The organism is Streptomyces populi (assembly GCF_002911015.1).
In the GTDB taxonomy this organism is placed as follows: domain Bacteria; phylum Actinomycetota; class Actinomycetes; order Streptomycetales; family Streptomycetaceae; genus Streptomyces; species Streptomyces populi.
Genome location: NZ_KZ626865.1, coordinates 1 through 94,842 on the forward strand (window position 1 = coordinate 1; position 94,842 = coordinate 94,842).

Consider the following 94,842-nt stretch of genomic DNA (forward strand, 5'->3'; position numbering starts at 1 on the left):
TCCTTGAGCCGCCGCACGTCCGTCGCGACGGCGAAGACGTCGTCCACCCGGCTGGCCGGGGCGCGTTTGGCCAGTGCCTGGGGGAGCAGCGCCGCCATCGCCACGGCGAGCGCCACGGGGAGTATCCACGGCGCCGCCCTCGGGAAGCGAGGCGCCGCCGCCCGTACCGCCGTGCCCAGCGCCGTCCCGATCAGCAGCGCCAGACCCAGCAGGCTGAACAGGACGTACCGGTCCAGGAACAGCGGTTGGACCAGGGAGACGCCGATCAGGAGGAGCTGCGGCACCGCGAGCAGCGGCAGCCCCACGGCCGCCACGGACGGCCGCCCGGCCCGGGGCCGGTCCAGCAGCGCCCCGAGGCCGCCGATCGTCAGCAGGACCGCCGGGCCGATCATCATGTGCCAGGTCAGCGGCGGTATCCAGGAGACCTGCCCGGACTGGGGCCGGGTGAACAGGATCAGGGGCAGCGCGCCCGCCACGGCCGCCGCCGAGGCCGCCGTCCAGCGGATCCACACCTCGCGCCGGGCCCGCGTCCGAACCAGGGTCACCGCGTGCGCGGGCAGGATCATCAGCGCCAGCCAGTTCAGCAGCGCGCACAGCAGGACCGCGCCGGCGTAGGCCGCCCACCGCGCCGTTCCGCCCCGGCCCTCGAGCACGGTCACCAGCAGCAGCGTCGAGACCGCGGCCCCGGCCGTGACCAGTGCGTACGGGCGTCCCTCCTGGAGGTAGAACTGCACCGCCGGGAGCAGGCCGAGCGACAGCCCCGCCCCCAGGCCCGCCCAGGTCCCGGCCAGTCGCCGGCCGATGACCGTCACGCAGGCCGCCGCCACCGCCATGGCCAGCACGGAGGGCAGCCGCAGCGTCGTCGTGCCGGGCCCGAAGCACTCGAAGAGTCCGTGCATCAGCAGGTAGTAGAGCCCGTGCACGGCGTCGACCTGCCCCAGCATGTGCCAGATCTCGGAAGTGGGCCGCCGGGCCACCTGCCAGGTCGCCGCCTCGTCCCGCCACAGGCTGTGCTGCCGGGACAGTCCCCACATGCCCAGGGCCAGGGTCCACAGCGGGGGGATCAGCCAGACGGGCGGGGGACGGCGGCCGGCGGTTATGTGGGGAGTCATGAAGGTGGTCGGGCCCTCGGGGTGTCGGTGCGAACTGAAGTCAGCGGTTCGTCGACATGACTGAGGACCCCCGCGAGCCGGCCGTCGGTCCGCACGGGAATTCCCCGGGAATGCGAATTCCGGACCGACCGGCAAAGCAGGGGCATTGCCTGCGCCGCCCCGTAAGCCGAAGACAGTACATGTACACGAAAAGGACCGCTACACCCCGGGGGTCATGGCCGAAAACCGTCCATGAATTTGGCGACATCCGGAGCAACCGCACAACGGATTTCACCATCCACTCGCACGCTCCACCCCTCCTCCCGACCCACATGTCACCCCCGAGAAGGGAACGGGAATTTACCGTTCCGCTCGATGCCCATCGCGACCGAATTACCGCCGTGATCCTGATCACCTCGATATTCGGTTGCCCCTGACTACATTTTCCGTTCAGGATCTATCTCTGTTCCGACCAGAACAGAATGACGAGGAGTCAGTCTTGAGCATGCGAAACGGGGTAAAGGCTGCGCTGGCGGCCACCGCCATCATCGTGGCCGCGGCCACGCCTGCCCTGGCCACCACTGTCGACGTGGGTGGCGGCAAGTGGAGCTACGACCACGGCGCCAACACGGCGTGGTCGAACTACAAGCACCCGAACAACCAGCACTCGTCCTCGGTGAAGGTGGGCGGCACGGTCTTCGGCAGCGGCTGCACCGCGAAGGGCAAGTGGTCCCTCGCCTCGGCGGGCCTGAACGGCTCGGTGTCGTACCACTACAACCCGAACTGCTGAGTTTCCCGGTCGAAACTCGACGAGTCTAGGTATCCGCGAGTGGCGCCGCTCCCGGTTGCCTGACCGAGTTCTGCCGGCTGTGGAGGCGAGGATCGCTCGCCTCCACAGCCTTTCTTCGCGGACCTTGAATTTCCGGACGGGTGCTCCCGGGCGCCCTCGACCTAGGTATCCCATGCTGCATCGAGGTATACGATTCGTCCACGCCGCCGTCCTCGCCTTCTCCGCAGTGCTGTCCTTTCTGTTCCTGCGCGGCCTGGACGAGAGCGGGATCCTGGGAAACTCGGCCCTGGTCGACGTGATGGATTCCGACGATTCCGTCAGCGATGCTCAGGTCGTCCGGAAAATCACGTCCTTCTCCGCCGAGCACGGGGTCGGAGTGGCCCGTGAGGTGGCCGACCTGAAGAATCCCGACGGGATCAGGCACCTCTACCTGGCTCCGGGCGGCCACCGTTCCCCGACCGCGGACTGGCTGGACGACGGCTATCCGGCGTTCAGCCGGAAATACGAGACGCGCGTGCACCCGATCTCCGAGCTCGGGCAGCGGGACCCTCGCGGCTCCTACTACGTGTTCGGATCGGCCGCGGCGGCCGACGACCTGAAGACCGAGCTCGACGGCCTCGGCATGACCGTGGCCGTCACCCACCCCTTGTCGTACACCGAACTGGCCGCCCGGTACACGGACGATCCCCTGTACTGGGCCTTCTGCACGGTCGCCCTCGCGGCGCTGACGATGACCGGCGCGAGCGTGCTGCTCAGCGCGAAGTCGTACGGGGTCCTGCGGATGCAGGGCATGTCCTTCGCCGGCATCCTCCTTCGCGACCTGCGGCAGCTGGCGGTGTTCTGGCTGATCGCGGCCGCCACCGTCACGGTCTCGGCGCTCGCCTTCCTCGGCCTCTACAACGGCCTCGCCCGGCCGGTGCTGTTCGCTTCACTGACCGCGGGCATCGCGGCCCTGCTCACCGCCCTGGTGCTGGCCACTCACGCGGCCGCGCTGGCCCTGACCTACAAGGTCGACGTCCTGCGCGCCCTCAAGGGCGAACTGCCTTCGCGGGCGGCGGCCGTCAGCGTCTACCTCGTACGCGTTCCCGCGCTGCTGCTCGCTCTCGGCATCGCCACGGACGTCACGCTCGCGAGCCAGGACGTACTGACCCGCCAGGAGAACCGGGACGTCTACCGCACCGTGGGTGACGCGGTCTCGCTCCGCCTCAACGGCGCCTACTCCATGCACATGGACCAGCTGAACGACCACGTCGGCCCGTGGCTGCGCCAGGCCGACGGACGGGGTGAGGTCATCGTCGCCGGGCGCAGGGACCTCCAGGTCTCCGCGCCGGACGCACGGCTGCCGGCCGGCGAGATCCTCATCGTCAACGACACGTACCTCGGCGAGCAGCCGGTCCTCGACCCGGCGGGACGGCGTTACGCCTCCGAGGCCGGGAGCGGCGAGGCGCCGGATTCCCGCCCGGTACGGGTCATCGTTCCGGATTCCCTTTCCTCGCACACGCGGGCGATCACCAAGGCGGCCTCCGAGATCATCGATCCGGATCTCAGCCGGCACGTCCCGATCGAAACGCTCAGCAGCAGGACCGGACAGCGCCTCTTCGGTTACAACACCGGCAGGTACGTCTACAACTCCGCACACGGCGCGGAGGAGGACAGGTCCCTGGTGCGCGACCCGGTCGTCATCGCCGTCCCCAACGGTTCGCATTTCCTCACGGACGACGCCTACACCTCCTTCGCCACTCAGACGGGAGTGGTCTTCCCCGACCCCGATGACGTACTGAACGCCATCCGGACGAAAAATGTCCGGAACTACGTGAACTCGATGAGTCCGGTCGGACAGGAAACCGCTCTGGCACTGCGGAGTTCCGTCACCGAACTCCGGCTTCAGATATTCAATCTCGCCGTCGCCGTGATGGTCCTCCTCGTCGCCGGGGTCGGCGTCTGCCTCATCTACTCGCGAAAGAACGCGCAGAGCATATTCGTACGGCACATCGGCGGCTGGAGATACATCGCCAACCACCGCTTCGTCCTCGCCGTCGAGGTGGCCATCGCGCTCGTCTTCGCCACACGGGTTCCTCTCCAGGCCTGGCAGCAGAACCGGGAACTGGAGAAGCTCGCCGCGGCCGGCGCGCCCGCCCCTTTCGAGCCGGTCCACATCAGCGCGCTGGACCTCGCCCTCATCACCGGTCTTGTCGTCTTCGAACTGGGGGCCGTGCTGATCGCCCTTGCTTTCTTCCACCGCCGCATCGTGAAGGAAGGGGCGACGGAGTCATGAGCCCCGCCCGTGCGGAAAATCCCCCATTCAGCCGGAGTATGTCGTGATCGATATCGAGAATCTTTCCAAGGCCTTCGGCGCCCGGACCTTGTGGCGCGACGTCAACCTCACCGTCGGCCGGGGTGAGATGCTCGCCCTCACCGGCCCGAGCGGATCGGGGAAGTCGACCCTCCTGAACTGTCTCGGGCTGCTCGACAAACCGAGTACGGGGTCGATCCGGTACGAGGGGAAGGACATCACCCGATTCGGCCGGGGCGACGTCCGCCGGTTCCGCCGCGACACCCTCGGCTATCTGTTCCAGCACTATGCGCTGATCGAGAACGCGACGGTCGCCGAGAACCTGGAAGTGGTGGCCGGGCCACGGCGGTCGGCGCGGAGCGGGAGCAAGGGAACGGACGGGAAGAGGGGCGGCACGGCCGTCGCCGAAGCCCTCGGCCGTGTCGGTCTGGCGGGGCGGGAGAAGGAGCGGATCCACCACCTCAGCGGCGGCGAACAGCAGCGTGTGGCCCTGGCCCGTCTCATGGTCCAGCGGCCGGCCCTGGTGCTCGCGGACGAGCCGACCGGTGCGCTCGACGACGACAACAGCACGGTCGTCATCGACATCCTCCGCGAGATGAGCGATGCCGGATGCGCCGTGGTCATCGCCACCCACGACGCCGGTGTCCGTGACCGGTGCGACGCCGTGTTCGCCGTGCACGAGTCCTCCCTCGTCCGCTCCCCGGCGACGGCCGGCGCCACGGGGTGACCCCGACCCCGCCCGGGGCTTCCTCACCGGGACCGGGGAGACGGCGCGCAGGCGTTCGCGAGCGGGCTCGTCCCGGTCTCGCCGACGGGCCTTCTCCTGTTCGGCGCGGGTGGGGCGCCAGGTGGCGGCGCGGTTGCCGCGGACGGCTCGGCGCGGTTGCCGCGGGCGGCTCGGCGCGGGCCGTATTCCTTGGCCCCGAGGGCCTGTCCGCAAGTGGCAGACTGCTTCCATGACGACGCACAAGAACCTGCTCGGCGGCCCGGACCCGACGTACCTCCCGGAGAACGAGGAGGCCTACCGCCTGCTGGGCGAGGAATCCCGGCCCCCGGTCGAGGTCGCGGCGAAGCACCCCACGTTCTCGCTCGCCTGGGCGATGCTCGCCGACGACGCCTTCGAGGCGGGGCGGGTCGTCGAGTCGTACGCCTACGCCCGCACCGGCTATCACCGCGGTCTGGACTCCCTGCGCCGGGCCGGATGGAAGGGACACGGCCCCATCCCCTGGGAGCACCGGGCCAACCGCGGGTTCCTGCGCTGCCTCGCCGCCCTCGCCCGGGCCGCGGGCGAGATCGACGAGAAGGACGAGACGGAGCGTTGCTGGCAGTTCCTCAAGGACAGCAGCGCCGAGGCGTACACCGAGCTGAAGCGGTAGGCGACGGCCACCGCGGCTGAGCGTCCGTGCCGCCGTCGCTCGGGCAGCGACGGCGGCACAGCGCGTCCGGGCCGCGGTGGTGGCCGGTACGGGCGTGGGCGCACGGCTCGACGACGCCGTGCCGTACCCGAGTCGACGACGCCGTGCCGCACCGGAGGGGTTCGCACGGCCGGGGAGCCGGGAGACGGGGCGGGAGCGGCCCCGAGGAGGTTCCCGTGAACCGTCACGGGCCCCGGTCCGCCGCGTCGTCCGTTTGTCCGTGATCGGTAACGGTTGCCCGCGGCGCCGGGGGAACGATCCGTTCCGCGGTCAGACTGCGACCGGTAACCGCTGAACGTGTTCACGCCAACCGGGGGAGTCGCCGTGCGTACACCGACCGCTGTCCGGATCCGCAGGAGCGGCGCGCCGAGCGTCCTGACCGCCGCCCTGCTGCTCGCCACGGCCGCCTGCGGACCGGAGGACGACACCGGCGCGGGCGCCACCGGGACCTCCTCCCCGCCGGCCTCCGCCCCCGCCTCGGCGGCCCCCTCCTCGACCGCGGGCGGCGAACCGACGGCCTCCGCGTCGAAGGGCTCCGCGGCCTCGCCCACGGCCTCCGCCGACGGCCCCGCCTGCAAGGGCTGGTCCGGCATCGACCTCGCCCTGCTGCCCGGCACGCGCACCACGAAGGGCCGCGCCTACCTCAAGGTCCAGGAGGGCACCTGGACCTGCCCCCGGCCGGACGCCCCCGAGTGGCACGCGATCGGCCCGCGGCACGAGATCCGCCTCTCGGAGACGGCGGAGGTCCTGGTGAACGAGCCGTTCTACGCCACGAACGTGAACAAGCGGATCGACGTCCGGACGTTCGTCGGCAAGGCCGACGCCGCGGCCACCGCGAACCGGATGTACTTCTCCTACCGGATCGACGCCGCCGGCACGGTCACGAAGCTGGACCAGCGCTGGAAGGCCTAGGACCCGGAGGGCCGGAGGACCCCGGGGTGCCCTCCGGGCCCCCGGTCCCGAGGATGCCCCGGGAGCGCTCCGGTTCCAGCGGGGGCGCCGTCAGCGAGCCGTGCCTGCGGCACTCGGGGCGCAGGCAGCCGGGCGGCGGACGGCGGACGGTCGTGAAGGCCAGCACCGCGCCGACCACCAGCACACCCGCGCACAGCGGCATCGCCCGGCGGAAGGCCGCGTCGAAGGCCTCCGCCGAACGGTAGGCCTCCGGTCCCATCCCGGTGAGCAACGGCAGCGCGGCCACGGCGAGGAGCCCGGCCGCGCGGGCCGCCGCGTTGTTGATCCCGCTGGCCAGACCCGCCCGTCCGACGTCCACCGAGGCCAGGACGGTCGCGGTCAGCGGCGCGACCAGCGTGACCATGCCCAGACCCATCACCAGCAGCGCGGGCAGCACGTCGGTCACGTACGACGCGTCCTGGCCGACCCGCAGCATCAGCAGCATGCCCGCCGCGCACAGCAGCGGCCCGACCGTCAGCGGGATGCGCGGGCCGATGCGCCGGGAGAGCTCTCCGGAGCGGGCGGAGAAGAGCAGCATCAAAGCGGTGGTCGGCAGGAGCGCCGTGCCGGCCTGGAGCGCCGAGTAGCCCGCCACGACCTGGAGCTGGAGCGCGGTCAGGAAGAAGAAGCCGCCGAAGGCCGCGTAGACGCACAGGGTCACCAGGTTGACGGCCGTGAACTGGCGCGAGGCGAAGATGTCCAGGGGCATCATCGGATCGGGCCGCCGCCGCTCGACGTACACGAAGGCCACCCCCGCCGCCACGCCCGCGACCGCCGCCACCGGCACGAGCACGGAACCGCTCCTCGCCTCGATCAGGGCGTACGTCACCAGGGCGAGCGAGAGCGCGCCGAGGACGGCGCCGAGGACGTCGAAGCCGCGGTGGGTCCGCCCTCCGCCGCTCCCGGCTCCGCCCGGCCCGGGGACGTCCCCGGTGGACTCCGGGACATGGCGCAGGGCGACCGGGGCGCACACCAGCGCGACGGGGATGTTCAGCAGGAACACCCAGCGCCAGCCCGGCCCGTCCACCAGCCAGCCGCCCAGGAACGGCCCGACGGCGGCCCCGACCCCGCCGAAGCCCGACCACAGGCCGATGGCGCGGGACCGGTCGTCCGGATGGAAGGAGGCCTGGATGATCGCCAGCGAACCGGGGGTCAGCAGCGCCCCGCCGACGCCCTGGAGGACACGGGCCGCGATGAGCACGTCCACGTCCGGCGCGAGCCCGCACAGCAGCGAGGCCGCGGCGAACCACACCACGCCGAGGACGAAGATCCTCCGGCGTCCGAAACGGTCCCCGAGGGAGCCGCCCAGCAGGATCAGCCCGGCCAGCGACAGCATGTAGCCGTTCACGGTCCACTGGAGGGCGGCGAGGCTCGCGTCCAGGTCACGGCCGATGGCGGGCAGGGCGACGTTGACGACGGTCGAGTCCAGCAGGGCCATGCTGGAGCCGAGGACGGTGGTCAGCAGGATCCACTTGCCGGCCGGCGAGGCGATCCGTACCGCTGATCCGCCCTCCGACGCGTCCCGCGCGGGCACAGCCATACCTCGGAGCATACGGAAGAGCCCGGCACCGTGGCGGGTGCCGGGCTCCTCCGGAACGCACGAGCACCGTCCGGCCGCGCGGGCCGGACGGTTCCGGGACTACTTGAGGCGCGTGCCCGTGGAGCGCAGGGCGGCGCAGGCCTCGGTCACACGCTGGGCCATGCCGGCCTCGGCGAGCTTGCCCCAGGTGCGCGGGTCGTACTTCGACTTGGTGCCGACCTCGCCGTCGACCTTCAGGACACCGTCGTAGTTGCGGAACATGTGGTCCACGACCGGACGGGTGAAGGCGTACTGGGTGTCGGTGTCGAGGTTCATCTTCACGACGCCGTTCTCCAGCGCGGTGGCGATCTCCTCGGCGGTGGAGCCGGAGCCGCCGTGGAAGACGAAGTCGAACGGGCTCGCCTTGCCGTACTTGGCGGCGACACCCTCCTGGAGGTCCTTGAGGAGCTCGGGGCGCAGGACGACGTTGCCCGGCTTGTACACGCCGTGCACGTTGCCGAACGACGCGGCGAGCAGGTAGCGGCCCTTGTCGCCCAGGCCCAGGGCCTCGGCGGTGCGCAGCGCGTCCTCGACGGTCGTGTACAGCTCGTCGTTGATCTCGTGGCTGACGCCGTCCTCCTCGCCACCGGTCGGGGTGATCTCGACCTCGAGGATGATCTTCGCGGCGACGGCCTTGGCGAGCAGCTCCTGGCCGATGGCCAGGTTGTCGGCGAGGGTCTCGGCGGAGCCGTCCCACATGTGGGACTGGAACAGCGGGTTCTCGCCCTTGGCGACGCGCTCGGCGGAGATGTCGAGCAGCGGACGTACGTAGCCGTCCAGCTTGTCCTTGGGGCAGTGGTCCGTGTGCAGCGCGACCGTGATGTCGTACTTCGCGGCGACGATGTGCGCGAACTCGGCGAGGGCGACGGCGCCCGTGACCATGTCCTTGTTGTGCTGACCGCCCAGGAACTCCGCGCCACCGGTGGAGATCTGGATGATGCCGTCGCTCTCCGCCTCCGCGAAGCCGCGCAGCGCAGCGTGCAGGGTCTGGGACGAGGTCACGTTGATGGCCGGGTAGGCGAACTTGCCTGCCTTCGCCCGGTCGAGCATCTCGTTGTAGACCTCGGGGGTTGCGATGGGCATCTGTCCGCTCCTTGTATGTGCGGGTCTGCGTACTGCTGCTGCGGTACGACGGGACTGGTGCTTATGGCCCTGACCTAGGGGGGCGACGTCATCGTCGGCCCCATCTTTCCAGACGTCGCCGGATACGGCGGACACCCTGTCCGGCATGCGGGACCGGGCTTTTCACCCGGTCCCGCGGGGGCGTCGTCAGTCGAGCCCCAACTCGCCCTTGGAGTAGGCGAAGAGGTACGGAACACCGGCACCGGCCTCGATCTTCTCGGCGGCACCGGTGGCGCGGTCGACGATCGTGGCGACGCCGACGACCTCGGCCCCGGCCTCCCGGACGGCCTGGACGGCCTCGAGCGGGGAGCCGCCCGTGGTCGAGGTGTCCTCGACGACGAGGACGCGCCGGCCCTTGATCTCAGGTCCCTCGACCCGGCGCTGCAGGCCGTGCGCCTTGGCGGCCTTGCGGACGACGAAGGCGTCCAGCCTGCGCCCGTTCGCGGCGGCCGCGTGCAGCATCGCCCCGGCGACCGGGTCGGCGCCCATCGTCAGTCCGCCGACCGCGTCGAACTCCAGGTCGGCGGTGAGGTCGAGGAGGACCTGTCCGACGAGGGGGGCGGCCTCGCCGTCCAGTGTGATCCGGCGCAGGTCCACGTAGTAATCGGCCTCAAGACCCGAGGAGAGGGTCACCTTGCCGTGCACCACGGCCTTGTCCTTGATCTGCTGCAGCAGCGCGCCACGTACGTCACTCATGGAGGCCAGCTTAGAGGCGCCGCCAGCTCCAGGTCGTGGTGGCTTCGAGGGGCTCGATGGGGGTGACCAGCCGGGGGTGGGTGTTGAGCCCGTTCGGCGGACCCGTCTGCGGCTCCACGCACACGGCCGCCTCCTGCTCGTCGTAGACGACGACCCACTGCTCGCGGCTGGCGACCTTCAGCTCCAGCCGGCCCGGCCAGGTGAGCGTGACGTCGACGCCCTCCGGCATGCCGAAGCAGTCGTCCCAGGGGCCGGGCCCCGGATCGAGGCGGCGGCCGGTGGGCAGGTGGTCCTCGCCCCGCTCCTCCTGCCAGGCGGGCCGGAAGTCGACGCGGACGTCCTCGCCGCCGTCCCCCAGGTTCCTGTTGAACCAGGGGTGCCAGCCGATCTGGGCCGGGAACGACTCCCCGTACGTCTCCACCGACATGGTGACCGTCAGGCCGTCCCCGGTGAGGGCGAAGGCCTGGGTGACACGGGCGGGGTGCGGCCACGGCTCGACCAGGTCGTACGTGATCACGGCCTCGTCCGCGGTGGCGCGGGCCGTCCTCCAGGCGCCGTCGCGGGCGGTGCCGTGGATGGCGTGCGGCGGGGAGTTGAGCGGCATCTGCCGGACGGCGGCGCCGTCGAGGAACCTGCCGTCGCGGATCCGCCCGCACCACGGGACCATCGGGAAGCACCCGAACTTCGCGCCCTGCCGCAGCAGTTCGACGCCACCGACCCGCAGACCGCTGATCCGTCCGCCGTTGCCCGGCGACACGGTCGCCTCCGCGTCGCCCGCGGTCAGCGTGATGTCTTCGTTACTCACGGAGCCGACCCTACTGGGACGGGGACGCCCCGTGGCCTCCCGCCCTCAACGGCGCTTGCGCAGCGCCCGGGTCAGGGCGATCGCCGAGGCCAGTGCCAGGGCCGCCGCGGGAGCCGCCCAGCGGAGGGTGGCGCGTGCGGCGGTGGCCTCCGGGGGCGGTACGGGGGCGTAGCGGCCGCGCGGAGGGGCGTGGTCGACCTCCTCCGCGCTGCGTCCGATCATCGTCCGCCGCGCGTGCGCCGCCTCGGCCATCGCGTCCGCCCTCCCGGCCTCCTCCACGAAGTCCTCCCCGTCGAACTCCTCGTCGTCGGCCGACGGGCCGAACGAGGGGGCGGACACGTCCTCCTCGACACCGGGGTCCGCTTCGGTGTCGGGTTCCTCGTCGATCCCGGAGTCCGCCTCGATCTCGGGGCCGGGTTCGAGGTCGGGTTCGAGGTCGAGTTCGGGCTCGAGCTCGGGGCCGAGGTCGGGTCCCCCGCCCGGCCGGACTTCGGCCCGGGCCCCGGGTCCGGTCCCGTCCGCCTGCCCGGTCCCGTCAACCTGCCCGGTCCCGTCAGCCTGCCCCGTCCCGGCCTCCGGACCGGAGCCGGGGTCCGTCGCGGGTTCGGCACCGGGGTCCGTCGCGGGTTCGGCACCGGGGTCCGTCGCGGGTTCGGCACCGGGCCGGGAACCGGCGCCGGGCGCGGGTCCCGGCCCTGCCCCGAGGTCCGCGGCCAGGGTCTCGCCGAACCGGGTCAGCAGGCGCCGGCCCGTCGAGGACACCGCGTCGTGCGGGAGTTCCGCCACCCGGCCGTCGCCGGAGGCCGTGCCGCCGAACGCGAGGGTGGTGCCGTCGTCGGCGGGGAGGAGCCGCAGGGTCAGCGCCAGTTTCACGGCGCCCCCGCCGCGCGCCTCCGTGGCGTCGCCCTCGACGGCGTACGAGCCGTCGTCCTGGGCGATGACGCGGAACCCGCCGCGATAGGTGATCGTGTGACCGGCGAGGCGGACCTTCAGCCGCCCGGCGACCCGCGCGGACCCCGTGTCCCTCCCGCGCCCGGCCCGGGAGGACGTGCCCGCGGTGTCCCGCCCGGTCCCGGGGACGGGCGGCGAGCCTCCGTCCGCGTCCGCCGCGCCGTCGGCGACGGCCGACGCGTCCTGCTGGAGACCGGGGATCGCGCGGGCGACCCGGACGGGATCGGCCAGCGCCTCCCTCAGCCGCCGGGCCGGAACCGGAACGAACACCTCATGCTCCATGTCAGCCGAGCCTACCCAGCACGGCCCGGACCGCACCCGTGTATGACGGGATTCCCGGACCTTCCCCTCAGTCGGTGTAGCGCGGGTGCACCAGCGTGGAAGGGGGGAGCGGACGCGGGAAGCGGACGCGGGAGGCGGCGAGCGCGTCCGCCGTCAGGGCCGCCTGGGTGAGGGTGCGCGGCCGCGGGCGGGAGGCGTCGAGGCGCAGGGGCACGGGGGTGCGGGAGGCGAGGACGAAACCCCAGTCGCCCGCGGACCCCGCCGCGCCCGCCCGCCCCCTGCCCCCGGCGCCACGGCCGCCGGGACGGGCCGCGGGGCCCGGGTCCCGGCCGACGACGCGGTAGGGCCTGGTGGACAGGCCGGCCGCGCGGATCGTCGCGTCGACCGTCCAGAAGGCCCGGCGCCGGTCGGCCAGCGGACCCGCGTGGACCACGAGACGCCCGCCGGGGGCGAGCACGCGGCGGGCGAGGCCGTAGAACTCCTGCGAGTACAGCTTGGTGGCGGCGGTGACGCGGGGGTCGGGCAGGTCCGAGACGACGACGTCGTACGTCGTCCGGGCGCCGCGCAGCCGGCCGAAGACGTCCGCCGTCACCACGTGGACCCGGGGATCGTCGTACACATGGCGGTTGAGGGCGGACAGCGCGGCGTCGTGGCGGGCCAGCCGGACCACGTCCGCGTCGGGTTCGACGATGTCGACGCGGCGCACACCGGGGTGGCGCAGCACCTCGCGGGCGGCGAGGCCGTCACCGCCGCCGAGGACGAGCACGCGCGCGTGCGGACCGCTCATCGCGGGGTGGACGAGCGCCTCGTGGTAGCGGCGCTCGTCGCGGCCGCTGAACCGCAGGCGGCCGTCGAGGAAGAGGCGGAGCGGACGGCCGTGGGTGCCGCCGGTGAGGACGGCCTCCTGGGCACCGGTGCGGAGCACGGCGCGCGCGTCCGCCCCGTACAGGGCGTGCCGCGCGGCCCGTTCGAAGTCGCCGACCAGCACCGCGGCCGAGGCGAGCAGACCGAGCACGACGACGTTGGTGACGACCAGGGTCCAGCGCGCGCGGCGGGTCAGGTCGCCCCGGAACAGGCCGAGCACGAGGGCACCGCCGGCGATCACGTTCACCGTTCCGGTCAGCAGCGCGCCCGTCAACTGGCCGAGCAGGGGCAGCAGCAGGAAGGGGAAGGCGAGGCCGCCGAAGAGGGCGCCCACGTAGTCCGCCGCGAACAGGTCCGCGACCGCGCCGCCGGGGTCCTGGCGGCGGATGCGCTGTATCAGCTCCATGAGCAGCGGGACCTCGGCACCGATGAGGAGGCCGATGGTGAGCGAGAAGACCACCAGCAGGCAGCGGGGCCCTTCCGCCCACGGGCCGCCCCATCCGCCCGTCCAGGCGAACACCGCGTACAGGGCCATCGCGCTGCATCCGCCGACCAGCGCGAGCACCGCCTCGACGGCGCCGAAGCCGGCCGCGGCGCGCGGGCTCAGCCGCTTCGCCGCGAGGGAGCCGACCCCCATGGCGAAGACCATGACGGAGAGCACGACGGACGCCTGGGTGACCGAGTCACCGATCAAGTAAGAGGCGATGGCGACGAGTTCGAGCTCGTACACGAGTCCGCAGGCCGCGCAGACGAACACTCCCGCGAGGACGAGGAACCTGCCGATGCCCGGACGGACGGGCAGCCGCGCCTGGCCCTGGACGCCCCAGGGCGGCGGCGCGCCGGGCGGGGCAGGCGCGTGCGGTTCGATCACGCCGTGAACGCTACGTCACGCCGCCACTACGTCTCGTCACCCACACGTGTGGAAACCGTTGCTCTTCACGGTGTACCGAGTTGACCTGGGCGTCTTCCCGGCGCACAGTGCGCGGACCCCACGCCCGCGGCGGTTCCGCCCGGCTCCGCGCCCCCGCACGTCCGCCCGTCCCCGCGCCCCGCACGTCCGCCCGTCCCCCCGCCCCCGCACGCGCACCCCGCCGCCTCTCCACGACGGGCGCGCCGCGCCGTGCGCCTCCCCCGACGCCGGACGCCCCGACGCGTCCGCTCCCGCGCTCCGCCGTCAGACGCCGGACGCGCTGAGTGCTTCCGTCCGCACCCCGACCCGCGTGCGCGTCGCGACCAACTGGCCGTCCTGCGGGTATGCGTGCCACGTACGCCAGTGGACCTGGCCCTCGTGCCGCTGGGCGAGCATCGCCGTGAACGCGTGCGGGCTGCCGGGAAAGACGCCGGCGAGACCCTGGGGGTGGTCGGAGACGAGGGCCAGCAACTCCTGGGCGCGGCCCGCGAAGGAGCCCGGCGACAGGATCTCGACGCGGGCCGCGAACTCGTACTCCCAGTCGCCGAACCGCTTCGCGACGCCGAGCGGCAGGGGCGTGCTGCTGCCGGCGATGCACGCGACGGTCTCCGAACAACTGCCCCCCTCCTCCTCCAGAAGCACCTGGTGGGACGCGCCGAGCAGTCTCAACTGGAGTTTCGCCCGCGCCAGTTCGAGATCGAGGGTGGCGAGGGCCGGCAGCGGTTCGCGGCCCAGGGCCCAGGCGAGATCGGCCGCGCGCGTGTCTGTGTACGAGGTTTTCAGGGTCGTGAGCATGGGTGGGCTCCGCTAGCACGCAAAGGTGAGGTGGGGTTCCTGCGCACCCGGTCAACACCGGGGGGACGGCCCGGCCGGCCCGGCCGGAAGGGCATCCGGCGGACGCGTCCGACAGGACCGTCCGATGGACTTCCGAGGCCTGTCGGCCCAGGGCTGCTCGGTGATGCACCAGGGCCGCTTTGGTGGTTTAGAGGGAATCATGAACTGTGCTGCCGCCACAGCGTTTTTACCCAACTTCGTGGGGTTTCCATCCCCCCGAGGGCTCCACAGCTCAACTGTTCAACCACGACGTGCGCCCGGCGCACGAACGCGCCCGTCGGGCGGTCGTCGCCCGACGGGCACCTCCGTGCACCGGACGCGTTCTCGGCCAGGAGCTCAGCCGCCCCGTGTCAGCTGCCTCCGCCGCATCCGCCCCCGCCGCACGAGGATCCGCCGCCGCACGACGAGCCGCCGCCGCACGACGAGTGTCCCCCGCAGGACGAGTGCCCTCCGCAGGAGTGACCCCCGTGGTGCCCGTGGTGCCCGCCGGACGAGGCTCCGCCCGCACCACCGGCCCACCAACTGCTGTCACTGCCGCTGCCGCTCCCGGAGGAGCGCCGCCCCTTCCTGCCCCCGCCCGCGCCCTGGAAGGAGCGCCCCTTCTTCCTGCCCTTCCTGATCCCGTCGACGATCCCCGTGATCACAACAAGCACAACGACCGCCAGGATGATGCCGATGAGCATGGCGTCACCCTCCTTCCGTCCTCCCGAAGCGGCCCCCCGTGGGCCGTGCTTCCCGATTCGGGTCCTGCGTGACAGGGGGATGCCCATGCGCCTCGCGGCCCAAAGCAGAGTTGAGGAACTCAAGAGCTTGGGCGCAGGATGGCCGGCATGACCTCCAGCGCGCGCCCCTTCCTGAACCGCCGGCTCGCCGAGTTCGGGACGACGATCTTCGCCGAGATGTCCGCCCTCGCGACGAGCACCGGCTCGATCAACCTCGGACAGGGCTTCCCCGACACCGACGGCCCCGAGGAGATCCGGGAGGCCGCCGTCCGCGCGCTGCGGGACGGCCGCGGCAACCAGTACCCGCCGGGTCCCGGCGTCCCCGAGCTGCGCACCGCGATCGCCTCGCACCAGAAGCGCCACTACGGCCTGTCGTACGACCCCGACACCGAGGTCCTGGTGACGGCGGGCGCCACCGAGGCCATCGCCGCCTCCCTGCTCGCGCTCCTGGAACCCGGCGACGAGGTGATCGCCCTGGAGCCGTACTACGACTCGTACGCGGCCTCGATCGCCATGGCGGGCGGGACGCGCGTACCCGTGACGCTGCGCCCCGACGAGGGCGACGACGGTGACGGCGAGGGCGCCCACCGGCGTTTCCGGCTCGACCTCGACGAGCTGCGCGACGCGGTCACCGAGCGGACCCGGCTGCTGCTGGTCAACACCCCGCACAACCCGACCGGCACCGTCCTCACGCGCGCGGAGCTGACGGAGATCGCACGGATCGCCGTCGAACGGGATCTGCTCGTGGTGACCGACGAGGTCTACGAACACCTCGTCTTCGACGACGCCGAGCACGTACCGCTGGCGAGCTTGCCGGGGATGCGCGAGCGGACGGTCACCATCGGCAGCGCGGGCAAGACGTTCTCGTTCACCGGCTGGAAGGTGGGCTGGGTGACCGCGCCGCCCGCCCTGGTCGGTGCCGTGCGGTCGGCGAAGCAGTTCCTGACGTACGTGGCGTCGGGGCCCTTCCAGTACGCCGTCGCCGAGGCGCTCGCGCTGCCGGACGCCTACTTCGAGGACTTCCGCGCGGACATGCTGCGCAAGCGGGACGTGCTCGCGGCCGGGCTCACGGAGGCGGGCTTCAAGGTCTTCCGGTCCGCGGGCACGTACTTCATCACCACCGACATCCGGCCGCTCGGCGAGAGCGACGGTTTCGCCTTCTGCCGCGCCCTGCCCGAGCGGGCCGGTGTGGTGGCCATCCCGAACGCCGTCTTCTACGACCACCGCGAGCAGGGCGCGCCGTTCGTGCGGTTCGCGTTCTGCAAGAAGGACGAGGTGCTGCACGAGGCCGCCGGGCGGCTGCGCCGGATGTCGGCCTGAACTCCGGCGGGCCCGGGTCCGCCCGGGCCCGCCGGAAGAACGGTTCGCCCGTGTCTCAGTGAAGGGCCCAGGCCCCGGCGGCCAGGACGGCGAGGACGAGCAGCACGGGGCCGAGGGGGAAGCCCCGGCCGCGGACGGAAACGGCTTCGGTGGGCCGCAGTTCCGGGTGGTCGCGGAGCGCGGTGACCTCCTCGGTCATGCGGACGCAGGAGGGGTCGAGGCCGAAGCGCCGTTCCAGCTTCGGCACTCCGAGGCCGGACAGCCGCCAGTGATCGCCGTCCGGCATCCTCACCGTCACGCTCCCCTCCTTGGTGTACCGGACCGACCGCAGGTCGTCCCACGGCAGGTGCCGGACCTTCCACCGCCCGGACAGCCACAGGCCCGAACTGTCGGCGGTGACGCGCCAGTCGAGCAGTTCCGCGGCCGTCCCGAGCCAGGTCAGCACGCAGAGCAGGAAGAAGGCCGCCTTCACGTCGGTCCAGTCCGTCACGAGAGCGCGGGCGTTGAAGGCGGCGCCCCCGATCATGATCAGGGCCAGGGCCGCGCCACCGGCGCGCGCCACGGGGCCGGGACCCCAGCTCAGCGGGCGTCCTGTCGTGACCAGGGTCTCCGGGACCGCGGTGGGGGCGGTGTCGGCCGCGGCGCACTCCTCCGTCTCCGGGGCGGAGCCCGGTCGCCCGCCGGGGCGCGGCAGCCGGACGGGGCCGCTCGTGCGCAGGACGGCCGGCTCGCCGCGGAACGTGGTGACGAGGAGCAGCTCGCCGCCGTCGTGGGGGGAGCCGAACATGACGGCCTCACGCGGCAGCGCGGCGGCCGCCATCAGCTCTTCCAGGCCCTCGCCGTCGGCCGCCGGCTCCCGCTCGTCCCCGCCGGGAGCGTCGGCGGCGAAGCTCGCCGCGAGAACGGGCCGTCGGCAGGCGGTGTCGTCGCCCGCGTGGATCTGGACCAGACCGTCCTCGTCCATGCGCTCCACCACCCGAAGGACCGGCACCGGACCGCGGCGCAGCGCGGCGGCGCGGCGCCGGGCGAGGAGACCGGTGACGAGCAGGGAGAGCCCGGGAAGACCCGCGGCCAGGGCCCCCAGCTGCGGGCCCATGGCGTCGTACGGCTCGGACGCCAGGCGCCGCCACGAACCGTCCTCCAGCACGGTCACCGAGCCGCCGACGCGGTGGACCTCCGGCTGGAGCGAGTCGAGCCTCAGCCTCCGCCCGTCGTCGGTGCGCACCCGGACCGACTCGTCGTCGCGGCCGGTCACCTTCGCCACGGCGGGGACCGCCCGGTCCGCGTGCCGCTGGTCGTCTTGGACGCCCGCGATTCCCTGGACCACGCAGAACGCGGCGACGGCGACCAGCAGCAGGCCCGCCGTGACCGGGATCAGCCCGCGCCGCAGGGGCGTGCCGGGTCCGGGAAGCGGATGCCGTACGCCCGTGGCGCCCTCCGCCAGCTCGCGCTGCCGACGACGGACGACGAGGCGTTCGAGGGCACCGGCCCACCCGAATCCCAGGGCCGCGAGGACGCAGAGGTTCGCGGCCAGGGAGTTCGGCCCCGCGTCCGGAAGTTCCGACAGGGCCACGACGGCCGCCAGGGCGGGGGCGGCGACCAGCGCCGGCTCCGGCAGCCGGGCGAACCAGTACAGCAGCCCCACGGCCAGGCCCACCTCCACCATGCCCGGCCAGTCCGCACCGCACGGCGCGGCATCGGTGCACGGCGGTTCCGGTGCCGCCGCGATCGCCCACACCACGGCGATCAGCAGCGCCGGTACGGACCAGAGGGGACGCGCCCAGAGCGCGCCGCGGACCCGCGACCACCGGGCCGCCTCCTCGGAGGACCAGACGGGGGTGCCCGCGGGAACGGAACCGGACGGTATCGGGGCCGGGATCGGCGCCGGGATCTTCGACACGCCAGGATTATGGGGTACGGTCTCGCGCTCGTCCCTGCCCGGGTACGGCAACGTTCCGGCACCGGAGCTGCCCGAAGAGGGCAGTTCAGGAGCCGTCCGCCGAAGACATCGGCGGCAATTCCGGAGAGCTCCGGAGGAAACGCCGCCGACGGCCCGGGCCCGGTCCGAAGGACACGCCTCCCGCGGCCTCGGAACGGCTCCGGAGGAAGCGGTCCCCGGCGGCCGGCGGAACGCTCCGGAGGAAGCACCGCGACGGCTCGGCCCCGTTCCGGAAGGGGCGTCCCCGCGCCTCGGGAGGCTCCGGAGGAAACGCCCCCTGCGGCGGGGAGGGTTCCGGAGACGGCCTCCCGGAGCTCGTGGGAAGCGGGCCGGAAGCGGGCCGGACGGACCGTTAGCACCGCCCGCACCCCGTGCGCGTGCGGCGCGCCGAAGCCCCCGCGACGGAACCCGCACGGAACCCGCACGGACGAGCAAAGCTCGCGAATACCCCGTCGGGAACGCACAGTTCGGGATGTGACCCACCCGAGTACCCTCACTCGCCCCGCCCTCCCGGACTCCGGAGACCGTGCCGCGCGACCGTCCCGCGCCGCACGCGGCCTGCCGTCCGCCGCGATCACGGCGCTCGGGCTGTTCGCCGTCGCACGCCTGGCCGGTCTCCTCGTGCTCGCCGGGACCGCCCGGGCCACCGGCGGGCACCCGGTCGCCCTGCTCGCGCGGTCCTGGGACTCGACCTGGTACCTGGGCATCGCCGCGCACGGCTACGGCAGGACGCTCCACTTCCACCCCACGGTCGTCCACAGCGACCTCGCGTTCTTCCCGCTCTACCCGGCCCTCGTCCGGGCCGTCACCACGCTGACACCGCTGACCGGCGGCTCGGCGGGCCTGCTGGTCTCCTGGACCGCGGCGGCCGCCGCCGCGTGCGGGGTGTACGCGATCGGGGCCCGTCTGCACGGCCGGGCGGTCGGTACGGCGCTGGTGCTGCTGTGGGGTCTGCTGCCGCACTCGGTGGTGCTGTCGATGGCGTACACCGAGCCCGTGCTGACCGCGTTCGCGGCCTGGTCGCTGTACGCCGTGCTCGACGGGCGCTGGCTGTGGGCCGGCTCGCTGGCCGCGCTCGCGGGGCTGTCCAGGCCGAACGGCTTCGCGGTGGCCGCCGCGGTCCTCGTGGCGGCGGCGCACGAGATCTGGCGGAGCCGCGGGAGAGCCGCCCCCGGGGTGTGGGCGGGCGCCGCGCTCGCGCCGGCCGGCTGGGCCGGCTACGTGCTGTGGGTGGGGCACCGCGAGGGCGCCCTGCTCGGCGGCTACTTCCAGGTGCAGCGGCTGTGGGGCTCGCGCTTCGACCTCGGCGAGGGGTCGCTCCATTTCGTCAAGCACCTGCTGCTGCGCGGGGACCGGTTCGTGTTCCCCATGACGATGGTGATCGTCGCCGCGGCCGTGCTCCTGTACGCGCTGCTGATCGCGGACCGGGCGCCCCTGCCGCTGCTGGTGTACAGCGGCGTCCTGCTGCTGATCGCGCTGGGCGGATCGGGGTTCTTCGAGTCCAAGCCGCGCTTCCTGCTCCCGGCGTTCCCGCTGCTGCTGCCGCTGGCCCGCGCGCTGGTGCGGACGGCGAGAGCCCGGCCCTGGCACGCGACCCTGGTGGTCGGTGCCCTGGCCGGGCTCTCGTTCGTCTACGGCGCGTATCTGGTCGTGATCGCGCACACGCCGCTCTAGGGCGTGCCCGGCGTCGCGGGCAGGCGAGATCTCGCGGGCACGGCCCGGGACCTCTGCCCCAGGGGCCGGTGCGCGCGGAGGGCGCCGCCGGGAGGACGGGCCTACTCTTCCTCGTCGTCCCCGGGCTTGTCCGCCTCGTTGATCTCCTGCTCCAGACCGAGCTGCTCGACGAGCCACTTGTCGAACTCGATGGCGGCGCGCACCCAGCTCACCGTGGAGGACACGAAGTGCTCCAGGCTGACGCCGGTGCCGATCAGCATCTGCGCCTCGCCGATCAGGCGGACGGTGCCGTCGTCGTGGGTGTGGCTGTAGACCTTGGGCCACAGCGTGCGGCGGTTCCAGTCGTCGATCGACTCGAGGAGCGCGGGCTTCTCCTCCAGCTGGTGCGGCCGGTCGTAGAACGTCCGCACCGAGAAGACCTGCTGGTCAGCCTCGCCACGGAACATGAAGTACGTACGGAACTCCTCCCACGGCGCCGCGAGGTCACCCTCGTCGTCGACGACGTACTTCAGCTCCATCTGTTCCAGGAGCTGCTTCACGAGGTCCTGATCCGGGACCACGGGGCCCGCGGGGCCGCCGGGCTGCGGCTCGGGCTGGCCCCCGAAATTCGGAATCGAGGACGGGTCGATGCTCACCGTGTATTTCCCTTCGTACGGATACCGCCATCCTCTCTCATGCGGGGCGGGGGGTGGCAACCTCTGGCGGGGCCTGTCCGCCGGGGGCTGACAAGATCCGGTCATGCGCGGGCATCGGCCCGGCAAAGGGGGAGGGCCCGCGGCGGACGTGCCGCGGGCCCTCCCCCGCCGGGTGCCGGTGCCGGCACCGGCTACAGCGTCTTGCCCGTGGCCGGTCCCACGATCAGGCCGTCGCCGAAGGCGTCCACCCGGACCGTGTCGCCGTCCTTGACCTCTCCCGCCAGGATCTCCTTGGCCAGCCGGTCGCCGATGGCGGTCTGGACGAGGCGCCGCAGCGGGCGCGCTCCGTACGCCGGGTCGTTGCCCTCCTCGGCGAGCCAGGCCAGCGCCGCGTCGGTGACCTCCAGGGTGAGCCGGCGCTGGGCGAGCCGCCGTGCCAGGGAGTCGATCTGGAGCCTGGCGATGCGCTCCAGCTCCTGCCGGTCCAGGGCGGAGAAGACCACGAGGTCGTCCAGCCGGTTCAGGAACTCGGGCTTGAAGGAGGCCCGGACGACGTCCAGGACCTGCCGCCTGCGCTCCTCGTCGGAGGCCGACGGATCGGCGAGGCTCTGCCCGCTCAGGAACTGGCTGCCCAGGTTCGAGGTGAGGATCAGGATGGTGTTGCGGAAGTCGACCGTCCGGCCCTGACCGTCCGTCAGCCGTCCGTCGTCCAGCACCTGGAGCAGGATGTCGAAGACCTCGGGGTGCGCCTTCTCCACCTCGTCGAGCAGGATCACGCTGTACGGACGGCGGCGAACGGCCTCGGTGAGCTGGCCGCCCTCCTCGTAGCCGACGTACCCGGGAGGCGCGCCGACCAGCCGGGCCACGCTGTGCTTCTCGCCGTACTCCGACATGTCGATGCGGACCATCGCCCGCTCGTCGTCGAAGAGGAAGTCGGCCAGGGCCTTGGCGAGTTCGGTCTTGCCGACGCCCGTCGGGCCGAGGAAGAGGAAGGAGCCGGTGGGCCGGTCCGGGTCGGCGATCCCCGCGCGGGTGCGGCGCACCGCGTCGGACACCGCCCCCACGGCCTCGGCCTGGCCGATCAGACGGCGGCCCAGCTCCGCCTCCATGCGCAGCAGCTTCTGCGTCTCGCCCTCCAGGAGGCGGCCGGCGGGGATGCCGGTCCAGGAGCCGACGACGTCCGCGATGTCGTCGGGCCCGACCTCCTCCTTCACCATGGTGTCCTTGGCGACCTCCTCCTCGGCCTGCGAGGCCTCCTCCAAGTCCCGCTCCAGGGTGGGGATCTCGCCGTACAGCAGCTTGGAGGCGGTGTCGAAGTCGCCGTCGCGCTGGGCGCGTTCGGCCTGGCCGCGCAGCTCGTCGAGCTTCTCCTTCAGCTCGCCGACCCGGTTGAGGGACTGCTTCTCCTTCTCCCAGCGGGCGTTGAGGCCGCGCAGCTCCTCCTCCTTGTCGGCGAGGTCGCGGCGCAGCTTGTCCAGGCGCTCCCTGCTGGCGGCGTCCGTCTCCTTGCCGATCGCCAGCTCCTCCATCTTCAGCCGGTCGACGGCCCGCTGGAGCTCGTCGATCTCGACCGGGGAGGAGTCGATCTCCATCCGCAGCCGTGAGGCCGCCTCGTCGACGAGGTCGATGGCCTTGTCGGGGAGGAAGCGGGAGGTGATGTAGCGGTCGGACAGGCTCGCGGCGGCGACCAGCGCCGAGTCGGCGATCTGGACCTTGTGGTGGGCCTCGTAGCGGCCCTTGAGCCCGCGCAGGATGGCGATGGTGTCCTCGACCGTCGGCTCGGCGACCAGCACCTGCTGGAAGCGCCGCTCCAGCGCCGGGTCCTTCTCGATCCGCTCGCGGTACTCGTCGAGGGTGGTGGCGCCGACCATGCGCAGCTCACCGCGGGCGAGCATGGGCTTGAGCATGTTGCCGGCGTCCATGGCGGAGTCGCCGCCCGCGCCGGCGCCCACGACGGTGTGCAGCTCGTCGATGAAGGTGATGATCTGCCCGTCGGAGTCCTTGATCTCCGCGAGCACGGTCTTCAGGCGCTCCTCGAACTCTCCCCGGTACTTCGCGCCGGCGACCATCGCGCCCAGGTCGAGCGAGACGAGCCGCTTGTTCCTGAGGGACTCGGGCACGTCGCCCTTCACGATCCGCTGGGCGAGCCCCTCGACGACGGCGGTCTTGCCGACGCCGGGCTCGCCGATGAGGACGGGGTTGTTCTTCGTGCGGCGGGACAGGACCTGCACGACCCGGCGGATCTCGTGGTCCCGGCCGATGACGGGGTCGAGCCTGCCCTCACGGGCCGCGGCGGTGAAGTCGGTGCCGAACTTCTCGAGCGCCTTGTACTGGCCCTCGGGGTCCGCGGTCGTCACCCGGCGCCCTCCTCTGGTCTTCTGGAACGCGTCGAGCAGCTTCTTCGCGCCGGCGCCCTGCCGGGAGAGCACGTCGGCGACCGCACCGCCCTTCGCGGCGATCCCGATGAGCAGGTGCTCGGTGGAGATGAACTCGTCGCCGAGTTCCTTGGCGCGCTCGGCGGCGTCGGCGATGACGGCGAGCGCCTCACGGTTGGGCTGCGGGGGCGCGACGGTGGAGCCGGTCACGCTGGGCAGGCCGGCGAGCACGCGCTCGACGCCGGCGCGCACGGCGGCCTGATCGGCGTCGACGGCCGCCAGCAGGTCGATGAGGTTCTCGTTGTCCTGCCCCTCGAGCAGAGCGAGCAGCAGGTGAGCGGGGGTGAGGTCCGGGTGCCCCTCCCGCACGGCGCGGTTGCTGGCCGCGTTGATCGCGTCCCGGCTCCTGTTGGTCAGCTCGGCGTCCACGTTCGCGTTCTCCTCCTCCTGGTGTTCCTGACCGTTCCCTGACTCATCCAGCGTACACAAAGTTGAGTCTATTCCGCTCAAGGTTGGAAGAGCCGGAAAACGGTCGGCCGGCAGGCGTAGATTCAGGCCTCATGGCATCCCATCCGGTGGACCCCCGGCGGCCCGACGCCGCCTATCTGAGCTTCTGGCGCGAGCGCCACCTGTGCACGCTGACCACCCTCCGGCCCGACGGCAGCCCGCACGTGGTGCCCGTCGGCGTTACATACGACCCCGAGGCCGGTCTCGCTCGGGTCATCACGAACAAGTCCAGCAGGAAGGTGGCCCACGTGCTGGCGGCCGGGCCGGACGGGGCGCGGGTGGCGGTGTGCCAGGTGGACGGCCGGCGCTGGGCGACGCTGGAGGGACGGGCACGGGTCTCCGCGGACCCGGCGCGCGTCGCGGAGGCGGTACGGCGCTACGCGGAACGCTATGGACGCGTGCCGTCGCCGAACCCGTCCCGGGTGGCGATCGAGATCGAACTCACGGCGGCGTTGGGCCGCGGATGAGACCGCCGACGGGCGCCCCGCGGCCGGTCCCGGCCCCCGCGAGAACGGTCCGGGAGCCGGGGGTCCCCCCGAAAACTGCAGCGGCGTCACCGTGTTCAGGTCACGGTGACGCCGCTGCGGGGGGAAGTACCTGCGCGATCTACTACGACGGGGGAATCGCGTCAGGCACTGCGGGGGGTGGCTTCGACGGCCGGGACGTCGGGGACGTCCGGTCCGGTGAGCTGGTGGTCACGCTGGTCGAGGTTCACGAAGATCATGCCGTACCGGATGGCGCACCGGACGGGCTGCGGCGCCCCCCGAGGCCGCCGCAGACACCGGTAGGCCCGTACGTCCTCGTCGTCGTCGCGGGTGACGACGACGGGCTCCCCGAAGACGGTCACCATCAGCGAGTCGCCGCTGTAGGGGATGGCGGTGACCAGGTCGATGAAGTGCCAGCCGGACCGGTAGGCGGTGGCCATCTCTCGGCGGAAGGAGCGGTCGTCCGGGGGAATAGTCATGTCAAGCCCAGACACTGTCGTCAGTACGGTCAGGAGACACCGGCCAAACACTGTCGCCAGCTACCGCGGTGGCCGCGGCCGCCACCGGCCAGACACTGTCTGCCCGAACGTCGCCCTTCGCATCGGAGAGGCCACTCAGCGCTCCGAAGGCCGTGACGGCGGAGAAGGCGGCGACAAGCACCAAGCGAAGCATTTTCTTACGCATAATCGGCTTCGTCCTCACTTGAAGGTCCCCTCTTCCCCCGTCGGATACGACGATGGCTCATTTGGGGAGGTCATGGCCACACAATCGATGCATCATGTTCCTGCACGTTCAGGACCCTGGGGGGTGGAGATTTGACAACCAATGGGACTAAAGCGACACATCCCCATGCGGTGACCGAGTTGTGTGGGGAAGGTGGCCAACTTTATGCGGACGCTCTCCGCATGGGCCGCATCGCCCGCGCAGACGTGGAGAGTGCTCCGTGTTTGATGGAGTTCGCCCTTCTCCACCCGGATCCTGACGATGCGAACTGGCTGCGCCCCGTTCCCCCGTCTGCCGCCCTGGCCCAGCGCCTCAGCGCCATAGAGCGAGAGATCACCGAGCGCAGGCGGATGTCAATCGAACTGGCCGACGCTTTCGAGCCGTTCATGACCCTCAGCGCGCAAGCGGCCGCGACCACCCACTCGATCACCGTGCTCGAGGGCAACGACCGGATCAACGCGGCACTCGACCTGGCCACGGCCCAGTGCCAGACCGAGATGCTCACGGTCCAGCCGAGCGGCCCCCGCCCCGAACGCAGCCTCATCCAGGGGCTGGAGCGGGACAGGCCTTTGATCGAACGCGGTGTCCGCATACGGACCCTCTATCAGCACACCGCGCGATACAGCCCCGAGAAACTGGCCTACGTGGACCAGCTCTCCAACGGCAAGGTGGAGCACCGCACCATCGACGAACTGGTCGAGCGGCTCATCATCTGCGACAAGACCGTCGCCTTCATCCCCGCCCGCGACGACCAGAAAGTGGCCCTCGAACTTCGCCACCCGGGCCTCGTCGGCTACCTGATCAAGGTCTTCGAGTTCATGTGGGGCCGTTCCGTCCCGCTGAGCGCCGGCGCACCCTACGAAACCACCCCCGACGGCATCACGGACATCCAGCACTCCATCGCGAAACTCCTCGTGGAGGGCCACGTCGACGAGGCCATAGCCCGCCGCCTGGGCATGAACGTCCGCACCTGCCGCGCCCACATCGCCAAGCTGGCCTCCGCCCTCGGCAGCGGAAGCCGTGCCCAACTCGGCTTCCTGATCGCGCAGTCGGGGCTCCTGGACCAGGATCACTGAATGCCGAGAGAACAGAGCCACAGGTGACCACCGGGGCGCACGAGCACGGCGCCGAGGAACTGTGCCAGGCGGGCCTGGACCTGTACGCCCGCGCGCTCCACGAGGGCCGTGTCACCCAGCTGGAGGCCGAGCCCGTGCCCTGCCTGATCGACTTAGGCCTGCTCCAGCCGGACATCGAGGACATGCGATGGCTGTATCCCGTGGCTCCCGCCGTGGCACTCCCCCGGCTGTTGCAGAGCACCGCTGACGCCATCACACAGCAGCGACAGCGCGAGGCGCGCCTGGCAGAGGCGTTCGAGCCGCTCATGCGGATCGACGGACCTCACGCCGCGACGGCAGAGACCCCGACGATCAGCGTGCTCAGCGGTCTCCAGCGCATCAACTCGGTCATCACGCAGGCCATGACCGCCGCACACGAGGAACTCCTCACCATTCAGCCCCACAACGGGCGGAACGCCGCATCTGTGCGGGAGTCCCTGGAACGCGACCAGGCACTGTTGGACCGGGGCGCCCGCATCCGTACGCTCTACCAGCACACACTCCGCCACTCGCCGGCAGTGGTCGCCCGCCATGAACTCCTGAAGGGCGACGTCGCGGTCCGCACCCTCGACGAAGTCACCGAACGCCTGATCATCATCGACCGCACCGTCGCGTTCATTCCGGCGAGCAAGGACCGCACACTCGCGCTGGAAGTCCGCAACCCAGCCCTGATCACGTTCTTTGTGATCACCTTCGAGCGCCTGTGGCGCCTGGCCACGCCCATGTACCCGGAAGCCGCCCAACAGCCCACCCTGAACGGCATCACCCCCCGTCAGCGCGCCATCGCGAGCCTCCTCGTCGAAGGCCACACCGACGCCGTCATAGCCGACCGCCTCGGCATGAACGTCCGCACCGCCCGAGTCCACATAGCCAAACTCGCCGCCGCCCTCGGCAGCGAGAGCCGGGCCCAACTCGGCTACCTCATAGGCCAGTCGGGGATCCTTGATCAGGAACACCAGGGGGCTCGGGAGCAACCCCAGGAACGGTGACCGTCTCCAGCTCCGGAGTCCGCCGAGGTCCGTCCAGCCCCGCCTGGGCGATGCGGACGCCCAGTTGGGTGCGGCTCGCCGCGCCCAGGGTCTCCGACAGGCGCGCGATGTGCGCCCGGCACGTACGGACGCTGATGCCAAGGCGTTCCGCGACCACCGCGTCCTGGTGGCCCTCCGCCAGCAGGGCGGCGATCGAGCGCTCCCGATGGGTGATGCCCTCGATGCCGGTGGACGGGAGCGGGGACGTCAGCGGGATCGCCAGGCGCCACAGTCGCTCGAAGACCGTGACCAGGTAGTCCACCAGCGCGGGGTGGCGCAGTTCCAGCGCGATCGTGCGGTCGGAGTTGGCGGGGATGAAGGCGACCGTGCGGTCGAAGAGGATGAGCCGCTCCACGACCTCGTCAAGGGTACGGGCCTCGGCCGCGTCGCCCATCAACTCCATGTAGTTCAGAAGGCCTTGGCCGTGCCTGGCCACGTGGGTGTACAGATCGCGCATGCGCACCCCGCGCCGGCGCATCTCCAGCGCCCGGTGCAGTCCCTCGACGAGTTCGTCCTCGCGCCGGATACCGCCCGGCTGCACCGTCAGGACCTCACGGGTGCACTCCCCGGTCGCCTTGTCCATGGCGGCGTGGATCCGCGGCAGCCCGTCGAGGACCCGGATCGCCACGCCCTCGGCCGGCGCCCGCACCCGGCCGCCGAGGCCCGCGTACCACTCGAAGGCCGACACCGCGTCGCCCACCCGCGCCTGGCTCGCGCTGACCTCCTCGTACACGCCCCGCAGGAGCCGGGTCATGACCTCCTGCGGCGAGGTCGGCACCAGCCACCCCATGTCGTCGGGGTCGGGGTGCAGCAGCGCCAACTCCAGCAGGCAGGGCACCGCTTCCGCGTCCTCGCGGGGCACGCGACCGCGCCGCACGGCCCGGGAGTACACCCGGTCGCCGACCTCGCACAGTCGGTCAGCGCCGTGCGGATGCCTGTCCGTCCCGTGCCCGGCCATCTCCCACCCCTGGCTCCAACCCTGGCTCCAGCCCCTTCCGCGGTGAGACGCCTCGGCGTCTTCCGCAGCGCAACTATGCGCGGACGCGACCGACATCGCAACACTGCTGCCTCGCGGTCACGCCCACTCTCGTCCCGCTTTGCGCATATAAATCCCCACCTCAGCCTCGCCCCTTGCAACAAGATGACGGTGGCGACAATGTGTCCGCGGAGCGCATTCTTGGTGAAGGGCGGAGATTGACTCTCTCCGCCGACGAAAACGCTCGTGGAATTCGAGCGTAGCGGCACCCTGAGCGACCCTGGCCGGATTTCCCCCATCCGGCCAGGGTCCTCATGATGTGCCGTGCCGGACGGGGAGGTTACGAGTGATACGGATCGGGATTTTCGGGCGTCATTCACTGGAACGCGCCGGAGTGCGTCGGACCATTGAGCAGGACGATCAACTGCACGTCGTCAGCGAAGGCTCCATCGCATCGGCATCCCGGCTCTTACGTACGGCAACGCCGGACATAATCGTGATGAGCCATTCCAGCATCGACGAAGCCCTGAACACACTCGCAGAATTGAACCAGCTCGCCGTCACGGCCAAGAGAATTGTTCTCCTGGACCGTGTCACGGAGCCCGCGGCCCGAAGGCTTCTCCGCAGCGGGGCGAACGGCATCCTTCACAGCGGCGAATGCGTGACGAACCTCCCGTGGGCCATACGAGCAGCCCGCGCCGGCAGCGTGGCGCTCGCGCCGGAGGTGGCTCGACCCGTGGTAGCCCGTTACCTCGAACCCAGTTACGCGGCGGAGGAAGCGAACATTGCTCGGGAGCGATTGAGAGGTCTCAGTCCCAGGTGCCAGGAGATCCTGATCCTAATTGGCGAAGGACTCTCGAACCTCGCCATCGCCGAAAAGCTCAACATCAGCACGCACACCGTAAAGGATCACGTGCGCACGATCTACGAAACGATCGGTGCCGAAAACCGCGTACAAGCCGCCGGGATCGCCTGGCGATCCCAGTCCCGCGAACAGCAACTCCACGATCTATGAATGGCGTTGCGCCAGAACTCTCCGGTTGTCAGTGCAGTCGGAGTGGTCACGCGTACCTCAGTCCGATGAAGGCGTCCACGTCCCCGCCGCCCGCACCGCGGCATGCGCTCCCCACAGGGCAAGCCCCAGGGCGCAGACGAGCGCACCGATCGTGATGGGCGCCATGGATGCAGGTGTGGCTACAGAAGTGCTGGTCAGCGGGGTCGCCAGCCACCACGACACCAGAACCCCGAACACCGCCGCCAAGACCGCGGGCATGAACAGCGACCACACGGCCACTGACCGGAAGATCCGGCGGCTGCCCGTCAGCACGGACAGCGGGGCAAGTTCCCGCCCGAAGCGGAGAAATTCAGCCATCGCACTTATCCCGGCAGCCAAGCCGATCACTCCGACTCCCACCAGCGACATCAGTCGTACCCACTTGGTGGCCGTCACCAGTTTCCCCGTATCGGACAGGTCGCCCAAGGGACGAACGGACGCCTTCATCGCCAGGGACCGGCCGGCTATCCCCTGAATCTCCGGTACCGAGAGCTGTCTGCGACCCTTGCCCACGATCAGCAAGGTCAGCGAACCGTCCTTACTCGCTCCGACATGCGGGAGCGCCCCGCGTCGCGCGTATCCCTTCGCCCCCTGTGCCACCCCGGTTCGGCTCAGGATCTCTCGAAGGCGTACTTCTCCGCCCGCTGCCGAGATCCGTGCAGATGTCTTCGGGCACGGCAGCCCGATCTCTCGAAGGGCGGCACAGCCACCCACGATCTCAACCCGGTCGCCCGTCTGCCGTACGCCCAGAAGCAGGGCCCCCGACGGAAGCTCGCTCTCGAAATCCCGCACCCGATCACCTGCCGCGTAGGGGGTGACTCTGAGGACCGTCGTCCCCACTCGTTTCTGTGTCTCCATCGCACTCTGCGTGAACTCCCCGAACACTCCTGTCCACAGCTGTGTCTGGGCGGCCAGCCCGATGGCGATCACCATGGAGGCCACCAGCCTCGACACCGAACGCGACCCGACACCCAGCCGGCGCCCGGAGACCAGAAGCCCCGAAGCACCGACCCGCCGACCGACACTCGCCATGAGCGGCCCCACCCGCCCCACTCCGGTCCCGATGACCGCGGGAAGGGTCGCAAGCACCACGATGCAACCAGTGGCGTAGACAGGTATCCGGAATTCAAGAGAAACGAGCTCCGCACCTCGCACGGTAACCAGCAACGCGAAGGGAAACACCCATGGAATCCACGCTCTGCGACCCGATACGGAGGTCGGCCTGGTTCCGCCCGAACGCCGATGGCCGGGCTGCAGAACAATCGCCAGGAAAAGCACCGCGATCGGAACACATATCAGGCAGAGCAACAACTCCGGCCACGCGCCACGAGCATCCTCCTTCAAGAGGATGAACTCCACGAGAGGGTACGACGAGTCCAACACGAGGGGGACCGATGCCCCCAAAGCCGCGATACCTGCTCCAAAGGCAACAGGGAGCGCGGCCTCACCGAGCGTGAAAGCCAGCCTGACTCTCCTGCCGGCGCCCAGAGCTCCGAGCAGTGCCGTTCGCCTGTCCCGGGCAGCGGCCCCAACACGTGCCGCGATGACCACCAGGAGAGCCGCCGGAAGGAGAATCAATACGGCATATCCCGCATAGAACTTCTGGGCCCCGAAATTATGAATACTCTCTCCGACAAAACCGGCAGACGCCTCTGCGCCGAAGCCGCTGATCTCGAACATCTTGGATCGGTCAAGCATCTTGGCGCTGGGCCGGACATAGACGAAGCGCTCCGCCGGTGCTTCGAGGCCGGCAGGACCGATGACACCGCCGAAGCGCCCGAACTGCCGGGAGACGCCATCGCTCCCACCAGCCTTCAGCAGAGCGGGTGACAACACCGCCTCTCCCGGATCGGGCCAGTGCGAGAGGCCGGGGGGAAGCGGCGCGTCGTCACCTATCGGCTCGATGTACACGACGTCGAACGCCATGTTCCCGATACTTGACGTGGCCGGTGCCCAGAGCGCCCGGGGGGTCTCACGCGGGTGAGCGGCAATGAGCCGAGGAGACCGTGCGACGCTGCGTTCTGCGCGGGCGTCGAAGGAGGCCGAAGCCAACACCAGACCACTTGCCGCGAGAGACAACAGAGACGTGGCCAGGACAAGGGCCCAGAAACGCACCCGCCCTGCCTCCGCTGCCAGGGCGGCCGCGCGTCCCATGTGCAGCAACTGACGGAACAGCCCTCTGTCACTCACGCGCCTTCTCCCGTCTCCGCGACCTCCGCACCGACCGACAGCCGACCTCCGTCCAGTCGGACTCGCCGATCCGCGCGCCGCGCGACGCTGACGTCATGTGTGACCACCAGGAGGGCACAGCCCCGTTGCCGTGGCACGCTGTACAGCAGTTCAGCAACGGCGTCACGGTGCACGGGGTCGAGTGACCCTGTCGGTTCATCCGCGAGAAGCAGAGCCGGATCGTTCATCAATGCCCGTGCAACTGCTGTTCGCTGCCGTTCACCGCCGGACAGCGTCGCAGTGGCAGAACCCTCGGCCGGCACACCCAGCTCATCGAGCAGCTCAGCCGCACGCGCGTAGGCCTCACCGGTCTTCTTGCCCGCCAGGAGACCCGCCAGGGCCACATTCTCCAAAGGAGATAATTCTGGAAGCAACTCGCCGAACTGGAAGACCATTCCGACATTTTCCCGGCGATGCCGGGCAAGCTCGCGCGACGACAGCCCGCCCTGGTCGACGCCCGCGATGCGCACCGAGCCGGCGTCCGGTTCGATGAGACCGAGGATGCACGTCAACAAGGTGGTCTTCCCGCTGCCGCTGGCCCCCGTCACAGCGACAGACTCGCCCGCGGCGACAGACAGGCGGACACCTGCCAGCAGTGACCGGCCAGGCAGGCCGTAGTTGAGATCCTCGACTTCGAGCACAACGCGCTCGGTGTAGCCGCCCACTTGCACCTCCAGAGAAATTTCCACACCGCTTGTCCGCCCCGAGCCCCGTCCACGAACAGCGCCATGGGTCCGACTCGCTGAGTAGACTCATGGCGCAGGGAGGGGTGGCGGCCGCCATCATCGGCCGTCACCCCTCCGACTCTCCGAAGCGAGTCAGCTACGAACTGCGGCTACTACTCGACCCAACCGCTGCAAGAGTCGGGCCAGTTGTTGTACACCTCGCACACCTGCATCTTGAAGATGGTGGAGTACTTCCCGCTCTCCACGGTCCAGGCGTTCCCGTCGTTGTCCTCGAAGCGCGGGCCGTCGTAGGCCTGCTTGTTCCACAGGGTGAGCTTGTCGCTCGGGTGGGCGGTCCTGTAGTACTCGGCCTTCACGTCATGACCGTCGTCCTGCGTGTCCTGGAGGTTCATGACCGTGGCGGACTGTTCGGTCCATCCACGGGCACCTCCCCGACTGACCGAGAGCGCGAACGCCGGCGACGCTCCCGCGATGGCGATCACGGTGAGCACACCGACCGCAGCTCGTCTCATCCCTATGCCGCTCATTGCACCTTCCTTCTTTCGTAGGAGGCCTGTCAGCTCATGCACAGGCTCATACTCAGTCCCCGCCTCGTGCAGGAAAGAGCCCCGGTCGCGCTGGCCAAAAGCGAACCGGGCAAGGAACAGTGAAGCGTCAGGGCATCCCTTTCCCACACCCCTCTTCCGGCGGGTTCACGCACTCCCGTCCCCCATCAGGAGGGTTGGCACTCATCTGCCCAACGCGCCATTTGCTCCTTCGGAGCTCCCTGGTCGGCAAGAAGCACGGGTGAGCGGTGCGGAGTCCGCATCTCAGGAATGAATCGCGGATCTGAGCCACCGTCGGCCTCAGCAAGCCCTGGTCGCAGCCTTACAGGCCGACGACGACGCAGACGGGGATACCTGCACGGGCGTGCTCTCGGAGCTTCCGCTGTCGGTCCCGGTCCTGACTGCGCTTGCCGGGAAGACCACTTCGACGATGAGGTGAACGGCCTCCGCCCTGGCCCCGAGGTCGTCCTCACGCCCGGTCCCAGCAATGCCGCGTACTTCGAACACGCCCTGCCGGCACGGCTCATGGGGATGCGGCCGGTGGAGGGGCACGATCTGGTCTGCCGCGGCAACCGGGTCCGGATGCGGACCACGCGCGGCGAGATGCCGGTCCACGTCGTACACCGGGGGCTCGACGACGGCTTCCTCGATCCGCTGCACTTCCGGCCCGACTCGGTGATCGGCTGCCCGGGCATCCCGAGCGCCGCGCAGGCGGGCACGGTCACTCTCGCCGACGCCGTCGGCAACGACACCGCCGACGACAAGCTGCTCTACCCGTACGTCCCCGATCCCATCCGGTACTGCCTTCCTGCCGAACGCGGAGCCCTGCCGGCCGGACAAGCCGGGGCAGTTGGAGGCCGCGCTCGACGCCCCACGGGGCCCACCAGCTCACGTCAGGCGTCGAGTTCCCGGAGCCCGTGGAGCGCGTGACCGGTGCCCGTGGCGAGCGCCCCGTAGCGGTCGCCGTACGACCAGTGCCACCACTCGGTGGGGTGGTTGATGAGGCCTGCGGCGATCAGCGCGTCGGACGGCAGCCGACGGTACGCGGTCCGGCGGCGTACCGGGCGAAGCAGAGCCGCTGGAGCGAGGGCGGGCGGTGGCCCTCGACGAACGGCAGCCGTGTGCCGTCGGGCAGCAGCTCCCCGACCGCCACGAGCCGGTTCAGCATCCCTTCGCGCAGATGCGCGTAGATCCCCGAGTCGTCCCGTCTGCGGGCGTCGAGGGGAAGGGCTCCTCCGGTCCGTACCTCGGGGAGCGGCTCGCCGCAGTCCACGACGGGTATCGCGGCGATCTTCGGGTCGGACATCGGCACGATCCGGGACGTGCGGCGATCATGCCGCATCGCGGGACTGACGACCCCGGGGCCCCAGGGGCCCCGGAGAGGCCGGGTGGGGACCGGCCGGGGCATCCGGGGTGCCGGGCGGGCGGACCGCCCGGCCCCGGACGGAGCGACCTACTTGATGCCGAGCGAGTTGCAGAGCGCCTTGTAGGGCGCCGTGCAGATCTTGCTGACGGGGTAGATGCCGTCCTGGACGACCGTCCTCTCGATGTTCTCCTTGGTGAGGTCCACCACGGGCACGAGCTGGGACGGGATGTCCTTGTTGGTGGGGCTGTCGACCTTGTCGCGGGTGAGCGCGTCGAACTCGATCGAGCGGCCCTGGACCCGGGCGACCGCCATCTCGGCGGCGGCGTTGGCCTCCTGCGGGTACGACTTGTACACGCTCATGTACTGGTCGCCCTTGATGATCCGCTGCACGGCGATCAGCTCGGAGTCCTGCCCGGTGACCGGCGGGATCTTGCTGACGCCCGCGGCCTTGAAGACGTCGATGACCGCGCCCGCGATGCCGTCGTTGGCGGCGTAGACACCGGCGATGTTGCTCAGCCCGACGTCCTGGATGGACTTCTCCATGTTGGCCTTGGCGTTGACCGGGTTCCAGTCCTTGGTGTCGTAGGCGCTGGAGATGATCACCTTGCCCTCGAGCTCGGACTTGGCACCCGCCTTGAACTGCGCCGCGTTGGGGTCGGTCAGCGAGCCGTTCATCATGACGATCTTCTTCGAGGCCGAGTTGGAGCCCAGCGCGGCGATCAGAGCCTTGGCCTGGACCTGGCCGACCAGCTCGTTGTCGAAGGAGATGTACGCGTCGATCGGGCCCTGCGCCAGACGGTCGTAGGCGATGACCGGGATGCCGGCCTCCTTGGCCTGGCGCACGCCCTTGGCGATCGACACCGAGTCCACCGCGTCCACGAGGATGACGTCGAGCTTGTCGTCGATCATCTGCTGCATCTGCCGGAGCTGCTTGGCAGCGTCCTGCTCCGCGTTCTGGTAGACGACGTCACCCTTTTTGTCGGTGAGCTTCTGAACCTGCTCCCGGATGATCGGGTAGTCGAACTTCTCGTAACGGGTGTTCTCCTTCTCCGGAAGGAGCAGGCCGACCTTGATGTCGTCACCCTTGGTGGCGCTCGCCGAGGCGCCGTCCCCTCCGATGCCGATCATGCCGCAGCCGGTGACGGTGACGGCCATGGTGGAGGACGCCACGGCTATGGCGGTACGGCGGAGGCCGGTGTTACGAGTCTTCACATCAGGTGCCTTCCGGGCGAGGTTGCGGCATTGCGACCCAGGTGGCTGAAAGCCAACGCGGCGATCACCTCAACGTCAAGGAGTAACCACTTAACGAGATGGCAACGGCGTTTTGTGTTCCACAAGTGAACGCGACGGGAAAAGAGTACGCCCATCCACCGACCTACCCCCTCAGCTTCACCTTCTGTCATTCACAGGTACAACCAAGTCCCGTTCACAGGAGTCATGCTCCTCGACGGTTTTTAACCGCCGTTGACGATCGAACGGACCAGAAGGAACGCATGCACAGAGCCATCGGCACGCGGGGCGCCCTCGCCTCGGCCCTCGTGCTGGCGACCGCGGGCGGACTGCTCGGCGCGACCGGCACGGCCGCCTCCGCAGTGACCAACTGCACATCGCCCGTCTATAAGCGACAGTTCTACGCGAACACCACTTTCTCGGGCGCGCCGAGAAGGACGGACTGCGACTCCGCGATCGATCAGAACTGGGGCTCCGGCGCGCCCGCCACCGGACTGCCCGCCGACAACTTCGGCGTCCGCTGGACCGTGACCCGCGACTTCGGCTCGGGCGGGCCCTTCACCCTCCCCGTCAGCGCCCAGGACGGAATACGGGTCTACCTGGACGGGACGCGCAAGATCGACCTGTGGAAGAACGTCTCGTCCACCCGGTCGAAAACGACGAATCTGGCCATTCCCTCCGGAAAGCACACGCTGCGCGTCGATTTCGTCAACTGGACGGGCAAGGCGAACGTCACCTTCGCCTACAAACCCGTCACTTCTCCCAGTGCCGACAAAATCAAGCCACTCGTCCCCACGGGTTCCGCGGTGTCCTACGACACCGCCACCGGCCGGGCCAAGGTCTCCTGGTCCAGGAACGCCGAGATGGACCTCGCGGGATACCGCGTCTACCGCCGTCTCAAGGGCAGCACGGCGTGGGCACTGCGGACCACGACGACCGCCACCTCGTACACCGACACGTCCCTCCCGCAGACCGGCGCCACCTACTACTACGAGGTCCGCGCCCGCGACAGAGCGGGCAACGAGTCGGCGGGGACGGCCGACCGGGGCGTCACCACCGTCGACAGGACCCCGCCCGCGGCGCCGTTCGTCGAGATGGACGTCTGCCCCGGCGACCAGCCCTACGCGGCGCCGGAGCTCGTCACCACCGCGGCGAACGCGGCGGACATCGCGCTGTACTCGATGCAGCGGCTGAACCCGTCGACCGGCGCGTGGACCACCGTGTACACCGGTGCCAAGGGCGCGATCTGCGACACCGGGTACCGGGCCGACGGCAGCAAGGTCACCTACCGGGGAAGGGCCCGCGACGCCGCCGGGAACTGGTCCGCCTACTCGGCCGCCACCACCTTCACCACGTCCGACCTGACACCGCCGACGCCGGTCTCCGGCGTCCGCGTCGAGTACCTGTCGGGCGTCCCCCATCTGGTGTGGTCCCCGGTCGCCGACGCCTCCTCGTACCAGGTCCTCCAGTACGACCCGTCGAACGGCGGCTGGTCCGACGCCCTGCCCGGCGGCGGCACCACCACGGGGACCGACGTCGTGCCGCGCCAGCTGGCCGCGGTCGCCGACGGCTACCGGTACGCGGTGCGCTCGGTGGACGCCCGGGGCAACGCCGCCGCACCGGCGGAGATCACCCTGGCGATGGCCGACCGGCCCGAGGCCGTCCCCGCGTACGAGACCACCGCTCACCGGTTCGACGAGGGGGTGATGATCGAGTGGACGAGCGCCGACCCCTGGACCTTCGACGAGGGCCCGCTGCTCACGTACAAGATCGTCCGTACCGATCCGGCGACCGGTCGGAGCACCCCCGTGGAGCTCTGCAAGCCGAACATCCTGTTCGACGACACGCTCCGGCCCCCGTCGACGTCCTGGTCGTGGGCCGATGACCGAGCCCCGTCCTACGCGGGCCGCAAGGTGGTCCACGGCACCTGCTGGGACGTCTCCGGCGCCTCCGAGACGACGTACGAGTACCGGATCGTCACCGTCGACCCCTACGGGCACGAGTCGCGGCCCGGACCGGCCGCCACGGCCACCACTCCGGACACCGAGCGTCCGGCCCCCGTCGGGAACCTGACGGCGGAGCAGCTCCCGCTCGGCGTCCGCCTGACGTGGACGCCGCCCGCCGACGACGACGTCACCGGATACAAGGTCTGGCAGGGGGTCACCGACCCGGAGACCGGCGAGACGCGGTGGGAGAGGAACTGCTGGACCGGGTCCTCCCTGGCCCCCACCGAGATCCTCTGCCCGACCGTCCCCGACGGCGCCGCCCACGTCTACAAGGTGGCCGCCTCGGACGGGTCCGGTCTGGTGGACATGGACGCCGGCCCGGAGGCCTACCGCCCCGCCGAGGTCTCCGTCACCCTGCCGGACACCCGCCCGCCGGGCTGGACCGGGACCAAGGTCCGCGAGGACCAGTACCCGGAGCTCTACGTCCGCTGCGGGGAGACCGTCTACGACATGCCGTGCGGTGACTACACGGACTACCGCTGGGAGAAGTGGGACGCGGCCGCAGGCGCCTGGACCACGTTCGCCACGGGTGAGGTGACCGCTCCGCAGTTCCACATGGACACCACCGTGAACGAGGACCGGCTGGGGCTGTACTACTACCGCGCCGTCTACACCGACCCGGCGGGCGAGGAGGAGGTCGTGCAGCAGCAGGCCTACGGCATCTGGGACGACTGGCTCTGACACGGAATCACGCGAAGGGGCCCGGCGGTTCGTCCGAACCGCCGGGCCCCTTCGCGTGATGAACTACTCGGCCGCCCGCTTGGGGCGCCACACCACCAGCGCGCTGGTGTGCTGGACCTCCTGGTACGGGACCAGGTCACGCCGGTAGGAGGCGTGCACGGCGGCCTCGCGCTGCTGCATGGCGGCCGCGGCGCCGTCGAGGGCCGACTCCAGCTCCGCCACGCGGGACTGGAGCGCGGCCACCTGGTTCTCCAGCTCGATGATGCGCTTGATGCCGGCCAGGTTGATGCCCTCGTCCTGCGACAACTGCTGCACGGTGCGCAGCAGTTCGATGTCGCGGGCCGAGTAACGGCGGCCCCGGCCGGCCGTGCGGTCGGGGGAGACCAGACCGAGCCGGTCGTACTGACGCAGGGTCTGCGGGTGCAGTCCGGAGAGCTGGGCCGCAACCGAGATGACGTAGACCGGGGTCTCCTCGGTCAGTTCATAGGGGTTGCGTCGACGACCGGTCGTGTCCATGGCTCCGTCATGCTCCCTTCGCGGCCTGGAACAACTCCGCCCGCGGGTCCTCACCCGCGGTCGCCTCGCGATACGCCTCCAGGGCGTCACGAGCCTTGTCGGACAGGTCCTGGGGGACCGCCACCTCGACGGTGACCAGGAGGTCGCCCCGGGTGCCGTCCTTGCGGACCGCGCCCCTGCCCCGGGCGCGCATGGTGCGTCCGTTGGGGGTGCCCGGCGGCAGCTTCAGCGTCACCGGGGGGCCGCCCAGCGTCGGCACCTTCACCTCGCCGCCCAGCGCCGCCTCCGCGAAGGTGACGGGCACGGTGACGGTGAGGTTGTCGTCCTTGCGGCCGAAGACCGGATGGGTGTCGACGTGGACCGTGACGTACAGGTCCCCCGCCGGGCCTCCCCGCTCTCCGGGAGCGCCCTTGCCGCGCAACCGGATCCGCTGGTTGTCGCTGACCCCCGCGGGGATCCGGACCTGCATCGTGCGGGACGACTTGGCCCGGCCGCTGCCCTGGCACTCCATGCAGGGGTGCTCGGCGATCAGGCCGCGGCCCTTGCAGTCCGGGCACGGGTCCGTGAGCGAGAATCCGCCGCCCGAGCCCCGCGCCACCTGGCCGGTTCCGACACAGGTCGGGCACACGCGCGGTGTGCCGTTCTTGTCGCCGGTGCCCGAACAGGCCTTGCAGGCCGCCTGCGAGGTCATGCGCAGCGGAACGGTCGCGCCGTCCACCGCCTCCGTGAAGGAGAGCGTGACCTCGGTGTCGATGTCCTGGCCGCGCCGGGGCTGCGTACGCGTGCCCGGGCCGGCGCCGCCGCGGTTGAACAGGCCCCCGAAGACGTCACCTATGCCGCCGCCGAAGCCGCCGGCTCCTCCCGCTCCCTGGCCCTGGGCACCGCCTCCGAAGAGGTCACCCAGGTCGAAGTTGAAGTTGCCGCCGCCGGCGCCGGGACCGGGCCGGAAGCCACCGCTGCCGAAGAGGGCGCGTGCCTCGTCGTACTCCTTGCGCTTCTTGGGGTCGCCGAGCACGTCGTTCGCCTCGGAGATCTCCTTGAAGCGCTCCTCGGCCTTGGCGTTGCCCTTGTTGGCGTCCGGGTGGAACTCGCGGGCGAGCTTCCGGTACGCCTTCTTGATCTCGGCCTCGGTGGCGTCCTTGGGGACGCCGAGGACCTTGTAGAAGTCCTTCTCGATGAAGTCCTTGGTGCTCATCCCCGACGTCCCTCCTCCCTCGTCCGTTCAAGCTCAGCCCTCGTCCGGGCCACCGCTCTCCTTGTCGTCCGCAGCCTCGGCCGGCTCCTCGGCCTTGACCGGCTGGGCCCCGGGCTGCGGCTCGGCGACGGCCACCCGCGCGGGGCGGATGGTGCGTTCGCCGAAGCGATACCCCGGCTGCAGAATCGCCACGCACGTCGTCTCCGTGACGTCCGGCGCGTACGAGTGCATCAGGGCCTCGTGGATCGTCGGGTCGAAGGGCTCGCCCTCCTTGCCGAACTGCTGGAGTCCCATCTTCGCCGCGACGGTCTCCAGGGATTCGGCGACGGACTTGAACCCGCCGACGAGCTCCCCGTGGTCCCGCGCGCGGCCGATGTCGTCGAGCACGGGCAGGAGTTCGGTCAGGAGGTTCGCGATGGCGATCTCCCTGACCGCGATCCGGTCGCGCTCGATGCGGCGGCGGTAGTTCTGGAACTCGGCCTGGAGCCGCTGGAGGTCCGCGGTGCGCTCGGTCAGTGCCATGCGCGCCTGGTCCAGCTGGGCCGTCAGGCCGGTCAACTGTGCTGCTGCGTCCCCGTCCGGGGCCGCCGCCCCCTCCGCAGAGGGGGTGGCGGTCTGCGGCTCGGCGTCGTCAGAGGTGGCGCCGGAAGGGACGTCGGGCTGCTCTTCGAAGCCCGGGGTCTCCTCCGTCACGCGGCACCGTCCCGGCGGTCCTCGTCGACGATCTCCGCGTCGACGACGTCGTCGTCGGCCTTCGGGGCCTCGGCGCCGTGGGCGTCGCCACCCGCGGCCTGGGAGGCCTGGGCGTCGGCGTACATGGCCTGGCCGAGCTTCTGCGAGACCGCGGCGACCTTCTCGGTGGCGGTGCGGATCTCGGCGATGTCCTCGCCCTTGAGCGCGCCCTTGAGCTCCTCGACGGAGGCCTCGACCTCGGTCTTGATCTCGCCGGGGACCTTGTCCTCGTTGTCCTTGAGGAACTTCTCCGTCTGGTAGACGAGCTGCTCGCCCTGGTTGCGCGTCTCGGCGGCCTCGCGGCGGGCGTGGTCCTCCTCCGCGTACTTCTCGGCCTCCTGGCGCATGCGGTCGACCTCGTCCTTCGGCAGCGAGGAGCCGCCGGTGACGGTCATCTTCTGCTCCTTGCCCGTGCCGAGGTCCTTCGCGGTCACGTGCATGATGCCGTTGGCGTCGATGTCGAAGGCGACCTCGATCTGCGGGACACCGCGCGGGGCCGGCGGCAGACCGGTCAGCTCGAACATGCCGAGCTTCTTGTTGTACGCCGCGATCTCGCGCTCGCCCTGGTAGACCTGGATCTGCACGGACGGCTGGTTGTCCTCGGCCGTCGTGAAGATCTCGGACCGCTTGGTCGGGATCGTCGTGTTGCGCTCGATGAGCTTGGTCATGATGCCGCCCTTGGTCTCGATGCCGAGGGACAGCGGGGTCACGTCGAGGAGCAGGACGTCCTTGACCTCACCCTTGAGGACACCGGCCTGGAGGGCGGCGCCGATGGCGACGACCTCGTCCGGGTTCACGCCCTTGTTGGCCTCGTTGCCGCCGGTCAGCTCCTTGACGAGCTCGGCGACGGCGGGCATACGGGTCGAGCCGCCGACGAGGACGACGTGGTCGATCTCGGACAGCTGGATGCCGGCGTCCTTGATGACGTTGTGGAACGGCGTCTTGCAGCGCTCCAGGAGGTCGGCCGTCAGCTGCTGGAACTGGGCGCGCGTGAGCTTCTCGTCCAGGTGCAGCGGGCCCTCGGCGGACGCCGTGATGTAGGGCAGGTTGATCGAGGTCTCGGTGGACGAGGACAGCTCGATCTTGGCCTTCTCGGCGGCCTCGCGCAGACGCTGGAGCGCCATCTTGTCCTTGGCGAGGTCCACGCCGTGGCCGGAGCGGAACTGCTGCACCAGGTAGTCGACGACGCGCTGGTCCCAGTCGTCACCACCGAGGTGGTTGTCACCGTTGGTGGCCTTCACCTCGACGACGCCGTCGCCGATCTCCAGGAGGGACACGTCGAAGGTGCCGCCACCGAGGTCGAAGACGAGGATCGTCTGGTCGTCCTTGTCGAGGCCGTACGCCAGGGCGGCGGCGGTCGGCTCGTTGACGATGCGAAGGACGTTCAGACCGGCGATCTCGCCGGCTTCCTTCGTCGCCTGGCGCTCGGAGTCGTTGAAGTACGCCGGGACGGTGATGACCGCGTCGGCCACCTTCTCGCCCAGGTACGCCTCGGCGTCACGCTTCAGCTTCTGCAGGATGAAGGCGCTCATCTGCTGCGGGTTGAAGCTCTTGCCGTCGAGCTCGATCTTCCAGTCGGTGCCCATGTGACGCTTCACCGAACGGATGGTCCGGTCGACGTTGGTGACCGCCTGGCGCTTGGCGACCTCGCCGACGAGCACCTCGCCGTTCTTCGCGAAGGCGACGACGGACGGCGTGGTCCTGGCGCCTTCGGCGTTGGTGATGACGGTGGGCTCGCCGCCTTCGAGAACGCTGACGACGGAGTTAGTCGTGCCCAGGTCGATGCCGACCGCACGTGCCATTTCGATTCCTCCAGCAATGACTTGAGTGGAACGGACTCAAGTGTGCACGACGTCCGCCCCGTGGTCAACAGACCTGAGTCGCAGGGGCTCAACTCTTATCCGTTCCTTACACGCATGGAGCCTCTGAGCTGCGGTTTCATCAGAGAGTCAGTGAACCTTCACCGCGCCCGGCGCCTCCGGACGGGGGCGCCCCGGACGCCCGAGCGCCCTCGGAACGGGTCCCCCGGGGGCGGGGATCGCATGCGGACGGTCCCGCCGCGGACGGGGCCCGGGGCGCACGGCCCCCACGACGGCGACCACCGCCACGGCACCGGCCGGCCACCAGGCGGCCCCGGCCCCCAGCCACCCGAGATCGATGCACAGCCCCACGAGCGCGGCTGCGAACGCGGCGGCCCCCGTCACGACCACGACCCCCTGCCGGGTGAGTCCCGCCCGCCGCAGCCGGTGCGCCAGATGGTCCGGCGCCGGCCGCAGCAGCGGCCGTCCCGCCCGCCGCCGCGACACCAGGACCAGGACGACGTCCGCGCCGGCCACGGCCGTCAGGGCGAAGGCGGCGCCGAGGCCGGGCCCGGCGGGCCGCTCCGCGTGCACCCGCACGATCGCCGAGGCCAGCACGAACCCCGCGAACAGCGATCCGCACCGCCCCGGCGCGATCCGGGCCGGCGGCCATCCGTGCATGAGGAAGCCGGTGAGGGCGGCGGCCAGCACACTGAGCAGCGCGGCGAGCCCGTCCATGACCTCGGCGGCCGCGCACCCGCTGAGCGCGAACGCGGTGACGACGCCGACCGTCCCCATCACCCCGTCGGCGTGGTCCAGCGAGCGGAAGGCCTGCGTGACGAAGACGGTCCAGGCCACCGCCAGGATCCCGGCCGGCACGCCGAGCTCGTCGTAGGGGACGGTCAGGGCCGCGGCGACGGTGACGCCCGCCGCGCACACCACCGGGGGCACGGGCAGCAGGTCGGCGGCCAGTCCGAGCAGGGCGACCGCGATCCCGGCGACCAGCAGCCCCCCGGCCTCCGGCCCCAGCGGGGCGGCTCCGGTCCAGTCCCCGGCCCAGCCGACGAGCGCCGTCGTGCCCGCCACGGCCAGCCCGCCGAGGAGCGGAACGGGCCTGCCCCTCCCGGGGGCCCGTGGTCTCGCCCGGCGCGCGGGAGGCCCCGCCCCGTCGGCCGGGCCGAGGCGCAGGGCGAGCGACCGCAGCAGCGCGGCGAGTGCGGCGGTCAGGAGCAGAGCGGCGGTGGCGGCCGTGATTCCGTACAGCACGTCGCCAATTTAGGGGGAATTGTCACAGTATTGGGTGAATAACACGATCGGGTTCACGTGTCTTGTCGTCATCGGACGAATCGGACCCGGTACCCGCCTCCCGGGCGCCCACTCAGGCTTCCCTCAGCGACGCAGATCACCGCACCGCTGACTACAGTGCGGCGAAGGAAGTGGGTAGTCTCAGACGGACTGCATAAGTTACCGCTTAGTAATCACCTTCGAGACCACCTCGAAGAACACCTCGCAGGCCCGAGGAGCCCCCGAATGCAACTCGCCGCGATCATTGTGTCGCTGGTCCTGACCGTGGTCGGCGTTGCGCTGCTCGCACGCGCCATCGGTCAGTTCGTCCGGTACTTCAAACTGGGCCAGCCGGTCCCGGCCGGCACCCGGACCGACAACCCCTACGCGCGCAGCGTGACCCTGGTCAAGGAGTTCCTCGGCCACACGCGGATGAACCGCTGGGGCATCGTGGGCTTCGCCCACTGGTTCGTGGCGATCGGCTTCCTGACCCTGCCGCCGACCCTCGCCCAGGCCTTCGGCCAGCTCTTCCAGGCCGACTGGACGCTGCCGATCATCGGCGACTTCCTGCCGTTCGAGCTGTACATCGAGTTCATCGGCGTGATGACGATCCTCGGCATCGCCGTGCTCATCGCGATCCGCCTGCTGAGCCTGCCGTCCCGCCCGGGCCGCAAGTCCCGCTTCGCGGGCTCCAAGGCCGGCCAGGCGTACTTCGTCGAGTACGTCATCCTCACCATCGGCCTCGCGATCTACACCCTGCGCGGCCTCGAGGGCGCCATCCACCACGTGGAGCACTACGAGGCCGGGTACTTCGCCTCGTACCCGCTGGTCCTGGCCTTCAAGGGCCTGAGCGTCACCACCCTGCAGAACCTGATCTACCTCACCGCCATGGTGAAGATCAGCACGTCGTTCATCTGGATGATCGTGGTCTCGCTCAACACCAACATGGGCGTGGCCTGGCACCGCTTCCTGGCGTTCCCGAACATCTGGTTCAAGCGCGAGGCGACCGGCGGGACGGCCCTGGGCGGCCTCCAGCCGATGACCTCCGGCGGCAAGGCCATCGACTTCACCGACCCCGGTGAGGACGACGTCTTCGGCGTCTCCCAGGTCGAGCAGTTCTCCTGGAAGGGCCTGCTCGACTTCTCCACCTGCACCGAGTGCGGCCGCTGCCAGTCGCAGTGCCCCGCCTGGAACACCGGCAAGCCGCTCTCCCCCAAGCTCCTGATCATGTCGCTGCGCGACCACGCGCACGCCAAGGCCCCGTACCTGCTGGCCGGCGGCGGCAAGTCCATGGAGGGCGAGGAGAAGGCGTCCGAGGAGCAGCTCAAGGACGTTCCCGCGGCCGCCCTCGCCGAGGCCGAGCGCCCGCTGATCGGCACCGCCGAGGAGAACGGCGTCATCGACCCGGACGTCCTGTGGTCCTGCACCACCTGCGGCGCCTGCGTCGAGCAGTGCCCGGTCGACATCGAGCACATCGACCACATCGTCGACATGCGCCGCTACCAGGTGATGATCGAGTCCGCGTTCCCGTCCGAGGCGGGCACGATGCTCAAGAACCTGGAGAAGAAGGGCAACCCCTGGGGCCTGGCGAAGAAGCAGCGCCTGGAGTGGCTCAAGGAGGTCGAGTTCGAGGTCCCGGTCGTCGGCAAGGACATCGAGGACCTCTCCGAGGTCGAGTACCTCTACTGGGTCGGCTGCGCCGGCGCCCTGGAGGACCGCGCCAAGAAGACCACCAAGGCCTTCGCGGAGCTGCTGCACATGGCGGGCGTCAAGTTCGCGATCATGGGCGGCGACGAGAAGTGCACCGGTGACTCCGCCCGCCGCCTCGGCAACGAGCCCCTGTTCCAGGAGCTCGGCATGGAGAACGTCGCCGCGCTGAACATGGCCTTCGGCGAGGACGACGAGGACGAGTCGACCAAGAAGCCGAAGTCGGCGAAGAAGATCGTCGCCACCTGCCCGCACTGCCTCAACACCATCGGCAACGAGTACCCGCAGCTCGGCGGCGACTACGAGGTCATCCACCACACCCAGCTGCTCCAGCACCTCATCGACGAGGGCAAGCTGCTCCCGGTGACCCCGGTCGAGGGTCTGATCACGTACCACGACCCGTGCTACCTGGGCCGCCACAACAAGGTCTACACGCCCCCGCGCGAGATCATGTCCGCCGTCCCGGGCCTGCGCCAGCAGGAGATGCACCGCCACAAGGAGCGCGGCTTCTGCTGCGGCGCCGGCGGCGCGCGGATGTGGATGGAGGAGCGGATCGGCAAGCGCATCAACAACGAGCGCGTCGACGAGGCCCTGTCGCTGAACCCCGACATCGTCTCCACCGCCTGCCCGTTCTGCCTCGTCATGCTGACCGACTCGGTCAACGGCAAGAAGAACGACGGCAAGGCCAAGGAGTCCGTCCAGGTCGTCGACGTCGCCCAGCTCCTCCTCGAGTCCGTCAAGACCCCGGTCGAGGAAGAGCCCCCGGCGGGCGCGGCCGAGTCGGAGAACGAGCCCGAGCCGGAGCCGGTGAAGTAGCCGCCCCGCCCGGACGACCGTCCGGCACGACTGTCTGACACAGCCGCCTGACCCGGCCCGTCAGGCGCAGCCGACCGGCCCGGTCCGGATCGGTACGACCGACACCCCCGTGCTCCCCGGAGCACGGGGGTGTCGCCGTAACCCGAACGCGTGCATCATGATCCCGTCGCTTTCCACGGGGCTGACGAGGTGAGCGGTGCACGGGCGAACACGCGGGACACGTACGGCGACGGCTCTCGGCCGCGTCCTCCTCCTCGCCGCCCGCGGCCCCACCCACGGCGCCGGATCCCCCGGCCGGACACCCGTGCGGGCCGCCGACGCCCCCGCCCGGCTCCCCGTCCCGCAGGACAAGGGCGGCGAGGCCGCCGCCGACGTCACCTTCTCCACCGCCGCGTTCCTGTCGGAGACCTGACGGATCAGGACGTGTCGACGAGTCCGCCCCCGACACCCCCTGATCCCCGTCCGGCCCCGTAGCCGCTCTTGGAGCCCGCCATGCGCACCCGCCACCGTCCGGCCGCCGTCCTGGGGTGCGCCCTTCTGCTCACGGTCGCGGGGTCCGGCGCGAGCGGGCTCTTCGGAGGCGGCCGCTCCTCCCGCCCCGCCACCACGAGGCCCGCCGCCGGAAAGCCCGCCGGACACTCCGACCCCGGCGACTTCAACGGCGACGGCTACGACGACTTCGTGGACGTCGTGCGGTCGAAGTCCAAGGACGGGAAGAAACACGCGGAGAACCTGGTCGTGGTCTACGGATCGCGCACGGGCCTCGTCACCACCACGGCACGACGGACTCCGGCCGGCACCGAGCCGGACGCGGTCTTCACGTCGGCGCCCCTGCGCGCCGACCTGGACGGCGACGGCTTCACGGACCTGGTCGGCAGCCGTGGTACGGGCGAAACCGCACGCGAGACCTTCGCGCTGTTCGGCGGCGCGCACGGGCTGAGCGGCGCCCGCCGGCTCGATCTGCCCGCCGGCTTCCGCCCGCTGGCCGCCGCCGACTTCGACGGCGACGGCTCCGTGGACCTGCTCGACGGCGGCCACGGCGGCCACAGCGGCTCGGGCAACCCCAACGCCACCGGGAAGGGCGGCGACGGGCTGCTCCTGTACGGCCCCTTCGACCGCGAGGGGACACCGGCCCGGCAGGCCGTTCTCGACCTCAGCCAGCACGGCTATGTCACACCCGCCACGGCCACCACCGGTGACTTCGACGGCGACGGCAGGGCCGAGGTGGTGTTCACGTACTCCCTCGACTTCGAGCAGGACGAGTCAGAGGTGGAGGAGGGCAAGGGCCCGCCCTCCGACCTGCACTCGATCGGCGTGTACGAGGGCGGCGAACGGGGGCTCGTGCGGGACACCCGTCAGGAGAAGATCATCGGTGGCCTGACGGAGCCCGGTGTCCCGGAGACCGGGGACGCGGACGGCGACGGCCTCCCCGACCTGCTCGTGCACACCAAGTTCCCGACGGGCACCCTGACGATCCTGTACGGGGCGAAGTCCGGTCTGGACACCGGCCGCGAGCGGACCGTGATCGGCAGCACAGGCGCTGCCGACTGGTACTCCAGCGGCTTCGGCTCGTCGCCCGCCGTCGGCGACGTCGACGGCGACGGGAGACCGGACGTCGTCGTGAACACCCCGACCTTCCGGGGCCACGACGGCAAGGTGACGCTGCTGCCCGGCGGGGCGGACGGGACCCAGTCCCTCGACGGCGAGCAGGGGATCGACTCGAAGACCGACGGCCTGCCCGGCACCCCGAACCCGTACGACTGGAACGCCTTCGGCCAGCGTCCCCCGCTGCTCGACGTCGACGGCGACGGCCACATGGACGCGGTCGTCTTCGGGCCGCTGTACGAGAAGAGGAAGGGCGCATATCTGGTGCTGCGGGGCACGGACGACGGGTTCGCTCCCAAGGAGACACGGCTCTTCACACCGGACGACATCGGCGTTCCGCTGCGGCTGACGTAGTACCGCGCCGCCGGCCCGTGCACCGTCCGGCGACGCGGCCTCGACGCACCGTGCGGCCGGGCGGCTTCGGCGTGGCCGGGGTGCCGCACCCCGTGAATCCCGCACGGCTCAAAAATTCTTCGAATGCACGTACAACCCTCAACCACCTTGACCGGTCTCCTGTTGGACGACCACCCCGCCATGCCCGGAACAACTCCAGATGAACACGGGTGGTACGGCAACCCATCGACTCTGGACGCGCCCCCAAGCGTCCCCGCATGCCGCAGGAGAACCCCGCATGCACAAGCGTCACCCGCACCACGTGCGACTGGCCCTCGCGACGGCGACGGCCGCCGCGCTGACGGGCGGTCTGCTCACGTTCTCGGCCGCGACCGCGACCGCCGCGGACTCCGCCAGGGTCCCGCAGGCCGACTTCAACGGCGACCACATCGGTGACGTGGCCGTCTCGGCCCACGGCGCCTCCGTCAGCGGTCACGCGGGCGCCGGCCAGATCGTCGCCCTCTACGGCACGGCCACCGGCGTGTCGTCCGCCAAGCGCTCCACGATCAGCCAGAACACCACCGGTGTCCCCGGCACCGCCGAGGCCGGCGACGCGTTCGGCGCCGAGACGGCGTACGCGGACTTCAACCACGACGGATACGACGACCTCGCCGTCGCCTCCCCCTCGGAGAAGGTCGGCACCGACACCAACGGCGGCGCCCTCGCCATCCTCTGGGGCTCCGCGAGCGGTCTCACCGGCAAGAGCATCGACGTCCCGGACCCGTCCCCCTCCTCGCACGACTACTGGGGCAAGGACCTGGCCGCCGGCGACTTCGACGGCGACGGGAAGGCCGACCTCGTGGTCGGCAGCTCGGCGAGCACGCTCTACGTCTACAAGGGCGGCTTCAGCACGTCCGGCACCCCCGGGTCCCGTACGACGATCAAGCCCCCGATCCAGTCGGGCACCAACGACAACCCCTACGGCCCGATGAGCCTGACCGCGGGCGACGTGAACGGCGACGGCAGGACCGACCTGATCGTCGACGGCTTCGAGACGCAGTCCGACGGCTGGAACACGAACTACTACGTGCCCGGCACGGCGAGCGGCCTGAGCGTGGCGTCCGCCAAGGCCCTCAAGACCGGCATCATCACCGGCATCGGCGACATCAACGGCGACGGCTTCGGCGACATCGTCAGCGGCGCGGGCTGGGACGGCACCCTGGACGACGGCACCCCGATCCCGGACTCCGCCAACGGCGGCAAGGTGAACATCACCTACGGCTCGGCGTCCGGCCCGGCCGGCACGACCGGGGTCACCCAGAACAGCGGCAACGTCCCCGGCTCCTCGGAGAAGGGCGACGGCTTCGGCTGGGAGCTGGACATGGGCGACATCAACGGCGACGGCTACCAGGACCTGGTCGTCTCGGCCCCGAACGAGGACCTCGGCGGCGTCACCAACACCGGCATGGTCACCGTCATGTACGGCTCCGCGTCCGGCATCAACGTCTCCTCCGGCATCCAGGCGTTCGCGCAGAGCACGGCGGGCGTCCCCGGCAACGACGAGAAGGGCGACCTGTTCGGCGCGGACGTCAAGCTCGACGACGTCAACGGCGACGGGAAGGCCGACCTGCTCGTCGGCTCGTACGAGAACTCCGCCGACGGCGCGGTCGTCTACCTGCCCTCCGACGGCCACGTGATCACCGCGACCGGCTCACGCTTCGTCGCCCCGGACGCGTCGGGCGTCTCGACGTCGGGCACCCCCCAGTTCGGCGCCCTCTTCGCCGACTGATCGCCTACGGAGGGGCCGTCCTCGTCCGGGCGGCCCCTCTCACCACGGCGTTCCGCCGGACAGCCACCCCCGTAGGGGCCGCCCGCGGCGCTCCCTTAGGGGATGTCACAGCTCGGACCCAATGCCGGGCCCGTTGCCCCGGCCCTCGCACACCGTCCTCCAGGACCAGGTACGTTCGATGACGTGGCTGGATTCAGGATCGGACGCGGGGGCCGGGACAACCGTGCCCCGCAAGGGCGACCGCAACAACAACCGTCGTACGGACAGTCCTCCCAGGGACGTGGGCAGCAGTCCCCCCGGGGAGGCGGGCAACAGCCGTACGGCTACCCGCCCGCGCCACCGCAGCCGCAGTACGGGGGACAGCAGCCGTACGGCGGACCGCAGGGCGGGCAGCCCTACCGCGGTGGACAGCAGGGCGGCTGGCCCCAGGGCGGCGGGCACGGCGGCGGACACGGCGAGCCGGAGTACTTCGGCGACGGGCACCCGCAGCAGGGCCCTGACCCGTACGCCGCGAACAGCCCCGGCCACACCCAGGCCTTCTCGATCGGCGAGGACCCCTACAACCAGGGGGACACCTACCGGGCGGGCCAGGCGGCCGCTCCGCCGGTCGGCCCCCGGCTGCACTGGAAGGACCTGCTCACGGGCATGGTGACGGCCCCGAACCGGACCTTCCTCCAGATGCGCGACTACACGATGTGGGCCCCGGCCCTGATCGTGACATTCCTCTACGGCCTGCTGGCGGTCTTCGGCTTCGACGGCGCCCGCGAGGACGCGATCAACGCGACCCTCTCCAACGCCGTCCCGATCGTCCTGACGACCGCCGTCGCGCTCGTGCTCAGCACGTTCGTCCTGGGCGTGGTCACCCACACCCTGGCCCGCCAGCTCGGCGGCGACGGCGCCTGGCAGCCCACGGTCGGCCTCTCGATGCTGATCATGTCCATAACGGACGCCCCGCGGCTGGTCTTCGCCATGTTCCTCGGCGGCGACGCGTCCTTCGTCAAGCTCCTCGGCTGGATCACCTGGGTCGCCGCGGGCGCCCTGCTGACCCTGATGGTCGGCAAGTCCCACGACCTCCCGTGGCCGAAGGCCCTCGCCGCCTCGTCCATCCAGCTGATCGCCATCCTGTCGATCATCAAGCTGGGCACGTTCTGACGCCGAAGACGGCGCACACGCCCGTCCAGGGCACACGAGAGGGGCTCCCGGCGGTGCCGGGAGCCCCTCTCGTGTCACGTCCGCGAACCGTCGCGGCGGCGCCCCGCGCCTACGCGTCGAGCACCTGCCCGGTCCGCCGGACGACGGGGGGTTCGGCGCTCCACGGGAAGTTGATCCACTCGTCGGTCCGCTTCCAGACGTACTCGCACTTCACGAGCGACTGGGTCTTCTCGTAGATCACGGCGCTGCGGACCTCGGCGACCTCGCCGACGCAGAAGTCGTGCACGAGCTTGAGCGTCTTGCCCGTGTCGGCGACGTCGTCGGTGATCAGGACCTTCTTGTCGGAGAAGTCGATCGCGTTGGGGACGGGGGCCAGCATGACCGGCATCTCCAGCGTCGTCCCCACCCCCGTGTAGAACTCGACGTTCACCAGATGGATGTTCTTGCAGTCGAGGGCGTAGGCGAGCCCTCCCGCGACGAAGACGCCGCCACGGGCGATCGAGAGCACGATGTCGGGCTCGTACCCGTCGTCGGCGATGGTCCGGGCGAGTTCGCGCACGGCGACGCCGAACCCTTCGTAGGTGAGGTTCTCGCGCGCGGGGGGCATGGTCATCGCCTCAGACCTGGGTGCGGTGGAAGTTCAGGAAGGACCGCGAGGGGGTCGGTCCGCGCTGGCCCTGGTAACGGGAGCCGTACCGGTCGCTGCCGTAGGGGAACTCGGCCGGCGAGCTGAGCCGGAACATGCAGAGCTGCCCGATCTTCATCCCCGGCCACAGCTTGATCGGCAGGGTCGCCAGGTTGGACAGCTCGAGGGTCACGTGCCCGGAGAACCCGGGGTCGATGAACCCGGCGGTGGAGTGGGTGACCAGCCCCAGCCGCCCCAGCGAGCTCTTGCCCTCGAGCCGCGAGGCGATGTCGTCGGGCAGCGAGATGACCTCGTAGGTACTGGCGAGAACGAACTCCCCGGGATGGAGGATGAACGGCTCGTCGCCCTCGGGCTCGACGAGCCGCGTGAGGTCCGCCTGCTCGACCGAGGGGTCGATGTGGGGGTAACGGTGATTCTCGAACACCCGGAAGTAGCGGTCGAGCCGCACATCGATGCTCGACGGCTGCACCATGGATTCGTCGTAGGGATCGATCCGGACCCGCCCGGCGTCGATCTCGGCCCGGATGTCCTTGTCAGAGAGAAGCACGTCCTGAGGATACGCAAGGCGCGCGGAGCCACCACAATCGTGGCGGTCCCGCGCGCCCGTGCCGTTCACCCGCTCCGTCCGTCACGACGACCCCGCCGCGTCTGTCACGTCACCACGCCGTCGCCGTCACGGCGGTGCCCCGGCGCCGACACGTTCCTGCCGCGCCCGCCCCGTCGCACTGCCGCTGCCCCTGCGTCCTACTGCTCCGGCACTGCCCTCTCCAGGGCCACCGGCACCACACTGCGGAGCCGGGCACACCGTGGACACCGGAGCAGCCGGCCGGGGCCGAGCCGCTCGGCCCGCTGCATCGGGAACGAAGCGGTGCTGAACACGTGCCCCTCGGCACAACGGACGACGGTGCGCTCCATCAAGTCCCAGAGTCCCTTCCCCATGAGCCGCATCAGGCTGATCCCCTGACGCCGAAAGCCACATTACGGGATGAAAAGGGTGGCCCTCCAGGCGGCACTCCGACCCCGCCCGGACTCTCTTCGCCGCCCCCACCGTACGCCCCAACTCCGGTCCCCCGCAGCCTCGTCAGCCCCCCTGAACGCAAGCGGGCCCCGCGGCTTCGACGCCGGGGGCCGGGCATGAGGTACAGTGAGCGAGCATTCGGCACCGGCCCAGCCGGCGTCTTACGCGGGTGTAGTTTAGTGGTAGAACATCAGCTTCCCAAGCTGAGAGTGCGAGTTCGATTCTCGTCACCCGCTCCATGTGAAACCCCCAGGTCGACGACCCGGGGGTTCTTTGTTGTCCGGGCCGATGGGTGGCGCGCGCGCACCATGTCGTCCATAGGGTGAGTGGTCGGCAGGCAACCCCGTACGCTGCGAGGGTGACCCGCTTGATCGTGTCGGCAGGGGGAGGGGGCGACGCAGTCGCCGCCGCGATGCTCGACGCGGCCCTCCACGGGGGTGACGACAGTCCGGCGATGATCCTCACCTACGCGTGGGACCGCCTCCTGATCGGCCTCTGCGAGGTCAGAGACGCCGGGCTGCCGGTCCCGCTCACCGACGAAGGCCCCACCGTCCACGAAGCGGACCTGGACGAGACCCTCAGCCGCAACGAGCTCGCACGCGCCGTCCTCGCGACGGAGACCCTCGCCGAGGCGGAGCAGTACTGTCACCGCACGTGGGAATGACGCTCCTCGTTCTCCTGCACGCCGTGCTGACGCTCGTCTGGCTCGGCAGCTACGTGATGGTGCCGGCGAAAGCACGCGCGTTCTTCGAGCGGCCTGTCGTGCGGCGGGTCATGGATCGGGTCACCGGCATCGTTCTGCTCGGATTCGGCGTCAAAGTGGCAGCGACTCAGCCCTGATCATGCGCGGACGGCAGCGGATCGATCCCTCGACTGAGCGTCCAACTGCGTGCTCGAAGCGCGGCGAACGGAGAGGCACGGAACCGTGCACGCCCTCGCGGCGCGCGGGGAAAAGGATGAGGAGAGGAGGGTGTGTACGGCCACGACGGGCCGTACACCCTCCTCTCCTCGCGGAAAGCCCTAGAAGGCGATGTGAGGGCTCGTCAGGGCCGCCCCGAAGTAGCCCTTCACGCCGCGAACGGTGATGCCGGCGCTCTTGCCGCACAGGGTGGCGGAACCCCTGAGGACGGGGCCGGTGGTCGAGCCCCGGGCGATCCACAGGCAACCGTCGTTGTTCTCCGTGGGAACGCCGACGACCGTCTCGGCCTTGCCGTCCTTGTCGAGGTCGGCGAGGTGGACCGACGCTCCGAACTGGTCGCCGGTCTCGGCGGCGCCGGGCACGTCGGCCGTGTCCTGGGTGTATCCGGCCGCCTTGGCCGTGGTCAGACCCGTGGCGGAGCCGCGCAGCAGGACGGCCGAGCCGGCCGTCTCGCGCGTACCGAGGGCCTCGCCGGGGACACCGACGAGGACATCGGCGTAGCCGTCGGCGTTGACGTCGCCGACGCTGAGCGACTGGCCGAAGCGGTCGCCGTTCTCCGCCGTGCCGGGAACCCCCGCCGTGTCCTGGTGGAAGATCTTCGGCCGCTGGTCGGCGGTGATGCCCTTCGCGCTTCCGTAGAGAACCTGGATCTCGCCGCCGCGGTGCGCGGCACCGGGCATGTTCATCGTGGACTCGTCGTCCGCGATGGCGGTGACGAGGTCACCGTAGCCGTCGCCGTTGACGTCGCCGATCTGGCCGGCGTAGCCGTCGGCGAGCGGCAGTTCCGTGGGCCAGGTCGTCATGGGGTCGTCGCCGATCGGGCCGTTGTCGGCCAGCACGGATCCGCGGACGTCGTCGTCCGAGGGGCCGGGCAGCCAGAACCGTTCCGCCCTGCCGTCGCCGTTCACGTCGCCCATCACCAGACCGCGGGCGTTGACGCGCCATTCCTGGTAGCGGGTGGCGGCCTTGCCGGTGCGGGTGAAGGGGCCCGTGTAGGAGGCCGACTCGCAGCGCGAACCGATGCCCACTTCCGGGGCGCCGTCCCCGTTCATGTCTCCCGTGGCCAGGGACATCCCGAATCCGCAGTAGGTCATGCCGTCCCCGAACCCCGGGGGCGGGGAGATGCTTGCGCCGCCCTGAAGGCCATGGGGCCCACCCCACACGACGGTCACGGAGCCCCGGGACTTCTTGCCGTCGACGTCTTCACGAGGAGTACCGACGACCAGATCCGCGTACCCGTCCCGGTCCAGGTCGGCACTGGCGACCGCCGAGCCGAACTCGTCCCCGTCCTCGGACGCGCCGGGGATCCCGGTGGTCGCCTGCGTGATCACGGTCCGCCGCGTGGCGCTCACGGACGACGCCGCCCCGTACAGAACGACCACGGCACCGGCTTCCTCCACCGATCCGTCGGCGGCCTCGGGGGCGCCCACGGCCAGGTCGCGATAGCCGTCACCGTTGAAGTCGTCCTGGACGGCCGCGGTGTTGGCCCCCTTGTAGGGAGCGGTCGCCGAAGCCGTCGCCGGAGTGAGCGTGACGGCGAAGAGGGGGGCGAGCACGGCCATGGCCGTGACTGCTTTGCGCAACGGAACTCCTCGTGCGGGACGAGACGGGCGGCGGGAAGGCGAGAACTGCACAACGCACAGCTCTACCGCCCCACTTGACCCATGAGGGTGCCGCAAGGTTGTACGCGGCTCCTGACACGCCCGTCTCGCCACCCGCTCCGTGCGGCCCCCGACGGCTTCAGGAAGGCCGCGAGCCGGTCGAGGGCGGCGGGCAGGGCCCAGTAGTGGACCCAGGTGCCCCGCCGCTCGCGGTCGATCGGACCGGCCTGCCGCAACAGCTCGAGGTGGTGCGAGATCGTCGGCCGGGACAGGCCGAGGTCAGGTCGCAGACGCAGACCTCTCCACCCGCCCGGGAAGCGATCATCGACAGCAGCCCCGGCCGCACGGGATCACCCAGCGCCTTGAACAGCCCGGCCGGCCCGGCCGCCTGGTCCCGGTCCGGCGGCGCGGTCGCCAGGCCGGGGCAGCACGCACCGTTCTCGTCGCCCCGGCCGAGCACCACGAGCCCTTGTTTCGACATGTGTCTATGTTGACATTCTTCGATGCAAGGCGCAAAGCTTGTATCGACAGACATCGATTCAAGCCGATGGGAGACCCGCCATGTCCCGCGCTCAGCTCGCCCTGCGTGTCAGCGACCTCGAAGCGTCGATCGCCTTCTACTCGAAGCTGTTCGGCACCGAACCGGCCAAGCGGCGCGAGGGCTACGCCAACTTCGCCGTCGCCGAACCGCCGCTCAAGCTCGTCCTCATCGAGGGCGCCCCCGGCGAGGAGACCCGCCTCGACCACCTCGGCGTCGAGGTCGAGTCCACCGACCAGGTCAGCGCCGCCACCACCCGGCTCAGGGACGCCGGCCTGGCCACCCTCGAGGAGAACGACACCTCCTGCTGCTACGCCCTCCAGGACAAGGTGTGGGTGCACGGCCCCGGCAAGGAACCGTGGGAGGTGTACGTCGTGAAGGCCGACGCCGACACCCTCGGCAGGAGCGCCGCCCCGGGCGCGGCCGGTGACGGCTGCTGCACCGGGCAGGCCACCGAGGGAGCGGCCCCCACGACCGCCGGATGCGCCTGCGGCCAATGATCCGAACGAACCCGTACCCGTCCGCCCCACGCCGTGCCGCCCCCCTCCACGACGCGCCCGCGCCGGAACCAAGGTCTCGCCGCGGATCGGCCGCAGGCTTTTTCCGTTGGAAAGCGGGGGGCGGCAGTTGCACACTGCCTCGCGGGTCGGCCGCGGGCCGCGCACGGTCGCGCGCGGGACGGCTCGGCGGCGGACGGCGGACGGCGGACGGCGGACGGCGGACGGCGGACGGCGGGAACGGTGCCGGGGAGAGGGGATACGTGAGCAGGAGACGCTACGTCGCCAGGGGCGTGCCGGGCGGTTACCGGATATGGGACAACCGAGGGCGCCGGTGGTGGGGCGACCTCTACGAGTTGTGCCCCGACGATCTCGTGGCCGAGCTCAACGGCGGCGCGGACCACGCCCGGATCACCGCGCTGATGAAGCGTTACCGGGCGCAGAAGCGGTAGGTGCCACCGCGACAGGGACGGTGCGCGTACACACCACGGCCGTTCCCCGTGGTCCGGTCGGCCGCCGGTCCGACGGTGAGGACGATCCGCCGCCCCCGCCGTCGGCCGTGCCGGGAAGAGCCCTACTTCAGCGCGACCCCGTCGCCCGCCGCCGTCGCGGGGCTGGTCGTCCCCGTTCCCGCGAAGTGCCAGCGCCAGGTGCCGGAGGCGTTCGCCGTGGCCGTCGTCCTCAGCTTGCCCGCGCTGTCGGTGGTCACCGTCTTGACGGTGGTGTACGCCGAGGAGCCGGACCTCTTGAACTGGAGGGCGACCTTCTGGCCGGCGAAGCCGACGTAGGTGTTGGTGTTCCAGTCGGCCCGGGTCAGGGCGCCGGTCACCGTCAGCGTCTTGCCCTTGGCGACCGGTTCGGGCGTCGCCCGGGTCGTCGCCAGCTTGGCGTAGCGCTTGATCTTCATCGTGACGCTGCTGTCGAGCGTGTAGAAGTCACCGTCGTAGGCACCGGCCTCCACATCGAGGTGCCAGGTGCCGGCCGAGCTGTTGCGGAGGTCGAAGTAGTCGTCGGTGCGCGGGTCCAGGCTGTACGACCAGGTGCACTTCATGGTCGTCGACGAGGGACGCGTACAGGTCGAGGACTTCGCGTACTGGAGACGGTTGTCGGGGCTCACCAGCTTGAAGCCCATGACGGTCCTGATGCCGGAGTTGTCCTTCAGCGTGGCGGAGGCGGTCAGCTTCTGGGTCTCACCGATGCCGACGTTGACGGTGGTCCTGCTGAAGGTCACCGACGTGAAGGCGATGTCGCCCTTGTGGGTGTCCGCCTGCGCCGTGGTCGCGAGGAGGGAGAGCAGCGCCAGGCTGCCGGCGGTGGCGGCCGCGGCCGTACGGATGTGCATGGTTCTCCAGAGACGACAGGTGGGCCGGAACTCCGCTCCTGGAGTCCGGGTGTGCAGAAGACCCTCCACCTGGGGGATCGGTTGTACGTCTCCCGCACGTCGGTGCGGACGTGGGGCGTCGGGCAGAAGTATCACGACGCCGGCAGCCATGCGCACGGGGGGCGATCGCCGCGTGCGCCCCGTTCCTGGACGACGTCCGATTGCCGTACCACCGTGCGGCGTTGGTGCCCCTTGGGCGGCAAGTGCCCGGAATCGGCGAGTTCCGGCAGCGACGCCGCGGGCCGGGCGGAATCCGATCGTCCGCCCGCAGGCGACGGTGAGTTGCCGATCGCCCAGCGGGATTCCGGCGCATGAGTCCCGGATTGCACGGCTACCTGCCACACCGATCCATCACGACAGAGTCACGATCCCGCCATCTGATCTTCACTTTTTGTTCACCTGCTGCCCCAATGGACGCTGCGGCGCGGTGTGTCCACGCGAAATCGCCCCTGTGACCTGCGGAAAAGCGCGCCACGGCGCCGCGCTGAAAGCCCGCACCAGCGGGCGAACCAGACATCGGCACGACGAAAGAACCAGTACATGCGCATACGCGGCATCATCACCACCGGCATCGCGGCTTCCGCGGCGATCGCCCTCGGCACGACCTCCGCCTCCGCGGCGACGGGCATCGACCTGACCACGGGCAAGGGCTTCCTCGGCAAGGGCGAGGTCCAGACCGCCCTGGGCTACAACAACGCGGCGCTCCAGAAGGCCGTCGACGCCAAGAGCCTGGTGTTCACCGCCACGCAGCCGACGACGCAGTCGCTGACGCAGGCCGCCAGCCAGTCGGCGACCCAGACGGCCACCCAGACGGCCACGCAGTCGGCGACCCAGTCGGCGACCCAGTCGGCCACGCAGAAGGTGTCGCAGGTCCTGTCCTGCACGGTCACCACCGGCAGCGAGAAGAACCCCAAGGTCTTCACGCGCGACGGCTCACGCTCCGTCACGCGCACCGGCACCCGGACCGCGTCGCACGTCGGCACCCGCACGGGAAGCCACAGCTCCACCCGCACCGGCGCCCGCACCGGCAGCCTCGCCGGCGTCAGCACCGGCACCCTCGGCTACGACATCGATGTCGACGCCCGTAAGAACAGCCAGTACACCGGGTTCATCTTCAACGGATGGAAGGGAGAGCCGACCTACAAGGACGGGTCCACCACCTGGGACTCCGAAGCCAAGTTCGGTGACTGGGAGTTCGGCGACTACAACTTCGGCGACTACGCGTTCGGCGCCTACAGCTTCGGCGCCTACGATTTCGGCGACTACACGTTCGCGTCCCTGGACGACGTGACGTGGGGCGACTGGGTCGCGAAGCCGGGCGACAACCCGGCCGACTGCCTCCGCAGCGAGAACGCCGACAAGGTCTCGGACGTCAGCAACGTCGTCACGCCCGGTGCCATCACCGACGGCACGATCACGGACGGCCCCGTTGCCGAAGGCGCGGTCACGCCGGGCGACGTCGTCGAAGGCGACGTGAAGGAGGGCGCGGTCCAGTACGGCGCCACCCAGTACGGCGTGAGGACCGCGACCGGCCCGAAGTCGCTGTTCGTCAACGGCAAGGCCCTCTGAGACAGTCACCGGACTGCCTTCTGACACACCCCCGGCACAACCACGGCTCGCGGCCGCATCCAGCGGCCGGGGGCCGTGTCCGTTCGTGGGGGACGTGGCTCAGCAGCCGGCCGCTGCCGGAACCACCTAGGTGGTTCATGCCCTTCTTCCTCCGCTTCCGGGCGGAGACGCCGGTGGCGTACGGCTCCACCATCGAACGGCACCGTCACGCCTGAACGCATGCCCCGGTCCGTCGGATCGGGGTCTGGTTCATGTCCGCTATGGACTTCCTGCCGAAGTAGACCCAGGCGAGGGTGGCGAGGACCGAGCCGTGGAGCAGGAACAGCAGCCACAGCAGCTTCGGCACGAAGCGGACGCGGTCCGCGGGGGTGCGGGCACAGTCGATCAAGGCCCACAGCGAGATGGCGACCACGAGGGCCATCAGTGCGAGGGCCGGCAGGTCCGTCATGTGCAGCATCCGTCTTCTCCTTGCTCGGACTCGTGACCGGGCTCCGTCCCGGAGCGGCGTTCACCCCCTCATCGGACGAGCCCCTCCGACCGGTTCACGGACACGCGAAACCGGCCCCTGCACCGCCCGGCGCAACGGCCGACGTCCCCGGCGTCCTACGAGGGGCTGCCGGGGACGGACCGTCAGATAGGTCCACCCGGTCCAGGCACCGCCGGTCCAGGCGCCATCGGCCGGTGGCGTGTAGTGGCCGCGGACACGGTAGTGGTCGTTGCTCGTGAAGAGCTTCAGGGCCCGGCCGTAGCCGTACTCGCCGTCGCCGTACAGGGGCACGCAGCGCTGTGACGTGGTCGGGTGCCAGGCGCCCGACCAGTAGTGCTCGACGTACACCGTCAGGCAGCCGCCGGACTGGCGCGGAGTGACCTGGACGTCGTAGCCCATGTCGGTCTCGGACTTGTAGAAGACCTGGTAGGTGGTGGATCCGACGCGGGTGGTCGAGAGCGGGTGCCGCGTCGCCGTCCGGACCGTCGGGGTGAGGGTCACGCCGGCCGTCACCGTGCGCGGCGCGTAGCGGCCGTCACCCGTGAAGGCCGCGCTGAAGACCGTGTTGCGGGAGACCTTGTAGGACGCGACGAGGTTCCCGTGCGCGTCGACCTCGCCGCTCCTCAGCCGTACCCGGGTCCCGCCCGCGGGCATGCCGTACAGCGTCACGGAACGGGAGTCGTACGTGGTCCCCAGGTGCGCGGTGACCTTGACGGTCGCGCCGGAACGGTACGTCTTCGCGTCGGTCGTCACGCTCAGGCCCGGGGTGGTCCGGGACACCTGGACCGTCGCCGACGTCTTGACCGGCAGGTAGGACGTGCCGCCGTCGTAGCCGAAGGCGTACGTGTTCGCGCCGCCGGTCCCCGGGGTGTCGTGGAAGGTGAAGCCGCCGTCGGCGGAGACGGGGACGGTGCCCGCCGAGTAGCCGGAGGGGTGGGCCAGGTCGGTCCTGACGACGTGGACGGCGCCCGTCGTCACGTGCGCGTGCGGCCAGGTGAGCTTCCCCGTGATGGTCATCGGGGCGGCCCGGCCCGCCGTCGCGGGGGCGGTCACCGTCATGGTGGGCGCGTACTTCGCGACGGGGACGTCGAAGGTCCGGCCCGCCGGTCCGTAGTGGCCGCTCCCGGAGTAGTCGACGCCGAAGCCCAGCGGGCCGCTGAGGGGCGCGGTTCCGGTGACGTGGTAGGAGCCGAAGAAGTCGGCCGCGGTGGCGCGGGTGGCCGTCGCGTCCGTGATGAGCACGCCGTCCGGATCGGCGTCGTCGTGGCGCGTGATCCGGACGGTGCCCGGCATCATCGACTGCCCGGCGTCGAGGGGCAGCGGCGAGTCGAAGCCCACCCTGAACGAGTACGCCTCCCCGGGGGCGAGCGGAGTGGTGGCCGGACCTCCGCCGAGCCGGACCCGGGCGGTTTCCGGTTCACGGGCCACGTGGAGCGTCGGCGTCCCCCCGGAGGCGTCCACGCCCACGGCGTAGAGCCGGCTTCCGTCCGGTGACCAGGCGAGGCCGTGGGCGGGCAGACGCAGGGAGGACCCGTACTCGTACTCGTCGTAGAAGCCCCCGCCCGTCTCCGGGAACGTCTCGAACGCGTAGCCGTTGCAGCCGCAGCCGGCCAGGGTGCCGTCCGGGGCCACGGCGACGGCCCTGGCGGCGACCGGCACGGCGAACCGGCCGTCCACGGCCAGGTCCGAGGTGCGGTACCGGTCGGCGCTCGCGTCGGCCCAGGACGAAACCGCCAGGTGCTGTCCGTCCGCCGTGACCGCGAAGTCGCCCAGGTCGGGAACGGGCAGTTCCCTCGCGGCCCGCCGGGTCAGGGTGCCCCCCTCGGCCCGGTACGTGACGAAGGCGGAGGTGGTCCCCGTCTGTGCGGCGGCGGCGAGCACGCCGGAGGGCGCGGGCGTGGTCGCCAGCGTCGGCGCGGCGGACCAGCTGCCCGAATCCCGCCGCAGGGTGACCGTGCCGTCCCCGGCGACGGATCCGATGCCCCCGGCGCCCGCCGTGCCGTACCCGAACCAGAGGGTGCCCCCGGCGACGGCCAGCGAGTCCGGGCCGGTGCCCGCGCCCGTGCCGTAACGAGCCGACTCGGTCAGGTCCTCCGCGCTGATCGCCGCGATCGCGTCCTGGCCCGGGAGGGCCGCGTACAGCGTGGATCCGTCGCCGGAGAGGGCGAGGCCGGTGGCACCGGGCTCACCGTCGATCGTCGTCGGGTTCGCGCCGTCGAGGTCGGTGACGAGGATGCCGTCGGTCCCGGCGCCGCCGCTGATGAACAGGTGTCCGTGCGGGGCGTCCACCACCATGTGCGCGAAGTGCGCGATCGGCAGCGGTGTGCCCGACACCGCCGACGCGTCGACCGCGCCGGGACCGACCACGGTCGTCAGCCCCAGGAGTACCGCCGCGGCCGTCGGTGCCGAGAAGCGCGCCAGTTTCATGAAAGGTCCCCCGTCAACCCTCACGATCGAGGAGCGCAACGTAGCACGGGCGGGACCGGGCCCGGACAGCGGGCACGAGGCCGGTCCTCCCGGCCAACTCATCTCTTTCCTAGCGGTGTTGGGCGCCCCGTGACCTCGGACGACGGACCGCGCGCGCATACGCGTGGGTGTGCGTCACCGTGGCCGCGATCACGAGGAACAGGCCGACCAGGGCCGCGGGAGCGGCCGCCGTGAGCCAGTACGGACCGCCGGGACCGGCCGTCAGCAGGAGGGCCGCCGTGACCACGGCGGCGGCAAGTCCCGCGGCGACCAGGACGGCGAAGGCGGTGCGGCCGTTGCGGGGGCGGTCCGTGGCGGCCGCGGGCCGGTTCCACCGCAGCTGTTCCCAGTGGCGGGCCGCCTCCCGCTCCTCGCGGCGGCGCCGTACGGCCGCACGGGTCCGCAGGCCCAGGGCGACCGCCGCGCCCGCCGCGGCAGTGAGGGCATGGATCCGCCATCCCTCGGTCACCGCGAACAGGACGGCGATCACCCCGGCCGCGCCCCAGGCGCTCACGCAGGCCGCGGCCGCGTCACGCCGGGAGTCGGGGCGGTCGGCACCCGCGCGCAGATCGGCGAGTGCCGGGACGTACCAGACGCTGCCGGACACCGTCAGCAGGGCGGCGCCCAGCGCCAGAACGGGCTGCGCCACGGCTCAGTGCACCGCCTCGGCCGCGGCGATCTCCGGGTGGTGCAGGTCGAAGGCCGGGGACTCGGACCGGATCTTCGGCAGCGAGGTGAAGTTGTGCCGCGGCGGCGGGCACGAGGTCGCCCACTCCAGCGAACGGCCGTATCCCCAGGGGTCGTCGGTCTCGACCTTCTCGCCGTACTTGGCCGTCTTCCAGACGTTGTAGAGGAACGGCAGGATCGACAGGCCCAGCAGGAACGACCCGATCGTGGAAAGGGTGTTGAGGGTCGTGAAGCCGTCGGAGGCGAGGTAGTCGGCGTACCGGCGGGGCATGCCCTCGACGCCCAGCCAGTGCTGCACGAGGAAGGTGAGGTGGAAGCCGACGGTGAGGGTCCAGAAGGTGATCTTGCCGAGGCGCTCGTCGAGCATCTTGCCGGTCATCTTCGGCCACCAGAAGTGGAACCCGGCGAACATCGCGTACACGACCGTGCCGAAGACGGTGTAGTGGAAGTGCGCCACGACGAAGTACGAGTCGGAGACGTGGAAGTCCAGCGGCGGTGACGCAAGGATGACGCCGGTCAGACCGCCGAAGGTGAACGTGATCAGGAAGCCCACGGTCCACAGCATCGGCGTCTCGAAGGACAGGCTGCCCCTCCACATGGTGCCGATCCAGTTGAAGAACTTCACTCCCGTCGGCACCGCGATCAGCAGGGTCATGAAGGAGAAGAAGGGCAGCAGCACACCACCGGTCACGTACATGTGGTGGGCCCACACCGTCACCGACAGGCCGGCGATCGCGATGGTGGCACCGATCAGGCCCATGTAGCCGAACATCGGCTTGCGCGAGAACACCGGGATGACCTCGGAGACGATGCCGAAGAACGGCAGGGCGAGGACGTACACCTCCGGGTGGCCGAAGAACCAGAACAGGTGCTGCCACAGCAGCGCGCCGCCGCTCGCCGGGTCGAAGACGTGGCTGCCGAACTTCCGGTCGCACTCGAGCGCGAACAGGGCGGCCGCCAGCACCGGGAAGATGATCAGGACCAGGACGCCGGTCAGCAGCACGTTCCAGGTGAAGATCGGCATGCGGAACATGGTCAGACCGGGGGCGCGCATGCAGATGATGGTGGTGATGAAGTTGACCGCGCCGAGGATGCTGCCGAAGCCCGACAGCGCGACACCCATGATCCACATGTCGGCGCCGAGCCCCGGCGAGTGGACCGCGTCGGACAGCGGCGCGTACAGGAACCACCCGAAGTCGGCCGCCCCGCCCGGGGTGAGGAAGCCGAACGCCGCGATGGACGAGCCGAACAGGAACAGCCAGTAGGCCAGCATGTTCAGCCGGGGGAAGGCCACGTCGGGCGCGCCGATCTGCAGCGGCATGATCCAGTTGGCGAAGCCGGTGAACAGCGGCATCGCGAACATCAGCAGCATGATCGAACCATGCATCGTGAACGCCTGGTTGAACTGCTCGTTCGACAGGATCTGTAGTCCGGGCCGGGCCAGTTCCGCGCGCATCAGCAGCGCCATGACGCCGCCGACGCCGAAGAAGACGAACGCGGTGACCAGGTACAGCGTCCCGATCCTCTTGTGGTCGGTGGTCGTCAGCCAGTCCACCCACGACGCGCGGTCGGAACCCGCGGCGGACGCCGCGCCGGGCCGCCCGGTCACCTCGCCGCCCGTGCGTGCCGTGTCGGCCGCGTCCGTCACCTCGGCCCTGTCGGCCGCGGAGACGGCGGCGTGCGGTCCCACCGCCTCCACCGGGTGTATCTGTGCCTCGTCCACCGGACGACTCCCTCCCCTTCTCCACCTGTCCGCTCATGAGGCGCGTCCCGCTCATGAGGTGTGTCCGCTCATGGGCGCAGGTCCCGCTCATGGCGTCGGCGGGCCGGAGAGTGCCCGCGCACGGGGGTGGACGCGGTGCCGCTTCCCGGCCGCCGCCCCATGATCGACGCCGGGACACGGGGGCCGGATAGGGCCGAACAGCCCCCACGTGGGCCCTGTCAGCAGGGCCCAACGGCCCCATCCGCACCACGCGGCCGGGGCCGGCGCACCGTGCCGGTTCCCGTGCGCGGGCCCCGGCGACGAGCACGGATGCCCGCTTTCTTCCGCATACGGGCCCGTCAACTTCCGGGCGGCGCAGCGGAAGAGGGGCACGCGGTCGGGAAACGGACACACCCGGACCGGTGGCGCGGCGCGGCGTCCGTACGGCCCTGGGGCCGGGGCCGTTCGGCCCTATCGGCCCCGGACGGCCGGGTGATCTTCTGGCTGGGCGGCCGGGTGCCCCCGCCCACGCAACTCCCTTCTCCCCCGTGGGGAACGGGCCGGAGCACCCGGTACGCGCCAAGAACGGCTCAGACCGGTACGGACCGCGCCGGCCGAGAAGGGCTGCCGGAGAACAGCCGGTCCTCAGGGAGGCTCAGTTGCGGCGAAGTTTCGGCTCGATCCTGATGGCGCTGGCGATCGGCGGCACGATCGCATCACTCCTGTACCCGGTGTTCTACTCGTACCCCCATCGCTTCGACGCGGTGAAGGCCGCCATCGCCGACCCCGGCCCCGCGGTGAGCACGCCCTGGGGACCGCTGAGCGCCGCCGACCGCGAACTCGTGGTGCAGGTGGAGGCGGACGGGCTGTGGGAGATATCCGCGGGCAGGCAGGCGGCCGACCGGGCCCCCACGAAGGCCGTGAAGGAGGCCGGCGACGAGCTGGTGACCGGCCACACCGAGCTCGACAAGCGTGTCCGCGCGGTGGCGACCGACCTCGCCATCACCCTGCCGGACCGGCCGACGTCGGAGCAGCAGGGCTGGCTGGCCCAGCTGACGGCGGCTCAGGACGGCGAGTACCGGCACCTGTTCGCGAATCTGCTGCGCGAGGAGCACGGCAGGGTCTTCCAGCAGCTCGCGCAGGTGCGCAGCAGCACCCGCAACACGCTGATCCGGGATCTGGCCACGTTCGCCAACCGGACCGAACTCGGCCACATCTCGGCGCTGGAGAGGACCGGGTACGTCGACTTCGACACCGTCGCGCACGGGTCGACGGAGTCTCCGGCCGCGGTTCCGACCGTGGTTCCGGCACCGTCGTCGCCGTGAGCGCCCGCGGCCCCGCGGGAGCGGGGCGCGGCGGGGCTCCGGGTGCCGGGGACGGGAGCGGGACGGTTCAGGGCGCGATCGAGCAGTTCCTCCAGGCGGTGGCCAGGGCGTGGGGGATCGCCGGGATGTCGCCGCAGCCGCGCGGACTCACGGGGAGGCCGTCGGTCGCGACGTAGACCCAGCCGCCGCCCGAGTCCCGGAAGTACTTGGTGACGCTGCCCTCGTCCTGCATGCCCACGAGTTCCGCCTCGGTGGCCCCCGCCGTGGGCTGGAAACGGACGGCGGCGTAACGGACGGTGCCGCACCGGCCGTAGAAGAACGTGCCCGGCGCCGGCCCCATGTGGACGAAGTGGGTGACGTCGCGCCGGTACGTCCGGGTCACTTCGGCCTTCACCTCGGCGCCGACGGCCAGGTTGCGGCAGCCCGCGACGGCGGTGGGCGAGTGGACGGCCGGGGTGCCGGCCCGTTCCGTGGCCCGCTTCGGGGAGGCGTCGGCCGAGTCGTGCGACGGCGTGCCGGTGGCGGCGGGGCTCGACGAGGGGGACGTGACCCCGGCGGGGGACGCCGTCCGGCCGACGGCTCCGGCCGGGGGTGCCGCGGAGGTCGAGGTGGCCGCGGAGGAAGTGGGGCTGCCCGCGGCAGAGCTTGTGCCCGCATCGTCCTGGCACCCCGTCAGCAGTATGATCCCACCGGCCAGCGCCAGTACCGACGCGCGTCCGAGACCGGCCATGACCCACCCTCTTTTCGATCGGTGAACTCGTGGTCATCCCCTGTGCGACCACTGCGGACGGCCGACTTGCACCGGGCCGTCGGCTCTGCCCCACAGGACAGCACGGGACGGCCCGGCAGTTGCAAAGAGAGGCATGCGGGACGGTATCGATTCCGCATACGTGCCGCGCGGTCGGGAGCGGCAGGGATCCGGGGCGGACCGCGCGGAGATCCGGCTTTTCGGCCTCGGCAAGGACGGCGGGAACGGTCTCGTCGCCGGTGCCGACACGGCTTCGATTTTCGTCATATATTCCGGACCTCGCCGTACGCCCCCGGCAGACACTCTGCCGCCCGAGCCGGCCGATATCTGCTGCAGCGACGTGAGAATTCGACGCCAGACACGATGAGAATTTCTTGATCGACAGATGGGTCGAGATTTTTCGCCGCGCACTTTCGACCGCACCGTGCTACTGTCGATGGCAGTTGCAGTTGTGGTTCCCAAAACTTGCGGACATCCATCCCGTCCTTACCGGATGGAGTTCTTTTGCATTTCCGGTCTTTTTTCCGGCGGGGCAATCATCACGGCGACGCGGGATCCGCACGGTGCGGATCCCCAGCACCGTCCCGAAGGAGAATTGACATGGCTACTGGAACCGTGAAGTGGTTCAACGCGGAAAAGGGCTTCGGCTTCATCGAGCAGGACGGCGGCGGCGCCGACGTCTTCGCCCACTACTCGAACATCGCCAGCTCCGGCTTCCGTGAGCTCCAGGAAGGCCAGAAGGTCTCCTTCGACATCGCGCAGGGCCAGAAGGGCCCGACGGCGGAGAACATCGTTTCCGCCTGACACCGGCACGCACGGCGCAGCTGGGGCCCGCACCTCGGGGTGCGGGCCCCAGCTCGCCGCGTTTTCGGCACGCGGCGCAGACGTCCCGGTAGACCACGGCGGGTTCGACCCGCGACCGCGCTTCCGGGTTCCAGGTTCCGGACGACCTTTCCGTCGCTTTTCCCGACCTCCTGCCGCCGACACCCGAGATCCACACCCGGTCAACCGCCCGGCCCACGCCCGATCCGCTCGCGATCCGCCCCTGAGGCCCGCCGGTCCGAGCCGGGTCACCCCCGTTCCAGTCCGGACCGTTCCCACTCGATGCCCGTTCCAGGGCCGCGCACGATCCATTTTTATCCTCACTGTCATTCCCCTCGCTTCCGGGGCACCGCCGCTTCCCGGGCATCACTCCCTCGAGAATTCTGCACCGATCCAATTCTGTGCCGAATTCCGTTCGGCTCGTTCTCGCTATTCCCTGCGCTGCTCATTCGTTGCGGGAATTCCTTGATACGCGCCCGGTCAAGGAAGGTTCCGCATGAACCGCACACGCACGAACGATCGCCTCAGCCGCACCCGCACCCACACGGAAGGCTCCGGTGCCCGAAGGAGCGGCAGCCGCTTCGGTGCCGCTTCCACCGCCCGGTCCGGTGCTCCCGGCCGGCCGAAGAGCTACGGACGCCAACAGGGTTCACAGCAGCGCGAGTTCGCACTACCGGTGACAACCACCCCCGCTCTGCCGGCCGTGGAGGCGTTCACCGATCTCGACCTGCCGGCGCCGTTGCTGGCGGCGCTCGGCCACGAAGGCCTGTCCGTCCCCTTCCCGATCCAAGGGGCGACCCTGCCGAACACCCTGGCGGGCCGTGACGTACTCGGCCGGGGTCGTACCGGCTCGGGCAAGACCCTGGCCTTCGGCCTCGCGCTGCTGGCCCGTACCGCCGGGCGGCGCGCCGAGCCCCGGCAGCCGCTGGCCCTGGTCCTCGTGCCGACCCGGGAACTGGCCCAGCAGGTCACCGACGCGCTCACCCCGTACGCCCGTTCCCTGCGGCTGCGGATGACGACCGTCGTCGGCGGCATGTCGATCGGCCGGCAGGCCGGTGCCCTGCGCGGCGGGGTGGAAGTCGTCGTCGCGACTCCGGGACGGCTCAAGGACCTCATCGAGCGGGGCGACTGCCGACTGGACCAGGTCGCCGTCACCGTCCTCGACGAAGCCGACCAGATGGCCGACATGGGTTTCATGCCGCAGGTCACGGCGCTGCTCGACCAGGTGTGTCCGGAGGGGCAGCGGATGCTCTTCTCCGCCACCCTGGACCGCAATATCGATCTGCTGGTCCGCCGCTACCTGGTCGACCCGGTGGTCCACTCGGTCGACGCGTCCGCGGGCGCGGTCACGACGATGGAGCACCACGTGCTCCACGTCCACGCCGCGGACAAGCACCGGACGACCATCGAGATCGCGGCACGCGACGGCCGGGTGATCATGTTCTTGGACACCAAGCACGCGGTGGACCGGCTGACCGAGCACCTGCTGAACAGCGGGGTGCGCGCCGCGCCCCTGCACGGCGGCAAGTCCCAGCCGCAGCGCACGCGGACCCTGGAGCAGTTCAAGACCGGGCATGTGACGGTCCTGGTGGCGACCAATGTCGCGGCGCGCGGCATCCATGTCGACCAGCTGGATCTCGTGGTCAACGTCGACCCCCCGAGCGACCCCAAGGACTATCTGCACCGCGGCGGCCGTACGGCCCGTGCGGGCGAGTCCGGCAGTGTCGTGACACTGGTGACACCCAACCAGCGCCGGGACATGAGCCGGCTGATGGCCGCCGCGGGCATCAGCCCGCGGACCAGTCAGGTGCGTTCGGGCGAGGAAGAGCTGAGCCGCATCACGGGCGCCCAGGCTCCCTCGGGCGTGCCGGTCGTCATCCGCGCGCCGGTGACGGATCGTCCCCGCCGTGGCACCTCCGCCGCCTCCCGGGGCCGGCGCGGCCGCTCCGGCCAGGGCCGGTCCACCGGTACCGCCGCACGCCGCTCCGCCCAGCAGTAGTCCGGAACCCAACGGCGGTCGTGGGCCGGGCGAGGACCGGGACCCTGCCCGGCGGCTCGGCCTCCGGCCCCCTCCCACCAGCGACGGCGAGCGGGGCCGAGCACCGACAGCCACGCTCCGTGCCACAACCACCCCTCAGGAGGCACCCTTTGACGCTCGTCCAGATGCGGCCGTGTTCCGTGGGCCCCGCACCGGCCGCCCTCGTCGACCCGGGAGACCCGTCCGGACCGCAGGTGCGGGACGACATGACTGTCGAGGTGGCCCTGGCCCTGATGGCGAGCGCCCGTGTCGGGTGTCTCCTCGTGTGCGACGAGGACGACCAGCACACGGACTCGGTCACCGAGGCCCAGCTCGCCGTCGTCCGCGACGGCTCCGCCTACACGGACCGCGTCCGCGTACGCGATGTCCTCGACCTCCGCCGCGCCCAGGGCGCTCTCGCCCTCTCCTTCTGAGCGTCCCGCCGTCCCCCGCCGTTCGGCGCCGGCCCCGACCGGCGCTCTCCCGCCACTTGTGAGGCTCCATGCGCTGTGTCATCGCCCGCTTCCCCTTCGACCTCTCCAGAAGTGGAGTGCTGGAGTCGATGAAGGGGATCAAGCCCGAGCCGGTCACGGGCGAGTCCGTGATCATCGGCCGCTGCCGCTATCCCGTCAAGCAGGTCGGCGAGGTCATCACCCGCCAGGACCGCCGTGACTTCACGAGCGGGGAAGTGACCCGGGCCATGGTCCGGCTCGGCTTCACCTGCCGCACCTCGGAGGCGGCCGCACCCCCGCGCGCGCTCACCCCGCTCCAGAACGCCTCGTCTCTGCTCGGCGGCCCCGCCCCGCTCGGGCTCTGAGGACGTCCGCGTACGTCAGGACACCACGAGGGCCCCGCCGGCACAGGTCGGCGGGGCCCTCGTCGTGTGTCACCGGTCCGAGCCCCCGAAGTCGCCCACGGTCCAGGCGCTGACGTCCTCGATCGCGGCCCGGTACGTTCCGCCGGTCCCCGTTCAGCGCCCCTCCGGGCGTGCGTGGCACAGAATCCATACGCCTCGAACAGGCTAAATCTAACTTCGCCACGGTAGACATCAACCGGTGGTGTAGCTAGGGTTTCTTCTGTAGACATCGCCGTTCCGGCGCACTTCGACACCGGCTCGGCAAGCGTTGGATCCAGAGGAAGGACCGAGGAAGCAGACGCCATCAGGATCGCCCGGACCGCGACGCATCCCGGTCCGGGTGAGGCAAGAGCCCGGAATGGAAGGTGGTTCCAGGTCACGCATACGCGATCCCCGCTCACCCGCCCGTCACCCGGGCCCGGTAGCGGAAACAGAAGGTCGGCTCCGCAGTAGAGCCGGCAGATGGTGTTCAATTCCCTCGGGGCCCTGGTGCCGTACGGCATCGGGGCCCCTCGACGCGTGCCACAACGAGGTGAAATGACAGCAGACACTCCACTCACTGGTCGTCTCGACGACGACGACTATCCCGCGTACACGATGGGCAGGGCCGCCGAGATGCTCGGCACGACGCCCGGTTTCCTCCGGGCCATCGGTGAGGCCCGTCTGATCACTCCGCTCCGCTCGGAGGGCGGCCACCGTCGCTATTCCCGTTACCAGCTGAGGATCGCCGCCCGCGCGCGGGAACTCGTCGACCGGGGGACCCCTATCGAGGCCGCTTGCCGCATCGTCATCCTCGAGGACCAGCTCGAAGAAGCTCAGCGCATCAACGCCGAGTACCGCCGCGCCGCACAAGCGGCACCGGACGGAGCCGGCACGGGCTGACCTTGCCCACGGCCGGACCGGCGGTGCCGCCCGATCGGGACCGCCGCCCCCGATCGGCACACGCGGGTGGTGCGTCCGCGACCCGGTCGGGGATCGCGTTGACACGGGGGGTCGCCCAGCGTTGACTGACAGACGGCGTACAGCCCGTTCCTCCGGTGACCGTCGCGGCCGTGACAACCACGGTGACGCCCTTCCGGAGCGCCCCGCCCGATCGACACCACCGGTCGGCACCACCGGTCGTCGCCACTGGATCACCCTGCGCGCCCGGCCGGTACGACGTACAGGAAGCGGCACACCATGATGTACGACCAGTCACGCGCCCAGCAGCCCCCGGACAAGCAGCCCGGTTCGGCCGGACGCCGAGCGCCGGGCCCTGAGCCGCTGCTCGCGGCCGATGAGCGGGCCGACATCACGCAACGGCTCCACCACGCCCTCAACACGTTCGCGCACAGCCCGCTCGAGGCGCTGGAAGAGGCCGAGACCGCGTTCGACGAGGCCGCGGCCCAGATCATGAGCGCCCTCACGGAACGCCGGCACGACCTCCACGCGGGCTGGCACGGCCAGGACCCGAAGACCCAGGGCGAGGAACTGCGTCACGCGCTGCGGCAGTACAGCGAGATCACCCAGCGGCTGCTGCGCATGTGAGCCCGCGTCACCTCGTGCCGGGACACGGCCGGTGCCGGCGCGCAGTCGGCCGGTGTTGGCACGCCCCCCGACCGGCCACCGCTGACCGGCGGTTCACGTTCGGCGGAGCGGTGCCGCGCCTCGGCGCTCGGCGTCCGCCGGCTGGGCGAGTACCGCTCCGAGGACCAGGCCGACGGCGATGGCGGTGACGATCGTGACGAGTTTCAGCAGGTCGCGGAAGCCCTCGATGACGTAGCCGCCGGCCAGGGTGGTCAGTCCCCGCATGCCGAGGGAGCCGACGGTGAGGGTGAAGAAGCCGGGCAGGAGCAGCACGAGCCGGGGCGGCCGGTCCGGGCGCAGGCTCAGCCGGGTCGCGGCGGCGGCCAGGACCGCGGCGGCGACGAACGTCCCGCCCGTCTCGCCGATCGCCTTGGTCGCCAGGGACTGCACGCCCACGGTGACGTACACCAGCACGAGCAGGGACGGCAGCAGCCGGAAGGGGATGGCGAAGGCGAGCAGGGTGCCGACCGTGAAGACGATCCAGCCCAGGAAGAGCGCCCAGCGCGGCAGGTCGGACGCGGCGGCGACGTCGAAGAGGGCGCGGGTGGAGGTGCCGGTGAGGTACAGGCCCAGCAGGACGCCGACGTAGAGCTGCACGAGGAGGAAGGCGGCGTAGACGAGCCGGATCGCGCCGGTGGTGATGAAACCGGCGGCGAGTTCGGCCGCGGCGGCGCTCAGGTAGTCGCCGGGGACGAAGTAGAAGAGCGCGGGCAGCATCAGCAGCACGGGACCGCCGTGCGAGGTGTCGCGGGCGAACACCTCGACGGTGATCACGGAGACGGCCGTCGAGACGACCAGCGGGAGCACCGGGGCGTACCGGGGGAACCGGTCCGCCGTGACGGCCAGGACGGCGGCGACGGTGCCGAGGACGGCGGTGGCGGCCACCTCGTACCACGTGGACTGCATGAGCGGCGCGAAGCCCAGGGTGAACAGGACGACGCCGAGCAGCTTGAGCCACCACGGGTAGGGCGGCCGGGACGTCTCGATCGCGGCCAGCCGGCGGTCCGCCTCGGCCACACCGGTCCGTCCCGCCCGTACGTCCCGGACGAGCGGCTTCAGCGCGACGACCTGATCGAGCCGGAAGACCTCGGGGACCCCGCGCAGGGTCACCGTCCGGGAGTCGCCGCGGGTGCTGACGGTCAGCGTCGCGCCGTCCGGTACGAGCAGGACGGTGGCGTCGGCACCCAGCGCACGGGCGGTGTGCCGGACGGTGCGTTCGACGAGGGCGGCGCCCTCGCCGCTGGACCGCAGCAGCAGCCCGGTCAACCGGGCCAGGAACGCGGTGACTTCGTCCGGGGCGGCTTCGGTGTCCGGCCTGGTGTCCGGTCCCATGGGCCGCCTCCCCTCGCCGCGTGACCCGCTGCCCGCCCGGGATGCGCGCGGCCCGTCACCAGCCTGCGGAGCCCCCGTCCAGGGGGCGAGCGAAGCGGGCCGAACGAGTGAGAGCACCTCACCGGCGGGGAACCAGGCCCCGGGTCCCGGCCGGGGCCGGCGGTGCCCCGGGTCCAGGGCCCGCCCCGGGCGGCCGGACCGGGACGGGCACCGGCGGAGCCCCTGCCCGTTCCCGGCCGGGGACGGGCGGCGCCGGTCCTGGAGAAGTCCCTCGCGGCCGTCCGCCCCGGCCGGGGAAAGGGGGCCGGGAGCCAGCGGGAACCGGTCTCCGCCCCGGGCCGGGGCGCCGGACCCGGGGAGATCTCCGGTTGTCCCGGTCGGGCGAAGTGTGCCAGGGGTTTCCGGAACCCCCGCCACGGCAGGTGGGCGAAGAGGGGCGGGTGGGATCGGTGGGTGGCTGCGTGAGGTGTCAAGTGCCGGGGCCCGGCGGTGGTGGGAGCTCACCCGGACGGGTCACCCGCCGCGCGTCCACGATCACTCGCGTGGAGGCTGGCCCCATCGCTTCCGACGCGTGAACAAGGAGGGGTCCGATGAGCTCGATGGACATGCCCGCGGACGCGCCACGGCAGTCGGCGCGGGCCACGTCGGCCACGGTCCCGGCGGCACCCAGACTCACCTGGCTGACGCTGGCGCTCATGACGACCGCCTCGGTCGCGAGCCTGCGGGCCGCCCCCACGATGGCGGTGTACGGGCTGGCCTGCGTGTTCCTCTACCTGGTCCCGGCGATCGTGTTCCTGCTGCCGACCGCCCTGGTCTCGGCGGAGCTGGCCTCGGGCTGGAACGGCGGCGTCTACCGCTGGGTGAGCGAGGGACTGTCCAAGCCGCTCGGATTCCTCGCCGTGTGGTGCCAGTTCGCGATGACGATCTTCTACTACCCGAGCCTGCTGGCCTTCGTCGCGAGCACCATCGCGTACATCATCGACCCGGCCCTCGCCTCCAGCGGCCTCTACACCGCGATCGTCATCGTGGTCCTGTACTGGACCGGCGTCTGGGTCTCCTCACGCGGCACCAAGGCCCTGGCGGGACTGTCCAGTTGGGGCCTGGTCATCGGCACCCTGGTGCCCGGCACGCTCCTCGTCGTGCTCGGCATGGTCTTCCTGGCCCAGGGCAACCCCTCGGCGGCGCCCATGACGGCCAGTCATCTGTTCCCGGCCTGGACGGGCCTGGCCAGCCTCGTCCTGATCGTCAACAACTTCCTGTCGTACTCCGGCATGGAGATGAACGCCGTCCACGTGTCCTCGCTGAAGGACCCGGCGAAGGAATACCCGAAGTCGATGTTCCTGGCGATGGGCCTGGTGCTGCTGATCTTCATCCTGCCCGCGCTGGCCATCAGCTGGGTGGTGCCCGCCGACCAGACCAGCCTGACCGCCGGTGTCATGCAGGCGTTCGACGCGTTCTTCTCGTACTTCGACATCGGCTGGATGACCCCCATCGCGGCGGTGATGCTGATCTCCGCGTCCCTGGCCGGCATGCTGACCTGGCTCGCCGGACCCTCCAAGGGTCTGCTGGAGATCTCCCGCAGCGAGGGCTACCTGCCGCCGTACCTCCAGCAGTTGAACCGCTTCGGCATCCAGCAGAACATCCTGGTGACCCAGGGCATCGTGACCACGGTGATCGCGCTGGGCTACGCGTTCATCCCGAACGTCTCCAACGTGTACTGGATCTTCTCGACGATCACCACGCAGGTGTACCTCATCGTCTACCTGCTGATGTTCGTCGCGGCGGTCAAGCTGCGGAAGAACCAGCCCGACCACCCGCGCGGCTACCGCGTCCCGGCGCTCACCCTGGTGTGCGTGGTCGGCTTCCTGGCCTCGGCCGCGGCCATGGTCATCGGCTTCGTGCCGCCGTCCCAGTTCGGCAGCAACAGCGTCCTGCTGTACGTCGTCATCATCGGCTGCGGTCTCGGCGCCCTCGGTCTGCTGATCCCCTGGGCGTTCCTGAAGTTCCGCAAGCCCAGCTGGCAGTTGGAAGCCGCTCGCGAGGAGGAGGGGGCATGAGTCCCACCCGGTTCGCGTCCGAGCACAAGTGGATCTACTACGGCGCGATCATCGTGCTGCTGGGCCTCGTCGTGGCCGGCCTCGTGCGCTACAAGGCCATCACGACGAACAACAAGGCCGTGAGCAAGGCCAACCAGCTCGCCGACGCCGCCGTGGAGGCCGGACTCCCACGCCCCGACACGGAGTTGATCGCGAGTGTTCTGGGCACCGACGGCGGCCTGGTCTGTGACGATCCGGCCAGCGCCCTGAAGTCGGCACTGTGGAAGATCAACGTGTCCAACGGCGCCGCGTTCGTCGGGCAGCGGCCCGTCATCGGCGACGGCAGGGCACTCCGGGCGGAGGCCACGATCATCGAGATCTACTGCCCGGACAAGCTGGACAAGATCCAGGACCGGCTCGACGACCTGAAGACCGACGACACGGTGAGGCGCTGACCATGTCCGAACTCGCCGCGACGATCGCCGGGTTGATGGGCCGGGCCAGGACCGACCTGGCCGAACTGGTCGCCATCCCCTCCGTCGCCGACCCGCGCCAGTACCCTCCCGAGGAGTGCCGGCGCGCCGCGCAGTGGGTGGCGGACGCCTTCACCGAGGCCGGGCTCCACGACGTCCACCTCGCCGAGACGCCCGACGGGAGCCACGCGGTCATCGGCCACCGCCCGCCCCCTCCCGGCGCCCCCACCGTCCTGCTGTACTGCCACTACGACGTACAGCCGCCCCTGGACGACGACGCCTGGACCACACCGCCCTTCGCCCTCACCGAACGCGACGGCCGCTGGTACGGCCGGGGCACCGCGGACTGCAAGGGCAACATCGTGATGCACCTGACCGCCCTGCGCGCGCTCGGCGACGACATCCCGGTCGGCCTGAAGTTCGTCGCCGAGGGCTCGGAGGAGCAGGGCACGGGCGGCCTGGAGAGCTACGTCGCCCAGCACCCGGAGCAGTTCCTCGCCGACGCCCTGCTGGTGTGCGACACCGGCAACGCGGAGGTCGGCACGGGCACCGCCACCATCACCCTGCGCGGCCTCGTCAACGTCGTCGTCACCGTCGGGACACTGGCCGGAGAGATCCACTCGGGCATGTTCGGCGGCCCCGCCCCGGACGCGCTCGCCGCGCTGATCCAACTGCTCTCCACCCTGCGCGACCCGGCCACCGGCGCCACCCGGGTCGAGGGACTCGACTGCGAGGGCACGTGGGAGGGCGTCGACTACGACGAGGAGCGGTTCCGCGCTGACGCCGGAGTGCTGGACGGCGTGGGGCTCACCGGGACCGGCACGGTCGCCGACCGGCTGTGGGCCCGCCCCGCCGTCACCGTCCTCGGCGTCGACTGCCCCCCGGTGGTCGGCTCCGCCGCCGCCGTACCGCCCACCGCCCGGGCCCGGGTCAGCCTGCGCATCCCGCCCAGCACGGACCCGGCGGCGGCCCGCGCGGCGCTCACCCGGCACCTCACCGGGGCCGCGCCCTGGGGGGTGCGGGTGAGCGTGGAGGACGAGAGCGCCGGCGCCCCTTTCCGGGCGGCCACCGACGGGCCCGCCTACGCCGCGCTCGGCCGCGCCGTGGAAGAGGTCTACGGCAAGCCCCTGGCCTTCCTCGGTCAGGGCGGCTCCATCCCGCTGTGCAACGTCCTCGCCGGGACCTATCCCCGCGCCGAGATCGTCCTCATGGGCGTGGAGGAGCCCAAGTGCCTCATCCACGCGCCGAACGAGAGCGTGGATCCGTCCGAGATCGAGCACATGGCCCATGTCGAGGCGCTCTTCCTCCGCGCCTACGCGGCCTCGGGGAGCCGCGGCCGCTGAACGTATCCGCCCGTTCGCGCGTCCGCGTACCGACGGTACGGTACGGCGGACGGGGAGGGTTTGATGAAAAGACGGAGCAGGATCAGGGAGACGGCCGGCGTCGTGGCGGCGAGTGCCGCGGCGCTCGTCGCGGTCCAGGGGTCGAGCGCCGGTGCGGTAGGTGACGAGAGCCGGGTCGCGGAGCGCGTGACCGTGTGCGTCGGCACCCGGCCGACGAGCAGCCCGACCGACCCGGAACTCTCGCTGGACCGACTGCTGCGCTACGTCGAGAAAAGGGGCGGGACACGCTACGCACGTGTCTTCACCGGTCTGGCCGGCGACGACGACCCGCGAACGGCTCACGTGTACCGCATCCCCTCCAAGGCGTTCGACGCGGACGTCTGCGCCCATGCGGAGAAGGGGATACGGGTGCGGCTGCACGACACCGACGTCACCGCGCGCCGGCTCGAAGCCCTGGTCGAGCGGACCGGCGACCGCATGGACCGCTGGGACGGTCAGTTCGACCTGCGGGAGGTGGGCCCGGACCCCAGGGGCTTCGTGTTCTTCGGCGTCGACGACCCGGCCAAGGCCGACCTCGTCCTCAAGAAGGAGCTCGGCCCGTTCTGGGCGAAGCACATCAGGGTGGAGTACGTGGGATCGGCGTCGCTCCTCTGACACCGGCGGCGGACCCGGGCAGGACCCCTCCACCGCGCCCCGGGGCGAGCCGCGCCGCGCCCGGGGCGCGGCTTGCAGGGGCGAGAACCACCTGCCTATCGTCGCGCCCATGCAGTCCTACACCATCGGCCAGGCCGCCCGGCTCCTCGGCGTGAGCCCCGACACCGCCCGCCGCTGGGCGGACGCCGGGCGGGTGGCCACGCACCGGGACGAGAGCGGACGGCGCCTCATCGAGGGCCGCGACCTCGCCGCGTTCTCGGTGGAGCTGGCCGGAGCCGGTGACGAGGAGGGCGTCACGTCCTACACCTCCGTCCGCAACTCCTTCCCCGGCATCGTCACCGCCGTCAAACTCGGCGACGTGGCGGCCCAGGTGGAGATCCAGGCGGGACCCCACCGGCTGGTCTCCCTGCTGACCCGGGAGGCCGTGGAGGAACTGGGCCTGGAGGTCGGCGTGGAGGCCACGGCCAGGGTCAAGTCGACCAGCGTGCACATCGACCGCGTCTGAGCGGCCGCCGGGCGCGGACGGTCAGCCGGTGACCGCGTCCGGCCGGGACGGGTGACGGCCGTCCACCCTGATGGTGTCGATCCCGCTGATGTGCCGGGCCCCGCAGCGGTCCTGGGGGAGGACGAGCTGTGGGCCGGCCCGGTCCAGCGGGGTGCCGTCGATGCCGACCGCGAGCAGCACCGGGGCGTCCGCGAAGTCGGGGTCGATCTCGGCCCAGGTGAGCAGCGCGTGGTGGCCGTCCGCGCCCGCCACCACGACGAGGAAGCGCAGCCGGTCCTTGCGGCGGGACGGATCGAAGCGGGGACCGGCGTCCCTCAGCACGTCGTACAGCAGCGGGCCCTCGAATCCGTGGTGCCGCACCCCGCTCGTGGCGCACTCGAAGGCGACCCGCGCCCGGTGCTGGGGCCAGGCGAGCAGGTCGGGCACGGTGAGCAGGGCGGGCCGGGCGAGATCACCGGTCAACGCGAGTTCCGCGAGCGGGGGAGCCGGCGGCGTCGGCTGTGTCAGGGACTGGCTCACTGGACAGCACCTCCCGGTGGACCGTACCCCGCGGGCGTCCCGGGTCAAACGCACATGCGTACATCCGACGCCCTTGGGCACAGCTCATGCGATGCGACAGAGGACTTACAGCTCGCATATGCGGAAGTATGATCAGGCAATGGCAGAACGTGAGCCCGGGACCGATGCTCACGACGGAGGCTTCAGCGAGCCTCAGAGTCTTCGAGGGAGTAGATCCGTGACGACCCGATCCGCGCGCCGGACCCGCCGCACCACCCGGACCCTTCAGGTGGCCGGCGCCGGTGTGGCCGCGCTGCTGGCCCTGAGCGCCTGTTCCTCCTCGGACGACACGTCCGACTCCTCGGACGCGGCGAAGTCGTCCACGTCCTCCTCCCCGAAGCTCTCCGGCACGGTGACCGTGTTCGCCGCCGCCTCCCTGAAGGAGAGCTTCACGGCCCTCGGCGAGCAGTTCGAGAAGGCCCACCCGGGCACCGAGGTGACCTTCAGCTTCGGCGGCAGCGACAGCCTCGCCGCGAGCGTCACGGGCGGGGCCCCGGCCGACGTCTTCGCCGCGGCCAGCCCGAAGACGATGGCCATCGTGACCGACAAGGGCGACGCGGCGACCGCCCCCTCCACCTTCGTGCGCAACCAGCTGGAGATCGCCACCCTGCCCGGCAACCCGGACAAGATCGCCTCCCTGAAGGACCTCACCAGGTCCGGCCTCAAGGTCGTCCTGTGCGACAAGACCGTGCCGTGCGGCGCCGCCGCGCAGAAGGCGCTGGACGCGAGCAGGCTGAAGCTCACCCCCGTCTCCTACGAGCAGGACGTCAAGAGCGCCCTGACCAAGGTGGAGCTGAAGGAGGCCGACGCGGCGGTCGTGTACAAGACCGACGTGAAGGCCGCGGGTGACAAGGTGGAGGGCGTGGAGTTCCCCGAGTCCGCCCAGGCCGTCAACGACTACCCGATCGCCCTGCTCAAGGACGCGCACAACACGGCCGCGGCCAAGGCGTTCATCGCCCTGGTGCGGTCCCCGGAGGGCCAGAAGGTGCTGACGGACGCCGGCTTCCTGAAGCCCGCGTCCTGACGTCCTGACACCCACCGTCCGGGCAGGTCCGCGTCCCGTACGGCCCGCCCCTTGAAGCGGACGCCCCGAACCCCGTCTCCTGAAGCCATGAGTGATCCCGTGACCCCGCCCGACATCTCCGACGCCCCGGCCGACACCCTCACGGGTGGGCCGCGGCGCGGGCGCGGGCGGACACCGGGCCGGATGCGGGGCGGGGCGCCGCTCCCCCTGCTGCTGCCCGCCCTCGTCGGGCTGGTGTTCCTGCTGCTGCCGCTGGTCGCACTGCTCGTGCGGGCGCCCTGGGGCAGCCTGTCGGAACAGCTGGCCAAGCCCGAGGTCTGGCAGGCCCTCCGGCTGTCCCTGTTCTCGGCCACGGCGGCCACCGCGGTGAGCCTGGTGCTCGGGGTGCCGCTCGCCTGGCTGCTGGCGCGCACGGAGTTCCCCGGCCGGGGACTCGTCCGGGCCCTGGTCACGCTGCCCCTCGTACTGCCCCCGGTGGTCGGCGGTGTCGCGCTGCTGCTGGCCCTCGGCCGCAACGGCGTCGTGGGCAGGCTGCTCGACTCGTGGTTCGGGATCACGCTGCCCTTCACGACGGCCGGGGTGGTCGTGGCCGAGGCATTCGTCGCCATGCCCTTCCTGGTGATCAGCGTGGAAGGCACCCTGCGGGCGGCCGACCCGCGGTACGAGGAGGCCGCCATGACCCTCGGCGCCTCCCGCTTCACCGCGTTCCGCCGGGTCACCCTGCCCCTGATCGCGCCGGGCATCGCCGCCGGTTCCGTCCTGGCCTGGGCCCGCGCCCTCGGCGAGTTCGGCGCGACGATCACCTTCGCGGGCAACTTCCCGGGCCGCACCCAGACCATGCCGCTGGCCGTCTACCTGGCCCTGCAGAACGACTCCGACGCCGCGATCGCCCTGAGCCTGGTCCTGCTCCTGGTGTCGGTCGCGGTCCTCGCCGGGCTGCGGGACCGCTGGATGACGGCGGCCTCATGAACGGCACACGTACGAGGACGGCGGACGACGTCCGGACGGGGACGGCGGACCGTCCGGACGAGAACGAGGTGATCGCGTCATGACCGAGACGGACCCGGTGACGGCCGCGCCGTCCGGCAAGGGCCTCGACGCCCGTCTCGTCGTCCGGCGCGGCTCGTTCCGCCTCGACGTCGAACTGTCCGCCGCCCCCGGTGACGTCGTCGCGCTGCTCGGACCGAACGGCGCGGGCAAGACGACCGCGCTGCGCGCGCTGGCCGGACTCACCCCGCTGTCCGAGGGCGGCCGGCTGTGGCTGGACGGCGTCCGGCTGGACCGTACACCGCCGGAGTCCCGCCCCGTCGGCGTCGTCTTCCAGGACTACCTGCTCTTCCCGCACCTGTCCGCGCTCGACAACATCGCCTTCGGGCCGCGCTGCCGGGGCGTGCCCAAGGCGGAGGCCCGGACCCAGGCCGCCGCGTGGCTGGAGCGCATGGGCCTCGCCGAGTTCGCCGGGACCAGACCGCGCCGGCTCTCCGGCGGACAGGCGCAGCGGGTCGCCGTCGCCCGCGCCCTCGCCACTCGTCCCCGGCTGCTGCTGCTCGACGAACCGCTCGCCGCGCTCGACGCCCGGACGCGGCTGGACGTGCGGGCACAACTCCGGCACCACCTGGCCGACTTCGAGGCCGTCGCCGTCCTCGTGACGCACGACCCGCTGGACGCGATGGTGCTGGCCGACCGGCTCGTGGTCGTCGAGGACGGCCGGGTCGTCCAGGAGGGCGGCCCCTCCGACATCGCCCGCGGGCCACGCACCGACTACATCGCCCAGCTCGTCGGGCTCAACCTCTACCGGGGCGAGGCCGAGGGCCACACGGTACGGCTGGAGGCGGGTCCGGCGATCACCACGACCGAGCGGCTCGACGGGCCCGTCTTCGTGGCGTTCCCGCCGGGCGCCGTCACGCTCCACCGCGACCGTCCCAGCGGTTCCAGCGCCCGCAACCTGTGGCAGTGCCGCGTCGCGGGCCTGGAGACGCACGGGGACCAGATCCGGGTGGACCTCACCGGCGAACTCCCGCTCGCCGCCGACCTGACGACGGTCGCGACGGCGGAACTCGGCCTGCGTCCGGGTTCTTCCGTCTGGGCCACGGTGAAGGCGGCCCAGACGCACGCCTATCCGGCCTGACGGTCGCGCACCCGTCCGCCCGCCGCGCCGGAGGCGGACCCCGCGGCCTTCCGCGCGGGGGTGCGCCCCTGACCGCTCCCTGCCAGACGTACGAGCGTGTCCGTCCGGAATGGGTTGAACCCGCTTTCGGCCGCGTGATACAGGCAGGGGATGACTTCTCCTGAGACCGGGATCCCGGCCCTGGCCGCCGCCCTGGGCATGAGCCCCCACCCGGAGGGCGGCTGGTTCGTCGAGACCTGGACGGCGCCGCAGGCCTTCCTGCCCGACGGCTACCCCGGCCCCCGCGCCGCCGCCTCCGCCATCTACTTCCTGCTCACCCCCGGTGACACCTCCGCCTGGCACACCGTCCGCTCGGACGAACTCTGGCTGTGGCACCGCGGCGGCCCCCTCGACGTCCTGCTCGGCGGTGACGGGACCAGCCCCCAGTCCACCCCGCAGGTGGTGCGCCTGGGCCCCCGGGTCGAGGCCGGGGAGCGCCCCCAGGTCCTCGTCCCCGGCGGCGTCTGGCAGTCCGCCCGGCCGGCCGGCGACGAGGAGGTTCTGGTCAGCTGCGTGGTGGCGCCCGGCTTCGACTACGACGACTTCCACCTCCTGGACTCCGGGCGCTGACGGTCCGTCGGCGGCCCTCGAAGATCCCGTGGCGGCTTTGTGACGCAGGCAGTTGGTTGCGGACCGTCCGGGTGGGGCATCACCCGGGGGCAGGACCTGCCGCGCACCGTGTGGCGCGGGGTCCCGGCCGGCGGGGACGGAGCCGTCGGCCGGGTGCCGGTCGTCCTGGGAGGGGGAAGAGAGGTGTCAGTCATGCGTGCGCACCAGCGCACCGTCCGACCGACCGCCCGCGTGGAGTACACACTGCCGCGTACGGCCGTCTCGGCGGGCAGGGCCCGCAAGCTGACGACGGCGTTCCTGACCCGGCCACGGCCACGGCTCGCGCCGCCGTCCGCGGACCAGGTGGACGACGCGACACTGATCGCCTCCGAACTCGTCGCCAACGCCGTGCGGTACGGCCGCAGCAACTGCCGGCTGCGGCTGCAACTGGGGCACGGGCGGGTGACGGTCGAGGTCCACGACGACAGTCCCGGACGACCGCGGATCGGCGTGCTGGACGCGGAATCGGAAAGCGGCCGGGGCCTGGCCATGGTCCAGGAGCTCGCCCACAGTCTGGAGATCGTCAATACCGGATTCGGCGGCAAGACCGTACGCGCGGTCCTGGCGGTCCGGTGACGAGGACCGTTCCGCCGGCGGGTGCCATCCGATTCGCCGACGGCGCCCGCCCGTAGCCGCCTGTTCGATCGATCCGTTCGGAGCGATCGAACCGATGATCCGGGTTTACTCTCATCGAAAACGGGAATGGTCACCGAAAATTCATCGCAATTTCAATGACCGCGAAAAAGCGGATGGCCGGCGCCCGCACCTTGCGGTGCGGGCACCGGCCGACCGGTGTCCCCGAATCAGGAGGGGACGATGTTCTCCGCCTGCGGGCCCTTCTGGCCCTGCGTGACGTCGAAGGTCACCTTCTGGCCCTCCTGGAGCTCACGGAAGCCAGAGGCGGCGATGTTGGAGTAGTGAGCGAAGACGTCGGCGCCGCCGCCGTCCTGCTCGATGAAGCCGAATCCCTTTTCCGAGTTGAACCACTTCACGGTGCCAGTAGCCATGTCGAATCTCCTTCGGGGCTGAGCTCGAAGGTCCACACCTCGTGGACCTGCGTCGCCGCAATGAAGCCCCAACCGGAATGCACCGGAAAAAAACTTTGGGAACCACAACTGCAACTGAAATCGACAGTAGCACGCTGAGCGTACCGAAGCGGGCACGTTATCTCACCCCGGTTCGGGGAATATCTGAAAACTCACGGGACCGTGCATCGAATTCTGCACCGGCCGGTGCAGATATCCGGGGCCGCCGGGAAACGCTCCCGGCGGGATTCCGACAGCCCGTTCACGCGCCCCGCGGTGTCGATCCGCGCAGCTCGGCGTTGATCCGCAGAGCCTCGTCGAGGCAGTCCTCCAGCGTGACGATTCTGCAAGCGGCCTCGACGGGCGTGCCCTGGTCGACGAGGTCCCGGGCGCGGGCCGCGGCCCTCAGCTGGTTGCGGGAGTAGCGGCGGTGGCCGCCCTCCGAGCGGAGCGGAGTGATCAGCCCGGCCTCCCCCACGGCCCGCAGGAACGCGGGGGTGGCGCCGATCAGCTCGGCGGCACGACCCATCGTGTAGGCGGGGTAGTCGTCGTCTTCGACCCGGTCGGTGGGGCTCATGGTGCTTCCCTGGAGCGCGTGCATCACCTTCCACTCTGGCAGATCCCGGCCGGTACCGGCCGGGACACCCGGTACCGGCCGGTGGCGTCCGCGCGCCGCACTCACCCGGACGGCCCGGTGCGCTGGTGGGGGACCGGGGCCGGTGGTGGCGTGGAGGGACACAGCCCGACCTCGGGACCGTCCTCGGGAGGCCCTCGCATGATCCGTCCGTCCTGTCTCCTCGCGTCCGCCCTGACCGCGGGGACGCTGCTCTCGACGGCCGCCTGCTCGAACGGCGGAGGCGACGGCGGTGCCGCCCGTACCGACTCCTCCGCGTCCCCCGCCTCCACCGTCCCCGCCTCTCCCGTGGCCGAGGAGCCCGGAGCCGCGTCACCCTCGCCCTCCGCCTCCGTCCGCGTGCTCACCGAAGCCGAGGCCCGGTCGGCGCTGATCACCAACTCCGACCTCGGGTCGCAGTGGGACGAGTCGAAGGGCGTGGCGGCCTGGCACGACGCGCTGCTCGAGAGCAAGGTCGACGCGTCGGCCTTCGTGACGGACAAGGGGGACGCCAAGGAGTGCCAGAAGCTGCTGGACGGCCTGTACAAGGAGGACCTGCTGGGCAAGCCGGTGGGCGCGAGCGCCGTCACCGGCTTCGACGACAGCGACAACGACGCCCAGATGCGCTACGAGGTCGCCTCGTACGGGAAGAACGCCCTGGACGACCAGATGAAGTGGCTGTCGACGCTGCCGGACGTCTGCGACCAGTTCACGGCCGTCAACGGCAAGGGCGACCGGCAGACCGTCCAGGTCACCGAGACACAGCTGCCCGACGTGGGGGACGCCCGCCAGGGTCTCCAGGTGACGATGAGCGGTGAGCTGGAGGGCGATCCCGAGACGCTGACGCTCGACTTCGCGGCGGTGCGGGTCGGCGACAGCGCCCTGTCCCTCACCAACGGCGGCCTCTCGGGCACCCAGCACCAGTCCACCGAGCAGGCGGTCCAGGCGGGCACGACCCGGCTGAAGGACGTGCTGGCGGGGAAGTCGCCCGCCCCGACCCAGGGCTGAGGGAGGACACCTCCCGGGCACGCCGCGGCCCGGGCAGCCGGTGACACGGCTGCCGCGGGCCGGTGAGGTCAGCGGGTGCGGGTCAGAGCCGGTCCATCCGGGTGTAGGGGCTCAGGACGCGGACCTGGCGGGCGCCGAAGTCGACGAGCATCGCGATGCCCTCTTCGACGCCGACGATCGTGCCCAGGCCGTACTGGTCGTGGGAGACGCGGTCTCCGAGGCTGAACTCCTTGGCCACAGGAACGACGGGCGCGGCGAAGGGGCTGGTGGGCAGGTGGCGCCGGGGCGCGGAGGATCTACTCATCGTGATTCCAGTATGGGCCTCGTCCCGGCGAGCGGTAGGGCCCTATGGTCTCGATCCCGCTCCGACTCGGCATCGCACAGGACCACGGGGCACCGCGGGCGGACACCCCCGCGGGCGGGTCTCCGCCCGGCCGGCCGCGCGTTTTCCGAGGTCAGCCGCCGATACCGCGGGCGCGGGGGCCGGGACGGGACGGTCCGACCCCCGCGCCCACGCGCTCAGATCAGGTCCAGCCGGGAGTAGACCCGGCCCGTGGTGTCGCGGACGACGACGTGCTTGACGGTGAGGCCCTCGCCGGTGGCGGGCAGGTCGGCGCCGACGTACCAGACGCCCCAGCCGGGGTCGCCCGCGAGCTCCAGGAGCTTGGCGTGCAGGGTCCCGGCGGTGGTCCGGACCGTGACGGTCGAGGCGGTGCCCTTGCCGCCGTAGTACAGGCCGGAGAGCGTGAAGTGTCCTTGGGCGGTGCCCTCGACCTGCGCCGAGACGCCGGGCGTGCCGCGGTCGATGTTGCCGTCGACCACGCTCCTGAACTGGGGGGAGGGGTCGTCGGGCGTCGTCCAGTGCTTGCCCTCCGCCGTCAGCCAGAACTCGGCGCCGCCGGGCTCCGTGACGTGCTCGCCCGGGGCGACGATCCGGGCCGTGGGGGCGGTCTTCACGACCGGGAGGGCGGGAACGTGCGCCGGGCGGACGGCGGCGTGCGCCGAGCGGGCGGCCGGTGCCGCTTTCCCCGTCGGGGCGCCGTACGCCGCCGTGGGCGCCGTGATCAGCGCGACGGCGGCCACGGCGGCCGCCGCGTACTTCTTCGTACCTGCCATGAACGGACAACTCCTCGCGATGTGAACGGTGTTCGGATGTGCGGGGGCGCCGCTCCCCCGTGGAACCTCCCGGCGCCCCCGGCCGGACGGCACCGGCCGGAGGTCCTCCGCGCGGACGCGCGTCAGGCGAGCGCGCTCGTCGCCCGCCACTGGTCCCAGTCCAGGTTCCAGTCGCCGTAGCCGTTGCCGACGGCGACCGTGTCCCGGGAGTTGACGACCTTGACGACGTCGCCGGGGATGACCTCGTCGAAGAACCGCTTCGCGGGACCGCCGGTGGCGAGTCCGACGCAGCCGTGCGTGACGTTCTGACGGCCGCCGTAGGTGTTCGCCTTCGGGTTCATGTGGACGTAGGTGCCCGAGGTGGTGAGGTGGACGGCGTAGTAGTAGTAGTCGTGGTACTGGTCGCCGTAGCCGACCGTCTTCGAGTCCATGAAGATCTTCGACGCCTTGTCGGAGACGACCATCGTGCCGTTCCAGGTGTCCATGCCCGGCGCGCCCGCGGTGATCGGGACGCGGCGCGACGATCCGGCCGTTTCGAGCGTCATGAAGTGTGTACGGACATCCACTGTGGCGACGAAGGAGCGGCCCACCGTGAAATGCCTGGTGATCCCGGCCCCGGCCCGGACGGTGACCGCCGTTCCGGGCTTCCAGTACGCGCGGGGCCGGAAGTCGACGCGCTGCCCGTCGAGGAGGTTACGGTCCTTGACCCAGCCCCAGGAACCCTCCACATCGGCGGTCACCTTCAACTGCCTTTCCACGTCGGCCCGTTCGGCCACGGGTATCGGACGTTCGAAGGTCACCGAGATCGGCATGCCGACACCCACGGTCTGCCCGTCGGCGATGTTGATGCGCGCGCCCGCAAGGGACTTGGGCGGTGTGGCGGAGGGCTTCGGCCGGGCCTTGCCCGTGGCCCCGGCCGTTCCGGTGGCGGTCGGCCGGTCCCCCGCACCGGCCGACCCGCCCCCGCCGTCGGCCCGCGCCTGCGCCGAACAGCCGGCGAGCGCGAGCGCGCACACGGCCGCCGCGCTCCAGGCGCGGGCCAACCGGCCTCTGCGGCCCCTCAGTCCCGTGGTCATGCTGATCCCCCTGTGGTGTGTTTCGATGTGCGACGCACGGGACCTGTACGCACGGTGGGGACGGCCGGGTTGCACGCGGCCGGAGAAATTTCGGAGATTCGGGCGGGGGGCATGACCGAGGAAGAGTTCGACGTGTTCTACGCGACCGCGTTCCCCCGGCTGACCGGCCAGCTGTACGCGTTCACGGGGGACCACGGCGAGGCGCAGGACGTCGTCCAGGAGGCGTTCGTCCGCGCCTGGGACCGGCGGCGGGAGTTCCTCGCCGACGGCGCTCCCGAAGCGTGGATACGCACCGTGGCCACGCGGCTCGCGGTGAGCCGCTGGCGCCGGGCGCGCCGCTGGCTGGAGCTGGTGCGGCGCACGCCCCCGGCCGACCACGCTCCCGGTCCCGGCCCCGAGCGCACCGCGCTCGTGACCGCGCTGCGCACGTTGCCCGAGGCCCAGCGGATGGCGATCGTTCTGCACCATCTGTGCGACTTGAGCGTCGAGCAGGTAGCCTCCGAAACCGGTGCCCCCGTCGGCACGGTCAAGGCCCGGCTCTCACGGGGCCGGGCGGCGCTGGCACGGGTGCTCTCGGAGGATTCGGCGGACCTGGCCGGCTCCGCGCGCCCATCGGGCTTCGCGGGGGCGTCGGGCAAGGAGGAGGGGAAGGGCAACCGTGTCCGATGAACTCACCTCCGTGCTGCGCGAGTTGGCGACCGAGGGAGAGAGGCCTCCGGCGCTGACCGGTGCGGAGATCCGCGGCCGCGCGAGGGGCCGCCGGCTCCGCCGCCGTACGGCCCTGGCCGTGGCCGGTGTCTCCGTCACGGGCGCGCTCGCCCTGGTCGTCGCGGTGAGCCTGGGCGGCGGGGCACGGCACGAGTCCCCGCCGGCCGCGAGCCTCACCGCCGCCCCGAGTCCGTCGCCGGCCGCGCCGGACGCCACGATCGACCTGGGCACGCGCGTGCTCTCCGTGGACGGTCACCGGCTGACCCTCCACGGCGACAACCTGACCGGATACACGCCGACGGTCCGGACGACGGTCGCCGCGAAGGAGGCCCACCTGAGGTTCTCCGGCAAGACGATCGGCCTCGACGACTCCTACTCCTTCATGGCCACCTGGGTGATCGAACTCGACCGGCCCGACGGCACGAAGGACTACGTCGGCGCCATGCCGCACGACGGGGGCGTCTACAGCTCTCCCCACGGCTGGATCGGCCTGGACACGGCCGACGCCAAGCTGCTGTACGAACGGCTCGCGCCGGGAGCGGTGGTCGAGATCAAGCCCTCGTCCGGCGCCTCGGCCTCCTCGTCGGCGCCCGGGAACACGGGATCGCCGGACTCGGGCACGGGCACCTCGGGCGGTTAGCGACGGCCGGAGCCGGAAGGACGCTCCCCGGGCCGCGACGGTCCGGTTTCAGAGGGGCGGCTGGGCCGGGGCCGGGCCGAGGGTCGTCGTGCCCGGGGCGGTGCGGTGGCCGAGACCCGTGCGGTAGGCGTCCAGGGCCGCTTCCACGCGGCCGGTGCGCCGCAGCAGATCGCCCAGCAGCCGGCACAGGTCCGCCAGGTCGCCCGCCGCGCCGGCCCGCTCCAGCAGGCTCATCGCCCGCACGTAGTGCTCCTCCGCCGCCTCGGTGTCCCGGGCGTCCTCCGCGATGATCCCGAGCAGACGGTGCGCGGCGGCCGCGTGGATGGCGCCCCGCTCGGAGTTCAGGTCCCCGAGCACCTGCCGCAGCAGCTCGCCGGCCTCGTCGGACCTGCCGCGCCGGTGCAGCACGTCGGCCAGCTCCACCGCGACCTGGCTGGTGTAGAGCGCGGCCCGCTTCGCCGAGAGCATCGTCTGCGCCTCGCGCAACTCGTCCTCCGCGCGCTCCAGTTCGCCGTTCTGGGCGTACAGGTAGCCGCGCATCCAGTGGCAGTTGGCGAGCTCGGTGCGGATCTGGAGCTGCCGGTAGAGCTCGGCGGCCTTGGCGAGGGAGACGTCGGCCTCGGCGATCCGCCCCTCGGCGATCATCGTCCGCGCCACCGACCGGTGCATCCGCGCCACCAAGGCCGGGTCCTGGACCTGCGGCGCGAGGGCGAGCGCGAACTCGGCGGCCTGGGCGGCACGGGCGTGCGCGCCCATGTCCATGTAGGGCGCTATGACCCCGGTGTAGAGGAGGAGCAGCGCTTCGGGGTCGTGCAGGCCCGTCCGGTTGAGCTCGTCGAGGGTGGACTCGAACAGATAGCAGGAGTAACGGAGTTCACCGGCGAGGTAGTGGGAGACCGCCCGGCCGCGCACGGCGGGCACCCGCTGCGTCAGCGGCGCGTCCCCCATCCGCTGCTCCGACTCCTCGAAGCGCCGCTGCGCCGTCTCCAGGTCCCCGGTGTCCAGGGCGCACTCACCGAGTCCGAGGAGTGCCGCCGCCTGCTCGGCGACCAACCCGTGGGCCTCCGCCTCCGCGAGCAGGACGGCGTACGTCCCGGCGGCCACCTCGGCCTCTCCGGTGGAGAGCGTGCGCTGCGCGTCCGTCAGCCGCAGCCGCAGGTCGGTGGCCAGGTGCGCGGGCCGTCCGGTCGCCAGTTCCTCGTACGCGACCCCGAGCCGGCCGGCTATGTGCCGCAGCGCGGGCTCGGAGGCCCGGACCCGGCCCGCCTCCACCGTGGAGATGTACGCGGGCGTGTACACGGGCTCCGCGAGCTGTTTCTGCGTCAATCCTCGTTCTGTACGCAGCTGTTGCACCCTGCGCCCGATGATCTCAGGGTCGTCCCGCTCCGCCATGGGACAAGCATGCCATCAAGCGGAGTCGAGCCGGTCCGGCTTTTGACTACTGTCCAACTCCGGGACCCTCTTGCGGTGCGCGCCCGGGAGCCTCTACGTTAAGCGCCGGATTAAGCATGCTTAATACGCCGCTGTTGTTGCGAGGTCACCGTGCTCCGACGTATTTCCGCGCGCTACTCCAGAGGGTTCCTCGCCGCCGTCATCGCGGTCGCCGCGCTGGTCACGGCGGCGAACGTCGGCCCGGCGAGAGCCGCCGACCGGTCCCCCGCGGCACACACCACCCTCCACACGGCCGGACACCAGGAACTCCCCGCGGGCCGGTGACGGGCTCCCACATGAGCACGCGGGCGTTCGCCCGGCCCGCCCGTGACCGAACTCCAGCGGTGAGCAGGGCTGTTCGCGCCCGCGCGCGATCCGCCCGCCGAAGCGTCCCCGCCCGCGCCCCGCGGCCCTGCGGCGGCGGCGAATCCCCGTACGGGGAAGACACGGCGCCTACAGTGACCCCGTGACCTCTTCCGCCGCTCGCACCGCGCTGGACCTCACCGCCGACCTCCCGGTCCCCGCCCTGGAGGACTTCTACCGGGACCTGCACCGGCATCCCGAACTGTCGCTGCGCGAACACCGTACGGCCGCCGCCCTCGCCGGCCGGCTGCGCGAGGCCGGGTACGACACGACCGAGGGCGTGGGCGGCACGGGCGTCGTCGGCGTCCTGCGGAACGGGGACGGGCCCACCGTCCTGCTGCGCGCCGACATGGACGCGCTGCCCGTCACCGAGGAGACCGGGCTGCCGTACTCCTCGGAGACCGACGGGGTCATGCACGCCTGCGGTCACGATCTCCACGTCACCTGGCTCGCCGGCGCGGCGCGGGCGCTCGCCGCCGGGCGGGACACCTGGTCCGGCACGCTGGTGCTGGTCGGACAGCCCGCCGAGGAGACCGGCGGGGGCGCGGCCCGCATGGTCGCGGACGGCCTCCACGAACGCTTCCCGGCGGCCGACGTCCTGCTGGCCCAGCACGTGGTGCCCGGCCCCGCCGGGCTGTACCCGCACTCCCCGGGCCTGATCATGTCCGCCTCGACCGACCTCGACATCGTCGTGCACGGACGGGGCGGGCACGGTTCGCGGCCCGAGACGACCGTCGACCCGGTGGTGACGGCCGCGTACATCGTGACGCGGCTCCAGACGGTCGTCAGCCGGGAGATCGCGGCCCGGGAGTCCGCGGTGCTCACCGTGGGGCGGATCGAGGCCGGCACCCGGCACAACATCATCCCGTCCGAGGCCCGGATCGCCCTGAACCTGCGGACGCAGTCGCCGGACGTGCGGGAGCGGATGATCGCCGCCGTGCGGCGCGTCGCGGCGGGCGAGTGCGCGGCGGCCGGCTGCCCGGCCGAGCCCACGGTCACCGTCGGCGACGACTTCCCGGTGACCTTCAACGACGCCGGCACCGACCGCCGGATCGCCTCCGTGCACGGCGAGGTCTTCGGCACCGGAACGGTCTTCGACCCCGGTCCCGCCATGGCCAGCGAGGACTTCCCGCGGCTCGCGGCGGGCCGGATCCCCTACTCCTACTGGTTCGTGACCGGCACCCCGGCCGACGTCTGGAACGCGGCCCCGGGCGGCGACGACCTCATGACCAGGCTCGAGTCCGTGCCCAGCAACCACAGTCCGCACTTCGCCCCCGACCTGTCCACGGTCGCGCCGGGCGTGCGGACCCTGGTGTCGGGGGCGCTGGCGTCGCTGTCGGCCGAGGACTGAACCGGCCGGACCGGGCCCCGCGGCCTCGAGGACGCGGCCCACGGCGCCCCGGTCCCGGACCGTGCGCTCGAACCGGATCGCGGCACCGCGGACCCCGGCCCGCGGACGGGACGCCGTGCGCTCGGGCCCGCGGACGCGGCGCCGCGGGAACTCAGGCCTGCGTCTGCAACTGGCGCAGCTGCCGTTGGACATGGTCCAGCGCGCCCTCCTGGCGGCCGGGCACGCGCTGTCTCAACCGGGCCAGTTCCGCGCCGAGTTCGCGGACCATCGCCGGATCGCCGATACGGCCCCACTGATGGTGCGCGCGGTCCACGGCCGACTCCACCTCCGGGGATCCGGGCGCCTGTCCCGCGTCCAGCCGGGTCCCCGCGAGGGCCAGCCAGCCACGGCAGCTCCGCTCCGCGTCCCCCGCGAACATCGCCAGGTCCGCCCGTACCTCCATCCAGTGCAGCACCTGCTCGGACCGGGGTCCGTGCGCCCGCAGCGCCTCCCGCTCCCACCGCGCCGCCAGCGCGAGCGCCTCGTCGTGGCGGCCCTCCCGGACCGCCTCGGCGATCTCCCCGTGGAGATCGGAGGACGGTGAGGAGGGCGGTGAGGAGAGCGGTGAGGAGGACGGTGAGGAGGACGGTGAGCCCGCCCTCCGGTCCGTCCGGCCGGGAGGCGTCACGGACGGAGCGGGTGGCACGGCCGGCGGGTGCGGCGGGCGCGCGGGCGTGCCCGGTGGAGCCGTGACCGTCGTGAACCCCGGCGCCGGGGGCCACGGCTGCCCGGCCCACACCCGGCTGGGCGCGAGCACGAGGTCCGGCGCCCCCGAGCGGGCACCCTCCTCGCCCGACACCCTCGTCAGAGCCTGCTGGTGGAGCTCGGCGGGGGGAGGCCGGTGGCCGCTGCGGAGCAGGGTGGCGACCGCTCTCATGTACGTCGGCCGCGCCACCTTGCGGCGGGACGGCGGCGGGGCCACACGGCCGTACAGCGCGGTCGACGGGCCTGCCGCGAGGGGGTGTCCGGCGAGGAACTCCCAGGTGTCCGCGTCCGCGCACAGGTCGGCGAAGACGGTCGTCGAACCCGGTGGGCGCAAGCGGAGTTCGTCGGCGACCCAGCTCCAGGGGAAAGCCGTGTAGCGGACCGTCGCCGGGGTGGTGCGGGCCAGCGCGAGGTGCGGAAGCCGCTGGCGGCGGTCCAGCTGGAGCTGTCCCGTCACGAACACGGTCAGCGGTCCGGGCGCCGTCGCCGCCGCGCGCAGCCGGGTCAGAACGGCCTGCGGCTCCAGCGGGTCGGCCAGTTCGACGACGTTCGCCGTGTCGGTGCCCGACAGCACCGACGGGGCGACGGCCGCGAGCACGGGGAGCACGGAGGCCGCGTCCACCAGACACCCCTTGCCCACCGGCGAGGCCGCGAGGAGCAGCACGGTTCCGGGCACAGGTTCCCTCCCCCATCGTTCCGACACCTCAGCACCGTAACGGGTGCGCGTGCAAAGAGGGGACGCGAAGAGCGCGAACACCCCCCGCCCGGCCGAGGGTTACGGAGTCCGCGGCCGGCGTCACGACCGGGCCCGCGGGCCGTCCCCCGCCCGGCGCCGCACGGCGAAGATCGTGGTGTCGTCGGCGAGTTTGCCGCCGCAGTGCTCCAGTGTGCCGTCACGCACGAAGCGGACGAGCCGCTGCGGATCGGCGGTGCGCGGGTCCCGTGCCAGCGCCCTGGTGAGGGCCTCGCGGAGCGGGAAGAACTCGCCCGCCGCGTCGCGGGCCTCGGTCACCCCGTCGGTGACCAGGAGCAGCGTCTCGCCGGGGGCGAGCGGAACACTCAGGACCGGTGGCGGCGTGGACACCAACTCGTCCATCCCGAGCGGGAGTCCGTGCCCGGACGGCAGGCTCCGCACCCCGTCGGCGGTGACGACGAACGGGGGTTCGTGGCCGAAGTTGACGACCTCGACCGCGGTCGGCGTGTCCTCGGGGAACGCGACCAGGACCCCGGTGGCGAAGCGGTCGCCGTCGTCACGGCCGAGCGCCACGCGGTAGCGGTTGTGCCGCAGCATCCTCACCTCCAGCCGGGCGGCGACCGTGGCGAGCACGGGCTCGTGGTACCCGGCCTCGCGGAACGTGCTGAGCAGCGCGGCCGCCGCCTCGACCGCCGCGAGTCCCTTGCCCTGGACGTCCCCGAGCAGGAGGCGGGTGCCGTGCCGGCCGGGCTGGATGTCGTAGAAGTCGCCGCCGACCCTGGCCTCGCTGTCGGCGGCGAGGTAGACGGCCGCGTGGTCCAGGTCGCCCCAGCCCGGCGGCATCGGACGCAGCACGGTCCGCCGGGTCGTCTCGGCGACGTCCCGGATGTGCAGCATGCGCCGTTCGGCGCGCAGCCTGACGGAACAGGCGAGGGCCGCGAGGCCGCTGCCGACCACGACCAGGACGAAGTCGGGCAGGCCGTTCTGGTACTGGTGCGGCCACTTCGTGTCCACGGTGCCGTAGGTGAGCAGCGACAGCCCGGCGAAGGCCAGCGTGCCCAGCACTCCGCAGATGGCCGCGGCGATGACCGGCACCAGCACGAGCCAGGAGATGATCCGGAACCGGCCGGAGGTGTTGACGTCGAGCAGCACGATGCCGATGAGCAGCAGCAGCGGGGGCAGCCAGGCGACGCTGTGCCCGCCCAGCTTCAGCGGTTTCGACCGCTGGAGGGCGTCGAACGCGTCCGGCAGCCCGCCGCGCGGCCGGAGGGCATGCCGGAGCCGGTCGCGTACGGATCTCCGGCCGGCCACCTCTCCGTACCGCCTCCTCGTCGTGTTCTCAGTAGGCGACCGACATCCGGCCGTGCGGGTGCACGGGCATCTCCAGCTGGTCGACGAAGGCCATGGCGTAGTCCTCGGCGCTGATCCGGCTCTGGCCGCCCGCGTCGGTGAGCATGCGGTCGCCGCCGATCCTGAACTCGCCCGTCCGTTCCCCGGGACCGATCTCGGCGGCGGGCGAGATGTAGGTCCAGTCGAGGTCGTCGACCTCGGTGCGCAGATAGGCGAGGGCGTCCCGGTGGGCGAGCGCCTCGGGGAGGTACTCCTCGGGGAAGCCGGGCTGGTCGCACGCGGCCTCGCCGGGCGCGACCTCCAGGGTGCCCGCGCCGCCGACGATCACGAGCCGGTGCACCCCGGCGTCGCGGACGCCCTCGACCAGGGA

At 71.3% G+C, this 94,842-nt stretch carries 85 protein-coding genes, 1 tRNA gene and 4 pseudogenes; 46 read left to right on the forward strand and 44 right to left on the reverse strand.

The window, feature by feature from the left end:
* Positions 1-1,112 (reverse strand): glycosyltransferase family 39 protein (locus CW362_RS15545; RefSeq protein ID WP_103550056.1); only part of this gene is annotated, 1,112 nt, incomplete at its 3' end.
* A 484-nt stretch (positions 1,113-1,596) separates the two neighbouring features.
* Here CW362_RS15545 and CW362_RS15550 point away from each other — a divergent pair.
* From CW362_RS15550 to CW362_RS43060, 5 genes are all read left to right on the forward strand, one after another.
* Positions 1,597-1,881: a lactococcin 972 family bacteriocin gene (locus CW362_RS15550; RefSeq protein ID WP_103550057.1), complete on the forward strand. Its 285-nt coding sequence runs from the start codon at positions 1,597-1,599 to the stop codon at positions 1,879-1,881.
* A 172-nt stretch (positions 1,882-2,053) separates the two neighbouring features.
* The gene (locus CW362_RS15555; protein ID WP_103550058.1) at positions 2,054-4,156 is read left to right on the forward strand and encodes a hypothetical protein; all 2,103 of its coding nucleotides are present in this window, start codon (positions 2,054-2,056) and stop codon (positions 4,154-4,156) included.
* A 43-nt stretch (positions 4,157-4,199) separates the two neighbouring features.
* Positions 4,200-4,901 (forward strand): ABC transporter ATP-binding protein, encoded by a 702-nt coding sequence (locus CW362_RS15560; RefSeq protein ID WP_103550059.1) that lies wholly within the window; start codon positions 4,200-4,202, stop codon positions 4,899-4,901.
* Positions 4,902-5,130: 229 nt separating this feature from the next.
* Positions 5,131-5,550: a DUF3151 domain-containing protein gene (locus CW362_RS15565; protein ID WP_103550060.1), complete on the forward strand. Its 420-nt coding sequence runs from the start codon at positions 5,131-5,133 to the stop codon at positions 5,548-5,550.
* A gap of 363 nt (positions 5,551-5,913) precedes the next feature.
* A complete protein-coding gene (locus CW362_RS43060) occupies positions 5,914-6,501 on the forward strand; it encodes a hypothetical protein (protein WP_112477701.1) in 588 nt (195 codons plus the stop codon).
* Here the strand turns inward: CW362_RS43060 and CW362_RS15575 are convergent.
* From CW362_RS15575 to CW362_RS15605, 7 genes are all read right to left on the reverse strand, one after another.
* Positions 6,470-8,080 carry an MFS transporter gene (locus CW362_RS15575; protein ID WP_103550062.1) on the reverse strand — a complete coding sequence of 537 codons (1,611 nt, stop codon included), beginning with the start codon at positions 8,078-8,080 and terminating at the stop codon, positions 6,470-6,472. The two genes, CW362_RS43060 and CW362_RS15575, sit on opposite strands and share 32 nt — an antisense overlap.
* 99 nt (positions 8,081-8,179) lie before the next feature.
* Positions 8,180-9,202, reverse strand: a complete 1,023-nt coding sequence (gene fbaA / locus CW362_RS15580; protein ID WP_103550063.1) for a class II fructose-bisphosphate aldolase — start codon at positions 9,200-9,202, stop codon at positions 8,180-8,182.
* Positions 9,203-9,388: 186 nt separating this feature from the next.
* Positions 9,389-9,937, reverse strand: a complete 549-nt coding sequence (pyrE, locus tag CW362_RS15585; RefSeq protein ID WP_103550064.1) for an orotate phosphoribosyltransferase — start codon at positions 9,935-9,937, stop codon at positions 9,389-9,391.
* A gap of 10 nt (positions 9,938-9,947) precedes the next feature.
* Positions 9,948-10,742: an aldose epimerase family protein gene (locus CW362_RS15590; RefSeq protein WP_103550065.1), complete on the reverse strand. Its 795-nt coding sequence runs from the start codon at positions 10,740-10,742 to the stop codon at positions 9,948-9,950.
* 45 nt (positions 10,743-10,787) lie between these two features.
* Positions 10,788-11,975, reverse strand: a complete 1,188-nt coding sequence (locus CW362_RS15595) for a carbon monoxide dehydrogenase (RefSeq protein WP_240657807.1) — start codon at positions 11,973-11,975, stop codon at positions 10,788-10,790.
* Positions 11,976-12,042: 67 nt separating this feature from the next.
* Complete coding sequence (locus CW362_RS15600) at positions 12,043-13,710, reverse strand: polyamine aminopropyltransferase (protein ID WP_103550067.1); 1,668 nt, start codon at positions 13,708-13,710, stop codon at positions 12,043-12,045.
* Positions 13,711-14,013: 303 nt separating this feature from the next.
* Positions 14,014-14,544 carry a DUF2617 family protein gene (locus CW362_RS15605; RefSeq protein WP_103550068.1) on the reverse strand — a complete coding sequence of 177 codons (531 nt, stop codon included), beginning with the start codon at positions 14,542-14,544 and terminating at the stop codon, positions 14,014-14,016.
* 860 nt (positions 14,545-15,404) lie between these two features.
* On the opposite strand from CW362_RS15605, the gene CW362_RS15615 reads away from it, so the two are divergent.
* On the forward strand, positions 15,405-16,625 hold the full coding sequence (locus CW362_RS15615; RefSeq protein ID WP_103550069.1) for a pyridoxal phosphate-dependent aminotransferase: 1,221 nt from the start codon (positions 15,405-15,407) through the stop codon (positions 16,623-16,625).
* A 55-nt stretch (positions 16,626-16,680) separates the two neighbouring features.
* Here CW362_RS15615 and CW362_RS44050 read toward each other — a convergent pair whose 3' ends face one another.
* Entirely contained in the window at positions 16,681-18,525 is a 1,845-nt protein-coding gene (locus CW362_RS44050) for a hypothetical protein (RefSeq protein ID WP_206300964.1), read from the reverse strand.
* Between the two features lie 513 nt (positions 18,526-19,038).
* Here CW362_RS44050 and CW362_RS15625 point away from each other — a divergent pair.
* Positions 19,039-20,238 (forward strand): hypothetical protein, encoded by a 1,200-nt coding sequence (locus CW362_RS15625; RefSeq protein WP_240657808.1) that lies wholly within the window; start codon positions 19,039-19,041, stop codon positions 20,236-20,238.
* A 101-nt stretch (positions 20,239-20,339) separates the two neighbouring features.
* Here the strand turns inward: CW362_RS15625 and CW362_RS15630 are convergent, their stop codons facing one another.
* Complete coding sequence (locus CW362_RS15630; protein ID WP_037614645.1) at positions 20,340-20,873, reverse strand: YbjN domain-containing protein; 534 nt, start codon at positions 20,871-20,873, stop codon at positions 20,340-20,342.
* 191 nt (positions 20,874-21,064) lie between these two features.
* Positions 21,065-23,677 (reverse strand): ATP-dependent chaperone ClpB, encoded by a 2,613-nt coding sequence (gene clpB, locus CW362_RS15635; RefSeq protein WP_103550070.1) that lies wholly within the window; start codon positions 23,675-23,677, stop codon positions 21,065-21,067.
* A 131-nt stretch (positions 23,678-23,808) separates the two neighbouring features.
* Between clpB and CW362_RS15640 the strand changes: the two genes are divergently transcribed.
* Positions 23,809-24,222, forward strand: a complete 414-nt coding sequence (locus CW362_RS15640; RefSeq protein ID WP_103550071.1) for a pyridoxamine 5'-phosphate oxidase family protein — start codon at positions 23,809-23,811, stop codon at positions 24,220-24,222.
* Between the two features lie 161 nt (positions 24,223-24,383).
* Here the strand turns inward: CW362_RS15640 and CW362_RS15645 are convergent, their stop codons facing one another.
* Positions 24,384-24,719, reverse strand: coding sequence for a Rieske (2Fe-2S) protein (locus tag CW362_RS15645; protein WP_103550072.1), 336 nt, complete (start codon positions 24,717-24,719; stop codon positions 24,384-24,386).
* Between the two features lie 336 nt (positions 24,720-25,055).
* On the opposite strand from CW362_RS15645, the gene CW362_RS15655 reads away from it, so the two are divergent.
* Both CW362_RS15655 and CW362_RS15660 read left to right on the forward strand, forming a co-directional pair.
* Entirely contained in the window at positions 25,056-26,039 is a 984-nt protein-coding gene (locus CW362_RS15655) for a helix-turn-helix domain-containing protein (protein WP_103550074.1), read from the forward strand.
* Positions 26,040-26,062: 23 nt separating this feature from the next.
* On the forward strand, positions 26,063-27,067 hold the full coding sequence (locus CW362_RS15660; protein WP_103550075.1) for a helix-turn-helix domain-containing protein: 1,005 nt from the start codon (positions 26,063-26,065) through the stop codon (positions 27,065-27,067).
* On the opposite strand, the gene CW362_RS15665 is transcribed toward CW362_RS15660, so the two are convergent.
* Complete coding sequence (locus CW362_RS15665) at positions 27,000-28,064, reverse strand: helix-turn-helix transcriptional regulator (protein ID WP_162684090.1); 1,065 nt, start codon at positions 28,062-28,064, stop codon at positions 27,000-27,002. The genes CW362_RS15660 and CW362_RS15665 overlap by 68 nt on opposite strands.
* 364 nt (positions 28,065-28,428) lie before the next feature.
* On the opposite strand from CW362_RS15665, the gene CW362_RS15670 reads away from it, so the two are divergent.
* Complete coding sequence (locus tag CW362_RS15670) at positions 28,429-29,097, forward strand: LuxR C-terminal-related transcriptional regulator (RefSeq protein WP_162684091.1); 669 nt, start codon at positions 28,429-28,431, stop codon at positions 29,095-29,097.
* Between the two features lie 57 nt (positions 29,098-29,154).
* Here the strand turns inward: CW362_RS15670 and CW362_RS15675 are convergent, their stop codons facing one another.
* The 3 genes from CW362_RS15675 to CW362_RS15685 all read right to left on the reverse strand — a co-directional run bounded on the left by CW362_RS15675 (position 29,155) and on the right by CW362_RS15685 (position 32,578).
* Positions 29,155-31,062: an ABC transporter permease family protein gene (locus CW362_RS15675; protein WP_103550078.1), complete on the reverse strand. Its 1,908-nt coding sequence runs from the start codon at positions 31,060-31,062 to the stop codon at positions 29,155-29,157.
* 260 nt (positions 31,063-31,322) lie between these two features.
* A complete protein-coding gene (locus CW362_RS15680) occupies positions 31,323-32,048 on the reverse strand; it encodes an ABC transporter ATP-binding protein (RefSeq protein ID WP_376450320.1) in 726 nt (241 codons plus the stop codon).
* Between the two features lie 155 nt (positions 32,049-32,203).
* Positions 32,204-32,578: a hypothetical protein gene (locus tag CW362_RS15685; RefSeq protein ID WP_162684092.1), complete on the reverse strand. Its 375-nt coding sequence runs from the start codon at positions 32,576-32,578 to the stop codon at positions 32,204-32,206.
* 480 nt (positions 32,579-33,058) lie between these two features.
* On the opposite strand from CW362_RS15685, the pseudogene CW362_RS15690 reads away from it, so the two are divergent.
* Positions 33,059-33,464: pseudogene (locus CW362_RS15690) on the forward strand (circularly permuted type 2 ATP-grasp protein); the annotation flags it as partial.
* A 147-nt stretch (positions 33,465-33,611) separates the two neighbouring features.
* On the opposite strand, the gene CW362_RS15695 reads toward CW362_RS15690, so the two are convergent.
* Both CW362_RS15695 and CW362_RS15700 read right to left on the reverse strand, forming a co-directional pair.
* A complete protein-coding gene (locus tag CW362_RS15695) occupies positions 33,612-33,902 on the reverse strand; it encodes a M15 family metallopeptidase domain-containing protein (protein WP_338069059.1) in 291 nt (96 codons plus the stop codon).
* 147 nt (positions 33,903-34,049) lie between these two features.
* Positions 34,050-35,174: a sugar ABC transporter substrate-binding protein gene (locus CW362_RS15700; protein WP_240657810.1), complete on the reverse strand. Its 1,125-nt coding sequence runs from the start codon at positions 35,172-35,174 to the stop codon at positions 34,050-34,052.
* A gap of 281 nt (positions 35,175-35,455) precedes the next feature.
* On the opposite strand from CW362_RS15700, the gene CW362_RS15705 reads away from it, so the two are divergent.
* Complete coding sequence (locus tag CW362_RS15705; protein ID WP_103550080.1) at positions 35,456-37,879, forward strand: PA14 domain-containing protein; 2,424 nt, start codon at positions 35,456-35,458, stop codon at positions 37,877-37,879.
* 63 nt (positions 37,880-37,942) lie between these two features.
* On the opposite strand, the gene CW362_RS15710 is transcribed toward CW362_RS15705, so the two are convergent.
* From CW362_RS15710 to CW362_RS15730, 5 genes are all read right to left on the reverse strand, one after another.
* Positions 37,943-38,395: a heat shock protein transcriptional repressor HspR gene (locus CW362_RS15710; RefSeq protein ID WP_103550081.1), complete on the reverse strand. Its 453-nt coding sequence runs from the start codon at positions 38,393-38,395 to the stop codon at positions 37,943-37,945.
* Between the two features lie 7 nt (positions 38,396-38,402).
* Positions 38,403-39,590: a molecular chaperone DnaJ gene (gene dnaJ, locus CW362_RS15715; RefSeq protein WP_103550082.1), complete on the reverse strand. Its 1,188-nt coding sequence runs from the start codon at positions 39,588-39,590 to the stop codon at positions 38,403-38,405.
* A 33-nt stretch (positions 39,591-39,623) separates the two neighbouring features.
* Complete coding sequence (gene grpE / locus CW362_RS15720) at positions 39,624-40,283, reverse strand: nucleotide exchange factor GrpE (protein WP_103550083.1); 660 nt, start codon at positions 40,281-40,283, stop codon at positions 39,624-39,626.
* Positions 40,280-42,124 (reverse strand): molecular chaperone DnaK, encoded by a 1,845-nt coding sequence (gene dnaK, locus CW362_RS15725; RefSeq protein WP_103550084.1) that lies wholly within the window; start codon positions 42,122-42,124, stop codon positions 40,280-40,282. The genes grpE and dnaK overlap by 4 nt, the downstream gene beginning before the upstream one ends.
* A 147-nt stretch (positions 42,125-42,271) precedes the next feature.
* Complete coding sequence (locus CW362_RS15730) at positions 42,272-43,387, reverse strand: MraY family glycosyltransferase (protein ID WP_103550085.1); 1,116 nt, start codon at positions 43,385-43,387, stop codon at positions 42,272-42,274.
* Positions 43,388-43,651: 264 nt separating this feature from the next.
* Between CW362_RS15730 and CW362_RS15735 the strand changes: the two genes are divergently transcribed.
* The 5 genes from CW362_RS15735 to CW362_RS15755 all read left to right on the forward strand — a co-directional run bounded on the left by CW362_RS15735 (position 43,652) and on the right by CW362_RS15755 (position 50,807).
* Positions 43,652-45,928 (forward strand): (Fe-S)-binding protein, encoded by a 2,277-nt coding sequence (locus tag CW362_RS15735; RefSeq protein WP_103550086.1) that lies wholly within the window; start codon positions 43,652-43,654, stop codon positions 45,926-45,928.
* Between the two features lie 196 nt (positions 45,929-46,124).
* Positions 46,125-46,340: a hypothetical protein gene (locus CW362_RS15740; RefSeq protein ID WP_162684093.1), complete on the forward strand. Its 216-nt coding sequence runs from the start codon at positions 46,125-46,127 to the stop codon at positions 46,338-46,340.
* 80 nt (positions 46,341-46,420) lie between these two features.
* Positions 46,421-47,887: an FG-GAP repeat domain-containing protein gene (locus tag CW362_RS15745; protein ID WP_103550088.1), complete on the forward strand. Its 1,467-nt coding sequence runs from the start codon at positions 46,421-46,423 to the stop codon at positions 47,885-47,887.
* 277 nt (positions 47,888-48,164) lie between these two features.
* Positions 48,165-49,655: an FG-GAP and VCBS repeat-containing protein gene (locus CW362_RS15750; protein WP_103550089.1), complete on the forward strand. Its 1,491-nt coding sequence runs from the start codon at positions 48,165-48,167 to the stop codon at positions 49,653-49,655.
* A 102-nt stretch (positions 49,656-49,757) separates the two neighbouring features.
* Positions 49,758-50,807, forward strand: coding sequence for a Yip1 family protein (locus CW362_RS15755; RefSeq protein WP_103550090.1), 1,050 nt, complete (start codon positions 49,758-49,760; stop codon positions 50,805-50,807).
* A 109-nt stretch (positions 50,808-50,916) separates the two neighbouring features.
* Here CW362_RS15755 and CW362_RS15760 read toward each other — a convergent pair whose 3' ends face one another.
* Positions 50,917-51,414: a phosphoribosyltransferase gene (locus CW362_RS15760; protein ID WP_103550134.1), complete on the reverse strand. Its 498-nt coding sequence runs from the start codon at positions 51,412-51,414 to the stop codon at positions 50,917-50,919.
* 10 nt (positions 51,415-51,424) lie between these two features.
* A complete protein-coding gene (gene dcd, locus CW362_RS15765) occupies positions 51,425-52,000 on the reverse strand; it encodes a dCTP deaminase (RefSeq protein ID WP_103550091.1) in 576 nt (191 codons plus the stop codon).
* Positions 52,001-52,636: 636 nt separating this feature from the next.
* Between dcd and CW362_RS15775 the strand changes: the two genes are divergently transcribed.
* The 3 genes and pseudogenes from CW362_RS15775 to CW362_RS15790 form a co-directional block, all read left to right on the forward strand.
* Positions 52,637-52,710 (forward strand) — tRNA-Gly (locus tag CW362_RS15775).
* A 248-nt stretch (positions 52,711-52,958) separates the two neighbouring features.
* Positions 52,959-53,114, forward strand: a pseudogene (locus tag CW362_RS45840) (DUF1152 domain-containing protein); the annotation flags it as partial.
* Positions 53,115-53,128: 14 nt separating this feature from the next.
* A pseudogene (locus tag CW362_RS15790) lies at positions 53,129-53,311 on the forward strand (LysE family translocator); the annotation flags it as partial.
* Between the two features lie 180 nt (positions 53,312-53,491).
* Here CW362_RS15790 and CW362_RS15795 read toward each other — a convergent pair.
* A complete protein-coding gene (locus tag CW362_RS15795; RefSeq protein ID WP_240657811.1) occupies positions 53,492-54,973 on the reverse strand; it encodes an FG-GAP-like repeat-containing protein in 1,482 nt (493 codons plus the stop codon).
* 62 nt (positions 54,974-55,035) lie between these two features.
* Positions 55,036-55,472: pseudogene (locus CW362_RS15800) on the reverse strand (ArsR/SmtB family transcription factor).
* A gap of 80 nt (positions 55,473-55,552) precedes the next feature.
* Between CW362_RS15800 and CW362_RS15805 the strand changes: the two are divergent.
* Together CW362_RS15805 and CW362_RS15810 are read left to right on the forward strand one after the other, a co-directional pair.
* Positions 55,553-56,029, forward strand: coding sequence for an ArsI/CadI family heavy metal resistance metalloenzyme (locus tag CW362_RS15805; RefSeq protein ID WP_103550094.1), 477 nt, complete (start codon positions 55,553-55,555; stop codon positions 56,027-56,029).
* Between the two features lie 260 nt (positions 56,030-56,289).
* Positions 56,290-56,478 carry a hypothetical protein gene (locus CW362_RS15810; protein ID WP_103550095.1) on the forward strand — a complete coding sequence of 63 codons (189 nt, stop codon included), beginning with the start codon at positions 56,290-56,292 and terminating at the stop codon, positions 56,476-56,478.
* Between the two features lie 122 nt (positions 56,479-56,600).
* On the opposite strand, the gene CW362_RS15815 is transcribed toward CW362_RS15810, so the two are convergent.
* Entirely contained in the window at positions 56,601-57,368 is a 768-nt protein-coding gene (locus CW362_RS15815) for a calcium-binding protein (protein WP_103550096.1), read from the reverse strand.
* Between the two features lie 579 nt (positions 57,369-57,947).
* Between CW362_RS15815 and CW362_RS15820 the strand changes: the two genes are divergently transcribed.
* Entirely contained in the window at positions 57,948-58,976 is a 1,029-nt protein-coding gene (locus CW362_RS15820; protein ID WP_103550097.1) for a hypothetical protein, read from the forward strand.
* A gap of 205 nt (positions 58,977-59,181) precedes the next feature.
* On the opposite strand, the gene CW362_RS15825 is transcribed toward CW362_RS15820, so the two are convergent.
* From CW362_RS15825 to ctaD, 4 genes are all read right to left on the reverse strand, one after another.
* Positions 59,182-59,433, reverse strand: coding sequence for a PLDc N-terminal domain-containing protein (locus CW362_RS15825; protein ID WP_103550098.1), 252 nt, complete (start codon positions 59,431-59,433; stop codon positions 59,182-59,184).
* A 51-nt stretch (positions 59,434-59,484) separates the two neighbouring features.
* The gene (locus CW362_RS15830; RefSeq protein WP_103550099.1) at positions 59,485-61,890 is read right to left on the reverse strand and encodes a hypothetical protein; all 2,406 of its coding nucleotides are present in this window, start codon (positions 61,888-61,890) and stop codon (positions 59,485-59,487) included.
* A 109-nt stretch (positions 61,891-61,999) separates the two neighbouring features.
* On the reverse strand, positions 62,000-62,578 hold the full coding sequence (locus CW362_RS15835) for a hypothetical protein (RefSeq protein ID WP_103550100.1): 579 nt from the start codon (positions 62,576-62,578) through the stop codon (positions 62,000-62,002).
* A 3-nt stretch (positions 62,579-62,581) separates the two neighbouring features.
* Positions 62,582-64,225 (reverse strand): aa3-type cytochrome oxidase subunit I, encoded by a 1,644-nt coding sequence (gene ctaD / locus CW362_RS15840; protein ID WP_240657815.1) that lies wholly within the window; start codon positions 64,223-64,225, stop codon positions 62,582-62,584.
* A gap of 752 nt (positions 64,226-64,977) precedes the next feature.
* Here ctaD and CW362_RS15845 point away from each other — a divergent pair.
* On the forward strand, positions 64,978-65,643 hold the full coding sequence (locus CW362_RS15845; protein WP_162684094.1) for a DUF4142 domain-containing protein: 666 nt from the start codon (positions 64,978-64,980) through the stop codon (positions 65,641-65,643).
* Between the two features lie 67 nt (positions 65,644-65,710).
* On the opposite strand, the gene CW362_RS15850 is transcribed toward CW362_RS15845, so the two are convergent.
* Complete coding sequence (locus CW362_RS15850; protein WP_103550102.1) at positions 65,711-66,373, reverse strand: hypothetical protein; 663 nt, start codon at positions 66,371-66,373, stop codon at positions 65,711-65,713.
* A gap of 618 nt (positions 66,374-66,991) precedes the next feature.
* Here CW362_RS15850 and CW362_RS15855 point away from each other — a divergent pair.
* The 6 genes from CW362_RS15855 to CW362_RS15880 all read left to right on the forward strand — a co-directional run bounded on the left by CW362_RS15855 (position 66,992) and on the right by CW362_RS15880 (position 71,613).
* On the forward strand, positions 66,992-67,195 hold the full coding sequence (locus CW362_RS15855) for a cold-shock protein (protein ID WP_103550103.1): 204 nt from the start codon (positions 66,992-66,994) through the stop codon (positions 67,193-67,195).
* 514 nt (positions 67,196-67,709) lie between these two features.
* Positions 67,710-69,212, forward strand: a complete 1,503-nt coding sequence (locus CW362_RS15860) for a DEAD/DEAH box helicase (RefSeq protein ID WP_103550104.1) — start codon at positions 67,710-67,712, stop codon at positions 69,210-69,212.
* 149 nt (positions 69,213-69,361) lie between these two features.
* On the forward strand, positions 69,362-69,664 hold the full coding sequence (locus CW362_RS15865) for a CBS domain-containing protein (protein WP_103550105.1): 303 nt from the start codon (positions 69,362-69,364) through the stop codon (positions 69,662-69,664).
* 68 nt (positions 69,665-69,732) lie between these two features.
* Complete coding sequence (locus CW362_RS15870; protein WP_103550106.1) at positions 69,733-70,047, forward strand: SCO5918 family protein; 315 nt, start codon at positions 69,733-69,735, stop codon at positions 70,045-70,047.
* A gap of 576 nt (positions 70,048-70,623) precedes the next feature.
* Positions 70,624-70,968: a MerR family transcriptional regulator gene (locus CW362_RS15875; protein ID WP_103550107.1), complete on the forward strand. Its 345-nt coding sequence runs from the start codon at positions 70,624-70,626 to the stop codon at positions 70,966-70,968.
* Positions 70,969-71,265: 297 nt separating this feature from the next.
* Positions 71,266-71,613, forward strand: coding sequence for a hypothetical protein (locus tag CW362_RS15880; RefSeq protein ID WP_103550108.1), 348 nt, complete (start codon positions 71,266-71,268; stop codon positions 71,611-71,613).
* 93 nt (positions 71,614-71,706) lie between these two features.
* On the opposite strand, the gene CW362_RS45270 is transcribed toward CW362_RS15880, so the two are convergent.
* Positions 71,707-72,984 carry a threonine/serine exporter family protein gene (locus CW362_RS45270; protein WP_103550109.1) on the reverse strand — a complete coding sequence of 426 codons (1,278 nt, stop codon included), beginning with the start codon at positions 72,982-72,984 and terminating at the stop codon, positions 71,707-71,709.
* 590 nt (positions 72,985-73,574) lie between these two features.
* Between CW362_RS45270 and gadC the strand changes: the two genes are divergently transcribed.
* The 5 genes from gadC (at position 73,575) to CW362_RS15915 (ending at position 77,995) form a co-directional block, all read left to right on the forward strand.
* Positions 73,575-75,041, forward strand: coding sequence for a glutamate/gamma-aminobutyrate antiporter GadC (gene gadC, locus CW362_RS15890; protein ID WP_103550110.1), 1,467 nt, complete (start codon positions 73,575-73,577; stop codon positions 75,039-75,041).
* Positions 75,038-75,475 carry a hypothetical protein gene (locus CW362_RS15895; RefSeq protein WP_037614708.1) on the forward strand — a complete coding sequence of 146 codons (438 nt, stop codon included), beginning with the start codon at positions 75,038-75,040 and terminating at the stop codon, positions 75,473-75,475. Before gadC ends, CW362_RS15895 begins: the two co-directional genes overlap by 4 nt.
* A 2-nt stretch (positions 75,476-75,477) precedes the next feature.
* The gene (locus CW362_RS15900) at positions 75,478-76,836 is read left to right on the forward strand and encodes a dipeptidase (RefSeq protein ID WP_103550111.1); all 1,359 of its coding nucleotides are present in this window, start codon (positions 75,478-75,480) and stop codon (positions 76,834-76,836) included.
* 63 nt (positions 76,837-76,899) lie between these two features.
* A complete protein-coding gene (locus CW362_RS15910; protein WP_162684095.1) occupies positions 76,900-77,490 on the forward strand; it encodes a hypothetical protein in 591 nt (196 codons plus the stop codon).
* 109 nt (positions 77,491-77,599) lie between these two features.
* Positions 77,600-77,995, forward strand: a complete 396-nt coding sequence (locus tag CW362_RS15915) for a TOBE domain-containing protein (RefSeq protein ID WP_103550114.1) — start codon at positions 77,600-77,602, stop codon at positions 77,993-77,995.
* Between the two features lie 21 nt (positions 77,996-78,016).
* Here the strand turns inward: CW362_RS15915 and CW362_RS15920 are convergent, their stop codons facing one another.
* Positions 78,017-78,514, reverse strand: a complete 498-nt coding sequence (locus CW362_RS15920) for a molybdopterin-dependent oxidoreductase (RefSeq protein ID WP_103550115.1) — start codon at positions 78,512-78,514, stop codon at positions 78,017-78,019.
* Positions 78,515-78,731: 217 nt separating this feature from the next.
* Here CW362_RS15920 and modA point away from each other — a divergent pair, with 217 nt between their 5' ends.
* From modA to CW362_RS15945, 5 genes are all read left to right on the forward strand, one after another.
* The gene (gene modA / locus CW362_RS15925; protein WP_240657812.1) at positions 78,732-79,577 is read left to right on the forward strand and encodes a molybdate ABC transporter substrate-binding protein; all 846 of its coding nucleotides are present in this window, start codon (positions 78,732-78,734) and stop codon (positions 79,575-79,577) included.
* 87 nt (positions 79,578-79,664) lie between these two features.
* Positions 79,665-80,546, forward strand: a complete 882-nt coding sequence (modB, locus tag CW362_RS15930) for a molybdate ABC transporter permease subunit (protein WP_206300965.1) — start codon at positions 79,665-79,667, stop codon at positions 80,544-80,546.
* Between the two features lie 79 nt (positions 80,547-80,625).
* Positions 80,626-81,705 (forward strand): ABC transporter ATP-binding protein, encoded by a 1,080-nt coding sequence (locus CW362_RS15935; protein WP_103550118.1) that lies wholly within the window; start codon positions 80,626-80,628, stop codon positions 81,703-81,705.
* Positions 81,706-81,855: 150 nt separating this feature from the next.
* Positions 81,856-82,314 (forward strand): cupin domain-containing protein, encoded by a 459-nt coding sequence (locus CW362_RS15940; protein ID WP_103550119.1) that lies wholly within the window; start codon positions 81,856-81,858, stop codon positions 82,312-82,314.
* Between the two features lie 192 nt (positions 82,315-82,506).
* Positions 82,507-82,929: an ATP-binding protein gene (locus CW362_RS15945; protein ID WP_240657813.1), complete on the forward strand. Its 423-nt coding sequence runs from the start codon at positions 82,507-82,509 to the stop codon at positions 82,927-82,929.
* Positions 82,930-83,156: 227 nt separating this feature from the next.
* Here the strand turns inward: CW362_RS15945 and CW362_RS15950 are convergent, their stop codons facing one another.
* Together CW362_RS15950 and CW362_RS15955 are read right to left on the reverse strand one after the other, a co-directional pair.
* A complete protein-coding gene (locus CW362_RS15950) occupies positions 83,157-83,360 on the reverse strand; it encodes a cold-shock protein (protein WP_103550120.1) in 204 nt (67 codons plus the stop codon).
* A 280-nt stretch (positions 83,361-83,640) separates the two neighbouring features.
* Positions 83,641-83,955, reverse strand: coding sequence for a MerR family transcriptional regulator (locus CW362_RS15955; protein WP_206300966.1), 315 nt, complete (start codon positions 83,953-83,955; stop codon positions 83,641-83,643).
* Between the two features lie 198 nt (positions 83,956-84,153).
* Between CW362_RS15955 and CW362_RS15960 the strand changes: the two genes are divergently transcribed.
* On the forward strand, positions 84,154-84,999 hold the full coding sequence (locus CW362_RS15960; RefSeq protein WP_103550122.1) for a hypothetical protein: 846 nt from the start codon (positions 84,154-84,156) through the stop codon (positions 84,997-84,999).
* An 82-nt stretch (positions 85,000-85,081) separates the two neighbouring features.
* Here CW362_RS15960 and CW362_RS15965 read toward each other — a convergent pair whose 3' ends face one another.
* The 3 genes from CW362_RS15965 to CW362_RS15975 form a co-directional block, all read right to left on the reverse strand.
* On the reverse strand, positions 85,082-85,303 hold the full coding sequence (locus CW362_RS15965) for a hypothetical protein (RefSeq protein ID WP_103550123.1): 222 nt from the start codon (positions 85,301-85,303) through the stop codon (positions 85,082-85,084).
* 215 nt (positions 85,304-85,518) lie between these two features.
* Positions 85,519-86,115: a hypothetical protein gene (locus CW362_RS15970; protein ID WP_103550124.1), complete on the reverse strand. Its 597-nt coding sequence runs from the start codon at positions 86,113-86,115 to the stop codon at positions 85,519-85,521.
* Between the two features lie 122 nt (positions 86,116-86,237).
* Positions 86,238-87,191 (reverse strand): L,D-transpeptidase, encoded by a 954-nt coding sequence (locus CW362_RS15975; RefSeq protein WP_103550125.1) that lies wholly within the window; start codon positions 87,189-87,191, stop codon positions 86,238-86,240.
* Positions 87,192-87,302: 111 nt separating this feature from the next.
* Here CW362_RS15975 and CW362_RS15980 point away from each other — a divergent pair, with 111 nt between their 5' ends.
* Together CW362_RS15980 and CW362_RS15985 are read left to right on the forward strand one after the other, a co-directional pair.
* The gene (locus CW362_RS15980) at positions 87,303-87,860 is read left to right on the forward strand and encodes a SigE family RNA polymerase sigma factor (protein WP_240657814.1); all 558 of its coding nucleotides are present in this window, start codon (positions 87,303-87,305) and stop codon (positions 87,858-87,860) included.
* Positions 87,850-88,539, forward strand: coding sequence for a L,D-transpeptidase (locus tag CW362_RS15985; protein ID WP_103550126.1), 690 nt, complete (start codon positions 87,850-87,852; stop codon positions 88,537-88,539). The genes CW362_RS15980 and CW362_RS15985 overlap by 11 nt, the downstream gene beginning before the upstream one ends.
* 48 nt (positions 88,540-88,587) lie before the next feature.
* On the opposite strand, the gene CW362_RS15990 is transcribed toward CW362_RS15985, so the two are convergent.
* Positions 88,588-89,931 (reverse strand): helix-turn-helix domain-containing protein, encoded by a 1,344-nt coding sequence (locus tag CW362_RS15990; RefSeq protein ID WP_103550127.1) that lies wholly within the window; start codon positions 89,929-89,931, stop codon positions 88,588-88,590.
* A 150-nt stretch (positions 89,932-90,081) separates the two neighbouring features.
* On the opposite strand from CW362_RS15990, the gene CW362_RS43780 reads away from it, so the two are divergent.
* Entirely contained in the window at positions 90,082-90,255 is a 174-nt protein-coding gene (locus CW362_RS43780; RefSeq protein WP_167455618.1) for a hypothetical protein, read from the forward strand.
* 181 nt (positions 90,256-90,436) lie between these two features.
* A complete protein-coding gene (locus tag CW362_RS15995; protein ID WP_103550128.1) occupies positions 90,437-91,684 on the forward strand; it encodes an amidohydrolase in 1,248 nt (415 codons plus the stop codon).
* Between the two features lie 151 nt (positions 91,685-91,835).
* Here CW362_RS15995 and CW362_RS16000 read toward each other — a convergent pair whose 3' ends face one another.
* The 3 genes from CW362_RS16000 to CW362_RS16010 form a co-directional block, all read right to left on the reverse strand.
* Positions 91,836-93,104 carry a hypothetical protein gene (locus tag CW362_RS16000; protein WP_103550129.1) on the reverse strand — a complete coding sequence of 423 codons (1,269 nt, stop codon included), beginning with the start codon at positions 93,102-93,104 and terminating at the stop codon, positions 91,836-91,838.
* Positions 93,105-93,224: 120 nt separating this feature from the next.
* A complete protein-coding gene (locus CW362_RS16005) occupies positions 93,225-94,373 on the reverse strand; it encodes a PP2C family protein-serine/threonine phosphatase (RefSeq protein ID WP_103550137.1) in 1,149 nt (382 codons plus the stop codon).
* A gap of 88 nt (positions 94,374-94,461) precedes the next feature.
* On the reverse strand, positions 94,462-94,842 hold a 381-nt coding region (locus tag CW362_RS16010), incomplete at its 5' end, for an NAD(P)-dependent oxidoreductase (protein WP_162684096.1).

What these genes read in the sequence shown, in the direction of transcription:
- CW362_RS15945 (WP_240657813.1), top strand. Translation starts at nt 82,507, where the DNA reads ATGCGTGCGCACCAGCGCACCGTCCGACCGACCGCCCGCGTGGAGTAC.
- CW362_RS15880 (WP_103550108.1), top strand. Translation starts at nt 71,266, where the DNA reads ATGATGTACGACCAGTCACGCGCCCAGCAGCCCCCGGACAAGCAGCCC.
- CW362_RS15965 (WP_103550123.1), bottom strand. Translation starts at nt 85,303, where the DNA reads ATGAGTAGATCCTCCGCGCCCCGGCGCCACCTGCCCACCAGCCCCTTC.
- CW362_RS15850 (WP_103550102.1), bottom strand. Translation starts at nt 66,373, where the DNA reads ATGGCCGGTCTCGGACGCGCGTCGGTACTGGCGCTGGCCGGTGGGATC.
- pyrE (WP_103550064.1), bottom strand. Translation starts at nt 9,937, where the DNA reads ATGAGTGACGTACGTGGCGCGCTGCTGCAGCAGATCAAGGACAAGGCC.
- CW362_RS15595 (WP_240657807.1), bottom strand. Translation starts at nt 11,975, where the DNA reads ATGGAGCATGAGGTGTTCGTTCCGGTTCCGGCCCGGCGGCTGAGGGAG.
- gadC (WP_103550110.1), top strand. Translation starts at nt 73,575, where the DNA reads ATGAGCTCGATGGACATGCCCGCGGACGCGCCACGGCAGTCGGCGCGG.
- CW362_RS15615 (WP_103550069.1), top strand. Translation starts at nt 15,405, where the DNA reads ATGGCCGGCATGACCTCCAGCGCGCGCCCCTTCCTGAACCGCCGGCTC.
- modB (WP_206300965.1), top strand. Translation starts at nt 79,665, where the DNA reads ATGAGTGATCCCGTGACCCCGCCCGACATCTCCGACGCCCCGGCCGAC.
- CW362_RS15645 (WP_103550072.1), bottom strand. Translation starts at nt 24,719, where the DNA reads ATGACTATTCCCCCGGACGACCGCTCCTTCCGCCGAGAGATGGCCACC.
- CW362_RS15750 (WP_103550089.1), top strand. Translation starts at nt 48,165, where the DNA reads ATGCACAAGCGTCACCCGCACCACGTGCGACTGGCCCTCGCGACGGCG.
- CW362_RS15755 (WP_103550090.1), top strand. Translation starts at nt 49,758, where the DNA reads ATGTCACAGCTCGGACCCAATGCCGGGCCCGTTGCCCCGGCCCTCGCA.
- CW362_RS15855 (WP_103550103.1), top strand. Translation starts at nt 66,992, where the DNA reads ATGGCTACTGGAACCGTGAAGTGGTTCAACGCGGAAAAGGGCTTCGGC.
- CW362_RS15825 (WP_103550098.1), bottom strand. Translation starts at nt 59,433, where the DNA reads ATGCTGCACATGACGGACCTGCCGGCCCTCGCACTGATGGCCCTCGTG.
- CW362_RS15710 (WP_103550081.1), bottom strand. Translation starts at nt 38,395, where the DNA reads ATGGACACGACCGGTCGTCGACGCAACCCCTATGAACTGACCGAGGAG.
- fbaA (WP_103550063.1), bottom strand. Translation starts at nt 9,202, where the DNA reads ATGCCCATCGCAACCCCCGAGGTCTACAACGAGATGCTCGACCGGGCG.
- CW362_RS15895 (WP_037614708.1), top strand. Translation starts at nt 75,038, where the DNA reads ATGAGTCCCACCCGGTTCGCGTCCGAGCACAAGTGGATCTACTACGGC.
- CW362_RS15760 (WP_103550134.1), bottom strand. Translation starts at nt 51,414, where the DNA reads ATGCCCCCCGCGCGCGAGAACCTCACCTACGAAGGGTTCGGCGTCGCC.
- CW362_RS15955 (WP_206300966.1), bottom strand. Translation starts at nt 83,955, where the DNA reads ATGAGCCCCACCGACCGGGTCGAAGACGACGACTACCCCGCCTACACG.
- CW362_RS15665 (WP_162684090.1), bottom strand. Translation starts at nt 28,064, where the DNA reads ATGGCCGGGCACGGGACGGACAGGCATCCGCACGGCGCTGACCGACTG.
- CW362_RS15605 (WP_103550068.1), bottom strand. Translation starts at nt 14,544, where the DNA reads ATGCTCACGACCCTGAAAACCTCGTACACAGACACGCGCGCGGCCGAT.
- CW362_RS15975 (WP_103550125.1), bottom strand. Translation starts at nt 87,191, where the DNA reads ATGACCACGGGACTGAGGGGCCGCAGAGGCCGGTTGGCCCGCGCCTGG.
- CW362_RS15695 (WP_338069059.1), bottom strand. Translation starts at nt 33,902, where the DNA reads ATGTCCGACCCGAAGATCGCCGCGATACCCGTCGTGGACTGCGGCGAG.
- CW362_RS15685 (WP_162684092.1), bottom strand. Translation starts at nt 32,578, where the DNA reads ATGAGCGGCATAGGGATGAGACGAGCTGCGGTCGGTGTGCTCACCGTG.
- CW362_RS15805 (WP_103550094.1), top strand. Translation starts at nt 55,553, where the DNA reads ATGTCCCGCGCTCAGCTCGCCCTGCGTGTCAGCGACCTCGAAGCGTCG.
- CW362_RS15940 (WP_103550119.1), top strand. Translation starts at nt 81,856, where the DNA reads ATGACTTCTCCTGAGACCGGGATCCCGGCCCTGGCCGCCGCCCTGGGC.
- CW362_RS15735 (WP_103550086.1), top strand. Translation starts at nt 43,652, where the DNA reads ATGCAACTCGCCGCGATCATTGTGTCGCTGGTCCTGACCGTGGTCGGC.
- CW362_RS15675 (WP_103550078.1), bottom strand. Translation starts at nt 31,062, where the DNA reads ATGGCGTTCGACGTCGTGTACATCGAGCCGATAGGTGACGACGCGCCG.
- CW362_RS15640 (WP_103550071.1), top strand. Translation starts at nt 23,809, where the DNA reads ATGGCATCCCATCCGGTGGACCCCCGGCGGCCCGACGCCGCCTATCTG.
- CW362_RS15705 (WP_103550080.1), top strand. Translation starts at nt 35,456, where the DNA reads ATGCACAGAGCCATCGGCACGCGGGGCGCCCTCGCCTCGGCCCTCGTG.
- CW362_RS15550 (WP_103550057.1), top strand. Translation starts at nt 1,597, where the DNA reads ATGCGAAACGGGGTAAAGGCTGCGCTGGCGGCCACCGCCATCATCGTG.
- CW362_RS15820 (WP_103550097.1), top strand. Translation starts at nt 57,948, where the DNA reads ATGCGCATACGCGGCATCATCACCACCGGCATCGCGGCTTCCGCGGCG.
- CW362_RS15745 (WP_103550088.1), top strand. Translation starts at nt 46,421, where the DNA reads ATGCGCACCCGCCACCGTCCGGCCGCCGTCCTGGGGTGCGCCCTTCTG.
- CW362_RS15950 (WP_103550120.1), bottom strand. Translation starts at nt 83,360, where the DNA reads ATGGCTACTGGCACCGTGAAGTGGTTCAACTCGGAAAAGGGATTCGGC.
- CW362_RS15900 (WP_103550111.1), top strand. Translation starts at nt 75,478, where the DNA reads ATGTCCGAACTCGCCGCGACGATCGCCGGGTTGATGGGCCGGGCCAGG.
- CW362_RS15990 (WP_103550127.1), bottom strand. Translation starts at nt 89,931, where the DNA reads ATGGCGGAGCGGGACGACCCTGAGATCATCGGGCGCAGGGTGCAACAG.
- CW362_RS15870 (WP_103550106.1), top strand. Translation starts at nt 69,733, where the DNA reads ATGCGCTGTGTCATCGCCCGCTTCCCCTTCGACCTCTCCAGAAGTGGA.
- CW362_RS15555 (WP_103550058.1), top strand. Translation starts at nt 2,054, where the DNA reads ATGCTGCATCGAGGTATACGATTCGTCCACGCCGCCGTCCTCGCCTTC.
- CW362_RS15815 (WP_103550096.1), bottom strand. Translation starts at nt 57,368, where the DNA reads ATGCACATCCGTACGGCCGCGGCCGCCACCGCCGGCAGCCTGGCGCTG.
- dnaK (WP_103550084.1), bottom strand. Translation starts at nt 42,124, where the DNA reads ATGGCACGTGCGGTCGGCATCGACCTGGGCACGACTAACTCCGTCGTC.
- CW362_RS15970 (WP_103550124.1), bottom strand. Translation starts at nt 86,115, where the DNA reads ATGGCAGGTACGAAGAAGTACGCGGCGGCCGCCGTGGCCGCCGTCGCG.
- CW362_RS15960 (WP_103550122.1), top strand. Translation starts at nt 84,154, where the DNA reads ATGATCCGTCCGTCCTGTCTCCTCGCGTCCGCCCTGACCGCGGGGACG.
- CW362_RS15565 (WP_103550060.1), top strand. Translation starts at nt 5,131, where the DNA reads ATGACGACGCACAAGAACCTGCTCGGCGGCCCGGACCCGACGTACCTC.
- CW362_RS15910 (WP_162684095.1), top strand. Translation starts at nt 76,900, where the DNA reads ATGAAAAGACGGAGCAGGATCAGGGAGACGGCCGGCGTCGTGGCGGCG.
- CW362_RS15980 (WP_240657814.1), top strand. Translation starts at nt 87,303, where the DNA reads ATGACCGAGGAAGAGTTCGACGTGTTCTACGCGACCGCGTTCCCCCGG.
- CW362_RS15830 (WP_103550099.1), bottom strand. Translation starts at nt 61,890, where the DNA reads ATGAAACTGGCGCGCTTCTCGGCACCGACGGCCGCGGCGGTACTCCTG.
- CW362_RS15875 (WP_103550107.1), top strand. Translation starts at nt 70,624, where the DNA reads ATGACAGCAGACACTCCACTCACTGGTCGTCTCGACGACGACGACTAT.
- dnaJ (WP_103550082.1), bottom strand. Translation starts at nt 39,590, where the DNA reads ATGAGCACCAAGGACTTCATCGAGAAGGACTTCTACAAGGTCCTCGGC.
- CW362_RS45270 (WP_103550109.1), bottom strand. Translation starts at nt 72,984, where the DNA reads ATGGGACCGGACACCAGGCCGGACACCGAAGCCGCCCCGGACGAAGTC.
- CW362_RS15860 (WP_103550104.1), top strand. Translation starts at nt 67,710, where the DNA reads ATGAACCGCACACGCACGAACGATCGCCTCAGCCGCACCCGCACCCAC.
- CW362_RS15575 (WP_103550062.1), bottom strand. Translation starts at nt 8,080, where the DNA reads ATGGCTGTGCCCGCGCGGGACGCGTCGGAGGGCGGATCAGCGGTACGG.
- CW362_RS15915 (WP_103550114.1), top strand. Translation starts at nt 77,600, where the DNA reads ATGCAGTCCTACACCATCGGCCAGGCCGCCCGGCTCCTCGGCGTGAGC.
- CW362_RS15935 (WP_103550118.1), top strand. Translation starts at nt 80,626, where the DNA reads ATGACCGAGACGGACCCGGTGACGGCCGCGCCGTCCGGCAAGGGCCTC.